Here is a 115,343-nt window from a genome sequence, read left to right as displayed (position 1 = left end):
CATCGACATTGATCATTGCTACCTGCAGGGTGGTCCTTCAAATGATGTGAGAAATAGCCTTCGAGAATTTTCCCTCCAAAACCGACTGAGCTTCTATGACATTCGAAATCAGGCAGGTTTGCTTCGAAATCTTATCATCCGGACTACATCTACGGGTCAAACCATGGTGATTGTCCAGTTTGGTGAAGATGATGCGGAGAATATTCAGCTTGTGATGGAGTTTATGAAGTCAAAATTCCCGGAAATCACCTCCCTCCTATATGTCATCAATACCAAAGGAAACGAAACCTTTCATGATTTAGAATTGGTAACCTTCGCAGGCTTACCTTACATCGAGGAAGAAATGGAAGGGCTCAAGTTTAGAATTGGTCCGAAATCATTTTATCAGACCAACTCTGATCAGGCATACGAACTGTATAAAGTTGCGAGGGATTTTGCAGAGCTCAAAGGGGATGAAGTAGTCTATGACCTTTATACTGGGACAGGTACCATTGCCAATTTTGTAGCCAAACAAGCCAAACAAGTAATCGGTGTCGAGTATGTGGAAGCTGCGATCGAGGATGCGAAATTGAATTCCGAAATCAATGGAATCACGAACACGCAATTCTATGCAGGTGACATGAAAGATGTCCTCAATGAAGAATTCATTTCGCAGCATGCAGCTCCGGATGTGATTATCACTGATCCGCCACGAGCAGGAATGCACGAAGATGTAGTGAAAATGCTGCTTCGCCTTGCTGCCCCTACGATCGTTTATGTCTCTTGTAACCCAGCCACACAGGCTAGAGACGTAGCTTTGCTAGCTGAAAAATACCAAGTGGAACGAATTCAGCCTGTAGACATGTTCCCTCAGACCTATCATGTAGAAAATGTTGTACAATTAACCTTAAAGCCATGATTTCTGACTTTAACGATCCCGAACTCAACGGAAAATACTTGGGTACAATCAGCAGTGATTTTGTAAAAATCTCAGATGTACTCAAAGAGGCTGCCTATCAGGTCAAGTCAAGAGGATTTTCAGATTTCCCTATTTTCCCCATTTCCAAGGAAATGCAACCCATCGGAAAGTTGTTTTTGGGGAAGGTAGAGAAAAACCTCGAATGGAATTATTTCATCACCTACGTCGATGAATTTGTGCAGCGAAAGCTGATAGCCGAGGATGCTCTTGAGGACTTTAAGAAAGCATTCAAAGATCCTGATGAGTTCTGCTGTCTATTTGTGATGGACGGAGCCTTTACCAGTTTTGTCTACATCCCTTATCCTGAGGAATAAAGACAAAAAATGATAAAAATTAAGCCGTGGTTGAAGCGAATCACGGCTTTTTTGCGTCTAGGAGAAAAACCAATTACTAGCACAATTATGATTAAAAACCCAGTATCCATTTTCAAATCAATTGCCTTGAAGTCCTTAGCTTTCGGCGGCTTGGCTTTATTGGCAACTTCCTGTTTGGATGACATTGACATTCCTGATCCTACACCCGCAGCTTATGTTTCTATCTACCAGGGATCTGCAACAGCTCCTGACCTCAATATTTTCGCCGACAACAATCAGGTAACACAGCAACCCTTAGGGTTTTCTGAATTCATCGCCTATAGCCCCTTTTTCATCGGTGAGCGTCTGATGCGCTACACCAGTGCTTCGAGTACCAGCAGCCTTTTAGAGCAAAATGTCACTCTTGAAGTGGATAAAGTCTATTCGATTTTCCTTAGCAGTAAAGATGATCAGCTTGAATCTACCTTAGTCGAAGATATCTGGGAAGACCCCGTGGCAGATTTAGCCCAACTTCGATTTGCACACCTTTCCTCAGAACTAGGAGAGGTCTATGTAGAGTTTTCGGGATTAACTACGCCAATCACTCCAAATGTAAAGTTCCAGGATATCACAGATTTTGGGGAGCTAGAGCCAGGGATTTATGACATTGATGTAAAATCCGTCGAAAACGGAGAATCACTTCTTCAAATCGATGGTGTCGAAATCAGAGATAGGTTTGTTTACACGCTAATTCTAAAAGGAAATGAGGGTGCAACTGAAACATCCAAGGAGCTGGACCTTCAACTTATTACCAACTATTTCGGGATCTAAAAATCCCATCACAATGGATTAAGACCGGGGCACAATTGCTCCGGTTTTTTTTTGTCCCAACAACTACGAGACAATACGACGATTTTTTTTACCTGGAAACAGAAAAAATAAAGAAACAGTACTGAAACCACGGAATATTTTACCCTAAGTCAATAAGGGACAATATAACCTGGTGAAAAAACATTAACCATTAATTCCGGCACTGGCCCAGGATCTTTAGATGGAAATGAAAATTAGATGCCAGCAAGACAGAGGTTGTTCAAAAATAGGATTCAAGAGGCTATGCCTTCCCATTTTTCAAGACAAGTTCAAAAACCTTTATTTCCCAAAATTAACTTTGAAAGACGCGCCTACCAGACCGGGATTTTCACCAAAACCCGTAAAGTCTGTCAACGGGAGATTGTAAAATGGCATCAAGACATAGTTGACATTTTTGCTTTCCAGCAGCTGAATATTCAATCCAAAATTTGCTGTAGCAAAAGGATAAAACCGCTGATTGGCAGGTTCCAAGGAAGTATTTTGTACCACTGACTCTTGAATGATTCTAGAATCATTGATACTCGAATTCGCCGCATCATTTGCCACAACCACCTGTCTTGTAAAAGAAGACTCCACATCGGCTTGCTGATTGATGGCATAGATAGAAGAAAATCCAGCTCTTATGGAAATAGTATTACTTGGATTGATTGGATATTGAACAAACAGCGGAAGCTCCACTTGAGCCTGATTGACGGTAATTCTTTCTTCAGAAGGTGCAATAGAACTTGCAAAGGCATTTGCTGGTGAAAATACCACTTCACTTTGCTGGCTAAGAGTATTCAAGGCCAAACCGGTTCCCAGTCTAATTTTCTCTGTCACAGGAACGGCCAATGCCATTCCCAAGCCCAGACTGCTGCTAGAAACCTGTCCACCTCCATCGCCTGTACCTCCACCAAATGCAGGAGCCACCCCAACTTCCCAAGCGATAGCTTTAGAATTTTTTGACCTTTTTTCTTCCTCTGCTAAGGCCATATTCCATGAAGTCTCATCAATCTTATTGCTTATTTCAGAAGAATCAGCCAAATCTCTATTTCGGTAGTATGAATTTTTGGCTTCTGAGTTACTCGAATTCGACCAGTCTCCTGCCAGAAGTTTTTGTTTGAACTCTGCTTCAGACAATGATTTGAATGGAATATCACTCGTTTTTTCTTTTGGAATTCCAGAATCCCCGATCATTTCTTTATTTGGAAAATTTGAAATAGACTGTTCTGTATTTTCTGATTTAACAGGCTCTATAGAGCTTACTTTGGAAGATTCAGCAATCAAATTTTCAGGAGATACTGGATTAGTTTTGATTTCTAGTTCCTCTTTATAAATAGAGTCAACTTGAGCGGGAGTAGTTGGGAGTTCAAATTCAGATTCTATACTAGTAATCACCTCATTTTGATCAATATTATCTGACTGAAAATCCTGAGAGATCCAGGTATAACCCAGCCCAAGCAGAAGGCATGCTGCGATTCCACTTATAAAGACAGGCAACCATGGAAAACCACCCGATTTCCTGCTTTTTTCAAAAGCCTCCCAAGCTCCTTGCTCATAGGCTTGAGGATGATTCTCTTGATACTTTCGAAGAGAATCGGCTATTTCTTTTGATATTTTATCTTCCTGCATATTCCTTCAGGTGCATTTCTACTAATTCTCTTAATCGAGCTTTCGCTCTAGCCAGATAAACCCTAGAAGAGCTTTCTGTAATCCCCATTTTTTCACCGATTTCCCGATGACTGTAGCCTTCCACCTCATAGAGACTGAACACCAAATAGTGGTCTTCGGGAAGCTGATGGAGCAATTTCACCAGATCTTCATAGGCCATATCACTAATGGCATGGACCTCATGAAAGACCTCATTTTGCTCATTAATTTCCTGCTGTTGACTGTACTTTTTATTTTTCCTGTACCAATCAATCGCTGTATTCACGGTAATTCGACGAAGCCAGGGCTTTACGGCCTGATGATCTGTGAGGCTTTCGATGGATCCAAAAAACTTCAGAAAAGAATCGTTGACTATTTCTTGGGCTAAGTCCCGATCTTTGGCATAGGAAAGACTGATACCCATGACATAGCCATAGTATCTCTTAAAAAATAATTCCTCACTTTTTGCTGAGCGACGTTTGCAACCGTCAATCAACTCTTGGTCTGACCAATTCAATGCGTAATTCTATTTGGAGAAATCACCATACCACAAGGTCTATCTCCGCCGATTTTCTACCTATTTCACTTCCTGATTTAATTCTGCTTTTTCGATTTTCAAGGCTGTTGATCTTCAACTGAAGCCTATCAAAATCAAAAAAAACATCCGTTTATTTAGGAACGGATGTTTTGAGATTTACGCTACAAGGAAAGAAAAATTATTTCAAGTCCCCATTCCAATCGACTTCTCTTTCGAAAGGTTTAATCGTACTATCCAGCAAGACAGATACTTCTCTTCGGTTCAATTCCTTCTCGGTGGTAAAACTTCCCGGCAGCCCGGCATCAGTCCAAGCATCAGCCAAATCTTTCAAGGAGATTTCAGATATTAGGTTTAAAAGTACCTGGAAGCGTTCACCAGTCAGGTAGGCTCCACTAGCACCCCAAAAAGCCTCCAAAGAATCAGAAAAAGGTCTCAAGCCCTGAATTAACTCAAATTCTGTCACCCTTCTATTAGGGTAAAACCAGGTTTGGTTTGCCCACAGATACGGAACCCCCTCCCCTTTCAGAATGCCCGAAGCACCGATTCGTTGCATTGCCTGAAAATGTGGGTCCTCGGGATTCATATCCAAAAAGGGCATGATATAGGCCTTTTGATCCAGAAGAGCCTGTTGAACTTCCCTGATGGAAATTTTCTGAAGACTTTTCTGCTGCTCAGCAGCTATTGATGCCAATACCCCAGCAGCATGCCCAATTCCCAAAACGACCGGCTGAAGCCTAGATGCCCCATTGACAATATTGGAAACAGAGATACTCTTCTCAGCAAGAATTAATGCCGATTGGGATTTTGGTACCAAAGCTCCGAGAGGGACATTGTAGGAAGGAACACGGATCTTGATAAAGTCAATGGCCGGCGCATCTAGATTCTTTTTATGATGATGGTCAATAGTGTAGTCTCCTACGGCAATTCCTGTGCGATATAAAGGACTAGGTGCATCATAAGGAGTACGGACAAAAGGAAGGGTGAAATCCACCATTCCTCGGAATCGACGTGATTCACGATGATAAGGAATCATGGGTAAACCATCCTCAGTAGGATATTCATCCGTTGCAATTCCCAAATGCTTGAAACCTAATTCATGCTGAATGTAATAGATAAAGCGTAAGCTGGTCTGCTTGGCTTTTTCAAGTTCCTTTTCACGCTCCTCAGGCGATAGTTCGACCAGATTGACATAGTGATCATTTCCACAGTTTGGCCAGTTGATCATGTATTTTCCATTGGGAAGCTTGCCATAGTCCAGCATCTTCTGACAGTCAAGAGTAGGATCTTCATCCGTGATTGGATCCGCATGGGCACAGGCACAGGCAAATTCGGCTGGGTCATAATTAGCCGGCTTAGGAATTGTTTTATCAGAACCTTGTCCAAAATCCTTTAAGGTCACTACATAGGTAAGGTCCTGGACGATATCATTGGCCTGCTCCGGTGCAAAAGCCTCTCCGATCTCATCACGGGCATCCATTCCAAGACGGTATTCAACCCCCAAACTTGCAGCCACATCTCCCAACTCGGTAGCATCAATCAGGATCGGAGACCAAAACTCCAGACTTTGGCCGTTTTTGTCTGCACTTACTTTCCAAAGGCCATTGATGTAATCAGCGCTTTTCCAATGGGTATTAAAGTTGACTTCGAGTCCTTTGGTTTCAGCTACCAATTGCTGGAAAATCTGATTCCCTACTTTAGGTTCAAAAAGCGTATTACTCACCCATCCGGTAGACATTGCTTGTTGGGAGCCATAGTGTTCTATCAATTTCGTACGAAACTCACCCCAAATACCTGAAGGAAGGCGATGATTCCCATCGATGGCAGAGACACCAGCAGAAGTAAGCATTCCCCCCAGCCAGGGCCCTTCTTCGATAATTAGCGTATTGGCTCCATTGCGAGCCGATGCAAGTCCTGCAGCAGTCCCACTTGCCCCTCCCCCGATGATGATTACATCATAGTTTTGAGCAAAAGAAACAATGGAGATAAAAAAAGCGGCTAAAAGAAAACAGGTTTTTTTGAACATAATGTAGGTTAATTTTTGGGTGTATTAGGCTTTGGGTTTAATCCATCATATACAGCATTGAGCAAACTGCGTGTATTATCTTCGCTCATCTCCCAGAACATCGCACCTGCCAGCTTATTTTCTTTGATAAATTTCATTTTTTCCGCTAAAGACTCCGTGTCTTCATAGGTAATCCAGGCTGAATCCTTTGCAGAATATAAATACGGAACGCTTGCTTTTTCATCCCAGAATCTTACATAATGTGAGGTCTTAGAAAGAGCAAAAATTTGATGATATGGCAAGCCCATTTCAAAATCTCCGGACTGAAAAAGCCCATTTTCATCTGGAGGAACATTTTTCCACATTCTCCCATAAAAAGGAACACCAAGTACCAATTTTTCGGCCGGGACCCCAAATTCAATGTGCTCCTCAACGGTAGTTTGAGCGGAGCGCCCTTTTGCTCCATGAGGATAAAGATTTGCATGATGCCCTGTGACTTTATCACCGGCGGTGTAGAAGTCGTACGCCATAATATTAATAAAGTCCAGGTACTCTTGTGCCGCCGCTAGGTCATTTACTTCCAGATAACGACGGAATCCACCAGAAGCAATGGTGCTTAGGTACTTTTTGCCTGTTACAGAGCCAAGAGAATCCAATGCCTCCCGGAAGCTCTTCAGCATAGCCACGAAGTTTTCCTTATCCTCGGGCTTGTAGGGGTTATTATCACCGGGAAGACCAGGGTATTCCCAGTCATAGTCCAGACCATCCAAGTCGTACTTTATCAAAAAATCTATTCCAGACTTTGTCAACTTCTTGATTCCTTCCGGAGTGGATACAGCTTCGGAAAAGCCTTTGGAATGGGTCCATCCACCGATAGAAACCAATAGCTTCAAGTCAGGATTTATGGATTTCAATTTATGAAGCTCCAAAAAGTTCAAACTGTCTCGCTCGCTTTTTCCTTCCATATTTTGTACCAATCCCTCCCTTACATCAGCAAATGCATAATTGACATGGGTAAGCTTCTCGGCAGGAATTCGATTGGCTTTCACCGTTTTCCAACCAGCTACATAGCCAACGATGTGGTAATTTTTATCCGTCAGATTTGCATCCGATTCAGGTTTCGGATTGCTGCAGGAAATAACAAAAAGGAGTAGGCCTAAAGTAAGAATTCGCATGTGTGAGTTTTTTTGAGGCAAGTTAAAAAAGACAGAGGTTTTGAAATGAATCAAAACCTCTGCAATCAAATCAAATTAACAGAAAATTAATTTCCGCCATCCCACCAGATACGTGTCGCGAATAGATCTCCGCCCATTCTTGATACAGCAGACTGGTAATTATCAGGGTTAGCACCGATTTCGGTCTCCCAGTAGATTAATCTTCTTGGAATGAAGTTGCCTTCCCAGGCATTTGGATCCTGTGTTGGAGTCAATTCAGGATAACCTGTACGTCTCCAGTTAGACCAAGATTCGATATCATTTAGGTAGGTAGCAGCCCAGTACTCCTCTCCGATCAGACGCATTTTATCTTCATTAGAAGCTGCACCAAAACCTCTACCAGCTATGTAGGCATCGATATCTTCTGCAGGAACTGCGAAAGAAGGATCAAACAAAGTCCAAGCATTGATGGCTGCTGCCACACCTGCATTGAAGTGAGATTCAGCACTTCCGCCGATCCAACCTTTCAAAGCAGCTTCAGCTCTCATAAGCTCAACTTCTGCATAAGAGATCAAGTAGTAAGGATCTTCCCAATCAAGATACTTCAGATTAAGCATAGAGAAATTTTGCTGCACTACACTGAATCCATCCAAGGTACCTGGAGGAACTGCATCTACTAAATTGGTGGAATTGTATCCATTAGGCAAACCGATTTGTGCTTCAGGCTCGGTAATCCAAGTAGACGCATCCTCTGGATTTCCAATACCGCCCGTGATGATCATTTTTCGAGGATCATTATTGGCATCCATCCAGCTCATGAAGGTGTCAGAGATCTTACAGTCTCTAGAGTACTTGTAAGTATTCCAATATCCATCGTTCAGGCCATTTCGGTTGACACCTTGAGGTCCTGGAGCATAATGGATGTAAGCGATATCATCATTGCTGGTGAAAGCACCGTTGCTATTAGCTTCAGTGAATACTTCCTGAGCTTTGGCAGGGTCTACATTGCTGATTCTCATTGCCATTCTCATAAGAAGAGAGTTAGCAAACTTCTTCCACTTATCAGTGTCTCCAAAGTAGATGAAATCCTGAACTCCTAAAGGTCTCGCTGAAGCGGAGAAACGGTCTCGAGCTGCTCTTAGATCATCGATCATTTTGTTATACACCTCTTGCTGAGGCTCATAAGTAGGGAACCAATTTTCCTCTGCCTCTAGGCCATATCCAGCCTGAGTGTAAGGTATATCTCCATACATATCGGTCATTCTGTGCAGGTCAAATACCCGAAGGATAGTTGCCGCTGCATTGACATTTGCCTCATTAGGATCATCAGCTGTCTTTCTGATTACCTCTGAGAAAAGCCGAATTACAGCTGTAAAATGACGCTCCATGTAAGCACCAGAATATTGCGCATTGTAGAAATACTTATCACCACTGAAGTATCCTGCTGTAGATGCGGTATGCTGAATCATCGTGGCAGCATAAAGCATATTTGCACGGGTATTTTCATACTCCCCTCCTATACGAAGTGTACCCAAGGAAAACAGGTACTGCATATCGATATCTTCGACTGCGTTCTGATTTATATTCAAGTCCAAAAGATCCTGCTCGCTACAAGAAGTAGCAAATAGCATGGAAGCCAACATCAGACCTGTTATTTTATTTGATATTCTCATTGTTTAAATAGTTTAGGGTTGAGCCGACTTAGAAGTTTGCAGAAAGATTAAAACCGAAGCTTCTATTAGCTGGTACAGCGAAGTATTCCAGACCCTGAGAATTTCCGGAAACGGTGTAAGCTGCTTCAGGATCAATATTTGGCACTTTAGACCAAAGGATCGCCAAGTTTCTTCCTACGAATGAAAGTGAAAGTGACTGGAATGGCGTCTTTTCTACAAACGTACGTGGGAAAGTATAGCCGAATGATAGCTCACGAAGCTTACCGAATGAGGCATCATAAACCACATTTTCAGTCACCTGAGCATATCGCTGCCAATACTGATCGATCAAGTAATTATTAGGGTTACTTGGATCAGCAGGAATAGTCCATGTTCCAGGGGTTCCTTCAGGAGTCACACCGGACACAGTCAAATTGCCATCTCTTCCCTGAAGTGTATTCTGATGCAATCCAAACTGATATGCAAAGTAATTGGTACCTGACATCACTGAACCACCTCTTCTGAAGTCAATCAAAGTCATCAAACGGAACCCTTTCCAAGTGAAGGTATTGGTAATACCTCCTGAGATAGGGTGACGACCTTCTGCAATAGTCTCAAATCCAGGAGTGGTTACCGGGAATCCATTGGCATCATATACTTTCTGACCGTCAATTTCTAAATGCTTGAATCCGGTAATCATACCCAATGGCTGGCCTACAATGTGTCGGATTCGCTCTCTTCTTGTTCTTGCTTCATCCAAGTTGATAAATTCTACAGGATCGCCAGCGGCGTTGGTTCCCAAGCTAAGTACTTCGGAAACGTTGTTTGCAAAGTTGAAGGATATATTCCACTGAAAATCTCCGGCGATAATTGGCGTTGCATTAATCAAAAGCTCAATACCTCTGTTTTCAAGTTCACCGATGTTAACGGTTGTAGAGCCAAATCCAGAAGTAGCAGAAATACCCTGATTCAAGATATCATCAGTAGTTCTTCTTCTGTAGTAAGCGACATCAATACCTAACCGGTTTTCGAAGAATCTTAAATCTGCACCAATTTCATATTCTGTAGAAGTATAAGGTGATAGACCAGAGTTTGGAATAGAACCATTGTTGATCTGTCCAAGGTTAGCACCAAGATGTCCTGCGCCTACCAATCCATATTGTAAGTTAAGTGCATAAGGATTTGGAGCACCTCCACCTACTTGTCCCCAGTTACCACGAATCTTAGCAAATGTGACAAACTCAGGAAGAACAATCATATCTGAAATGACAGCAGACAAACCTACAGAAGGATAGAACAACTTACTGTTTGCTGGAGAAAGTGTAGAGAATTGATCTTGACGACCAGTCAAGTTCAAGAAAATCACATTCTTGTAGCCTACGTTTGCAGCAGCGAAGTAGGAATTGATCCCCAATTCAGAGAATCCATATCCGAAGGTTGGTGCAGCTACATTGGTCACTGAGTGAAAGAATGGCACAACTAGGTCATTACCACCACCTCGCTGACTTTCGATAGTTCTACGCATGATGTTAGAACCAAGGAATCCATCCACACTGAAATCACCGAATGTTTTATCAAAACCGATCAAGAAATCAGCATTGGTTTCTTGGATGGTTCTCATAGTAGTATTGTAACTTCCACGTGGCTTGAAGGCTGTACCATAAGCTTCGAAAGCATACTCGTCACGGATTTGGAAGTCTGTTCCGAATCGACCCTGTGCATACAACCAATCAGTGAAGTCATATCGAAGGGACATGTTACCCATGATACGATCGGTCACATCTTCTCTTCCCCACTGGTAAACTGCCCAGTAAGGGTTAGTCTGGAAAACATTTGACTGATAACGAAGCTCGTTTCCGTCTGGCAATGCACCAGGCTTATTCTCATCACCTCTGATGACTGACAATGGAATGTTACCTGGCTTCACCACCATGGAGAAGTTGGCATTTCCCGGAGAGTCAGAAAGTCTTGGACGATTAGTAGCAGTTTGCTTGGAATACTGACCGGTCACTGCCAAGGTAAATTTACCTTGCTTACTGTTTACATTGATGTTAGCCACATTTCTGTCGAAACCTGCATTTGGCACTACATCATTGTTGGTCAAATTAGAAAAGGCAAAACGGTAGGTTGTATTCTCATTTCCCCCGGACAAGGCGATGGAATTGTTCCAAGTCATTCCATTTCTATAGAAATCATTGAAATCTTCTCCCAAAAATGAGTATGGCCGCTGAACTCCATCAAACTGAACAGTCTGAGATCCGTCATAAGGAGCACCCCATCCATTAATGGCATTGTTGATTGCCTCATCTTGAGTTAGAGGCTTTCTTCCATTTTCACCTGGACCGTAGATCCGCTGAAAATTGGTTTCATCAACCACAGACTCCATGGTAAAGTTGGAGTTGAAAGAGATACCAATCCCTTTTCTAGCAGTACCTGTTTTGGTTGTGATCAAAATAACCCCATTTGCTGCACGTGCTCCATAAAGCGCGGCAGCGGTATTACCTTTTAGTACCGTTAAACTCTCAATGTCATCTGGGTTGATAGCTGCAAGACCATCACCACCGTCATTTCCACCCCATATACCTGCGGAACCAAGGTTTCCGGACTCAATCGGAACACCATTGACCACATATAATGGCTGATCATTTCCTGTCAAAGAGGAACCACCTCGAATCACGACGCGAGTAGATCCTGCTGCACCAGTCGCCGGAGGTGTTACATTTACACCAGCCACTTTACCAGTAAGGGCATTACCCACGTTCACGGTACGTGACTCAGTAAACTTATCCCCTCCCAACTGAGTAACGGAATAACCGAGCGCCTTTTGATTTCGCTCCATACCAAAGGATGTAACGACAAATTCGCCCAGCTCAGAGATATCCTCAGCAAGGGTTACATTGATAATTGACTGGTTTCCTACGGTGAATTCCTGCGAAGCATATCCAATAAAGGAAAACACCAAAACAGAATTATCACTTACACTGATCGAATACTTTCCGTCCACATCTGTGGTCGTACCGGTCTGGTTGGTCTTGTCAAGGACCGTCACACCAGGGATAGGTAAACCATCCGCTTCACCCACAACAGTACCTGTCAGGATGCGTGTCTGGGCATAGGCTTGCATACTTATAAATAGCATAAAAGCCAACCCATACGAGATTGATAAAATTTTTCTCATAGCTGGTAATAAGAAGTTAGAAATAATTGAAATTGATTTGCCGGATGTCCGGACTTGGTTTTTAATTGGGTTAATTGTGAGGAATGCTTCATAAGCGAAACAGTTTTGTTAAAATCATATTTGATCAAAAGTCATAAAAACCGACTTTTCTATTGATTAAATAACGTAAACCTTATTAAGGCTTAAGTAAATCTAGGTAATTCGAAATATTTAGAAAAACAATATTATTATTTTATTATGAAAAATAGCAAACCTTTTTTAATTTTTTTTTAAAAGTTAATCTTTGACGATCAATTTTTTATTCGAATAAAAACATCTTAATCAACATTTTGAAATTCACACCTTGGATTCATTAAAAATTATCTAAGAAAAAATAGAGTGAAACAAAATTTTGTTTAAGTATTATAAGGATTATCCGAATATTTTTTTGTGCACAGCGAACATTTGAATGAAAGGTTTAAGTTTATTCTGAAATAAAAAAGGCCATTTCCGAAGAAATGACCTTTTAATTTATTTTGATTGGACGAACTATCTGATGAATAGCATCTCACGGTATTTCACCAATGGCCAGCTTTCATCATCCACAAGAAGTTCAAGTTTATCGACCGCATAGCGGATTTTATCAAAGAATGCCTCTTTCACCTCTTTCTGATATCCTTTTGCACGCTTCACGATATCCTCTTCCTTGTTGAGTTTTCGACGGGCATCGATCATGGCATTCACATTTGACTTCACGGCTTCGATATGACGGGACACATCTTTGATAGTCTCGATAGCAGCGGAGTTGTCGAGTCCAAGACCCTTCATTCCATTCGCATTTTCGATGAGCTTATTTTGATACAAAATTGCAGTAGGAATCACGTGATTCAATGCCAAATCACCCATGACACGGCTTTCGATCTGTACCTTCTTGATGAAGTCTTCAAGCATAATCTCATGGCGTGCATGGATTTCCAACTCATTCATCACATTGTGTCTTGAATAGAGCTCTTTTGTCTCTTTTTTCATGTAAACATCCAATGCTTCAGCTGTATTTTTCAAGTTAGAAAGTCCGCGCTTTGCAGCTTCTTTCTCCCACTCTTCGGAATATCCATCACCTTCGAATCGAATTTTCTTAGAATCTTTGATGTATTTACGAAGCACATTGACGATTGCAATCTTCTTTTCCTTTCCGGATCCAATCTCCTTCTCAATGTCTTTCATCATCTGACGAAGTACTTCAGCCACAATCACGTTCAAGGTAGCCATTGGGCCTGCGGAGTTGGCACTTGAACCTACTGCACGGAACTCAAACTTATTTCCTGTAAATGCAAATGGAGAAGTTCTGTTTCTATCGGTATTGTCAAGGATGATCTCAGGAATCTTGGAGATACCCAACTTCATGTACATATTGTCACCCTTCTCGATCTTGATATTTCCGTTTTTCTCAAGCTCATCCAATACAGATGTCAGAGTCTCACCCAAGAATACAGAAATAATTGCCGGAGGAGCCTCATTGGCACCCAAACGGAAATCGTTACCTGCCGATGCAATACTAGCTCTTAGCAAATCCGAGTGATCGTAAACTGCTTTCACTGTAGCCACCAAGAAAGTCAAAAACTGGAGATTCTCTCTTGCTGAGTTGCTAGGCTGGAAAAGATTCACACCAGTATCTGTGATTAGAGACCAGTTGTTGTGCTTACCAGATCCATTTACTCCTGCGAAAGGTTTCTCATGGAAAAGTACTTTCAAGCCATGCTTCTCAGCTACTTTATCCATTAGATCCATCAACAATTGATTGTGATCTACGGCCTTGTTGATTTCTTCGAAAACTGGAGCTACTTCAAATTGACCTGGAGCTACCTCATTGTGTCTGGTAGAAACAGGAATGCCTAATTTGTGCGCTTCGATTTCAAAATCAACCATAAAATCCTTGACACGGGTAGGAATCGAACCGAAATAATGATCTTCCAATTGCTGACCTCTGGCCGGATTATGACCAAATACAGAGCGGCCTGCCATCACCAAATCAGGTCTAGCTGAGAAAAGAGCCTTATCGATCACAAAGTACTCCTGTTCTACACCGAGAGATGGAGATACTTTCCGCACATTTCTATCAAATAACTGGCAAATAGCAACGGCTGCATCATTCACTGCCTCGAGTGACTTAAGAAGAGGAGTCTTGTAATCTAGTGCTTCACCCGTGTAAGACACGAAAATAGTAGGAATACAAAGCGTCTTCTCAAAAATGAAAATCGGAGAAGAAGGATCCCATGCTGTATACCCACGTGCTTCGAAAGTAGATCTAATACCACCATTTGGGAATGAAGAGGCATCTGGCTCTTGCTGAACAAGTGCGGAACCTTTAAATTTTTCAAGACCTGCATGGGCATCAAAGAACGAATCATGCTTTTCAGCGGTAGATCCGGTCAATGGCTGGAACCAGTGAGTGTAGTGTGTGACTCCTTTAGAAAGAGCCCAAGTTTTGACTGCGGATGCAACCTCCTCGGCTGTTGCGGAATCAATTTTGGAACCTTTATCAACCGCCTCCATCACTTTCTTATATACAGAAGGTGCTAGGGATTGCTTCATTTGGTTCAAACCAAAAACGTTTGTACCAAAAAAGTCAGAGATTTTTAAAGCTGGAGCTTCAACTTTCACTCTTGGCCTGGACTGAACCATTGCCAATGCTTGTTGTCTTAGTGTTGCCATATCTACAAGTATGTGGTTTAAATTTACACCAACAAAAATAGGAAAATACTGACTTGAAAAAGCTTTCGGCCTATTTTTCATCTAGATTTTTGAAAAATTTATACTTTTTTCAAGGAAATAAGCTTTTTAAACACCCAAATCCTGAAAAACCATGAATTTTGGAGACTTTTTTACCAAAATTGAAAAGAAGGTAAGATTACTTACCTTTGCAGCTTCATTATCAAGGGGAAAATTGTGAAAAAGGTAGCCTTTTATACATTAGGATGTAAGCTGAATTTCTCAGAGACTTCCACTATTAGCCGTCAGTTTGAAGATCGAGGCTTTCAAAAGGTGGATTTCCAGGAGAATCCGGATATTTTCATCATCAACACTTGCTCTGTTACCGAGAATGCGGACAAGAAGTGCAAAAAGATTGTCAAGGAAGCCAAAAAGATTTCCCCTGATTCTTATGTGGCTATCATCGGATGCTATGCACAATTAAAGCCACGTGAAATCTCAGAGATTAAAGGTGTGGATGCTGTCTTGGGAGCTGCTGAAAAATTCCGACTTCACGAATTGCTCGGTGACTTTGCCAAGGAGCAGGAAGCAAAAGTACTTGCCAGCGAAATCTCTGAGGCTAATTCATTCAACAATGCCTACTCTATCAATGATCGCACCCGGACTTTCTTGAAAGTTCAAGATGGCTGCAATTATGGTTGCGCGTTTTGCACCATTCCCCTCGCACGGGGCAAAAGCCGAAGCAATACCATCGCCTCGGCATTGGAGTCTGCGCTAGAGATTGCATCGACAGATGTAAAGGAAGTGGTTTTAACTGGGGTTAATATCGGGGATTTTGGAATCGTGGAAGGCAAGCGACAGGAACGCTTTGCAGATTTGGTTTTTGCCTTGGATCAAGTCGATGGAATTGACCGTTTTCGAATCTCGTCTATTGAGCCTAACCTGCTGACGAATGAGATCATTGAGTTTGTTTCCAGATCCGAGCGCTTTGTGCCTCATTTCCATATTCCACTGCAATCTGGGTCCAATACCATTCTTCGGAAAATGGGAAGACGTTATTTGCGGGAACTTTATGAAGACCGTGTCAGCAAAATCAAAACACTCATGCCTCATGCATGTATTGGAGTCGATGTGATCGTCGGATTTCCAGGCGAGACTGATGAGCTTTTCCTTGAAACCTACAATTTCCTGAACGATTTGGATATCTCCTACCTCCATGTTTTCACTTACTCCGAGCGTGCTAATACCCGTGCAGTTGAAATGGATGGCGTGGTTCCGATGAAAAAGCGAAATGAGCGGTCAAAAATGCTCCGAATCTTATCCGAAAAGAAAAGAAGGAAGTTCTACGAAGAAAATCTAGGAAAAACCTTTACAGTGCTTTTCGAAGAGGATATAGACGGAGGAAAAATGCATGGCTTCACCGAGAATTACATTCGTGTAGCAGCAAAGTACGATCCCATGCTCATCAATGAAACCAAACAGGTAACGCTTGACTACATTAACGAGGCCGGCAACGTGGAAGTGTTGGAGCCAGAGATGGTTTATGAGAAGCATTAATTAACCTTTTTCAGCCATTTATAATCTTCAAAACTGAACTGCTTTTTGTATTTTTAAAGTTATGGAGGCTTTTATGTATATCCTTAAATGTGGAAATGGGCTCTATTATGTGGGAAGCACTAAAAATCTAGAAAAGAGACTTGAACAACATCATTTAGGTGAAGGAGCGAATTTCACACGAAAACACCTGCCTGTTGAATTAGTTTATTATGAAACTTTTGAAAGGATTGATGAAGCATTTAAGAGAGAAAAGCAAGTTCAAAATTGGTCAAGAGCTAAAAAAAAAGCCCTGATTAATCGAGATTTCGAGGCTTTGAAAAACTTGAGTAAGGGAAAAACCTAGGTTCTTCTCACCTCGGCTTCGCTCGGTGAACGATGCATTGTTCTATTTAAACAGAGAGGGGGAAGAGAGCGGCGCAGCCGCTCTCTTCCCCCTCTCTGTTATAAAACCTCTTCGATTCGATGGCCGAGCGAAGTCGAGGCCCAAATATTTCAAGGAATTGATAAATACATTTTAACCCCCATCAAATACTGAAAATTTTTGCTTATTATTTCCGATCCTCATTAATTTTTATGAATGTTTGCTTTCAAACCAGTAACCAAATTATATTAAGCTCATTCGACTTCGCTCTATGATTGTTAACCTATAAATTGGATAAGAGAGGAGAATTCGATTTCCGAGCGACAGATAATGAGCTAGTCGAATCTATTCGAGGCCGTTTGAACTACTGGCATGATAGCAAATAATCATATTATTTTCCCTAATTTGAGATAAATAAAACTCTACTTTTTGTGAGCAAAAACACCTTAGCATTAACCCAAGACGAATCCTGGCTTGAGCCTTTTGCAGATAAGATTCAGGAGCGAACTGACCGCTTTTACAAGGCAATTCATGAAATCGAGCAAGCCATGGGTAGCATTCTCGAGTTTGCCAATTTCCACCAATACTATGGTGTCCACTGGGAACCCGTACGCCGAGGTTGGGTATATCGGGAATGGGCACCCGCTGCCAGACAATTGTTTCTGATGGGTGACTTCAACTGGTGGGATCGAGAGTCTCACCCCATGAAGCGCAATCACCGTGGCGATTGGGAGATTTTCCTACCTTTTGAGCAATACAAGCACACTTTCGTGCATCAGAGTAAAATCAAAGTACGAGTCATCGATGCCAAAGGCCGGGACTTGGATCGAATTCCTGCCTATACGCGTCGAGTCGTGCAGGATACCGAGACGCATGACTTCACAGCCCAACTTTGGTTCCCGGAGGAGGAATTCCGCTGGACAGATGAAAACTTCCACCTCGATGAAGCTGCTTCCATGCCCCTGATCTATGAATGCCACGTAGGAATGGCTCAAGAAAAGGCGGGAGTTGGTACTTATCGGGAATTCGAAGAAAATATCCTGCCCAGAATAAAAGCATCGGGATATAATGCCATTCAAATGATGGCAGTGATGGAGCATCCCTATTATGGTTCATTTGGCTATCATGTGTCCAACTTCTTTGCGCCCTCGTCTCGATTTGGCACTCCGGAGGAACTCAAATCCCTGATTAATACCGCGCACAAAATGGGCATCGCTGTAATTATGGACATCGTGCACTCCCATGCGGTCAAAAACGTGAATGAAGGCCTGAATGAGTTTGACGGAAGCGACCATCAGTATTTTCACCCCGGCAGCAGAGGCTATCATGAAGGATGGGACTCCAAGCTTTTTGATTATGGAAAGTGGGAAGTACAGCAGTTTCTCCTCTCCAATATCCGCTATTGGATGGAGGAGTTTCACTTTGACGGGTTCCGCTTTGATGGGGCGACCTCCATGCTTTACCATCATCATGGACATGTGAGCTTTGATTCGGGAGAAAAGTATTTTGACGAAGGGGTCGATCAGGATGCACTTCTTTACTTTCAGCTAGCCAATACATTGATCCATCAACTTAAGCCTTTGGCTATTTCCATCGCAGAGGAAGTCAGCGGGATGCCCGGACTATGTCGGAAGGTGGAAGAAGGAGGAATCGGTTTTGACTTTCGACTGGCTATGGGGATTCCAGACTTTTGGATCAAGACGCTCAAACACAAAACCGACGAACAATGGGACCTTTTTGAGTTATGGTATGAGCTCACCAACCGGCCCAAAAAAGAAAAATCCATAGCCTATGCAGAGAGCCACGATCAGGCCCTAGTAGGAGATAAAAGTATCGCCTTCTGGCTGATGGACAAGGAAATGTACACATCCATGTCCGTACTGGAGCAAAACCTGGTAGTGGACCGGGGAATCGCCTTACACAAAATGATCCGAATGATCACGCTTTCGCTAGGCGGAGAAGGCTATTTGAATTTTATCGGAAATGAATTTGGACACCCGGAGTGGGTGGACTTCCCACGGGAAGGAAATAACTGGAGCTACCAATACGCGAGAAGACAATGGTCGCTGGCCGACACGCCCCATCTTCGCTATGCCCAACTCTACGCTTGGGATCAGGTTATCATCCAACTGATCAAAGACCAGCAATTACTGCAATCAGGTCCAGCCACTCAACTCTACCTAGAGCCTGATAAAAAGATTCTAGCCTACAAGCGGGGTGATTTGGTGTTTGTTTTCTCCTTCCACCCAACCGAGTCCTATTTTGGACAAAAGATTCGATTTCCCGAGTCTGGCAGCTATCAGATTATCTTGAACTCAGACCAGCAGGAATATGGAGGCTTTGAACGGCTGGATCAGCAAGTGATCTATCAGACGGATAAAAACCAGGAAGTAAGCCTATACATTCCAAATAGAACGATGATGGTGATGGAAAAAATATGAAAATTAAATAAGGTGCATAATCAAGTAAGTTGTACTCAATATAAAATGAAGACAATAAACTTTGAACATATCCTTTCAGACAAAGAAATAAGTCATCTCCAAAAACTTATTGGAAAGGACTTGTGTGGAATTGGATCTGACTCAATTTCAATCGAACCTTCTAAACCAGAAACATGGATGTTTCACAAATGGATTGAGTTTTCAAATTGGACTGATAATCTAATTCAACGTTTAGAATACTCATTTTATGAAACCTATTCTGGAGACGACTTCATAGAACTAAGAATCGAATCGCTTACTAGGGAAAGGAAAGCATTAAATGCGGACATTAGTTTTGCAGGTAACGACAAGTTTACAATACAGAAAATTGAAACTTATGGGTATGACTCAGAATATGAAGTAGAGAATCTTTTTGATAACACCTCTAAAGTCGATTTGAAAAGAAAGGAAAAGTACAATGAGAAAATGCGAAGTGAAAATGTAATCCTCCTTTACAGTACGGATGGAAAACGGATATGGGTTGAATGTATGCATCCCTACTTAGAACTTATTGTGACGATGGATCAAGTCTATATAGAAAAGAGAATAAATCTGATTGAGACCGAATTTAATGCAAAGATGAAATTGAAACGAGAAATAATATAAATACTGAGCAACACTGTATAAGCGTAATGTGGGCTGAATGACTAAAAATGGCCATTTTACTCCCAAGAAACTTTGTAAGAAATAGATAGTTAATAGCTCTGAAATACCCCACGTTTCTTAGCTGCGGACCGTTTTCCAAAACTCAATGAAAAAGGCATCATTTATCTTACTATTCACACTTTGGCTAGCACACGGGGCTTTGGGACAGACTATTCAGGAAATTTTCAAGGCACTGCCATTCTCTTATACCGTCGAATTGTCAAGCGAAGCCAAGAACTTGTTGATAGAAGAAGGAAGCTATACTTTACCAATCGGAGATAGTCTCGAAACTATGAGAGTTGACTATCTGGCAGCAAAAGATTACATAAAGCTGCAGTATTATTTTACAACTGGGCAAAGTGGCTTTTTCGTCATTGAATTGAAAAAATTTCAAAAAATTGACGGTGCTCCAATTGTTGTTTATTCCAAATTCGGCGGGACACCGAGCGCATTTGAGCAGCATTCCCTAGTGACATTTGACTATAAGAATGGAACTCTGCAGTCCAATAAAACCCTTGGCCTTCCTGATGCCATAGAAACTGCCGTCTTTTTGAAAGAGAATCTTCCAGATAGCCTGAAAGAAGAAAAGATCTCGATTAGTACGAGTTACAATCTGAATCCAGAAAAATCAAATCAAGTGGAATATGAATTAATCCCTCAAAGCGATCAATTTGATCCATGGATTCAAACAAAAAAAATAACCTTTGAGTGGAATGGACATAGATTTCAAAAAATGTAGTAATTATTAAACCAAAAGCAATTACTACAAATCCAATCCCCTCACCCATTTTTCAGCTTCTGATTCTTTCTCAAATATTTTGTAAGGAACGGGCTGTTTTTGAAGGGAAAATATGACTCGCAAGACCGCACGAATGACCTTATTCGGGATCACATAAGCCGTCCCTTGACAATAATCCTGCATTAAACCACGATTTTCCCGAAGCCAATCAGCTTGCATTCGCTGATGGGACAAGGCGGGGATCCCTGCCTCTCGCGCATCAAAAATGATGGCCAACTTTTTTTTATGACGGTAGCAATCCCGAGTTTGGAATAAGTAACGTTGGAAATTCTCATCTGTACTTTTTTCGCCTGTAAAGCGAATCCGTATCAGCGGAAATTCCGATTCATCGATGGTGGCGTAGTCATTCATGAGAAGATAACTGACTGATGGCGAAAGGGTTTTTGATAACTTATCGATTCTAATAAAACAGCTTTCTCCACCTATTATTTTTGAAAATAAACCGGAAAAAAGTCTCGTCCTTTTTCCAATTCGAAGCTCCTTGCGATATTGCCAGTCCAAAAAATTTCAATCACTAGTATGTTGGATGCAGAAGCTACTCGAATTAATAAATACCTCAGCGAATTGGGTTACTGTTCTAGGCGTGCAGCCGACAAGTTGATAGAAGCTGGACGCATCACTATCAACGGGGAAAAGCCCGAAATGGGCACTAAAGTTCAAAAAGGAGACATCATTAGAGTAGATGGAAAGCGAATAGATGATAAGGGAGAAAAACCGGTTTATTTAGCCTTCAACAAGCCTGTAGGTATAGTCTGTACCACAGATACACGGGTTGAAAAAGACAATATTATCGATTACATCAATTACCCCAGTCGCATCTTTCCTATTGGAAGGCTCGATAAGCCTAGCGAAGGGCTCATCCTGCTAACCAATGATGGTGACATTGTCAATAAAATTCTCCGTGCCAAAAACAATCACGAAAAGGAATACATCGTCACGGTCAATCAGCCGATCACTCCTGAGTTTATCCGCAGAATGGGATCAGGAGTACCGATTTTAGACACTGTAACCCGAAAGTGCCATGTCGAGAAGATGGGCAGGAATCAGTTTAGAATCATTTTGACTCAGGGACTCAACCGACAAATTCGTAGAATGTGTACCTACTTGGGGTACTCCGTGACCAAACTCAAGCGCGTGCGGATTATGAATATTTCGCTGGACCTTCCTATCGGAAAATGGCGGGATTTGACCGAAAAGGAATTAGCCGAACTGAATGTCCTAATCGCTGATTCCTCGAAAACTTTTGACCCTAGCGAGGCAGAGGAGGATTGGAATTGAACTGCATTGATTAATCATATTGATAGATTTGATCGAATTATCTCTACTAACCGGGAAGGAAGCTGGGAGTAGGAAGTTTGCTGAAATTACACCTCAAAGCTTATTTTAGGCCCGAAAAGTCTCATTTTAAAAAAATGGGAAACATTAAAATTTAACCTAGATCTACATGCCAAAATGTGCTTTTCTTTCCATTGCCAATACCGAAGGTTGGTTCATTGATGATGATTTGGTTCATCCTCACCTTGAGGCACTTGACTGGCAAGTTGAAAATATTCCTTGGAATCAAGCTACCGACTGGAACGAATTTGACTTGGTTGTGGTGCGTAGCCCTTGGGACTATCAGCAGCATCTGCTGGAGTTTCAAAATGTCCTCTCTCAAATCCACCGCTCAAAGGCCATTCTGTTGAATTCCCTTGAACTGATGCAGTGGAATATTCACAAGGGATATCTGTTCGAACTCCAAGACAAAGGGGTAGAATTAGTGCCTACTATCCGCTTCTCGACGTTGGAAAAAGAGGCGATTGAACAAGCCTTTAGAACCTTAAATTCCGATCAGCTCATCGTCAAGCCCCTCATTGGAGCCAATGCCGATGATACTTTCTGGATTCGCAGAGATCGAGCAGAATCTTGGCAAAAAGCTCTTACCATTTTTGCTGAAAAAGAAGGAATGATCCAGCCTTTTATGCATGCGATTGTGGAAGAAGGCGAATTCTCTCTGATGTATTTCCAAGGTTCACTGAGCCATACGATTCTTAAAACGGTGGGCGAAGGAGATTTCCGAGTTCAGGAAGAGCATGGAGGCGGGGTAATTCCCATCGAAAAACCTGAAGCCGAACTACTGGAAGCTGCAGATAAAGCCATGGAAAGCTTACCTGAAACTCCTTTTTATGCTCGAGTAGATTTGGTCAGAACAGCCTCGAATAGCTTTGCCTTGATGGAGCTTGAATTGATAGAGCCTTGCCTGTATTTCCGCTTTGATGAAAAGTCTCCTGCCCTTTTTGCAGAAATGCTCGATCAATACTGGAAAAAGCATTTAGATCCAATTAGGAATTAAAGCCTTCTGCGGTTGGGATGCAGATAGACATAGCCGACCAATTGGTCATAGCGTGACCCCAAAGCTCTGAAGTACACAAAAACCTCGTATTCGTTTTCCGTCTCAAAAAAGCTACCTTCAAATTCCTCTGAGTCAAACTGCTGATCTCTCAAATAGGCATATTGGTAATCGTACCAGCCTTGCTTAAGCAGTAGCGTTGTTTCAAAAACTTTCAGCTCCGAATTCCATTGTAGCTTTGCTTCTGGAGTTGTACCCCAGTTGGTGAGCGAACCTACCAAATAGATGGGTTGAGAGTTTTCTGGAGCATTAAAACGAAAAGTCGTCAAAATATACTCGCTTTCTACTTCCGGGTCACCACCGGGTCGGTCATTCGTATTGACCAGATACTGTCCATTCAGATCCAGATATTGGGAATAAACTTCCGACTCACGGGGCTTATCTACCAAAGCATCCGCATAGATTACGTCAGGTTGCACTTCGATAGAAGCTACATTTACACCCGTCGCTCTGATAAACCGCAGATCGATAAACCGGAATTCGTTCCCTGCTGAAAAGGTATTACTCCCATCAAAATTCTGATAGCGAATTACCTTCGAACTCTCATTCAAGAAGGTAGGCTCTCCCAATAGTCTTGCTTGGCCCCACCGCTGATTTTGTCTAATGACGACCTTGACCTGATTGAGCGGATCCATCACCTCCCCTTTGGAATAATTGACCACCACATCCACCTGCTGACCTGATCTCCGGTCTTGGGTTCGGGCAGGGGGCACAATACTAGCACCTATTGTAAAAAGCTCCTCGTAAACCATAAATCGCTTGGTCAAAATCACATCTGATTCATCGCGACCTTTGAAGACTTTCACAATGTAGTTTCCTGACTTGGTGACCCTTGGCAAAGCAAAGCGATAATGAATGTATGGCAAACGGGTATTTACCGAATAATCATAATCCTGCACATTGAATTCATTGAATGAGGCCAAGAAGTCATTGTCCTTGAGCTGTGATTGTTCCCAATTTGCATCACAATGGATCAGTTTAGCCGTGTAGAGTTCAGGGTCATAGGCAATGTCATCAAACAACAAGATCAAGGGTCTTGAATCAGAAATACTGACACTTGGCGCGTCCAACTGACTATCGAATGCCGCTCCTAGCGGAAAAATCCGAACGGATTGAATATGATCCTTGAAGACCTTATCATCAAGCTGCGCATAGCTTGAATGAATCAAGAACATGGATAAAAAAAGTACTGTCAGTAGTCGCTTCATTTTGAAAAATTAGACAAATAAGTTCTTAATGAAAAATCAGCTTATGACCTCCTGCAATTTGGAAATATCCTCTACCAATTTTTCCCAAGACAAATTACTCTTGTCCAATCGAGATTTCACCTCCTCAAACTCCTTTTGCACCTTTTCGGCTGATTCAAGGTCTTCGTAGAGTTTTGGATCTGCTAACTTTACCTCCAGTGATTTGCTTTTATCTTCCCATCGCTCCAATTCCTTTTCCACTTGTTCGAGCTCATATTCTAATTTCCTCAAACTCTTTTTTGCCTCATTCAGCTCGGAATTTACGATGGGTGCCTTGACTTTTTCTTTCTTTGGAGCAGCTTTTTCCTCCTGCTTTTCTACTTCCTCCTGCTGACTTTTCCAAAACTCATACTCCTCATAGGTTCCAGGATATTCCTTGATTTGATGATCCTCGATGTACCAGATTTTATTGGCAACACCCCGGATAAAATGCCGGTCGTGAGACACCGTGATGAAGGTCCCCTCATACTGCTGCAAGGCTTGAATCAAAATATTGACCGATTGGAAATCCAGGTGGTTGGTCGGTTCATCCAGCAGGAGAAAGTTGGCTTCAGAAATCAAGGTTTTTGCAAGGGCAACTCTTGATTTTTCCCCTCCCGAAAGCACTTTTATCTTCTTGAAAACATCCTCGCTGGAGAAAAGGAAACAGCCTAGGACATTTCTAAGCTCAGTTTCAGTTTTGTTGGAGCCAGCCTGTACCATTTCCTGAATGATTTCATTGTCTAGGGTGAGAGCCTCCAATTGATGCTGGGCATAAAAGGATTTGATCACATTATGCCCTTCTGATCGCTCACCGGATATTTTTTCTGAGCCATCGATGATTCGCAAAAGTGTGGACTTCCCTTTTCCATTTGCTCCGATCAATGCAATTTTATCCCCTCGTTCAATTCGGGCCGTGGTATTTTGCAAAATCACGAGGTCTCCGTAGCTTTTCCCGATATGATCCAAGGTGACTACATGTCTGCCAGACTTTTGAGAAAATTTGAAATTAAAGTTCACAAAAGCCTCATCATTAACCACTTCTTGCACGCGATCCATACGTTCCAAAGCCTTAACTCGAGATTGAACTTGATTTGATTTAGATGCTTTGGCACGAAAACGCTCTATGAAGCGCTCGGTTTGCTTGATCATTTGTTGCTGATTCTCGTAGGCATTTTGCTGGATCTCCATCCGCTCCTTTTTCTCCTCCTTGTAGAAAGAGTAATTGCCTGCATAGGTCGTCAGCGTATGACTTGATACTTCTACGATGGTAGATACGCAATTATCCAAGAATGTCTGATCGTGAGATACCACCACCACAGCACCTTCATAGGTTTTGAGGTAATTTTCTACCCATTGAATCGACGGAAGATCCAAGTGGTTGGTTGGCTCATCCAAGAGAAGCAGTGCAGGACGCTCCAAAAGTAATTTTGCAAGCATCACCCGCATTCGCCATCCTCCGGAGAAGGTGCGAAGTGGCTTGGTGAGATCTTCCGTTTTAAACCCGATACCCTCAAGGACTTCTTCTGCTTTGGCCTTGATGGTATATCCTTCATTAGCTTCAAAGCTTTCCTGCAGACTTGCCAGACGATTGATTACATCTTCGGAGTAATCCGTTTCCATCTGCTTCAACACCTGATCGATTTCATCTTGCAAGGCCAAAGTCTCCTTGAATGCTGCCAATGCAACCTGTAAAATACTCTCTTCCGACTGATAGGAAAGCAGATCCTGATTCAAAAATCCAATGGTACAATCCTTCGCCTTTTGAACTTCACCACTTGAGGGCAGGTACTCCCCTGCTATGATTTTGAGAAGTGTGGACTTACCGGTACCATTTTGCCCTACCAATCCAATTTTGTCCTTGGGCTTGATATGAAGATTGGCATTTTCATAAAGCGGTCGTCCACCGATGAAGTAAGAAAGATTGTTAATCGAAAGCATGGCGCAAAAATAAGGATTAGACCGTTTATAGAGGCCTAGTATTAAAACAATCCAAAAAGAATTACCTTAATGAGATAAAATTTAAATTCCACGAAATGAAAACTTCTGCTTTACTTTCGAATTTCTTAGTGTTTCTATTGATCATATCTCATGCTAGTTGCCAGCAAAAAACTGGTAATCAGTCTAGTTTTAGTACACCAAACTCCAGCAATAAGCGATCGATCAAGGATGCTCAAGCCGATGTAAAGCTTGACAGAATCAAGTTGCCTGAAGGCTTTCAAATTGAAGTATGGGCTGCAGATATCCCAAATGCAAGATCCCTTTCTATTTCGGAAAATGGAGTGGTCTTTGTCGGAAACAGGCAGGAAAAAAATGTCTATGCGGTACTGGATGAAGATGGAGATGGCAAAGCAGACAGCAAATTCATCTTGGCAGAGGGTCTCCGAATGCCTAATGGCGTCGCTTACAAAGATGGAGATCTCTACGTAGCAGAAGTCAGTAAGATTCTTAAGTTTCCAAATATTCTTGACAACCTCACCAATCCAAAATATGAGGTGATTTTTGACGGATATCCCACAGAACGCCATCATGGATGGAAGTTTATTGCTTTTGGTCCCGATGGAATGCTCTACGTCCCAGTCGGCGCGCCTTGCAATATTTGCGAATCAGAAGATAAGATTTTTGCCTCCATCACCCGAATTGATGTCAACTCTCCCAATCCTCAGCCTGAGGTCTACGCCCATGGTGTTCGAAATTCGGTGGGATTTGATTGGCATCCTGAGACAGGCAATCTTTGGTTTACCGATAATGGTAGAGATATGATGGGAGATGATATTCCAGATTGCGAATTGAATGTAGCCACCACCGCCGGCCAACATTTTGGCTATCCCTACTGGCATGCCGGTGATGTGAAGGATCCTGAGTTTGGTTTGAAAGGTAAAGCAAAAGAAGCCTATCAGGCCCCAAAGGCAAAGCTTGGAGCACACGTGGCTCCACTTGGTATTCGCTTTTATGAAGGGGATATGTTTCCCAATAGCTATCAAAATCAAGCCATCATTGCTAAACATGGTTCTTGGAATAGAAGCAAGAAGTCAGGATACGATGTGGTTTTGGCAAAAATCAACTCTTCAGTGGAAGTAACAAAAGTAGAGCCTTTTGCAAGTGGATGGCTGGATGATGCTACTCAAGAAGTCTGGGGAAGGCCTGTAGATGTTCAGGAATTACCTGATGGCAGCCTTCTGATTTCCGATGATGTAGCAAACTGCATCTATCGAGTGAGCTACACGGGGAAATAAAATTTAAAGCAATTAGAACCCAAGCGGCAATTCGTAGGATGGAGAAACAGTTTGGGCAATGATTTTAATTTGCTCAGTTGAAAACTTGGGTAAGAACTGTCTCAAGATGTAGGCAGTTTCAGGATGAGATGGAACTGCTTTCATCTGGGAAAAATCCACCGATTCTTCAGATTCAAAATACCCGTAGTATTTCAATATACCTCCTTCAAAAACACATACTGCTACTTCATCGGGAGTTCTGCCAGGGATACAGATTTGAATTCCCTTTTTGCTCGCTTGAATATTCTCAATAAATGATTGGGCTTTGGAATTGTAGCTACCTGGACTAATTGCACTTCGACAAGCCCCTTCACAACGATCATCCTGGACAGTGGCACATGGAACGGAGCGAATGCCTGTCAGTTTGGAGCAAAGCTGGTAATTATCAACTGCATCCTTGAGAAAAAGCCTAGCCTCTTCCTGGTTAAAGAAAAACTCCAAAGGAGGATTATTTTTCCTCACTTTGGCTATTTGGAAGCGGGTAAAGCCACTCCCGTCTTGGTAAGAATACAAACCCCAAAGTTGAGAGGGTCTTTTGATTGCTGCATTGAATTTTGGCCAAATACGTTTGATTTCAAGCGTTTCCAATAGCAGAGCCATAAATTCCGAACCCGTCAATTCCCATTTTAGATCGGCCACTATGGCTTTGAGCGCCTGTTTTTGTACCAAAGCAGAATCACCCGAAAAATGAGACCGAAACCGCTCTTGAATGTTTATTGCTTTTCCCACATAAACCACACGGGAATTGGAGTCTAGCATGTAATAGACACCGCATTCGGTAGGGATCTGTTCGAAGCGGTGACTGGGAAAATTCGGGGGTAAAAACTGGAGTGCCTTTTTGCCCTTGACCAATTCATATACCACCTCGGGTTGCTTTTTGATCACTTGATCAAACAAGATTGCCGTAGCTTTAGCATCCCCCATGGCTCGATGCCGTGCCTCAATAGGAATTCGAAGATGTTCGCAAATTCTACCCAATCCATAAGATCTTAGGCCAGGAAAAGCCTTTCGTGAAAGGCGAACAGTACAAAGTTTTGATGGTGAAAAATCTTTATCCAATGCTGAAAAAGCCTCTCGAATAAAAGAAAAATCAAAATTTACCTGATGGGCTACAAAAACTCTATCCGCTAGCATTTCCCAAATCTGCTCAGCTACCTCCTCGAAGAGTGGAGCATCTTGAACCATCGCATTATCAATACCTGTAAGTCCCGTGATGTAATCCGGAATTCGCTGTTGAGGATTCAGAAGTGTTTGAAAAGTATCCTTGATTTCTGTTCCATCATGAATCAGGATGGCAATTTCTGTAATTCCTCCAAACTTGCTATTACCTCCTGTGGTCTCGATATCTACTACGGCAAACTCCACGCTGTAAGTTAGTAATTACTCAGAGCTCCTCGACAATCGTGACACAAAAGGTCAGATGCTTGTTCGCTTGATATGGCTTGTAATCAATCTTTCGGCACATCGCTCCCCGTCCATAGCGGCAGAAACAATTCCTCCAGCAAATCCTGCACCCTCTCCACATGGATAAAGTCCTTTGATTTCTGGGTGCTCTAGACTTTCGCGATCCCTTGGAATTCTTACCGGAGAAGAAGTCCGGCTCTCAACCCCGATGAGTTGTGATTCGTTCGTAAAATATCCACGCATCTTTTGCCCAAAAGCTTTGAATGCATCAGCTAATCTGCGAGAAATAAAATCGGGTAAAACTTCGCTCATATCCACTGCCTCAAGACCAGGCTGATAGGAAGTATCCAATAAGGAATTACTTACCTTTTTATTTACGAAATCTACCATTCGCTGAGCAGGTGCAACCTGAGTTTTACCCCCCATTTCCCAGGCTTTTCTTTCCACACTAGCTTGAAAGTGCATGGCTGCCAAAGGTCCGAACTTTTGAAACTCGGGTAAATCCTCCAACTCCACTGCGACAACCATTCCTGAATTGGCAAAGCGGCTATCCCTACGGCTTGGACTCATTCCATTGACCACCAACTCTCCGGGAGCAGTAGCAGCAGGAACAATAAAACCGCCTGGACACATACAGAAACTGAAAACCCCTCGCTGTTTACCCTTGAAATGGGTTTGATGTACCAATGAATAGGAAGATGCCGGTAAATAAGGTCCTCGGTCGACTTCGCAGTGGTATTGAATTCTATCGATTAGATTTTGAGAGTGCTCAATTCGAACGCCCAGGGCAAAAGGCTTGGGTTCTATCAGTACTTTTTTTGCATGAAGCAATTCAAAAATATCCCTTGCCGAATGCCCGGTTGCTAAAATCACTCCCTCTCCTAAAATCCTATCTCCATGCTGTGTGATGACACCTTTAATTTCAGATTGATCAATAATAAAATCCTCAACTCGGGTTCCAAAATGAATCTCTCCACCAGATCCTAATATTGTTTCCCGGAGCTTAGTCACGACCACGGGAAGCTTGTTGGTACCAATATGGGGGTGAGCATCGACAAGGATCTCTTCCGTGGCACCATGCCTCACCAAGATTTCTAAAATCCGGCGGATATCTCCTCGTTTTTTGGATCGAGTATAAAGCTTTCCATCCGAATAGGTTCCAGCTCCCCCTTCTCCGAAACAGTAATTGGAATCAGGATTGACAATATTTTCCTTATTAATCGCTGCAAGGTCTCTTCTTCGAGCTCTGACATCCTTTCCTCTTTCGATAATGATTGGCTTCACGCCTAGCTCTATCGCGCGGAGTGCAGCAAACATCCCGGCTGGACCTGCCCCTACAATTAGTATTCTTTCAGCATTTTCAACTTGGGGGTAATCAATGTCAATTTGAAGGCGGGAATCCGGGCTTTCTTTGATAAAAATTTCAGCTTCCACATTAACTCGGACCTTCCTTCCCCGCGCATCTATGGATCGGCGATTTTGCCTGACAAAGACCTCATCTTCTGAAGGTCTGATTCCAGCTTTTTGTAAAGCCGCTTTTTCAAACTGAACCTCATCGTATGCCTCCGAAGGGTCCAATTGCAATTGGAGTATTTTTTTCATGGTAAGGGTTCTATCCTTAAATCATGGCAAAATTACACAGAAAAAAGTCGAAAACTTCAAAAATAAAAAAGGCTACACCTAGGTAGCCAAACTTATCTCATACCGATTGAGTACTAATTCAACCTATCGAGGACTTCGAATCTTGAAGAATTGGAAATGAATTCTGGAACGATCGTTTTAAGATGCCCTACCAGTTCATTTTCGGAGTTTTTCAGTATCAAATCCTGGAACAAGTCGATCTGACCATCAATTTTATGATAAGCCGCCGGCATCACCTGAGCGATCTTGATTTTTGGATGGTGAGTTATCTTGACCGTTTCAAAATCATTCAATAACTCTTCATAAAGTTTTTCACCTTCCCTCAGTCCAGTGAAGATAATTTTGATATCCTCATCCTCTTTTTTACCAGAAAGCTGAATCATCTTCTTGGCGAGGTCTAGGATTTTTACAGGCTCTCCCATATCAAACACGTAGATCTCTCCACCATTACCCATTACCGCGGCCTCTAATACCAACTGACATGCCTCAGGAATGGTCATAAAGTAGCGGGTAATTTCCGGATGAGTCACTGTCAAAGGACCTCCATGTAGGATCTGCTTTTTGAAAAGCGGAATGACCGAACCATTCGAACCTAATACATTGCCAAATCGAGTAGTGATAAACTTGGTGTGATATTTTTTATGATTGACCTCCAAATACTCATTCAAAGCCTGCACATACATTTCTGCTGCGCGCTTGCTAGCCCCCATTACATTCGTAGGATTCACTGCCTTATCTGTGGAGACAAATACAAACTTATCGACCTGAGAAAGTACGGATAGGTCTGCCAAAACCTTCGTTCCAATCACATTGGAATGAATAGCCTCCTCTGGATAATTTTCCATCATCGGCACGTGCTTGTATGCTGCCGCATGGAAAACCACTTGAGGCTTAAAGGTTTTGAAGATTTCTTTCATCTTCTTTTTATTCCTTACATCTCCCAACACTATTTTAATGGGGCAATAGGAATAATTTTCCTTAAACTCATTTTCGATATCATAGAGTGCAGACTCCGCAATATCCAATAAGATCAATAATTTGGGCTGATAATGGGCTATTTGTCTGCAAAGCTCACTACCGATTGAACCTGCAGCACCAGTGACCAATACTGTTTTATCTATCAAATCCTCATGAATCTGGGGATTGTCCAAAATGATCTGCTCTCTGGAAAGAAGATCCTCAATTTTAATTTCACGTATTGCACCGGCAGTTAGACCGCCATTGATCCATTGGTCCACAGGAGGGACGATAGAAACAGAAATCCCGAGTTTCAAGCATTCGTCAATGATCTCACGTTTCCGAAGGACGTCCAAATCTCGAACGGCAATTATCAGCTCCGTGACCCCATATTGATCTTTGAGCTTTGCCAATGATTTGATGCCGTGAAAGATTCTAATCCCTGCAATGTTTTTACCCTCCTTTTTAGGGTCATCATCCAAAAACGCGATGGTATTGAAATTACTATTGCTGTCTCGTTTAATAGCTTCCTGAGCAATCAGCCCAGATTCACCGGCACCGAAGATCACTCCACTTTTTTGTTCCTTGACGATAAATCCATTCTTCAAGTAAACGAAAAGCTCTTTCACCAGTAATCGGTAAAAAATCAGCATAAATAAGGAAGAAAGGCTGGCGATGATAAGAACCGAAGTAGGTAATAAAAACCTATCATTCAGGAAATTGCCATGAAAGAAGTTAAGAAAGAGAAATAGAACAAAATTGATAAATACAGTCTTGAAAATATTTGATCCATCCTTAAATCCCGTATGTCGTACAATACCTTCATAGGATCGGGTATTTTGCATGACGAGCAATCCTCCGATCATGAATGTGAAACTTCCAGCTACGGCATCATTCTGCTCGATTACGGCTAATTCAAAGTTGAAACGAACCAAATAACCAAATAAGGCGCAATGAAAAAGAATTACAGAGTCAAGAGTGGCTATGATCCACCTTGGGAGGATTTTTAACCTTGCTAAAAAATTCATAGTAAATATTTATTCAAATAATCTGTTTTAACTGATGACCAAATAAAACTTGCTCAAAATAAGTCATTTTACTCATTACCACAAAACATCCTTATGTTTTTTCAAAATCGATCCAATTTTATTTTGCACTTTTCCAATATTCCTTAATTGAAATAGGATATACGGAAAACATTGACGATTTAGATCGAAGAAGGAAAGAATTGCATTTAAATTCTATTCTAGGCACTTATTTTAGCTTTTACACTTCTAGTCCCCTCAAATCTTCCCATGCTTACATGGCCCGTTTGTGAAACACCCTTTCCCTGAAGCACATTAAAAAAAGTAATAAATAAAATTTTAAGGTCTAGGAATAAGCCGAAGTTCTCAACATACCAGACATCAAAGTCGAATTTTTCTTCCCAAGAAATTGTATTTCTGCCATTAATTTGTGCCCAGCCACTTACGCCGGGAAGCACAAGATGTCTCTTTCTTTGATTTTCATTGTAAAGTTCTAAATAATCAACCAAAAGTGGTCTGGGACCAACCAAACTCATTTGGCCTGCAAGAACATTAAGAAGTTGTGGAATCTCATCCAAAGAGCTCTTTCGGATAAATTTTCCCAGGGAAGTAAGTCTCTCTTGATCAGATAACAAGTTCCCACTCTCATCGCAAGAGTCAGTCATCGTTTTAAATTTGAGAATATTAAAAATCCTCTCATCCTTACCTGGTCTTGGTTGCTTAAAAAAGGGATCACCCTTATGCGTGATTGATAAAAGAATCAAGAGAAACAAAAAGACTGGAGAAAGAACTAGAAATAATAGCCCTGCTAGGATTATATCCAAAGTTCGTTTCCCAAATTTTCTATACCACACAGCTAAAAGGTTTTAGCAAGCTCCTTCTTGAAAATGTCAACAATTCTTTCCTGATCTTCAAAAGTCAAATTTACTGAACTAGGAAGACAGATACCTTTGTGAAAAAAGCTTTTCGCTACATTCCCTCCGAAGTATTTGATTTCTTTAAAGACAGGTTGGAGATGTAGTGGCTTCCAAAGAAATCGGGTTTCAATGTCATTCTTCATCAAAGCTACTCGAACCTGATCATTTGAAAAGCCGGTAACCTCTTCATCAATCAAAATGGCTGTCAGCCAAAAATTTGACTTAGACTCGTTTGCTTCAGGCTGGAAAGAAATCCCAAGAAATCCTTCAAGGAGTTTTCTGTAATTAGCGTTAATCTCTCGTCTCTTCTCCACAAATTCGTCGAGCTGTTCCAATTGTGCCAAAGCTACAGAGGCGCATAGATTATTCATTCGGTAATTGAAACCAATTTCCAAATGTTGATAGTAAGGCAAATCCTCCCTAGCTTGAGTTGAAAGGTATTTTGCTCTTTGGATCAAGTTAATTTTACTACTAACCAAAGCCCCTCCACCTCCTGCTGAGAGAATTTTATTACCGTTGAATGAATAGATCCCAACATCTCCAAATGTTCCACAGTAATCACCTCGATAGGTACTTCCCACAGCTTCAGCAGCATCCTCTATGATGGGAATTTGATATCGAGATGCAATAGACATGATTTCCTGAATTTTGGCAGGCATTCCAAACAAATGCACTATTACAATCGCTTTAGGCTTTTTTCCGTTTGCTATTCGATCTAGAATGGCATCTTCTAAAAGTTCTGGGGAGATATTCCATGTTTCAGGTTCGCTATCAACAAAAACGGGGGTGGCACCAAGATAAATTATCGGGTTTGCTGAAGCACAGAACGTAAATGTCTGACAGATAACCTCATCCCCTTTACCAATTCCTAAAAGTACCATAGAAAGGTGTAGGGAACTAGTGCCAGAGTTTAATGCTACGATTTCATGAGAGGATAACTTATTTGAGAATTTTTCTTCAAATGAGTCAATAAAATCTCCGTTGGTCGCAAGCTGACCTGACTGAATCGCCTTTTTAGAATACACCTCTTCGTTCCCATTAAAAAAAGGAATCGAGAGCTTTATACCATTTGACATTTAATGACTTAGGGGTGAATCTGATGGAAACATATTACTAATCCAACAAAAATCCAACCAAGTGCTATAAAAAATAATTAATACTAAAAAGAAAATAAAAGTTAATTATAATTAATGGGGGTATTTTCAAAATCTTTTATAGAAACTTTTGACTTTTGATTCCCCTTCTTTGAGCCATTGCTATTCTTACCATTGGACAAAATATTTGGCTCTTTGGAAACTTTCTTTTTCACATATTTAACTGCTATCTTATCTAGCCTGAAACCAAGCCCCAGAGTAATCGCTGAAATTACCGGTAGTACAATATGATCAGAAAGATCTTTCATTAGAATAACAGAACCAACAATTAGTATTTGAACAAAAACCAAGATAAGTGCTACTTGATTGTGCTTCAATCCCATACGCATCAAAAAGTGATGTACATGGCTTTTATCCGGCGTCATCGGGCCTTGTCCTCTAAGGATTCTCCTTGTAAATACCCTCGCCATATCATAAAGAGGATATATCATCAGCGCTATACCTGATGAAAAAACTGGGCTAAAACGCCAGCTTGCTCCTTCAGGAAGTGCTGCATTGGATTCCATAAAAGCAACAACAAGTGCACCTAAGGTAAAACCAAGGGTCAAAGAACCAGTATCTCCCATGAAAATCTTAGCCGGATGCCAGTTGAAGATTAAGAAACCTAGTATGCCTCCAAAAAAACTAAAGGATAAGACAGCATAACTTTCCAAACCTTGAAAAGCAAACCAAGTACCTAAAAGCCCTGAAACAACCAGACCTGTGCTTCCCGCAAGGCCGTCTAAACCGTCAATCAGGTTGAAAGCATTGGTCAAGGCTAAAAGCACGAACGCGGAGAATCCATAAGAGACAAAAAGGTGAAGCTCACCTATTCCTAGAAATCCATGCAAGTCCCTGATTCGAATATCTCCCATCACGACAACCATCGCAACAGCAACAAGCTGACCCAAAAGCTTCCTTGATGCCTTCAATTCCACCAAATCATCCCGCAAACCTACAATAAACATTAGACCGATTGCTCCCAAAAGATATCGTATGTCAGGAAGGGGGAATTGCCAACCCCATATAGCCATAGCAGCAGAGGCAGCGACAAAAAATCCAATACCACCCATAGATGGAACGAACTTTTTGTGGATTTTTCTCCCGCCGGGTTGATCTCCAATCTTGGCTCGCCAAAGCACTTTGATAATGATTGGCATCACTAAAAAACCGACTACAAGGGATGTAAGAATTACAAATAAAAATAACATAAAATAGAATGTTTCACTTTTCAAAAGTACAGATTTAACAACTTAAAACCCAATTCATTAATAAAAAGATAATGAAATGATTAATATACTACCTTGTCTACAAAATGTAATAAATTTATAAAGTGTTTTTATATCGACTTGAAATGCATTTTTTATGATTTTAAATAGTATAATAAGAACAGATAAAACATTTTTTATTTTTAACAGAAGAATTACTTAACATAAACCCTTGAGGCATTTTTTTGAAGAGTAAGTGTCCCGTTGAGATTGACACCAACTCCCATCCCAAATATCACTTTGTCAAACCCAGCCGGCAACTCAATACTTATTTCCTCATCTCCCAGATTGTGAACAACGAAAATCGCTTGACCCTTATGAACTCTGGAGTAAGCCATGATGGGTTTTGAATATTCGCTTGAAGGAAGACTCAATTTTCCTAAGGCTAAAGCTGGATAGGTATTCCTTAGATTGATCAGGCTTTTGTAATGATTGAAAATACTATTAGGATCATTGCGCTGCAAAGCCAAAGGAGTCACTTCACTGTCGATACTGTATTTTGGCTCTATCCAAGTAGCCCTACCTTTATCCTTCGCTTTCACATCCCAAAGGAATGGCTCCCGAATATGTTCATCTGGCTTCAACCCTTTCATACCTATTTCCTCTCCATAGTACAAGTAAGGAGCTCCGGGCATCGTAAGCATCACTGCAATAGCCTGCTTGTACTTGTCCACGTCCTCACCCAATTCATTCAAAAGCCTAGGTTGGTCATGGTTGGATGAAATAGTCGCATCAATAAACTCAGGAGTAATATTTTGATAGAAATCCAAAATCTCCTTTTGCTTCTTGGGCAATAACATCCCATCAGCAGATTTGAATGCTTCCAAAAGGGTGTAATGGAAATCAAAGTTGAAAAGGGCCGGAAGACCTGGAAGATATGGGGCTACAATCTCTTTCTTGTCATAAACTTCCCCTACTAAATAGACATCTGGTTTTATTGCCTCCATTTTAGCACGAAACTCTTTCCAAAACTCATGATTATCCAAAGGTCTATCATCCGGGAAAATATGCTTTGCTGCATCCAGTCTAAAGCCATCAACTCCAACCTCCTCTAGCCAAAACCGACCAATTTCATAGATTTCCTCCCGTACCTTGGGATTATCAAAATTCAAATCAGGCATTCCTCCCCAAAAGAAGCCATAGTAGTAGTCTTCTCCTGAACCTGGATCATGCCATTGACGGATATTGTCGGAGTCCAGTGTAATCACTTTCTTATTCAAAAAATCGGCGATCGTATCTTTTTGAGCCCAGACGTAATAATCTCTGTAAGCATTATCTCTACTCTTTTTACTTTCCTGAAACCAAGGATGTTCTGTAGATGTGTGATTGATGATCATGTCAATCACGATTTTGATATCTCGCTGATGAGCTTCCTCTAGAAGGCGCTTGAAATCCTCCATGGTCCCATAGTCTGGATGTACCGCCTTATAATCCGTCACATCATATTTGTGATAGGTCGGTGACGGCATAATAGGCATAAACCAGATGGCATTTGCTCCCAATTCCTGCACATAATCCAGCTTCTCGGTGACTCCATTGAAGTCTCCTATTCCATCCCCATCAGAGTCATAGAAAGACTGCACGAAAATTTCGTAGGTAACACCCGCATCTGGCCAGTAGTTTTTCACCTCCGGCTCTTTTTCCTGATTACAAGAGAAATAGAACAAAGACAAAATGAGTGCGATTAGAGTAGATTTAGCTTTCATGATGAGTGAGCTTTTGGGAAAAAAGAAAAGTCACTTTTGAAGGTGACTTTTCAGAACTTAAACTGATTTAGTTTCTATTGATAGCATTGAGCATATCGAAGGCCATTTCCAGACGCTTCACAAAGTTCTCCTCTCCTTTGCGTAGCCAGGCACGTGGATCGTAGAATTTCTTATTTGGACTATCCGGACCATCTGGGTTACCCAATTGAGTTTGAAGATAGCCTTCATTTTTCTTGTAGTAATTCAAGACGCCTTCCCAAGTAGCCCATTGCATATCTGTATCGATATTCATTTTGATTGAACCATAGGAATTGGCTTCCCGAATCTCTTCTACAGAGGATCCTGACCCACCGTGGAAAACAAAATTTAAGGGTTTGCCACTTGTACCAAATTTCTCATTGATATAATCCTGAGAATTCTTGAGAATAATTGGCTTCAAGCTTACATTTCCTGGCTTGTATACTCCATGGACATTACCAAACGCTGCAGCGATGGTGAAAAGATCACTTACTTTTTTCAAATGCTCATAGGCGTAGGCGACTTCCTCAGGCTGAGTATACAGCTTCGATGAATCTACGTCAGTATTATCAACCCCATCTTCTTCTCCACCTGTCACCCCAAGCTCGATTTCAATCGCCATTTCCAATTTTGCTAGCTTTTTGAAGTAATCTACCGAGATTTCGACGTTTTCTTCCAAAGGCTCTTCTGAAAGGTCAAGCATGTGAGAACTGAATAGCGGCTTGCCATGAGCAGCAAAATGCGCCTCCCCTGCTTCGATCAAGCCATCAATCCACGGCAATAATTTCTTTGCAGCGTGATCGGTGTGCAAAATAACGGGAACGCCATATGCTTCAGCCATTTGATGAACGTGATGAGCACCTGAGACAGCTCCAGCGATGCTAGCCTGCTGCTTGTCATTTGCAAGACTCTTTCCTGCGAAAAATTGAGCCCCACCATTTGAAAACTGAATAATGACTGGAGAATTAACCTTTTTGGCTGTTTCCAAAACGGCGTTCACCGAATTAGTTCCAATCACATTCACTGCCGGAAAGGCAAACTCATTTTCTTTGGCATAAGCATAAAGATCACTAAGCTCTGCCCCGTATTTTACTCCTGGTTTAAATTTCATGGATTAATAGGTTTGGTTATCTCTTAATAAAGCGCTGATGCAGCACTCGTCTGGTATTAAACGCTTCAAAGATATAAATCCCATTTTGAATATTCCCCAAATCAAATTCTAATTTCTGTCGGATGTCTTGTGACTGACCCGACACAATCACTCTTCCACTCATATCGATAATTCGATAATTGGCAGCATTCATCCCTTCTGGAAGCTCTACAGTAAGCTTTCCGGTAGTCGGATTAGGATAAATATTGAATTGACCTTCGGGAATAATTTCATCCGGAATCGAAGTGACAAAATCCTCCTGCAAAATCCCATCCTCTGGCTTTGGCAAAGGCTCGCTGGTAAAGAGCAAGAATTCAGAAGCGCGAAGGTTGAAATTGACTGTGGTCGAAGTGATAGTCAATTCCTCTCCTGTGAAATAGTTATACCATGTCCCTGTCGATGGAAATGACAAGGGAACATTGCCAGCAGTCCCAAGTCCGAAGTTCCCGTGAATCACAACATCCATATCAGGGTGCTCCAGAATAATTGATTTCACTCCCCCACTCAGATTAAGCGTGGTTTTTTCTGGTTCATTGAATGCTTCATGGGACTTTTTCAGCTTGATCATTTCTTGATAAAGCTTGAACAAGCGAATACGCTGTGGGTCATTCAAATATTCCCAGCGTGTTGGTTTGATGCCAAGACGATCATTATTGAGCTCTTCATCATAGCCAAATTCACCAAACTGCCAGAGCATCTTAGGTCCGGGCACACTAAAATAAAAGGCTGTCAATAACTGATTCCGGTTGACTGCATTTTCTAACTGTCTCAAATTGACCGGAGATGTCTTTCCAAAATTTAAGGACTCCCACATGACACGTTCTTCGTCGTGAGATTCTTGGTAGGCTACCAGATTTGGGTCATTCCAACCTCTATTTCCATGATAGGCCCAGCCAAAGTCTTTATTTTCACCTTTGGCCATTTCCCGGAAATCAAAATTCATATTACCCCAAAACATCATCCCGTAATCGGCCAGTTCTTTTTCTTCGTCATTGGCAGAGAGATGCTCCAAAATAACGTAGGCATCCGGATGATTCGCCTTGATTCGATCATAAATTCCTTTCCAGATTTTTATCCGACTAGGGTCATACTGAGACCAAAGACCTACATTATCACCTGTGTTGACCTGAGTAAAGCCTTTGCTCAAATCAAATCGAAAGCCATCGAATTTGTATTCAGTCAACCAGTAATTATTAACCGAATCAACAAATGCTGCCGTGTAAGGGCTCTCGTGGTTGAAGTCATACCCCACATTAAATGGATGCTTTGCCACTCGATTGAGCCAAGGATTATCCTCGGTTGGTGCGCCGTAGTCCCCATCATTGTACAGTCGGACAAAAGGATTCTGACCAAAGGCATGATTCAGCACCATATCCAAAATCACCATAATTCCCCTACCATGGGCCTCATCAATCAGCTGCTTGAGGTCATTTTTGGTACCATAAAACTTATCAGGTGCAAAAAAGAAGGATGGATTGTATCCCCAAGATAAGTTTCCTTCAAACTCTCCAATTGGCATGAGCTGAATGGCATTCACTCCCAAGTCCTCTAAGTAGTCAAGTCGCTCAATCACTGCCTTGTAGGTTCTTCGATCATCAAAATCCCGAACCAACAACTCGTAAATCACGAGTTCCTCAGAGTCAACCTTTTGGTAATTGACATTTTTCCAAGTATAAGGAGTTTGTGCAGTTTGGAGAAAAGAGGCCTGGAACTCCGTTTTACCACTTGGGTAGGGTTTGAGTCCAGGATAGCGCCCTTGATCGATAATTTCCTGATCCAAAAATGGGTCGGAAATTTTATCGGCGTATGGATCTCCTATTCGAATGCTTGCATCGACTAGATATTGGAAAATGTATTCCTGCTGAGGTGTTAGACCTGAAATTTTCAACCAAAAGATTTCTCCATCAGGAGTTCTCTTCATTTGATAATCAGGCAGCACCTTCCAATCATTAAAATCTCCAATCACATGCGCAATTCGCTTTCCGGGTGCTTGCAAGGCTAAAATCACTTCGGTATCAGAGATGTAATTGATCCCAAGCTGGGTTCCTTGAGGAAGTGGGGCCTGCTCTGATTCTGTAAAGACATTGATGGTGACTGCTTCAGAATCTGTTTCATCACCCAAAACAGCTTTTGCTGTCAATGTAAAAGTTCCCGCCTCGGTGGCAGAAAACTGGTAGGAAAGCGAATTAACGCTTTGTGCTTCAGCAACCTCAGTTCCATCCAGTTCAAAACTAATATCCGAAGTAGCAGAAGTCTCAGCTTTGAAAGTATAGCTTTCTCCTACTTCTAGTGAAATCTCATTTGTGGCTGGGTCTGTAATATTTACAGTAAATCCCTGCGCTAAATCAATAAAAAAGTCTCCATTTGAGGAGGTTTTTCCTTCCAGAGTGCCGGCTGCATTTCTAAAAACGGCTCCCAATCGGTAAATGGTTAGGTCATTTGGATTATCAAAAAAGTCATTAGGTGTGAGTTCAAAAGTGTAAATATTAGCCTCACCTTCCACCTTGGTCATTTTTGCATTGGGATCAGCAGTTCCCCACTGGAAAGGAACAATGGACCAAGTCGTAGAATTTGGTCCCTCAGTGACGGCTCCAATATGAATATAAACGTCGCAATTACAATTAGCTAGGCCAGTAGTACCTTTAGACGCATCGTAGATTATTTTGACTTTCTCAGCAGCATTCGGAACAGAAGGGTCTGTCGTGACCTGTGCCAAAGATGGAAACCAAAAAAGGGTAAAAAGAAAGTAGATAAAGACGCACTTGATTGGTTTCATTTTTGGGAATTTGATAAATGATAAACCGACTCCAAACCAAATTATGCTTGGAGTCGGTAAGTAAAAATCTTGATTGGAATTAATTTTTAGTCATAGTGTAAAGAACCTCACCTGGAGTACGGAAGTCAAGGGTGATTGTGTAATTTCCTGCTTCAGACACTGCAATGTTTGCTCCATCTGCTTCAAGTTCGCCATTGGCGCCTCCGAAATTAAATGCCCAGTCCTGATTAGCTCTAAACTTCATTTCTCCTTCTACAAGATCCTCAGTGATGGTCAAGACATTCTCATCCCTGTCAAAGCTCATCTTGGTTTCAGAATCCCAGCCCCCTGCTGTAGCACTTCCGATGATTCCCCAATATAAAGGACCACTTAACTCATAAGTTTTTGCCCCTAGATCCACTTTCATTAGATAAGTTCCGAAGTCTGTCACTTTAATATTTTCTCCGTCTCGGTCAAGTGTACCATCAGCACCATTATCACCATAATTCACGTCCCAGCTATTGGTTTCATTGACTTTAAACTCACCAGAACCACCTGGAAGAATGTGCACATAGCCTTCAAACACATTGTCAAAGTTAACTGACTTCAGTACCGTCATTTCGTTTTCTGGATTCCATCCTTGATAGTCACCAGGAACGTACATTACTGGAAATGCGACATCAGCATTATAAGGGGTCACGGTAAGTCTTACAGACTCACCAAAAATTGGTGATAATGGCTGTGAAATTGAAGCTTTTACCCGAAAATCCACCTCAGTAGGGGTATCGAACATAGCTCCTTTTGCAAGCACTTCATCGTTTAGGTCTTGCGCCATTACTTCAATGATATTTGAAGTCGAAGAACCTAGGGAAACTGGATTTGCAAAATTAGATCCTGCTAGATCCATCTCCAGTTCGTAAGTCACAGAACCTGTCATACCGAAGTCTGCGGCAGTAACAGTAAAAGGAATCAACTCTTCTGGATTATCAACACTCAAGGTTAGACTAGTGCCAGAGCTTGGGCTTGATAAAGTTGAACCAGTTTGTGGAATAATGGGGGGCATTTCATAGTTTTCACAAGCCCACATCGCAGGAATTACTGCAACCATCCAACCTAGTTTTTTTAAAATTTTCATAGTAATTGGAATTGTTAATTGATTTTGGTTTCGATTTTACCGCAGACTTGGAAAAGTACAATTTAGAATCCTCTCTAAGCTTCTCAGACCAAGTCCGATCTAGATAATCTTATGAAAATATAATTTGAGGCTATACACAAAGCAATAGGTTTTGAAAAAATATTGGGACTATTTTCGATGCAATCGGTTGCGTTAACGTTTGCATAATCCGCAATTTTTTGAATTAAAATTTGGTGGAATTGAGAAAATTCAAAGATTAGAGTGTAAAACCTTTTTTGGACTTATTCATTTAAGTCCGATTTTGTTTTAACTTAGATTCTCGGAATAATATAATTTATGAAAATAGGACAAGCTACCATCAAGGATATCGCTCGGGAACTGAATGTTTCCTCTTCCACGGTTTCGAGAGCATTGAAAGATTATCCCGGGATCAGTGACGAAACCAAGCGAAAGGTCAAGGAGCTTGCAGAAAAGCTTAACTACCGACCCAATGCCATTGCCCTATCCCTTCGAAAGAGCCGCTCTTTTACGATCGGAGTTATAATTCCTGAGGTGGTTCATTTTTTCTTTTCCACAGTGATTTCCGGAATTGAAGAGGAGGCAAATTCTAGAGGGTACAATGTGATTCTGACCCAAACCAATGAAAAACTGGACCGGGAAAAATCCAGCATTGACACCATGCTATCCAATCAAATCGATGGATTTTTAGTCAGCCATTCGAAAGAAACAGAGGATTTTGAGCACTTTTCTAAGTTATTGGATCAAGGCTATCCCATTGTATTTTTTGATCGAGTACCGCAAATACCCCATGCTGTCAATGTCACTGTGGATGATTATAAGGGGGCATTTGATGCAGTCAGTCACCTGATTCAACAAGGATACAAACATATTGTCCACCTATCGGGACCAAAAAACCTAACCATCAGCACCGAAAGAATACGAGGATATAAGGATGCATTGCTGGCACATGGAATTGAAATCAATGATGCACTTATTGTAGAATGCCCACTCGGAACTGATGATGAAAGCAGGAAAACAACCAGGCAGCTGCTTGAATCGATGGAAGAACGACCCGATGCTTTTTTTGGAAACAATGATATGGCCGCAGTCGGAGCGATGTTGGCCTGCAAAGATTTGGGATTGAGAGTACCTGAGGACATTGGTGTGGTAGGCTTTTCGAATTGGCAGTTTTGTTCGATGATTGATCCAGGTCTTTCTTCTGTAGCTCAACCTGGGTTTCAAATGGGTGCAAAAGCTACCCAATTACTTCTTGACTTAATTGAGAAAAAGATCAATCCAGAAGATATAAAAGAGTCGATTACACTTCCTACCGAACTTTTAATCCGAAAATCATCTGTTCGCTGATTTTTTTTAAAAATTTTAGAAAAAAATGTGCAATCGATTGAATAGGGATATTTTAATCGTTATGCAGCATTTCCAACTTGATCGAGTTTAAACGCATCTTTGCCACTTCTTTGATTTCATTTTTCCTATCGGTAAGGTTTATAAATTAGCGTTTTAGCTGAATCAGTCAATTACCGTACATGCAACAAGAGCAAACTCAAAAACAAATCTTCAGTTCTTCTTCCAAACACCAAGGATGTGGTTCTGTAATTTCTTGGGAGCAAATCGAAGAAGGAATAAAAGGGAGTTTTCAGCGAGGATTCTTCCGCATTACTTTTTCCAACGAAGCAATCGCTAGAATTCAAATTAGCCAATCTGAATCCTTTGAAGAGAACCCTTATTCCGTGATCAAAAGAGACCCATTTTATGCTTTTGATTTAGAAGAGGAAGAAAAATATCTACATCTCAAAACTGAAACCCTAAAGGTCCAGCTAAATAAAGTCAATGGAGTAATAAAATTTTATGACAGCCAAGGCCATCTCCTCAATGAGGATGATACTTTGGGAACAGCTTGGATAGGTACTGAGTTGAATTGCTACAAGAAAGTGCAAGAAGGTGAACGATTCATTGGCTTAGGTGAAAAAACGGGCGGTCTTGATCGAAGCGGTAAAGCCTTCACCAACTGGAATACGGATTACTTCGCTTATGGTGTAGGAGATGATCCACTTTACATGAGTATCCCTTTCTATGTAGGAATTCATTCCAAAGGTCAATACGGAATTTTCTTTGATAATACGCACAAGTCCGTTTTCAATTTTGGGGCAAGCACCAATCGCTTCATGTACTTTGGTGCTGAAGATGGAGATATGGATTATTACTTCATCCACCAAGCATCAGTATCAGGGATCATTTCAGAATTTACCAATCTCACAGGTCGAATGGAACTTCCGCCGATTTGGTCTTTAGGCTTTCAGCAGTGTAGATACAGCTATTATCCGGATTCTGAAGTATTGACTTTGGCAAAAACCTTCCGAGACAAGGACATGCCCGCAGATGTGATCTACCTTGACATCCATCACATGGAAGCTTATAAGGTTTTTACATTTGATGGAGAAAAATTTCCTGATCCTAAAAGCCTCATCAAGCACCTCAAAAGTCTTGGTTTCCGAGTGATTGTCATCATGGATCCCGGAATCAAAGCCGAAGAAAACTATCTCCCCTATCAGGAGGGACAGTCGAAAGACCTTTTTGTCAGATACCCTGATGGGGCCGAGTACCAAGGTCAAGTTTGGCCAGGCTGGTGCGCTTTCCCCGATTTTACCAAAAGTGAAACCAGGGAATGGTGGGCAGAGAAAATGGCTTTTTACACTGATGCCGGAGTGGATGGCTTCTGGACAGATATGAATGAGCCAGCCTCTTGGGGTCAATTTACTCCCAATCTGATCGAATTTGATTTTGAAGGTGAAGGTGCTTCCCATCGGAAGGCAAGAAACATCTATGGGATGCAGATGGCTCGAAGTGCACAAGAAGGCTCAAAGTTTAATTCCCCAGAAGAGAGACCTTTTGTTTTGACACGCTCTGGATTTGCCGGAATACAGCGCTATGCAGCTGCTTGGACTGGTGATAATGTCGCAAGCGAAGAACACATGCTCGCCGGAGTTCGGTTGGTGAATAGCCTAGGAATTAGCGGCGTATCATTTGCAGGATATGATGTGGGAGGTTTTGCAGGAGAAGCCAGTAAATCTTTATTCGCAAGATGGATGAGTATAGGTGCATTCTCTCCTTTCTATCGAGCTCATTCCATGATCAATAGTAACGATGCTGAACCTTGGGCTTTTGGCGAAGAGGTGGAAGAGATATCAAGGAATTACATGAAGCTTCGATATGCTTTATTGCCTACGATTTACTCCAAATTCTATTCTAGCACTCAAACGGGTTTACCCATTTGTGCAAGTCTCGCTATCGACTACCCACTTGATCAAAAAGTATATCATTCGGCATACGAAAACGAATACCTATTCTGTGATACATTCTTGGTGGCACCTGTGGAAAGCACCAAAGAGATCACTAAAGTTTATCTCCCCGAAGATGATTGGTACTATCTATATACCGACGAATTTTACGCTGGAAAGAAAGAAATATATCTTGACTGCCCTCTAAATTACCTCCCAGTCTTAGTAAAAGCCGGAAGTATTTTCACGATGCAAAATGTAGTGTCTAATACCAGTCAAATTAATGATGGAGTGTTAAGGGTACATGTTTACAAAGGCGGATTGGGAAGTGAGTTTATTCACTATGAAGATGACGGGCTTTCTACCAACTATCAAAGCGGTGAATATTCAGAAAGAAAAATAAGCTATGATCCAGAGAAAATTGAATTGACCCTCCGTAAGCCAAGTGGAAACTTAGGCTCAGCTTATTCAGAAATTGAATTCTACTTCCATGGATTTCAGTTGGAAACGGTCACCGTAAATGAAAAGTCTCACAAGGTCGAAGAAAAAGACTTTGCCTTTATTGGCAAGCTGACTGAATTTGACCCTTTACCGGAGCAAGAACACCCGTACCACGAAATCAAAAATCTCAAGACCATTAAAATCAAAAACGATATAGAGGAAATAAAAATCTCAGGACTTTATTGATTCATAAATAAACCCAGCATGACCGAACAAAAAAAACGCCTAAGTTTCTGGCAAATCTGGAACATGAGTTTCGGATTTTTGGGTATCCAATTTGGCTTTGCCCTCCAGGGCGGGTTTATGTCCCGCATATTTCAAACTCTTGGGGCTGATAAGGACACCATTCCTTTTCTTTGGATTGCTGCTCCTTTGACTGGTTTATTGGTGCAGCCAATCGTTGGCTATTTAAGTGATCGAACTTGGCATCCAAAATTTGGAAGAAGAAAACCTTTCTTTTTCATCGGAGCTGTGCTCAGTACCGTGGCACTTTTCTTTGCGCCTTATTCATCGGCACTTTGGATGGCAGCAGGTGCACTTTGGATCTTGGATGCTTCCATCAACATCAGCATGGAGCCTTTCCGAGCTCTTGTTGCTGATAAGCTTCCGGACTCTCAGCGATCGTATGGGTTCGTTGTCCAGACATTAATTATTGGAATCGGAACATGGGTAGCTTCTAATCTTCCCTGGATGATGACCCAACTAGGTGTCCCAAACACCGCTCCGGAAGGAGTAGTACCTGATTCTGTAAAATATGCTTTCGGAATTGGTGCATTGGTACTTTTCACTTCCATTTTGTATACCATTCTGACTACGGAAGAATACCCTCCTGAGGATATGGAGGAATTTGAAAAGGAAAAAGCTGACAGTAGCGGTTTTATGGCTGGTGTGAAGGAAATATTTAAAAATATCGCCGGAATGCCTTCTGTAATGAAAAAGCTTGGTATCGTACAGTTTTTTTCGTGGTTTGCTTTTTTCACGATGTGGAGCTTTGCTACTCCTGCTATCACAGAGCATGTTTTTGGTGCGACAGACACCACCTCCGCAGCTTACAATGATGCTGCTGACAGCGTAGGAAGTTATCTTGGAACCTATGGATTGGTTTCTATGATTTATGCTTTGATTTTGGCCTTTGTGGCCAGTAAAATCAGGATTAATCGCCGCTTGCTTCACCTAGTTAGCTTGATAGCAGGCGGGATGGGATTTATTCTGATTTATTTTATTTCAGAGCCTTGGATGCTTCATATTAGCTTTTCTCTGGTGGGAATAGCATGGGCCAGTATCCTGTCTATGCCTTACGCAATGCTGTCTAGTTCTGTAAACCCACGAAAAATGGGAGTATACATGGGGATTTTCAATATGTTTATTGTCATCCCGCAGATCATAGCCGCTTTAGGCGGGGTGAATTTCCTTTACAAATTCTTCTTTGGAGAAGCTGTGATCAATACCATGCTTTTGGCGGGAACTATGTTAATTTTGGCCGGATTTTCCAATCTTCTGATTACAGACAAGAAGGCTATTCATGACTAAAGAAAACATCATTCGGATCACAGGTGTCCCCGAGCATTTCAATCTTCCCTGGAGAAAAATCGTAAAACAGCAACCCTTCCTTGAAAGGCAGGTCCGATTGGAGTGGATAGATGAGTCTCGTGGATCCGGCCAAATGAATCAAGCACTCCGGAAGGGTGAAACAGACATCGCCATAGTACTTACAGAGAGCTTCCTTAAAGACCATCAACAAGGCAACTCTTCTAAACTAATTGGCTTTCATGTCAAATCTCCCCTTATCTGGGGAATCCACGTTGGAAGCCAAAGCAAGTATAAAAGCCTTCAGGATATTCAAAATCCAAGATTTTATATTAGCCGACTCGGTTCAGGGTCAAACCTTATGGCCTACGTTTTGGCGAAACGGGAAAATTGGAATTCCAATGAATTGCAATTTGAGATAGTAGATAACCTTGATGGGGCACTGAGTCGATACGAATCAGATCCCGATGCGATATTTCTTTGGGAAAAATACACAACCATGCCTTGGGTACAGTCCGGTCAACTTAGAAGAATCGGAGAAGTGCCCAGTCCGTGGCCTTGTTTTGGAATAAGTTGCAGGCAGGAAGTCATTGACCAGTTTGGAGATTTGATATTTGACCTACGGGACCAAGTCTACCAGCTATCCAATTCCCTACAAAAAGCCCCCGATTTAGCAGAAGAAATCTCCAGTTTATATCATTTGGACAAAGAACAAGTCTCTGAATGGCTCCTACAAACCGAGTGGGAAACTGAATCAATTATTGATACCAATACCTTAAATCTTGCGATGGAGAAAATGGTAGAATTGGGAATTCTTTCGGAAAAAATTAACCCGAAAGCCTTTTTAGCTATAGACCGAATTCGTCTCGCTAATTAAAAGTGAGGCAGGAAAATGAACACATACCCGGGCTCCTTTGCCAGAGATGTTTTCAATAGAAAGATTTCCATCCACCATCCTCACAAATTCTTTACAAACCTGTAGTCCTAAACCAGACCCCTTCTCTTTTTGAGTACCGGGCTTGGATTGGGTTATTGAATAGTCCTCCCTCAAAATCTGACTGATTTGCTCAGGGTTCACTCCTTTTCCTTCATCTTCTACACACCAAATTAGCGAGCTTTGATTTTCCTTAATGAAGGAACGAATTACTCCATTCTCAGGGGAATATTTGATAGCATTACTTAAGATATTCCTGATCACGACTTCGATCAAATCCTGATCAATCATCAAGTCAAGATCTTCAGGAAGTTCATTTTTGATATGTAAGGACTTGGATTGTATCTGTCTAGACAGTAAGTGCTCTGTATTTTTGAATAGTGAGTTAAGATTCACTTTGACTGGATTTAACTTAAACCCTTCCATTTGTGAAAGTGACCAATTCAGCGTGTTAGAAAGTGTGAAATGCACAGAGTCCACATCCTTTTTTAAGGTGTTTAATATTTCAAAAAATTCTTCCTGGGAAATATCACCACCCATTGTCATATCGATCAAGCCCTTCACGGAGGCAATAGGCCCTTTCAAATCATGACTTAATATAGAAAACAACTTATTTTTTGTTTCATTGATCGTTTGAAGCTGTTCTGATTTCCTTTCCAGGTCAGCATTTTGGGAGGCTATCTTTTGCTGCTGAGCTACTAAGTCTGCATTGATTTTACGTATATCCAAATTGAACTTTACCACCCAAAAACCAAGAACCAACACAATTATGGCTGCAATACTCATGATCCAAACGATCCGATTGATAAAGGCAAGCCTGTCCGCCTGATTTTGATTTTGAGCTTTTAGCAACTCCACTTCTGATTTTTCAAGATTGTCCTGAAACATCCCCTGCATCAATGAAATCCGATCTTGATTCATTTTATTGGTAAGCGAATCATTGATACTTACATAGGAATTAAGATGCTGCAATGACATTCTTAAATTCCCTTTTTGCTCATAGAGCTCTGCCAAATATTTATGAGACTTGGCTAGCTCATCCCTGAAATTATTGGCTTTTGAAACTTCAACTCCCTCTAGTAGGATTGCTTCCGCTTTGTCTAGTTGCCCTTTACGCAAATATGTATCTCCCAGCCTATGCATGACACTTGCTAGAGTCGTACTCAAACCCTGTCTTCGTGCCATATCTAATGAATTCTCAAAAATGATCGAAGCACTGTCTAGGTATCCTTGGGAAAGGTAGACATCCCCTATCACCCGGTTAGAAAAAGATGTGAGATAAGGCGATCCGGAAGCTTCATTGATGGCAATGGCCTTTTTTGAAAAAAGCAAAGCTGAGTCATAGTTACCTAATTGACTATGGATATAAGCCAGATTATTTAAGCTCCTAATCTGTGTGTAAAGATCATCCTTGCCCTCTACTGCGTCATAGGCATTTTGAAATTGGAGCAGGGCCATTTTGAAATTTTGCTGCTCGAAGTAAAGAGCGCCAATGTTATTTAGGATCCTGGCAATCTGGAGCGAATCGTTGATTTGAGTGGCAAGACCAAAAGCAGTTTCAGAATATTCAAAAGCAGTTTGCCATTTTCCACGACGATAATTTATCCATCCTATATTTTCTTTAGCTCTAGCTTCTCCTGATAAATATTGGATTTCCTTTGCAATCGAATCGGCCTCAAAGGAATAGTCCATAGCCTCTTGCTGTGACCGCTCCCGGAGCTCCGAACCCAATTGATTAAGCACATCCACTCTGCTCTCTGAATTGAGCGAAGGCAAAAGATTTCTTAAACTATCGACATTAACTTGCTGGGCCAGTCCAAGTGGGATGCTTGCAAAGACCAGAAAACAAAGAGATAGGAGTTTTTTGTAAACCGTATAACTCACAAACAATGGATTTTGCTTTCAAAGATACTGATATCCAATAAATGTGAAATTCTTTTTTCAGCTAGAGCAAAAATCTTTTTTATAGGATTTAATTATAACGGACTTTACTTTTTTAAATATTCCCAGTCCCAATCTTTGTTCATTCTACTGATGGCATGATGGGCTGTCAAATCATATTGACAAGGAACTATCGATACATAATTATTGGCAATAGCCCACTCATCGTTATCTTCTCCTTTGTCAAAATTCACAAAATTACCTGCCATCCAGAAATACTTTCTTCCATTAGGATCGAAACGCTCCGAGAACTCCTCTTGCCACTTTGCATCAGCCTGTCTACAAAGCTTGATACCCTTGATTCCTTCATTTTGCTTTGGAGGAAAGTTCACATTTAGCGCAACACCTTTAGCTATTCCTCGCTCCAAAACTTGAGAAGCAATTTTCTCAACCCAGGCCTCCACATGCGAAAAATCTGCTTTGGATGAATAATCGCAAAGGGAAAAACCAATGGAGGGATACCCTTCCAATGCTCCTTCGATAGCAGCCGACATAGTGCCAGAGTATAGCACTGAAATGGAAGTGTTGGAGCCGTGATTGATCCCACTGACAACCAAATCCGGAGTTCGATCCTTTAGCACATAATGTTTAGCGAGCTTGACACAATCGGCAGGAGTTCCACTGGCACTGTAGGCTTTTACACCTTCAAAAATCTCCTCCTCATAGAGACGCAGAGTTTCTCCAATCGTGATGGCATGTCCCATTCCAGATTGAGGGCTATCTGGCGCGACAACTACCACTTCACCCAATTTTTTCATTACTGATACGAGAACTCGAATCCCCTTTGAGGTAATTCCATCGTCATTTGAGACGAGAATAAGCGGTCTTGACATTAGTTTTTGTTCAATTCGTTGTAATAAGCAGCTATTCGAAGCAAATCTCCTCGCTTATCGTGCTCCAGACGATTTTTTCTCATGAAAAGACTTATTTCATCGTCATGACCTGGGAGCATCGCAAAAAGATCCTTTTTCTTCATGCTGTAACGTTGGATTTGATTGTCTTTAAAAAAATAATAATTGAAGGCTAAGCGATAACCAATCATGTTTTGAGGTCCCCAAAATGGATTCATTCCCACGGGTCCCCAGGCATTCATATTTCTTGAGTCCGTGGCAATATATTCTCTACATAAGAGTGCGATTTCCTCTCCTTCAGTAAGCACCTCAAAGAAGATAGGCGTCTCATAGTCGCCATTCAGTGAATATGGAAGGCTGTAAAATTTTCGAAGTCCACCGTAGATATCATCCAAGATTTCAAAATAAGTCACATTGGAAGCTGTGAAAGTCGCGATAGTCTCTACCTGCAACTGCACAAGGTTATTATCCAAATCATATTTCACCAAGCCTGAATAGACTTGACCATCGGTAGTATGAATATTTCCTTTATGCCAAATCTGGGAGGGAAATTGATTTTGGGCAATCAGTAAGCTACCACTCATAAGCATGAGTGCTAGAGTAAGTATATATGATTTAATTATCTTATTCATATCTTAAGATACGATTTTGATTGTGTTCAGTTTATGATCTTTCTCAAAGAATTTTTTGAACTACTTGAGAATATTATGTCCCATTTTATCTCGTTTGGTTCTCAAATAATTCTCATTGTGAGGATTTGGAGCGATTTCGATGGGCACCTGCTCCACAATCTCTAAACCATATCCAATCAGACCTACTCGTTTTTGGGGATTATTTGAAATCAATCGGATTTTACCCACACCCAAGTCTCTGAGAATCTGAGCACCTACTCCATAATCCCTGCTGTCCATAGGGAGACCCAATGCTAAGTTGGCCTGCACAGTGTCCATGCCTTCCTCCTGAAGCTTGTAGGCTTTCAGCTTATTGATCAAACCGATACCACGACCTTCTTGGTTCATGTAGAGAATCAGCCCCTTTCCTTCTTTTTCTACCATTTCCATAGCTGCGTGAAGTTGAGGACCACAATCACATCTACAACTTCCAAATATATCGCCCGTCACGCAGGAAGAATGCACTCTGACCATGATTGGCTCATCCTTCGTCCAAGTTCCTTTGATTAGCGCAAGATGGATTTCTTGGGTATTAGTTTGTCTAAATGCAATCAAATCAAAGTTTCCCCAAGTGGTAGGCATTTCAACGCCTATTTCTCGCTTAATCAGGGATTCATGTTTGATTCTATAAGCAATCAAATCCTTGATCGATACTAATTTCAAATCGAATTGCTTAGCAACCTCGACCAAATCAGGCAGTCTAGCCATGGTACCATCCTCATTCATGATCTCCACTAGGACACCTGCTGGCTTGAGACCTGCCAGACGTGCAAAATCGATAGCTGCCTCTGTATGTCCTGCACGACGAAGCACTCCGCCTCTCTTGGCTTTCAGTGGAAAAATATGTCCCGGCTTCCCTAATTCACTAGGATCAATCGCATCATCCACCAATGCCTGAATGGTTTTTGCCCGGTCCGATGCTGAAATACCTGTGGTACATCCATGCCCAATCAAATCGACTGAAACGGTAAAAGGTGTCTCAAAGGCTGCGGTATTATGACCAACCATGAGCTCCAGGCCAAGTTTCTCACAACGATCCTCCACCAAAGGCGCGCAGATAAGACCACGGCCATACTTTGCCATGAAGTTGATGATTTCAGGGGTGACTTTTTCTGCAGCGCATACGAAATCACCTTCGTTTTCACGGTCCTCATCATCTACTACGATAATGACCTTTCCATCTTTTATGTCTTCGATGGCTTCCTCAATGGAGTCCAATTGATAATTTTCCACGGATAATTTTTTGAATAAATGAGTGGACAAATTTACGTCCTTTCGATTCTAAAACAGACCATTGCCAAAGAAAGTTTGGTTTACCCAATAACTATCCCCAGTTCCCGGTCAATCTGTATATGTACTTGCTTCAATCCCATATAAATCTCCTGAAGCTCGGTAATTTGCTCGTCTGTGTACTGCTCCGAGTGAGCATTTTTAATTTTCTGTAGTGCCTCGTCCATCATTTTCAGGACAAACTTCCGTTTATGCCTCAGGATGGACTTGTAACTCGTCAATGTAAGATCATCTTCTTCTTTTGGTATAAAAATCTGGAATTTATCAGTCCAATGCACCGATGCTTCTCTGCGGGGAGTGATCAAATCGATGACCTCATTTCGAATTTCCACATCACCCAAGGTCAAGAAATAATCCGAATCCACTACCTGACCATTTACTAAGTTTTGTCTGAAAAGGTCCAAAATTTTAGCATAGAGCGGGTGGTGGATGGTCAGGTCTTCTGTTTCAGCGAGCAGGTACTGGCAAAGATTCAAAGATTCCCCATCGAGTTCTTTTAGTCCATAATTCAATAGAAGACGAATCAACTCCCTTTCTTGGATTTGGAGAGCCTCAGAAACCGAAAAAGCCTCCTGCTCTACTGGAAGCAAGTCTTCAACCGCAGCTTGCTGTTGCGCTACTTCTTCTGATTTTCGATGATAATCCCGTTGTACCTTGAGCAGGATTTTATTGACCTCTGCATAGATGATTCCCTCTTCAATATCCAAAAGCGAGGCAGCTTCTTTAGAATAAACTGATCGGATGATCGGATCTGGTATTTTGGCAATACTTTGGACGACCTCCCGGATCACCTCTGCCTTGCGGATTGGATCCCGCTCGTATTCATCCCTATACAAGTTGATCTTGAAACCGATAAAGTCTTTGGCGTTTGCAGCCAGGTAATCTTGAAATGCCTGAGATCCTACCTTTCGAGAGTAGCTATCCGGATCTTCTCCATCCGGAAAAACGACAGCCTTGACAATCAAGCCACCTTCCAAAAGTAAATCTATACCGCGGAGTGAAGCTTTAATACCGGCGGCATCCCCATCATACAATACGGTAACCTGATCGGTGAAGCGTTTGATCAGTTTTATTTGACCTTCGGTGAGGGAGGTACCTGATGAAGCCACGACATTTTCGATTCCCGAAAGATGCATCGATATCACATCTGTATATCCCTCCACCAAGAAGCAATTGTCTTTTTCCCTGATGGATTTCTTAGCCTGAAACATGCCATAAAGCACATCGCTTTTGTGGTAGACAGGCGTTTCGGGCGAATTGATGTATTTGGGCTGATTTTTATCCTTGGTCAGAATTCTGGCTCCGAAAGCGATCGGCTTTCCGCTGATATTGTGAATAGTGAAAGTGACTCGATTACGGAAACGGTCATATCTGCGAGACGGATCCCCGTCCTTTTCGAGTATCAGACCAGCTTTCAATAAAATATCTTCCTGAAAACCAGCTTTTTTAGCTGCATTCAGAAGACTATCCCATCCATCCAATGCGTAGCCTAAATCAAACTTTTGGATAATCTCAGGTCCAAAACCTCGCTCCTTGAAGTAACTCAGCCCGATGGATCGGCCTTCTGCAGTTTCCAGATTTTTGACAAAAAAGTCCCGGGCAAAACCGAGTGCAATCAGTAAGCTTTCTCTTTCACTTTGGGCCTGCTCCTGCTCTGGTGTCTGAGCTTCCTCCTCCTCTACTTCGATACCATATTTCCCAGCCAAATGCCTAACAGCCTCCTGAAAACCTAAGCCTTCAATATCCATGACAAATTGGATAGGGTCACCAGCCTTCCCACATCCAAAGCATTTGTAGATTTGCTTGGCAGGTGAAACCGAAAAAGACGGGGTCTTTTCACCATGGAAAGGACAGCAGGCCCAGAGATTCTGACCTTTGCGCTTAAGTGGGACATAATCAGAGATCACCTCCTCGATGTCCATTCTGTCCTTGACCTTATCGGTGGTATGCTTGCTAATTCCCATAAATCTAGATTGACAAAGTTAATCCAGTGCTTGGAATTGATGGCCTTTTCTGAGAACTAATTGGGAAACATCGTAGTTTATCAACTGCGATTCTATCATAAAGCTTCCCAAAGCCATTAATTGAAACTATCTTGCGACAAAATTTTCCACAATGCAACTTTCTAAAGAAGCCATATTAAAAAGTCTTTCACGAGTAGAAGATCCTGACCTCAAGCGCGACTTGGTGAGTCTAGGAATGATTCAAAAAATTCATATTGAAGGCAAAAAAGTAAGTTTCAGTGTCGTATTAACTACTCCAGCCTGTCCTCTCAAAGAAGTGATCAAAAACAACTGTATTGAGGCATTGGAAGAAGATTTTGGACAAGATTTTGATTGGGATATTCACATGACTTCCCAAGTTACCACCGTACGCGAAGCAACCCCAATTTTGCCTGATGTGAAAAACATCATTGCCATTGCTTCCGGCAAAGGAGGAGTAGGAAAATCTACTACCGCTTCTAATTTGGCTGTTGCACTCGCCGAATCCGGCGCAAAAGTAGGCTTGATCGATGCTGATATTTCAGGACCATCGATTCCGACCATGTTCAATGTAGAAGGTGAGCAGCCTTCGGTGAAAAAAGTCGGAGACAAAAATGTAATTCTTCCGATCGAACAATACGGAGTCAAGCTAATTTCAATTGGTTTTCTGACCCCGGCCGATTCTGCAGTGGTATGGAGAGGCCCTATGGCAAGTTCTGCGCTTAGACAATTTATTTCAGATGTAGAATGGGGTGAATTGGATTATCTATTAATCGACCTACCGCCGGGGACCTCCGATATACATTTGACCATGGTACAAACTGTCCCTGTGACTGGAGCAGTGATCGTCACTACTCCTCAAAAAGTTGCATTAGCGGATGCTACGAAGGGATTAACGATGTTCAAACAGCCACAAATAAATGTACCTGTTTTAGGTGTTATTGAAAATATGGCTTACTTTACACCTGAAGAACTCCCTGACAACAAATATTACCTATTTGGAAAAGAAGGAGGTAAAAAATTAGCTGAAAAATATCAAGTGGAATTCTTAGGTGAAATCCCTATCGTACAGAGTATTCGTGAAAGTGGAGATACAGGCTATCCTGCAGTATTGAAAAACGGAATTACTCAGAAAGCGTACAAAGAGTTAGCAGAGTCTGTAGCCCGTCAAGTAGCCATCAGAAATGCTGAAAAGAAAAAAACTGAAATCGTAGAAATTAAAGCATAAATAATGCAACCAGAGTTAAGAGAACAAATTGAATTTGCGCTTGATGCCATCAGACCATATTTGGAAGCCGATGGGGGGAATGTTCGTATCGTAGAGCTTACAGATGATATGGTGCTCAAGATTGAAATGACAGGATCTTGCAGTTCTTGCCCTATGTCATCTATGACACTTAAAGCTGGAGTAGAAGAAGCAATCAAGCGAGCCATTCCCGAAATCGTTCGAGTGGAAGCTGTGAATTTGACGACAGCTTAAGTACACTTTCATGAGGAGGTCTCTTTTTAAGATTTGGTCAAATCTGCTCTTAGTAGCTTCATTAGTTTTTTTGGCTAGAGCTTCGTTTGGTCAACAATTTACTATTAGCCCATTGGATCAGTTTGGAGCAAATGGCTCTAAATCTTCACACCAGCATAACGAAAAATGCGGACACAGCGCATTAGAAGAATTATTGGTTAAGGAAATGGGCTATTTCGGTACTCGTGATTTTTTTGAAGACTGGATTGACCAAAAAATAGAAGCTCAACGCAACCAACCTCAAATATTAGCAAAAACCCAAGAGGAGCGTCGATTAATTCCGGTGGTTGTTCACGTCATTCACAATGGAACCGAAATTGGTCAAGGAAGTAATATTCCATTTTCTCAAATTGAGGCCCAAATCAGAATCTTAAATGAAGATTTCAGGAGATTAAATCCAGACGCAAACCAAACTCCAGCACAGTTTTTACCGGTTGCAGCAGATGCGAATATTGAATTTGTACTAGCCAAACAAGATCCAAACGGCTTACCAACCAATGGGGTGGTCAGAGTACAAGGACCTAATAATTCCTATTTGCCGGAGGATGCAACCTTAATTGGCCAACTTTCACAATGGAATCCAGAAGAATATCTCAATATCTGGGTACTTCCACTCACATCACCCTTTATTGGTTATGCTTCATTTCCTGTTTCTGACCTACCGGGATTAAATTTCTCACCAGCTCCGGCTATCACGGATGGAGTCACAGTGGATTATCGGTTTTTTGGCTCAGGTGGAAATGCCATTAATGCATCCCTTGGTCGGACTGCCACACACGAAGTAGGTCATTATTTCGGTTTGAGACATATTTGGGGCGACGGAGGTTGTGGTGTGGATGATTTTGTTGAAGACACTCCTTTGCAAGACAATTCTAATTCTACTTGTAATGCAAACCCTTCTAGATTCAGCTGCGATTCTCAGGATATGATCCAAAATTACATGGACTATACTCCTGATGCTTGTATGAATCTTTTTACCCAAGGTCAAGTAGAACGATTCAATGCAGTATTGGCAAATAGTCCCAGAAGAAATACCCTTGTAAATAATCGTGCGACGCAGGATCCAGAATTATTCGATCGTGACCTTGCTATTTCTCGCCTAATCGAGCCCGGTGACTTTGCTTGTGATGCGCTTGTCATTCCTCAAATAGAGGTTCTAAATGCTGGGCAAAACACAATTACCTCTGCAAGAATCACTCTCCAAGTGAATGGGCAGCAAGTCCAAAACAGGACCTTCACATTGAATCTTTCAACGGGTGAAAGTGACATAGTTACTTTTGATAGCTTCGAACTTCAAGGAGGTGAGAATGAGGTGGCATTCGAAATCGTCGCGGTCAACAATAACTCAGACGAAAATATTGAAAACAACATAGCCCGATCAAATCCAGTGGTGCAGGAGGCAGTAACGCTTCCCTTATCCTTAGATTTAGGAAATATCCCCTCTTCTTGGACTATCCAAAATGGTGATGGTGGATTTACTTGGGAGCAAACAAGTTTAACGATATCAGGTGAGGAAGAAGACCTATTATTTATTCGAAACTATGAATATGACGCTCCAGGTGAACTGGATTACTTCATTTCACCAGTGATTGATTTGAGCAATACTCCAAACGCTCAACTAGTTTTTGAAATGGCCCATGCTCCTTACAATCAGCAAGGCTTCCAAGACGACTTGATAGTGGCCGTATCCACCGACTGTGGAAACACCTTTGAAATAGCAAATGCTACCTATGAAAAATCCGGGGCATCATTGGCAACCTCCGCAGCTACCTTGAATGAATTTATCCCGACAAACTCATCTCAGTTTAGAACTGAACTGGTAAACTTAAGTCCATTTGCTGATCTAGGAAAAATACGAATAGCATTTATTGCCGTCAATGCATTCGGAAATAATGTCTACTTAAAAAATATCCGGATTCTGGAACAGGAAGAGTTTAGGTATTCCCTAGAAATGGAGGAATTGATCAACCCCAACCCTATCTCAGATGGAAGATATCAAAATGAAAGTCTTCAGGTAACCAATACTGGAAACCTTCCAATTTCCAACTTTGTGTTTGTAAAAAGTGTAAATGGAAGTTCCCCTCAGGGATTCTTAGCGAGCGGAGATCCCGTTGCTCCTGGAGAAACTTTCACTTTGACAGGTGGAAATAGTACAGGAAGTGGAAAGAATCGCCTAAACTATGAAATACTTTTTCCAAACTTTGACCAAAACGAAGGAAACGAAAGTACACTAGAACGGTATATCATTGAAGACAATGAAGTAACTCCTGTTCCATGGAGACAAAACTTCAATTTTGCTACTGCTATCGAACCATGGACTAGCCTCAATCCTCAAAATGATGAAGGATCTTGGCGATCTCTTCCATCAAGTGGCGAGGCTGGAAATGTGAGTGTCGTTGAAAATCCAGAAGCAGGTCAAAGCTATTGGTTGGGATCACCGGTATTCAATCTATCTAGTAATACCCAAGCATCCTTATTCTTTGATTTGGCAGCTGGAGATGTATCACCCGAGACAAGTTTCCAAATCCTTGGCAGTAAAGATGCCGGAGACACGTACGAAGTTGTTTTTGAAGCTGTAGGGGATGAAATTTCAACAGTCCCTGGTACAGCCAGTATCAGCAATCGAGAGCATTTCCAGAGAAATTATGTAAATCTGACTGATTTTACAGGAAATGGGAATAGTGAAATTAGATTAGCCGCAGTGCTTTCTGCAGGTGAAGGAACTAATACCCCTGTGTTTTTGGATAATTTGGAGCTTTTCCTCAGTGCCAACCCAAACCCCGTAATTCCTGCTGACGGAAGAGCTTTGATATACCCCAATCCAGCTACAGCTTATTTCAACATTGCTTTCAATCTAGCGCGCTACGAGAATGTGACGATCCAGATTATCTCTTCGACAGGAGCTATTGTCCACGAGGTCGATTATCCACAGACGCTGAACCAAACCTATACTTTCCCTCGAGAAATATTCTCTCCGGGACTTTACATCGTTAGAATAGTGAGTCCTACACTGCAGGATATGCAGCGGGTTTTCATCAAATAATCTTAAATCAGGTCGAAATTAAAATTTCGGCCTTTTTTTTGCCTTTGTGCGATCTAAATAAATTGGTATTAGTAGGATATAAAACTCCGTGTAAAAGACTTAAAATCCATATTCTGTCGTTTTAACCCCAATCAATTCGCTCTGCCAAGAAAGAATTTCCATCCTACCATTTTCCCATTTATCTTTAACCCTAATTCAAACAGTAATTTTAGACTTAGCAATCCTTGAAAAAAATATTCATCCATTTACTCCTTATCATTTCGGCCTCGATTCTTTTAGGCTTTCTTTTCCTGAAAATCTATTTGCCAACGCACACTAATCACGGTGAAACAGTTTCGGTACCGGATCTTTCTGGCTATACATTCGATGAGGCAGTAAACATCCTTGAAAAATCAGGCTTAAACTATGAAGTCTCTCAAGACTCTGGATACAGTGTAGATGCACCTGCCCTCGCCGTATTGAAGCAAATTCCTCCAGCTGAAGACCAAGTAAAAGATGGAAGAAAAATTTATCTGACGCTCAACGCTCAGAATGCTCCGATGATCAAATTACCGAATTTGGTCAATCTTCAGCTCAAAAACGTACAGGAAATATTAGCAAACTTAGGCTTGGAACGAGGAGAATTGATTTACGTACCTGATATTGCGATCAATGTCGTTCTAGAGCTCCAATATAAGGGGCAACCAATCGCTGAAGGTTTTGAAATACCCAAGGGAGAAAAGATCGATTTGGTAGTAGGAGATGGTTTGGGAAATCAGATTTTGGAAGTGCCTACGCTGACGGGAATGGATGAGATAGATGCAGAGTTTTTGATTTTGGGTTCAGGTCTTCGAGTTGGTGAAAAAGTTTACTATCAAAATGACACCGTACCTCCGGGATATGTCTTCCGTCAAGCCCCTCCTGCTCAAACCCAAGTCAAAACAGGAGAAACCATAGATCTTTGGATTTCCAGAAAAGAAAATTAAACGAATGCGGATTCTTCACAAAATAGTTCTGTGTACACTTTTTACCCTAGCAAGTTTGGGAGTAGAGGCACAGCTTGTGGAGTTTGGCCCCGTACCAAAATTGAAGTACAAATCCCATCCCCAATCTGCCAATTCTAGTCGATTGGCCAGCACTAATTCGCTTCCTTTTTGGGATGACTTTTCGCAGGGAATGGACACCTTAAAATGGGAATTTCAGGGCAGTACTTTCAGCAACAGTATGGGAAACAATGCTCCTTCACTAGGAGTGATCGTATTTGATGGCGTGGATGCGACCGGTAGACCCTATTCGAGAGAAATAAGAGAACAAGGGGCTGGAGATTATTTGACATCCAAACCTTTTGATTTGGCGCAGCTGAGCCAAGAAAGCCTCTATCTCAGTTTTTTTTGGCAGGCAGGAGGACAGGCAGAAATGCCCGACGAAAATGATCGGCTCTCTTTGCAGCTTTTAGATGCGGATAGTGTCTGGAATACCGTTTGGACGATTAATGGAGGGGCAGACAAAAACCCCGAAGAATTCAGTCAGGAAATAGTACCGGTATCCGGAGAGTTTCTCCATGACAAGTTCCAATTTCGATTCGTCAATTTTGGCAGATTAGCTGGTCCTTTCGATACATGGCTTTTAGATTATGTATTCTTAAGCTTTGATAGAGATGCTCAGGATTTATCCTATTTGGATCGGGCTCTTACTCGTGAAAGCAGACTTTTTCTAGGGGACTATACGGCTGTCCCGCTTGGGGTTTATCAAGACCTTCTTGCAGAAGAGCTTTTGCCAGTCACAAATGAGTTTAAAAATCTGGAGGATCGTTTCCGTGCAATGGAATACTCTATTCGCTTAGATGGGGAATCAAGCACTGTTGTAAATCTAAACACACCTTTCAATCCTGTACCCAATTCACAAGAGAGAAGGGTCTTTGAAAGTAATGCTATCACTGAATTGCCAGCTTTAAGCACAGAAAGCGAAATTGAGATTTTAACGTATTTGACCACAGGGGATCAAAATTTATTTAGTGTAGAGAATGGAGACACGACCTTTTTTGCATCAGTAGATTACCGAATCAATGATACGGTAAGATCCGTCATCCCCATCCGAGATTTCTTTGCTTATGATGGGGGGCAAGCAGATTATGCAGCTGGAATCAATCAGCGTTCAGGGCTTTTGGCCGTCAAATATGAAGTTGACAGTCCAGTTTTTCTTACTGGAGTATCTATCGATTTCACCAATCCGGATCAGGCAGACCAGCCCATTGATATTTTGGTTTGGCAGGACCTTGAGGAGACGCCGATTTACAGAGAGGAACTTCTGATCCCATTGAAAGAAGCTGGCGAGGAGTTGATCTTCTTCCCTATTGATACCAATATTCAGGTTCAAGGAGAGTTTTTTGTAGGTTTCTCACAGTTTAGCAATGACTTCATTTACGTAGGACTCAACAAAGAAAATGATCAGGCAGATAAAATTTTCTACAATGTCAATGGTGCCTGGGCCCAAAATGAAGAAGTAAGAGGATCATTACTGATTAGACCACACATAAGCTTTAATGCACCATTTGCAGAATCTGAGATTCCTGGGGAAAATCTACGCTACTATCCAAATCCTGTAGAAAACCAACTTCACTTGGTGGGTAAATATTCCGAAATGAGAATTTTCGATTCCTTTGGCCGGGAGATTTTCCCCGATCGGTATCAGGGAGCTGATGAAGAAATCATTAACTTTACGGACCAGCTACCAGGAGTTTATGTGATTCGAGCATTGACTTCGGCAGGCCCTCAATCATTTAGAATTTTAGTCAAATAATATGGAAGATATCACAGTCAAAGAACTCAAAGAACGACTAGACAAGGGAGATAAATTTGTCTTTTTGGATGTCCGTGAAGAATGGGAATACGAAGATGATAACTTGGGAGCGATCAATATCCCGCTAGGAGAACTACCGCATCGTCTTGATGAATTGGAAGGAAAAAAAGATGAGGAAATCATCATTCATTGCAGAAGCGGAGCCAGAAGTGGCAATGCCAAAAAGTTTTTAGAAACAAAAGGCTTTTCGAAAGCACGTAATGTTCTTGGAGGGATTATGGCCTATCGCGAGCTTTAAAGTGAATTAAACAAGATCAGTAGAAACCCGGCAATAGCTGGGTTTTTTGTTTAGCTGAAGATGAATGGCTGAGGAGAAAAGCAAAAGGCGAAGATCAAAATAGCCAACCATCCAATCCATTGTCTTTTAGAATCTAAAGTTTTAAATCCAGAGACTTCAGGATGTCTAGTCCCCATGATTCTTCCTAATAAAAAAGCAAACAAGAGCCAACCTTGATAGCCTTCCAGTGTGGGCTGGAAAAAGACCATCAAATACTGAACTGCCGCAATACTGAGTGCAATAGTAATCCTATTTTGAACCGAAAGGCCAGACTTGAAATAGCAGATAAATAGAAACCCAACGTAAAGAGGAATTCTGAAAATGAGTTCGCTAGCTGACAGATAGGGACTAATTACCCCAAGACCGGCATAGAAAATAAATGCAGTGAAGGCGACCAATGAAATCTTTTCATGATGTCTGGGGAAAAGTCCAAAAATAACATGACCGCCATCTAATTGCCCGATCGGCAGTAGATTAAGTGCGGTGAAAAAGAGGGCCAAATAGCCCGCAAAAAGGTAAGGATAATGGATTAATTCAGACATAGCAGGCATGCGCTCAGGGTCTGCTAAGGTCTCAGTCATCATCCAAAAAAGGAGATTTTGACCCAATTCAAATTCAATTGCCCCTTCGTAGCCTTCAAAATTGGGGTCTAAATATTCGGGATGAATTTCGTAGATGTAATCAGCAGGAGGCAAATTCAAGAATCCATAAAACAAGACTCCTAATGCAACGACAAATCCTGCTAAAGGACCCGCTACCCCGATATCGAAGAATTTCTTTCGGGAATTAACAAATCCCTTCATTCGGATGACAGCACCTAGTGTACCCAAAGAAGGCGCTCCCAAAAAACCAAACCAAGCAGGGATAAAAAATGGAAGCGAGCATTTGACACGATGATAAATTGAGGTGAACAAATGCCCCAATTCATGGATAAGTAAGATACCTACAAAAGGGATAGAGTAAGAAAACGACTTAAAAAAATACGCCCAAGTAAGTGCTGATTCTTCCGAGCCAAAAACAGACCTTCCATAGACCCATTCACCTCCTGCAAGCGTAGCTGCTATCAAAGTAAGAAAAAACAGAACTCCGTGTCGGAGATACTCTTTTCTACTATACATATTTTAAATAGTCAAAAATCACTTCCGGCCCGGTCACATGTACAGCTTGAATACCAAGTGCAGCTGCTCCCTCCACGTTTTCTTTCAAATCATCAAAAAACACCACCCGCTCAGGAGCTGTTCGTAGATCTGTAAGCATTCTTTCATAGATGGCTGCATCAGGTTTGGCGAGGCCCATTTCATGGCTTAAGAAAACCCAGTCAAAAATCGGATCAAAGTTGGCAACACCATGATCCTGACTTAGAATATCATTGACCGCCAGGATATGAATAAGATTTGTATTACTTAAAACCCCCACTTGGAAATGTTTTTTCACCTCATGAACGAGTTTCAAGCGCTCAGCAGGAATTTTGCCCAATAGTGAATTCCATAGCTTATCTACCTCCTCATCAGACCAATTTTTTTCAAAATATGCTCTGACTTCATCTCTGAAAATGGCAGAATTGATCTGTCCTTTTTCATAAGATTTATGAAAATCCGTATGATAAAATTCATCCACCAAATAGTGTCTTTCTTCTGGAAGTTGCTGACGAAGAAGTGATAGCGGACGGTTATAATCAATATCAATGATCACATTGCCCAAGTCAAAGATCAAAAAGTCGGCATCAGGTGTTTTTTTCATCCAGTAGTATGGTTGTGAATATGCTTTCAAATATGTAACATTGCAATCCCAAAACCAAGAGTTAAAGTCAATAGGTCGCTTTAATCATGGATTTGAGGCAATTTCGATAACGATCGAAAAATGCTGAATCAAGTACTTGAAGCTTTAAATAAATAAAAGTTCAAGATAAAAATATTGGGCTCCCGATATCGATCGGGACCAGTTCGTTAGAGCTTCTGACTCTCCCGATACATCGGGACAGAAGGTCGCTGGAACATTTAAAAATAGTATTGGGCCTATAACTCAGCTGGTTAGAGTATCTGACTCATAATCAGAAAGTCCCTGGTTCGAGCCCAGGTGGGCCCACTAACCCCGTTTACTTCAAGTATTCGGGGTTTCTTTTTTATAGACAACCAAAAACTCAAAGCTTCTGACTCTCCCGATACATCGGGACAGAAAGTCCCTGGTTCGAGCTCAGGTGGGCCCCTAACCCCGTTTACTGATGTATTCGGGGTTTCTTTTTTTGCAGACACCAAAGTATCCGAACCAAATAGTATTTTCAATTCTAGAGTTTTGTTTTTTAAATTTAGTTATGAATTATTGCTATATACTTTTCAGCCCTTCATTAAAGAAGTTTTACACTGGAATCACTCAGGAAAGTGTAGGGTCCAGACTTCAAAAACATAACTTTCATTTTTATGGAAATCATCACTTTACTGCGAAAGCATCAGACTGGGAACTATTTCTGGCTATCGAAGTAAATTCGCTTTCACATGCAAGAAGAATTGAGCTTTAAATAAAAAGGATGAAAAGTTCTTCTTTTATTCGAAAACTAAAAGAAAATCCAGAACAACTCAAAACATTGATTCAAAGAACAATGGTTTAAGCTTCTGACTCTCCCGATACATCGGGACAGGAGGTCCCTGGTTCGAGCCCAGGTGGGCCCACTAACCCCGTTTACTTCAAGTATTCGGGGTTTCTTTTTTTAATCTTTTTCACTTGGTCAATCAATCAACTCTAGCTAATAATTCCAGACTTCGGTTGACAGTTACCTGCATTATTCCCACCAAAAACCTAGCAGACCCTTGACTTGATTCGATACTTTTTGTTTAATTTATAAACATTAAAATGTTAAAATAATTAACATTTAAATTTTGATGCTTTGTCTGAAAAAGCATCAGATCTAATTTCAAGAGGAAGGTTTCTACTTGCTCGTATTTCGAATCTCATTCTTCGTATTTCAGTATGTTCTTAAACTGCCACTCTCACTTCAGCTTCAAATATGGGACAATGTCTGTGGAAACGCTGATCGCTGAGGCGAAGGGCAAAAAATTGGATGCGCTCGCACTCACAGATATCAACTGCACAGCCGGAGTGTTCCCTTTTATTCGCGCTGCACAAAAGGCCGGAATCCATCCTGTAATCGGAATCGACTTCCGGAATGGCGTGCAGCAACAATACATCGGACTGGCCAAAAATCAAGAGGGCTTCTTCGAGCTAAATAAGCACCTTTCCGAGCATCTTACTCGTAAGCGGGAATTTAAAACAAGAGCTCCTAAGTTCGAAAACAGCTTTGTAATCTACCCCTTTTCGGAGAAAGCTTTTTCCCTGCGGGAAAATGAATTTGTGGGTATACATCCCAACCAACTCAACAAACTTCTCACCTCTCCTTGGTATCGACGCAAGGAAAGGCTCGTTCTTTTGCAGCCAGCTACCTTCAGCTCCAAGCTAGAGTTCAACGCCCATCGGCTTTTGCGAAGCATGGACCTAAATACCCTGCTGAGCAAGCTTCCCTCAAGCGAGCAGGCCGACCTGACAGATCAATTTTACTCCTATGCCGACCTGATCGCTCGCTGTGAAAGTCACAGCTATCTTCTGGTCAATGCTCAAAAGCTACTCGAACAGTGCCAGTTTTCCTTCTATTTCCAAGCAGTGAAAAACCGTCGGGACATCTTGGGCTCAGACTGGGAGGACTTTGATTTTCTCCGACAGGAAACTTTCAAGGGAGCCATCCGTCGCTACCCCAATCTAAGCCCGGAGATCAGCCAGCGAATTGAAAAGGAACTCGAGCTCATTCAGCAGAAGGGCTTCGTCTCCTACTTCCTGATCAACTATGACATCATAAGTTTTGCACAGCACCGCAACTTCTACCACGTGGGCCGGGGCTCCGGTGCCAACAGTATCGTCGCCTATTGTCTGGGCATCACAGATGTCGACCCGATCGAGCTAGACTTGTACTTTGAGCGATTTATCAATCTCTACCGAGAAAATCCCCCTGATTTCGACATCGACTTCAGTTGGACGGATCGGGATGAGGTCACCGATTATATTTTCCGAAAATACAATGGCAAAGAAGAAGAGCATGTCGCACTTTTGGGCTCTTACAGCACTTTTCAATACAACTCTATGCTGCGGGAATTGGGAAAGGTATTTGGTCTTCCAAAAACGGATATCGAGTCCCTCATCCACCATGCCGACAAGGCGGGCTACCAACCCGATCAGTTTGGGAAATTGATCATCAAGTACTCCCAAGTACTGCATGACATGCCTTCGCACCTGACTATTCATGCCTGCGGGATTTTAATTTCACACAAGCCTATCCACTACTACACTGCCACGGATATGCCACCAAAAGGCTTTCCGCTCGCCCATATCGCCATGCACATCGCGGAGGATATTGGACTGCACAAGTTTGATATCCTGAGTCAGCGGGGATTGGGCCATATCAAATCTGCACTCGAAATCATCTACCAAAACCAAGGCGTCAAGGTCGATATCAGGGAAGTGGAAAAGTTTAAAAAAGATCCCAAAATCAAGGAGCATCTCCGCACCGGACACACGATCGGCGCTTTCTATGTAGAATCTCCTGCCATGCGGATGCTTTTGGCTAAAATGAAAGCCGATACCTATCTAGAACTCGTCGCTGCCAGCTCCATTATCCGGCCGGGGGTGGCTCGATCCGGAATGATGCGGGAATACATCCTACGTCATATCAGTGAAGAACGAAGGAAACAAGCGCATCCGGTCATGTGGGATATCATGCCCGAAACTTACGGAATCATGGTTTATCAAGAAGACGTTATCAAAGTCGCACATTACTTTGCCGGGCTGAGTCTGGCCGAAGCGGATGTACTCCGGCGTGGCATGAGCGGAAAGTCCCGGTCCAAGGATGAATTTCAGCGGGTGAAAGATCAATTTTTCAAAAACTGCAAAAAGCTAGGAAGAGCGGATCAGGTCGCCAAAGAAGTCTGGCATCAGATCGAAAGCTTTGCAGGCTACTCCTTTGCCAAGGGGCACTCAGCATCCTTTGCCGTGGAGAGCTATCAGAGCTTGTACTTGAAGGCCTACTTCCCACTGGAATTTATGGTTGGTGTGATCAATAATTTCGGAGGATTTTATCACACAGAATTCTATGTCCACGAACTCCGAATGAACGGAGCCAACATCCAAGCTCCCCACCTGAACGAAAGTGAATACCTGACCCGAATCACTGGAAAAAAAGTGTTTCTTGGTTTCATTCACATGAAATATCTTGAAAAAACTACTGTAGAAAAGCTATTGGCTGAGCGACGAACAAACGGTCCTTTTCTGGGATTGGCAGACTTCGTGGCGCGGGTGGAGATCGGACTGGAGCAGCTCTTGATTCTGATTCGGATGACTTGCTTTCGCTTTACAGGCAAGACCAAGCAAGAACTCTTGTGGGAGGCACATTTTCTTCAGCATAAGCGAAAAGCGATTGTGAGCAGTACGGACCTGTTTCGGTCCAACTCAGCAGAAATCAGCTTTGGCAAAAAGCCACCTCAGGTTCCAGACTTGGACGAGACGGATATCCGGCAGGATATCTTAGATCAAATCGATATTCTGGAATTCCCATTGGACTCGCCTTTTCATCTGGTCAAAGACCAAAGTATTCAAGGGATCAAAGCCAGGGAAATGACTCAGTACTTGGGCAAGCGAGTGATGATTTTGGGCTATTTGGTCACGGTCAAGTATACTCGAACGGTGAAGGGTGAGGTGATGAACTTTGGGACTTTTCTGGACCGGGACGGAGACTGGATCGATACGGTGCACTTCCCTCCTGTGGTGAAAAAGCATCCTTTCAAAGGTCGGGCGATCTACCAAATCGAAGGAAAAGTCGTGGAAGAATTTGGCTTCTACTCCATCGAAGTGGAAAAGCTAGAGCGGATGGCGTACTGGAATGCTGCTGATTAAGTTTCAAGTCTAATTTTATGCGCTCAAGCAATCATCTAAAATTTAGACGAATCACTGCCAGAGATATATCCCTTCTAGATTTTAGAAAAAAAATTGGAAAACTAAAATCAAATTCAGACAAATTACCGTATATTAAAAGACAAATTACCGATTAGTGCTATGACAAAGAAAAAATCCAAAGTAAGCGAGCCGGCGGTAGCCCTCTACCATAAGCCAAAAATGAATGTGGAAGACATTCTAAGATTGGATTTGGCTGATTTGGACGAGCCACTCACCCGGCTAGACACTTTCCGCAATGGCCTAAATAAAAGCTCCTTCGAAAGCTTCAAGGTACTTTCCGGTCTTGACTATGAGACTTTGGCAGATGCATTGGGGGTCTCAGCCAAGACCCTGCAGCGCAAGGAAATATTTGACACCGGGCAGTCTGAAAAGCTCTATCAGCTGGCTGATCTGTACGCGACCGGAATCAATTACTTCGGCAGAGACGGGTTCCGTCGATGGATGGAGCAGCCACTTTTCACACTGAACAACCGAATCCCTCGAGATTTGATCGATGTGTCGGAAGGAATAGAACTCCTCAAGATAGAGATCAAGCGACTTCAATATGGCATCGCTATCTAGTCAATGAATGTCTATAGAATAGTGCTAAATGAGTACTGCGACCTAAGCGGAGAGGGTGCCAAAAGGTACGGAGGTAGATGGAATCACGTTGGTACACCGGCAATCTATGCAGGAGGAAGTATTTCAGTGTCTCTATTAGAAAGGCTAACCATTGACTCCGAATTATTTACATCGGAGCGCTACAAATTGTATAGTGTAATGGAAATCCATCTACCGGAAAAATTAATTTATCATGTAAATCGAAAGGAATTACCAGAAAACTGGAATCAAATACCAGCGCCAAAATCAACAAAAGATCTGGGTTCCTCACTTCTGAATTCACCCAAGCTCTGTTTTTCCATTCCTTCGATTTTAGATCCCTCATCATTGAATTTTGTAATCAACCCCCTTTCGAAAGATTTTCACCTAATTGAATCAAAAACATATCCATTGAGTCTAGACCCAAGGATATTACGTGATTGAAGATTAATGAACCGTTTCAAGTTATCTGAAAATTTATCCTATTGACCATTGAATTTTTCCATCTCATATTTTGATTTTTTTAAGACACTTTTTTGCTTAAAGCTCTATTTTTACTTTTCCAAAACAGGTAAAATTGACTAGATTGTCAATGAAAATTAGCCTGATAAGTCTATTCTTTTTATATGCGTAGCCATCCTTCCCGACAGCAGTCAGTAGTATTTTTTTCTGATATCGTAGGCTATACACGCCTCATGGGCGAAGATGAAGATCGGGCCTTTGAGCTCATGAAGCAGAATCTTGAGATTCATCAAGACATCTTAAGCCGACACAATGGTCAGATAATCAAAGAATTAGGCGATGGAATCTTAGCTACTTTCCAGACTGTGGAGGAGGCACTGTATGCAAGTTTGGCGATTCAATCCCGTTTGGAAAGTGAAGCTGCAATAAAGATTAGAATAGGCCTTCATTGCGGAGAAATCATCTTTGATCAAGGGGATGTATTCGGTGATGCTGTCAATATTGCAGCACGTATTCAGGGAATTGGTATGCCTACTTGCGTCCTATTTTCCTCCAAAGTACTTGAGCAAATACCTACCGACACAAGCTTTTCATGGGTAAAACTAGGTGGGTTTTCGCTTAAAAATGTTAAAAATTCGGTCGAACTCTATGCACTGAGCAATCCTCCTGTAGTTGTACCGAAGCGTGCGGAAATCATCAAAAATATCCGCTATCAAGAGCGCAGCCCTTGGAAACTTTGGGCAGCGGTAGCAATCATTGTAGCATTGACAATCACTTTGATCTATTCATTTCTCAATAATACTTCGGTCTGGGAGAAAGAGAAATCTGTTGCAGTGCTCCCTTTTACCAATATCACAATTAATTCAGACCAAGAGTTTTTTGCCGAAGGACTTACAGAAGACATTATCAGCCAAGTATCGAAAATTGAAAGTATCAAGGTCATCAGTAAGGATGCTGTAGAAGGATTCAAAGGAGATAAATTACCCTTGGACTCTGTAGCAAAAGTACTTGACGTCACCACTGTACTAAAAGGAAGTGTACAATGGATTGCTGATAAAATCCGGATCAATGTTCAATTAATTGACCCCGCCGAGAACCGAAATCTTTGGGCTGAAACCTATAACAGGGATGCATCGGACATATTCAAAGTGCAAGCGGATATCGCGACCGAAATAGCCCGGGTTCTCAACAGTAGCCTTAGCTCGGAAGAACGAAGTCAACTTTCCAAAACTCAGACAAGCAGTTTCGACGCCTATGAACTACACTTGAAGGGCCGTGAACTCTATTCTAACTATAGCCGGGAATCCATATGGGAGGCTATCGATTACTACAAACAAGCCATTGATATTGACCCAAATTATGCACTTGCTTACGCAAGCCTTGCTGATAGTTATGCTCAACTGATTTATTTCAGTGAAGGCGATCAGTGGCTAGATTCAAGCATGGAAGCAAGTGCAAAGGCTTTAGCCCTTGACCCCTACCTTGCTGAAGGCTTCAAAGCCCAAGGAAATGTATATTACTACAAAGGACAAAGTGAATACGCAAAGATCTCCTTTGAAAAAGCCATCGTTTTAAATCCAAATTTGAGTTCAGCCATTGGTAACTTAGCGACGGTTTACTTTGTCAGCGGCAACCTTCCGGAAGCACTCAAACTTCAGCTTAAATCGGCCACCTTAAATCCAACAAACTTCCTCCCCTATCAGATTTCAGGGTGGATTTATCGGGTATTAGACCAATTTAAGGAATCTGAAGTTTGGTTGAAACGATCCCTAGATATACTTCCTGACCCTGTGACTATTGAGCAACTTGCCTTTATAGAGATCGAAAAAGGAGATAATGAAAAAGCCTTGTCGCTTGTCAGTGATATTTTCAAAGATGAAAAAGATAGTACTGCACTAGACTATACCGTAGCAGGGACGATTGCGTTTTTTACTGAAAGCGATGAGATCGCACGATTGTATTTGGAGAAAAGCATTGAAAAAACACCTGCGTCTCTTCAGGATGAGTATTTCACCTCTCCTATTCTTCTTGCTTACATTTTGGCACAATCAGGCGAACGGCTGGAGTCAAATGCCCTAGTAGAGCAGGGTATCCAAATCCGCGAAGATGCAATTGAAAACTATGGGGATGACTTTAATTTATTTTTGGATTTAGCCCAACTTTATGCGATTAAGGGTAGCAAATCTGAGTCAGTTGCTTATCTCGCCTTGGCAGAAGAAAAGGGAATGCGAGATGATTTTTACATCACTCACAATCCCATTTTCAAAAGATACCTGAAAGACCCGACTATCCTTTCAATATTATCTAAAATTGACAAGTCACGAATTCAAGCCAACCAAGAGCTGCAGTCTAACGACCTGCTACGGAGTAGGTAGCCTCACCGCAATTAATCTGTTGAATAGCTCTTGGCGGACCTCCATTGGAATGAATCAGTCCAGCTACTAATGCACAAGCCATCGAGGTTCCCGACATAACGTTGTATGCATTTCCCGGAAAGGTAGATACTAAATTGGCACCAGGTGCAAGCCAATCTATCGGGGGAGCACCTGCGTTGGAAAAGTCCGAACAAGAGGAAAAGCCCGCCTCAGAAAAGTCCACTGAACCTACAGTGAAGACATTTTTCCCACTAATACAACCCGGTAGATTGGATCCAGCACTTTGACCTTCATTTCCGGCAGACATTACCACAAAGATTCCTTTTTCGCCTAGATCCAAAATGATGTCGCGAAGGAATGGTTCTGAATTTTGACAATTCACCACCCCCGATTCTCCTAAACTCATCATCACCACATCTCCTGGTACGGCAAACTTTTCGATATGATTCAAAGCCAAGACGAGATTGGACCATGAGCCGACACCGTTTCGATCTAAAACCTTTACAGGGATCACTTCAGCTCCAGCAGACATTCCGGTAATTCCGGGATTCCCCCTGCCAAAACCAGCCGCTAGACCAGCTACGTGGGTTCCATGTCCTGCAAAATCCTCAAATGGGCTTTCTCCATCTATAAATGAAACTGCTACTCTTGGATTTCTAGTCACACGAAGATCCCTATGCCGAGCATCAATTCCTGAGTCCAATATCCAAATAGAGCTACGATTATTGGTTCCTCTTTCAGATCCGCCCATCAAACCAACAGCTATACTAGCTTTGGTAGCAGGGTCGTAAAACCAATCTGACCCAAATGACTCTCCCTGCATTCGGGGACGACCTTGCATCCGAGGGCGGCCCTGCATCTGAAAGTCCTCAATAACCTGAGCCACAGACTCGTCAGATTCTAGCTCACGAACCTCTTCACTGCTCAAATCAGCGATAAACCCGACCGCTCCATCCACAAATCTTTTGGCATTTCCCCGTGACCCAAGTCCCTTTCTGTCCATGTATCCACGGAGTTTTTCAAGTTTGGTAGACCGAACTGTCTCATTTCTCCTCTCCTGACGCTCCCGATCGGTATCCCTTGTTTGCACTTTTCGCACGGGTTGTTCAAAACTATCTTTCAATACGACTATGTATCGCTTGCCTTGGCCATAACTCCAAGTGGAGAAGAATACCAAAAAGATTATAAAAATCACTTTTTTCATTTCGCATTGCATTTTTTACAGTTCTAACATAGGAAATTTTATCTAACCAAAAAATTTAAAACAAAATTTTGTAACACTACCTAACCTTCGCAATAGGATACGGTGGATTATTACCTGAAGCGTCCGGTCCCCTAAGCACTGTTCCCAAGGTATCAAAACTGCTTCCATGATATAATATTCCAGAGAAAATCGCCGCTGAAAAGGACGTACCCGATACCACTGCATAAGAAGACTTCGGCGCTGTGGTAAAAATGTATTCTCCCGGTTCGATGTAATCGATGGTAGGAATATTATAATTGGAAAAGAATGAAAATAACCGCTCATTCTGCCCATTACTCGGATTATAATAATGACCGTAGGAGGCAATGGTATGAGCAAAAGTACTAGAAGAGATCAATCCTCCAGGAAGATTTCTGGTAGATAAATCAGCATCGTTGCCAGCAGACATGACAACGTGGATGTTCCTGTTTAGAATTCTATTAATCTTCCTTTCAAGTCTTGCTAATTTTCTTTGCACAGACGATTGATTAGCCATGGAATCATCAATTGAAAAACCTAGGCTTAAATTGGCAATATCCCCTGGCTTAGCTTTATTAGACACATGCTCCAGGGCATTAAATAATTTAGCAAAAGAAGAATTACCTCTTCCATTAAATATTTTTACGCTAACCATCCGGGCTCTTGGGAAAACCCCATTCATTCCATAATTGTCAGTCGAAGATGAAGACTTCGCACCGATAATCCCCGCTATCTGAGTTCCATGGCCATGCTTATCCAAAAACGGGTTTTGTTTTGTTGTGTCTTTTCTTGAAAAATCCCTGGAAAGGTTTATGTCCCTTTGTCTGAACCTTATATCCTGGTGAGATGAGTCTATTCCCGAATCAATTATCCATACCCTCGTTGTAGGAATTGGGGTAACGTCCTGTCCACCACCTATCTCTTCAATAAAAATACTAGTCTGAGCCGTCGCATCGTATCGCATTTGATCTTGCATCATGGGACGCCTGCCCTGTGGAATCAAAGCAGACTGCATCATGGGACGTCTTCCCTGTAAATTAATATCCACTTCCACCTCGAAATTTTGGACTGAAGCCTGCGATTGGAAGCTTTTGACCTGCCGATCTGTTAAATTTTGCAGATGAACTGAAATCTCGTCATAGACTCTTACATAAATATCATCATGTGGAATATTCGGTTCAATGTCAATAATTATTTGGCGAATCGAATCTTCTAAGGAGGTTAAAACCTTTTCAAACTCAACTGAATCTAAATCCAATATCCCTTGTCTATCTGCTAAAGGAACAATCCCAGAATCTTCGTTGAAAACAATTTCATAACTATTTTCTTCAAGTGTTTTAGATTCAACAAGTGCATTTTTTCCATCTTGGCAGGAAAAGCCCAAGAAAAGGACTGAAATCAAAATCAAGTTTCTCATTGTAATAAAAGTTTACCGGTTAAAAATCAAATCATTAGATCTTCAATTTATCAAAAAAATTCAATAAATCACCAAATAAATCAATTGAAGATTTTAGGCTCCTGGTTTTGTTAACATAGCCCTGTATTCCATTATTTTAGCCTTGATTGCATCATCCAATTCAGGCTCTGCGATCCCTTCAAGTTTATCCATGGTCTCTTTGATCACCTTTGCGACTAAGACACGTGCTGTCTCCTTATTGTCAGCCGGAATCACATACCAAGGTGCATGTGGAAGAGACGTTTCTCGGATGGCTTCTCCATAGCAAAACTGGTATCTCTCCCATAGCCCTCGCTCTTTAAGATCCCCAGGAGAAAATTTCCAATTGTGTTTTTCATTTTCCAAGCGGCGAAGAAGCCTTTTTCGTTGCTCCTCTTTACTCAGATTCAAGAAAAACTTTAAAATAACCGTTCCATTCTGGACCACATGCTTTTCAAAATTCCGGATTTGCTCAAATCGCTTTGCCCAAAAATCATCGGTAATGTCCTCCACCTTTTCAATACCGGGAATATTTTCAGATAGAATATACTCTGGATGAACCCTTGTCACTAAGACATTTTCATAGTGAGTACGATTGAATACTGCATATTTTCCACGTTCGGGAAGAGCCAAATAATGCCTCCAAAGGTAATCATGTCTTAATTCCTTTGATGAAGGCGTTTTGAAGCTATGAACAACTACTCCCCGCGGGTTAAATTCCTGGAACACCTCTCTGATTAGACTATCCTTTCCGGCTGTATCCATTCCCTGAAGACAGATGAGAACCCCATATTTTCCATGGGCATACATAATATCCTGATGCTTGCTAAGATCTTCACGGAGATCATTCAGCTTCTTTTTCTTTTTAGCTTCGGAGGTTTCGAGATCTATAAAAGTCGGGTAGTTAGCTAATTGAAAATCAGACCCTGCCAGCAAATTTTTAATAGGAATATTCTTCATGGGCTTAAATAGAAGTAATAAAAGTTTGATTTTAAGTGAAAAACAAGATAATATTTTAACTTGGAATGAAAATCAATCAACCAAAAATTCGCCCAAAATCACTATGACTGAAATTCCTATTCGAACGGGTCTCGGACAGCGCTATTTAGCTTTGGACGTTCTACGTGGAATGACCATTGCTTTTATGATTATTGTAAATACTCCAGGCAGTTGGTCTCACCTCTATGCCCCTTTGGCTCATGCAGATTGGCATGGCTTTACACCCACAGACCTTGTTTTTCCTACATTTCTATTTGTGGTGGGAAATGCCATGAGCTTTTCTATGAAAAAGTTATCCGAAATGTCAAAGGGAGCTTTTTTCAGGAAAGTTGGCAAGCGAGCATTCTTAATTTTCCTGATTGGATGGCTGCTAAATGCCTTCCCTTTCTTCGATTACAATGAATCTGGGGGGATTGAGTTTATCACGCTTACCGAAGTCCGATTCTTTGGCGTATTGCAGCGGATTGCACTTGCATATTTCTTCGCCGCCTTAATCCTTTATTTTGGAGGTATCCGAGGCGGGTGGATATATTCGATTGGGGCCTTGGTTTTGTATTGGCCCATTTTATACTTCTTTGGCGACCCAGCTGACCCTTATGGCCTTACCGGAAATGCAGCCATCAAACTAGATTTGGCAACCATTGGAGCAGATAGAATGTACATGGGTGAAGGCATCCCATTTGACCCTGAAGGGATTCTCAGTACCCTTACTTCCATTGTCAATGTCATCGCTGGCTATATAGTGGGCAAAATGATCCAAAAAAAGGGAAATACTCCTACTTCTGTCAGGACATTGCTAATCTTTGGTGTGATTTTGATCGCTGCCAGCTATGTATGGGATTTAGCCTTTCCCATCAATAAGAAGATCTGGACCAGTCCCTATGTTCTCTTAACAGTAGGATGGGATTTGATACTCTTAGCGGGACTTATCTTTCTCATTGAAATCAAAAACAAGGTTTCTTGGACCTATTTCTTCCAAGTTTTTGGAAGAAATCCACTCATACTCTATGTGCTCTCAGGCGTGGTGATTTCTATCTTCAGTATGATTCCTGTCGGAGATAGTAGCCTGAAGGGTTTCATTTATGCAAATGCCTACACCAGTTGGCTAGGCCCAAAAAACGCTTCCTTTCTATTTGCAATTAGTTACATGCTTCTGATTTGGCTGATTGGATGGTGGATGGATCGACGTAAAATTTATATCAAGGTCTAAGTCAGGAACAGTTTAGATTTCATCAAACTCTTTTACCATGGACTATCAAATTGGAGTTTACAATATCTATTGGATGCGCGATCTTTTTGATAAGGATGGCAATCCCAAAACAAGCGGTGAAGAAAAGCTTCGAAGTGAATGGATCGCAGAAATCATTTTAGCAATGGACCCGGATTTTTTGGGAATCGTGGAAGGACCAAATACCTTGGTCAGCCAAACCAAAACTGCCAGTGCGCAATTGGAACTTTGGACGCAGGAGTTTTTGCCCGGAAGTAATTACAAAGGGGTGCATGGCTTTCCATCACCTGGCCAGCAAGAGCTCTGCGCAATCTATAAAGCCGATCGGTTGAAAGTTCTTTTTACTCCAGAAACAGCGGCAGGAAAGCGATTTGACGAGCCCTTTTTGATGGATACAACTGATCGCCTGATCAAAGAGCAGTATAAGCATTACCGACCTCCTTTAGAGTTGAGTATTTTAGACACCGATGATTCCTTTATATCGAGAGTGATCGTAGCACATACCAAGTCCAAAGGGATTTTCGATAAGGTGGACTTTGCCAGATACGAACAACTTTCCAAGCGGGATAGACTTCGACTTTTTGCAGAATGCATGCATATCCGAGAGCGCGTAGATGCTTATTTAGAAAAAGGTGAGCAAACCATGGTCATGGGAGACATCAATGATGGTTTTGAGCTGGATTTTTATGAAAATAAATTCAGCAAAAGCGCGGTAGAACTGCTAATGGGTGACCCTTGGATTCCGGAGTTTATTCTCAAATCTGTTCTTCCAAGACCTAAGCTGAATGCCTACGGCTGGAGCCCAAACTCCTCCAGATACCGGGATCGCATCACAGGAGATGAGTTTAACGTTTTAATTGATCATATTCTTGTCAGTCAAGGACTTCCTTTCAAGAATGGAAAGGTATGGAATCCATACACGGAGAAAGACGACCCTCTGATCCAGTCGGTCAAATTTCCCCTGATCAAAGCTTCTGATCATTTTCCGGTTTCATTTACTTTAACTCAATAAAAAATGGATGACCAAGTACAAACCATGATCGAGAATCTTCATAAAAACACAGGTAAAAGCCTGGAAGAGTGGATTGATCTGGTGAAAAAAGAAAAGCTTGAAAAACATGGCCAAATCGTCAAGTGGCTAAAGGAGACCCATAGTTTCACCCATGGATTTGCCAACTTGGTAGCCCATAAAACGCTTAAGTCTGATGCAAGTTCTGCTTCTGACCATGAAGAACTGACCCATTCGCAATACAAAGGAAAGGAGCATTTTTTACCCGTCCTCGATAAGCTAAAAAATGAAATCAACCTATTTGGCAAAGGTGTGGAGTTTATACCAAAGAAGGCTTATATCAGTGTCAAGCGAAAAAAGCAATTTGCTATGCTGATTCCGGCTACCAAGACAAGGTTTGATATCGGCATCAACCTAAAAGGACAAGAAGCCTCAGGTGTTTTGGCATTGGATACCAAAACGAGCGGGATGGTAAGTCATCAAATCGAATTACAATCGATAGAGGATTTTAGCTCAGAAGTAATTGATTGGCTCAAAAAGGCTTATGAATCAGCTGGTTGATTATCTCCTTCTCCCTCGATTTCCTTAATTAATTCCTCATACCAAAACTCCCCGTACTTCCTCACCAGTGCATCCTTAAGAAAACGGTAGAGGGGGACTTTTAAACTTTGGCCTAGCGTACAAGCAGGATCACAAATATGCCATCTATCATAATTCAATGCATCGAACTGATCGTACTTCGTGACTCGGATTGGATAGAGGTGGCATGAAATGGGTTTTTTGAAGTCCGTTTTACCATCGAGATAGGCCTGCTCAATCCCACACTTCAGCACTCCACGCTCGTCATAAATAGCATAAGCACACTCTCGATTATCACCGATGGTTGGTGTGCCCTTGTCTCCATCCTTATCTATCACCCAGGTACCTTGCTCCTCGATGACCCTGCGACCTTCATCCGTCAGATAGTCTTTGACTTGAGGATAAATCTTCTCCAGGATAGCTGTCTCTTCATCTTCCAGAGGTGCTCCTGCATCTCCCTCCACACAGCAGGCACCTTTGCATGCTTCAAGGTCACAGACAAAAAAATTCTCTTTGATATCGTCAGAAAGTACCGCGTTGCCTACAAGGATCATGATCTTTTTTTTTCAAAGGTAAGGAGCATACAGGAAAAGGCCTTCCGAATGGGTACAAAAAAGAACCGCTCCGTAAAGGAGCGGCTCAACCCAGCACTATGAAGAAAAGCTATTTTTAGCCTTTGATATAACAAACAGCCGTCTGATCAAAAGGTTTTTAGCTCAGATAAAATTTTTATGATTTTTTTTAAAAAAAGATTGAAAAGTCCATTTCAAAGCCCAGAATCAAGATAATTTATTGAAGAGAAAATTTCATTTTAAGCTTAGTAAGAATCAAATCATAGAATTTGGCGTTATTTGCTGTGTGCAAGTCGGTCTGTCGCCGATCTGTCCCGATTGATATCGGAATCAGAAAGGAGGAAAGTCCGGGCAACATAGAGCGCCATACTTCCTAACGGGAAGGGGGCTGACTGGTGACGGTCAGTCTACAGAAAGTGCCGCAGAAAATATACCGCCCCAACCATTATTGGAATGGGGTAAGGGTGAAAAGGTGGGGTAAGAGCCCACCGTCCCGATGGTGACATCGGGTGCATGGCAAACCTTATGGGTTGAAAGATCAAATAGGCCCCGGGCAAAGAGCTGCTCGTTCGATCTCTGCTTTGGCAGGGTTCCGGGGTGGGTAGATCGATGGACCCTGACCGTGAGGTCAGGGCTAGATAAATGGCAGACACTATTGAAAAGGATGAATTCCAAATCAAGAGTACAGAACCCGGCTTACAGACTTGCACATTTTCTTTTTATCTTCGCCCTATGTCAAAAATCCTGATCATCGATGACGAAAAAGTCATCAGAGCTACGCTACGAGAGATCCTCGAGTACGAAAAGTTTGAAGTATCCGAAGCCAGTGATGGCGAGGAAGGACTCAAAAAAATTCAGTCAGAAGACTTTGATCTGGTACTTTGCGATGTCAAAATGCCAAAAATGGATGGAATCGAAGTTCTTAGCCATGCCAAGGACTTGGATAAAGCTCCACAATTCATCATGATCTCCGCCCATGGAAGCATTGAGACAGCAGTCGAAGCGACTAAAAAAGGGGCCTTTGACTTTATACCAAAACCCCCCGATCTAAACCGATTACTTCTCACAGTGCGAAATGCGCTGGATAAAAAGAATTTGGTTACCGAGACGAAAGTTTTGAAAAAGAAGCTTTCCAAGAAATTTGATATGGTGGGTGAATCACCTGCTATTGTTCAAGTGAAGGAAACAATCGAAAAAGTAGCTCCGACCGAAGCCAGAGTTTTGATCACTGGACCAAATGGTACGGGAAAAGAATTGGTAGCTCATTGGCTTCATCAAAAAAGCAGTCGGGCGAAAGAACCTTTTGTCGCTGTAAATTGCGCGGCTATTCCTTCTGAACTGATCGAGTCCGAGCTTTTTGGTCATGAAAAAGGAGCATTTACCTCTGCTCACAAGCAACGAGCAGGTAAATTTGAGCAAGCGCAAGGAGGAACTTTATTCCTTGATGAGATTGGGGATATGTCTTTGTCAGCACAGTCAAAGGTCTTGCGTGCACTTCAGGAAAACCTCATCAATCGCGTAGGAAGCGATAAGGACATCAAGGTGGATGTTCGCGTTTTGGCGGCAACCAACAAAGACTTAAAAAAGGAAATCGAGGAGGGAAATTTCAGAGAAGATTTGTACCACCGCCTAAGCGTGATTGTGGTGCAGGTACCTGCGCTGAAAGATCGAGTGGACGATATTCCTTTACTCGTAGATAAGTTCCTTAATGATATCGCTCAAGAAAGCGGAGATGCAAAAAGAAAAATAAGCAAAGAAGCACTCGAGAAACTCAAAACTTATCCCTGGACAGGAAATATTCGAGAACTGCGTAACGTGGTAGAAAGACTCGTAATTCTAGGCGAGGACACAATCAGCCTCGAAGACATAAAAAAATATGCTGACTATTAAGGTCAGCATTTTTTTATCCGTTGGATTTTTCAACTACATCTGCTTTTGCATAAGCAGGACATGGCTTACTGGAAGCACATGCTCCCAAAGCTAGAATACCAATCAAGGTTACAATTGTGGCTAATCTTTTCATCAATCTGATAATTTTGAAATCAAATATGTTTAATTAATTCTTTTCTTACAATTACTGCACCAATAAATTACACCCACGGATTTCTGAATTGTCAATGCGACCAAGCACCTCCAGCATTCCATCCTTTCCAATCCTTCCCAAATCTTGCGTTTCAATAAATGCGCAAGAATGAAAATTTGCAAGATCGATAATATTGATACCGCCTTGCGATCTGCCTGACCAAGCAAAGGGATCATTTATATCTCGTATCATAACGCGCATGGTAGCCGGCATGTTATATTTTCCCTCACCTTTCGAATAGGCTTGAGACATTAATTCGGTCATCCCGTATTCTGAATGAATCGCATCAAGCCGAAAAAATTGCTTTAGCCTATCATGAACTTCTTCCCGGATCATTTCCTTCCGACGTCCCTTCATCCCCCCTGTCTCCATCACTATTAAATTCTCCATCTCCTCAAAATCCCTTCCCGAATCTGCCAAATCCAAAAGTGCAAATGTGACTCCGAGAAGTAAAACTTTTCTTTTATCCGATCTCAGTACCTGAAGCTTTTGCATCAAATCCTCCTGATTATACAGGTAAAATCCAGAATGTACAGATTGGGATTTTTGGATAAAATGATCCGCCATCGCCACCAGACTACTTCCCTTTCGCTCTAAATATGCTGGTAACAAAGCCAAAACATGAAAATCCTCGATGGATCCATACTCCCTTTCAAAAAGCCTCAGTGAGTGATCCAAGTACCACTTTTCGGACCAGAAATAATGCTTACTGGTAATCATTCCGGTGGTACCCGAACTGGAAAAGAAAGCTTCAAAATTGTCTAAATCCGCAGAAACCACTGGATGATCCTTAAAAAAACGGATTGGTAAAAAAGGAATATCCTCCACCTTATTGATATCAGATGGAATCACTCCAAGTGCATTGAGATACTTATTATAGATGGGATTTTGAATTGCCTGAAACTGAAAAATCTCTAATGCCAGACTTTCAAAGTCTTTAGGTACAAATTCTTTCAGCTTTTCCGAAAAACTTTTAAAATCCTGCATCGTTTTATAATTTGCATCAATTCGGAATGGAAAACCATTCTGCAACAAAATTAATTCGCCTCATGCGTTTACACAGAATATCGGGAGTTTTCTTTTTGGCTTTTTTAGCAGCCGGTTGCGTCAACCCTCCAGACAACTTTCCTTCCGTGCCTTCTATCAGTTTCGAATCTGTAGAATATGTCTCCACCGCAGGACCTGATTCCTTGATTGTTGGGATAGACTTTCAGGACGCTGAAGGTGACTTGGGTTTATCAGCCACAGATATCAATCCGCCTTTCAATGCATTAAATTATAAAAGAGATGCTGCGGGGAATTTGATCACTTATTCTAATCGGCCACCAGAAGCACCCACCTACAATCCAATTGATTGGGTGATTGATCCGATTGTCAATAACCAAACCGTGAAAGACACGATTTGGGTGGAGCAAAACCCCAATCAGTACAACATCTTTGTAAAATTCTTCATCAAGCGAAACGGTCAATTCACAGAGTTTAGATGGGAAGATCCTCCGTTTTTCACCACTTTCAATGGGCGATTCCCGCGAATCCTAACCTCAGAAGATGGACAAGCTGTAGAAGGAAATATTAAATACGCGATGCTTTCCTCAGGTTGGGAATCCATTTTCAGAAATGATACGGTAAGAATTGACCTACAGGTCCAGGATAGGCAGCTAAACAGAAGCAACGAAGTATCCACAAGCGAATTTACGCTGAGGCAAATCACTAGAAATCCATAAAAAAAGGGAGGTTTTCAAAAACCTCCCTTTTCTATTTGTATTCGTTGATTTTAGAATTTTGGAAACTTCTTGGGATTGACCTCATGCATAAGTAGGTAAACTTTCTCGATCACATCCTCTGTACTAGGCTTGGAGAAATAATCTCCATCGGAAGAGTAGGCAGGTCTATGGGCCTTGGCAGCAAGTGTCTGCGGCTCAGAATCCAAAAACTTAAACAGTTGTTGTTCTTCAATAGCCTGCTGTAGCATGTATGCCGATGCTCCACCCGGTACATCTTCATCAGCAAAAATCACCCTGTTAGTCTTTTTGACAGACTCCCCAATGACTCCAAATCTATCAAATGGAATTAGGGTTTGTACATCGATCACTTCCACATCAATATCCATTTCAGATAATTCCTCAGCGGCTTCCAGTACGATTCGACACATGGAACCATAGGTCACTAAAGTAATATCCTTACCGGAACGTAAAACCTCTGGCTTGCCCATGGGAACCGTATATTCACCCATATTTTCAGGCATTTTTTCCTTTAGCCTATATCCATTCAGACATTCGATCACAAGTGCCGGATCATCCGACTGCAGCAAGGTATTATACATGCCTGCAGCTTGAGTCATATCTCTAGGTACGCAAATAAGCATGCCACGAAGAGCCGAAAGAATCATCCCCATCGGTGAGCCCGCATGCCATACACCTTCCAATCTATGACCTCTTGTCCTCACAATAAGTGGTGCCTTCTGACCTCCTTTGGTTCTGTATTGAAGGGAAGCCAAATCATCCGAAAGCATCTGAATTCCATATAGAAGATAGTCCAAATACTGAATTTCTGCTACTGGTTTTAGACCTCGCAAGGCAGCTCCAATTCCCTGTCCTACGATGGTACACTCTCTAATCCCCGTATCCGAGACACGAAGATCTCCATATTTAGCTTGCAGGCCTGCAAAAGCTTGATTGACGTCTCCGATCTTTCCGACGTCCTCTCCAAAGGCAAAAAACCTCGGATCATTTTCAAGTTTGTAATCAAAAAATGCCTGTAAAACCTCTCTACCATCCACAATGGACGAATCTTCAGAAAACTCAGGTAATCTTTCTGCCACTTTCAAGGCCGACCATTCTGATTGGGAGTAAAGATGACTACTGTAACGGTCAAAATTCTTTTCTTGCTGCTGCTGATACCAAGTTTGCAACTTGTTCTTTGCTTCGCTTTGATCAAACCGAAGATTTAAAAGTGCCTTTCTAACCGTGGAGATTACATCTTTACGGATAGGGTTGATTGTTTTTGATAGATCTTGGACTAATTGCTCCAAAACTACCTTTCGATTGCTAGTTTGGGCAGCATCACGAATCAAAGACACAGCTTCTTTAAGCTCCTCTTTGATTTCTCCTAAAAAGTCATTCCAGGCAGCTTCCTTCTCTTTTTTGACTTGCGCTTTTGCTTCCGCATCGATCTTATCCAATTCGTCGGCTGAGGCAAGTTCCCGAGAAAGAATATATTCTCTAAACTGCTTGATACAATCCCATTCCTTTTCCCAATCCAATCGCTCTTTGGACTTGTATCGCTCATGGGAACCTGAGGTACTATGTCCTTGCGGCTGGGTCATTTCCTGCACATGAATGAGCACTGGAGCATGTTCTGATCGAGCGATATTACCAGCTTTCTGAAAGGCATTGAATAGAGCTTCATAATCCCATCCTTTTACCCGGATGATTTCAAAGCCTTTTTTCTCATCATTTCTCTGGAATCCTTCTAATACTTCAGAAATACTTCCTTTAGTAGTATGAAATTCTTGAGGAACCGATATTCCATACCCATCATCCCAAATGGCCGTAACCATTGGGACCTGCAGAACTCCGGCAGCATTGATGGATTCAAAAAACATCCCTTCAGAAGTAGAGGCATTTCCTATAGTGCCCCATGCCACTTCATTACCATTGATCGAAAAATCCTTAAATCCTTTTAAGCCTTTATTCTCTCGGTACAGTTTTGAAGCAAAAGCAAGTCCGAGAAGTTTTGGCATTTGAGCAGCAGTCGGGGAAATATCTGCCGCTGAATTATATCGGTCAGTGAGGGATTTCCAAGATCCGTCATCATTTAAAGAACGGGTAGCAAAGTGGCCATTCATCAATCGGCCCGCAGATGCAGGTTCGGCATCTACATTGGTGTGCGCATAGAGTTGTGCAAAATATTGCTGAACAGTCAGCTCGCCCAATGCGAACATAAAAGTTTGATCTCGATAATAACCGGCTCTAAAATCACCCTTTTGAAAAGCTCTAGCCATGGCAATCTGTGCAAGTTCTTTACCGTCTCCGAAGATTCCGAATTTAGCTTTCCCCATAAAGACTTCTTTTCTTCCCATAAGGGAAGCATGCCTACTAATGAGTGCGATTCGAAAATCATTTAAAACTGCCTCGCGGTCTGCAGTCGAATCTTGAGTCTTTTTTACACTTTTCTCTGCTGTTGCCATTCAATTATTAATCTAGAGTTACTTTGGGTTTTTAAGGTATTTTTCTCAATTACCAAAAATAACCAAATCGATCTGTTTTGCAAATATCTTTAGAATAAAATATCAATCAAAAATTTTGATAAAAGGATTTTAATACGATAAAAACAGAATTTTATTCTGATTAATTGATTTTACTGATATAAAAATCTAAAAATGAAACCTTCATAATCTTTTATACTCACCTATTTTTACCAATAATTATTCTCAGAATATTTCACTTCAAAAATTTAAATTTTGAAATTAAATCGATTCATAATTTTAAAAAAAGAATAAAATTCTGATTTCGAAGAATTTTCAAAATCAGACCAAATACTATTCTAAAAATTGCTCTCAAAAGCTTCCTCCTGATTATCTTTGCGCCTCTGTAAATCCAAATAAAACTAGCTATGATTATAGGCGTTCCCAAGGAAATCAAAAACAACGAGAACCGAGTAGCATTGACTCCTGCGGGAGCCAAGGAATTGGTCAAAAGAGGCCATACGGTCTATGTACAGCACACAGCCGGAGAAGGCAGTGGCTTTTCTGACAGCGAATACGAAACTGCAGGAGCTAAAATACTCCCTACCATCGAGGCTACCTACGAGATTGCCGAGATGATCATCAAGGTAAAAGAGCCTATCGAGCCTGAGTATGCACTGATCAAAGAGGACCAACTTCTTTTCACGTATTTTCACTTTGCTTCGCATGAGCCTTTGACCAAGGCCATGGTAGATAGCAAGGCAGTTTGTCTTGCCTATGAAACAGTAGAGAAGTCTGACCGAAGTCTTCCACTATTAATCCCGATGTCAGAAGTGGCTGGCAGAATGTCTGTACAAAAAGGCGCCAACTACCTTGAAAAGCCATTGAAAGGACGAGGAATTCTTTTAGGTGGTGTACCAGGAGTACTTCCTGCAAAAGTCTTAATCCTAGGAGGCGGTATCGTGGGTACGCAAGCAGCATGGATGGCTGCTGGATTAGGAGCTGATGTGACCATCATGGACGTTTCACTTCAGAGAATGAGATATCTGGAAGACGTGATGCCTGCAAATGTCAATACCATGATGTCCAATGAATATAACATTCGCAAAATGATCAAATCTGCAGACTTGATCATCGGGGCAGTATTGATTCCAGGAGCAAAAGCTCCTCACCTGATCACTCGAGATATGCTGAAAGACATGAGACCTGGTACCGTACTTGTCGATGTAGCGGTAGATCAAGGTGGATGTATCGAGACGTGTAAGCCAACTACTCACGAGAACCCTACTTTCATCATTGATGATGTCGTACACTACTGCGTTGCAAATATGCCAGGGGCTGTACCTTATACCTCTACCCTAGCCTTGACCAACGCGACCCTACCTTATGCTATTCAACTAGCTGATAAGGGTTGGAAAAAAGCTGCTCAGGAAAATGCAGAATTAATCCCGGGTCTGAATGTTATCAATGGAGATATTGTCTACAAAGCTGTAGCTGAGGCATTCGGAATGAACTACGTTCCGGTAGAAAAGTATCTTTAAGACAAACTAGACTGAATGAAAATCCCCGAAACTTGATCTGCCCCCAAAAAGTTAGACACTTATTGGGGGCAGATCAGTCCAGGTCTCGGGGATTTTTTTATTTCCATTTCACGCTACAAAATCTAAATACTGTTTACTGAGCCATTTTTCTTCCAGTGCCAGCTTACACCAGCCTGACTTTTCCTCTGCTATAAAAACCTCCTCTGATTTGGGAAGGGTACCAACAATAGAGAAGTTTGTCCCCGGCCCACTTCTTACTCTCAAAACAGATGCATTGACCGTTGCTCGATCTACCGACTCAGTATATCGGCCATAAACCCAATGAGACTGACTCTTGGAAATTTTCAGCCATCCATTGGACTCATCGTAAATTCGCAAAACTGCCCCACGCTCCACGGGTGGTCTATCTGAGGCCTTCGAAGCACTTCCTTTAGGCGCAGTTCTCACATTCAAAATATTTGCAGTAACTACTGCATATTTCATACTTGGGGGAATTGGTGGTAAAGCACCCCCCGTAAGCTCTGCCTGTACCAAGGGAGCAAAATACTTTTGAAAATCTTCCACCTTATTTCCTCCAAAGAAATTGGTACCCGGACAAGATTTGGTAGAGCCACTACCATTTGTTCGCCTGCCTGTACCCAATTCATACCAATGGTGATAAACGATACTGAAAGGATTGATTGGAAGATTGAATTTCCGACAAATGACTGCAGTAGCACGAATGATGGCATTGCGCTGTTCTAGGCGCATTTGATCGCCTCCCTGATCAAAATCCCCCAAATGTTCAAAACAGATTGAATGCTGATTGGCGCCATAAATACAGGCTGGAGTAGCTTCGAGTGATCTGCCAGTTAAGATGATACCATCTGGGAAAATGGTAAAATGCTGACCGATATCACTCCATCCATTGGCCCCCACGTGATGATTTTTCATAGCAAGTTGCCGCTCAAAATGATTACTCCCATCGAAGTGATCATAATTAGGCACCCAGGTATGGTGCTGCTGCACACTCAAAATTGTCCGCGCAATGTGCTTATTATTCATCCACGCCTCAAACTCACCGATGGTCATTTTCAAAAATCCATACTTTGATTCCATAATGCTTTTGATTTAAAAGATTTCAAAGAATTAACATTCAGGAAGATACAAAAAATCAAAATAGAATCAGACTCCAGAAATCAATTCATACTTGCCCACCAAATCAGGCGAATACCAAATCCTACCATAATGAGTCCGACTACCTTATTTAAAATTTGCATTAATCGAGGAGTGACTAAATGGGCGAGCTTTTTGGCGATAAATGCTTTCAGCAAATCAATACTAAAAACCGTGATTAAGATGCCTGAATAATATAAAAGGATGTCTGATGGAACCCAACTTGATTTTAGATAGACCAAGCTGGCAATTGAAATCCAAAAAACAAGGACAAAGGGATTGACCCCATTGATACTAAAGCCCTTGGCAAAGGCAGTTCGTTTTTTGATTTTAGAAATACTGAGCCCACCTGTACTGGGTCGGTCTGCTCGTCTTTTCACAAGAGAAATCAACCCAAAACCAATCAATATCAATCCTCCTACATAGCCAAGAACTTGCTCAAATAGCGTCGTGTCTGCCAAAAAACGAATTCCAAAATAGGTAACAATCACATAAATCGAGTCACTTGCCAAAATTCCCAAAGCAAGTACTGCCGTTCGCCTAAAGCCATACTCCAAGCTACTCTGAATCAGGGTAAAAAAAACAGGTCCAATCATTGCGGATAGAACCAAGCCCATGCTTACACCCTCAATCAGCGCTGCATTCAAAGCTTATCTCCTTTCTCATGGATGAATCGCTGCCAAGCCTCCGATTTCTCACCTTTCAAAACTCTCGGAAATTTATTCTGACCACCCTCTTTACCCTGGAGTCGCATCCATTCATAAAAAGTCTCACTTGGCAATATTTTGACAATCACCTCTCGCAAAGCATGATTCCGCTCCACGGCATAGTCGTCATTAAGCTCTTTCAAAAAGCGGTCAAGCAGGGATGAAAGCTTTTGCTCATCCACCTGATCATCAGTTCCGATGTACCAATGATGCGCAAAAAGACTTCCATGAGGCTGACCTAATACCGTAAATTCTTTTACTCGAATATCGAGCTCAGAGGCCGCCAGTTCTACCGCGCGATTCATATTATCTACCGAAAGGTGCTCCCCACAAAGGCTTAGAAAATGTTTTATTCTACCCGTGATAATAATTTCATTCTCCTCTTTGGAAACAAATCGCACAGTATCTCCAATCAAATATCTCCAAGCTCCCGCACAGGTAGAAATAAGCAAGGCATAATCAATTCCTTCCTGAACCTGATCGATTTTATAGGTTTGAGCAGTGGGTCGGATAATGCCGTCTTCATCGAAATTTTCCTCATTGAATGGAACAAACTCATAAAAGATCCCATTATTCAATACCAATCGCATGGACTTTCGTCCAGGCAATGCCTGAAAAGCTAAAAAGCCCTCGGAGGCCAAATAGGTTTCGATATAAGTAAGTGGTTTTCCAAGTAATTTTTCAAAGCCTTTTTTGTATGGCTCAAAGGATACACCTCCATGAACGAAAATCTGGAGATTAGGCCAAATGTCATGAATCGTCTCTACTTGGTAATGAGCAATTATTCTTTCAATCAAAATCTGTAACCAAGCCGGAACCCCTACAATTATTCCTATATCCCAGTTCGGAGCCTTTTCCACGATCTGATCAAGCTTGTCTCCCCAATTTCGATTTTTGGATATTTTCTTTCCTGGCTTGTAAAAGCGCTGAAACCAAATCGGCAATTTGCCTGCAGTAATCCCACTCAAATCCCCGGAAAAGTAGGTTCCGTTAAATTCCAAATCCGTACTCCCCCCAAGCATCAAAATACCTTTCGTAAACAATGAGTTTGGAAGATCATATTTCGATAAGGTCAAAATTTGCCTCACTCCTGTTCGTCGGATAGCTTTGACCATTTCCTTCGTAATCGGAATGTACTTAGACGTAGCACCTGAAGTTCCCGAACTAAGGGCGAAATATTTGACCTTACCCGGCCAGGTGACGTTTTTCTTTCCTTCTAACAATTCATACCACCATTCCTCGTAGATCTTGTCATAGTCATAGATAGGCACTTGCGCTTTATATCGATCATAGTATTCGTCATCATGCTGCCGAAACCTTCGAAGAATCGAGGCAAAATCATATTTCTCGCCTATGGCTGTCCGAGTACCTTGAATCAGAAGTTTCTTCAACTCCCCTCGCTGAAGCTCCATCGGCCGGGAATATTCCTGTTCTAAACTTTCCCTAAGCCTTATGCCTTTTTTTAGTAAAGTACTGATGATCGCCATATCTTTGTCTGGGCTGATTTTCTTAAAAAACTGATCTAAAAATAGAAAATGGATATCAAAGCAAATCTAGAAGCGGTAAAAAATTCATTCATAAATCCAGATTGCCAGCTGGTCTCTGTCAGCAAAACAAAGCCGGTAGAATTACTCATGGAGGCCTACAATGCCGGCGTGAGGGATTTTGGAGAAAATAAGGTCCAGGAAATCCAAGAAAAACAACCTCAGATGCCCTCAGATGTGCGTTGGCACATGATCGGACATTTGCAGAGAAACAAGGTAAAATACATCGCTGAATTTGTCCATCTGATTCATGGCGTGGATTCTTTCCGACTTCTAAGAGAGATCGAAAAACAAGGCAAAAAAGTCAACCGAAAAATCCCGGTATTACTGCAAATCCACATTGCAGAAGAAGAAAGCAAGTTTGGTTTTGACATGGAAGAGCTGTTTGAAATGCTGGATAATGATGATTTCAAAAAGTTTCAGCACGTACATATCCTCGGATTAATGGGAATGGCGACTTTTACGGAGAATTCTGATCAAGTTCGAAAGGAATTCAGATCATTAAAATCTCTTTTCGATGAATTGAGGGGAAAAGCACTTCCTGATTTTGTGGAAATGCAGGAGCTTTCCATGGGGATGAGTGGAGACTATCAGATCGCTCAGGAGGAAGGCAGCACTATGGTACGGATAGGTTCGGCAATTTTTGGAGCAAGAAACACGCATTGATATGAACGGAAAACAAATCATACAATTAGCAGCTATCCTTGGTGCCTTGGCAGTAGGAATCGGGGCTTTTGGAGCGCATGGCTTGGAGGCCAGACTTATAGAAAACGGCAGACTCGATACTTTTGAAACAGCTGTAAAGTATCATTTCTATCACTCATTAGGCGTTTTCCTGGTGGGGATTTTGGCCCTAATCAAACCTGATTGGCGCGGGCTAAGCTTCTCTGCCATCAATCTAAGTATAGGAATACTAATTTTCTCCGGTTCACTCTACTTATTATCCATCACGGGAATCACCTGGCTGGGGGCGATCACCCCTATCGGAGGAGTTGCTTTTATAAGTGGCTGGCTGGGTTTATTTTGGGCCATGACCAAAAATAAAAACTGATGACTAAGAGTTACTTTTTGACCTTTTTACTCATTGGATCGCTCCTTTTCTCCCATTTCTCATTTGGTCAATTATCCAGAGAGGAATACGAAAAATTAGAGCAATCCTTAGGACAAACCAGCTTCTTTGGGGGGCATTTGACTGGGTTTATGTTGTATGACCTAGATTCTCAGCAAGTTCTTTATGAGAAAAACTCGCAGATTCACTTCACCCCTGCATCCACGACCAAGCTATTCACCTTGTTTGCCAGTATTTTGGTTTTGAATGATTCCACTCAGACATTTCGATATGTGAGCAAAGGTGACACCCTACACATTTGGGGAGCAGGCGATCCAAGTTGGGATTATTTAGATCTTCCCCAACCTGACTTTGATTCCTTTTTTGCGCCATACGATGTTATATCCTTTTCAGATGCTAATCTCCGATCCACTCCCTTCGGTGCAGGCTGGCAATGGGATGATTATCTGTATTACTTCTCCGCAGAGCGAAGCAGTCTTCCTATCCATGGAAACTTGCTAAAAGTATTGCCAGGGAAATCCAACCCTCGCGTTTTTCCAACACGTTTTCAGTCAATGATTTCGACAACCAATCGGGATATCAAGGATATGGAACGTGACTTTCACAGCAATCATTTTTTTTATAACCCAAAATCCTACCGAGGTCGGGAAGATTACCTTCCGCTTCTTACCTCTCCGGAGCTTTTTGTGTCATTAGCTAGTGATGCCACTGGCAAAAGTTGGATTTATAGCCCTGACAGTCTTCCCGAAAATCATCAGCTTTGGCGTGGAGCAACACTTTTCCCTATTCTAAAAGAGATGATGCTGGAAAGTGATAATTTCCTTGCCGAACAGTTGATGTTTATGGTCTCTGATCGACTTTTTGGAGAAATCGATACCGAAAGGGCTATCGAATATATGATTGAAAGCTTCCTAACAGACCTTCCAGATGAACCTATTTGGGTGGATGGAAGTGGACTTAGCCGGTATAATCTATTTACGCCTAGGACGATGGTCGGACTTTTCGAAAAACTCTATCGGGTGGTCCCGGATCAAATGCTTTTCGAGCTTTTGCCAACAGGCGGTGTATCGGGCACCATCGAAAATGAATACAAGGCAGAAAGCCCATATATCTTCGCCAAAACTGGAACGATGAGCAATAATCATAGCCTTGTAGGGCTTATCCGCGGAAAAAGTGGAAGATATTTTGCTTTTGCTTTTATGAATTCAAATTATCCTTGGAAGGCCTCCCTTGTCAGAAGGGAAATGGAAAAGGTACTCAGTAGCCTCAGGGACATGCTTTGAGTTACTGATGAATATTCGCTAGATTCAATTTCACGATATATATATAATGAACAAAAGATCTTTTTTGAAAACCGCCTTTCTGACGGCGGCTAGTATGCCTTTTCTGGGCTTTGATTCAAAATCCAGCCAAAAAATGATTCTTCCCAAAGCCTTGTCCAAGGGTGACACGGTGGGACTAATCAGTCCATCAGCTGCCACTTCTGATCGCATGCAATTTACTTTTGCAAAAGAAGCCATGGAAGCTTTAGGACTAGAAGTCAAATTGGGAGAGCATCTGAAAAACAGAAGGGGCCATCTGGCAGGAAGTGACGCTGAACGCGCTAGCGACTTAAATTCGATGTTTGCTGACCCTGAAATCAAAGCAATTATTTGTATCCGAGGAGGTTCGGGTGCTGCCAGAATCTTGCCTCTGATAGATTATGAGCTGATCCGGAAAAACCCAAAAATACTTCTTGGCTATTCGGATATTACCGCTCTGCATCAAGCAATTTACGCCCAGACAGACCTGATTACCTTTCACGGACCCAATGGAACAGGATCTTGGAACAGCTTCAATGTGGAGCAGTTTGAGCGGCTCTTTTTTAAGCAGGAGCAGCTTCTTTTTGAAAACCAACAGGTGCAGGGAGATGATTTAGTCATCAAATCCAACCGAATCCAAACGCTTCAATCAGGAATCGTGCAGGGAAAAATTCTTGGAGGAAATTTAACCGTCCTGACAGCCCTTTCAGGTACTCCCTATTATACAGATTTCGAGGATGCTATTTTATTTATCGAAGATATTGGAGAAGATCCATATAGAATTGACCGGATGATGAGCACCCTGAAACTGAATGGTACCCTGCAGAAGATCAAAGGATTCATTTTCGGGCAATGCAGCGATTGTGAACCAGGCGGAGGGTATGGAAGCCTGACAGTTGACCAAGTCTTAGACGATTATGTTTTACCTCTAAATATCCCGGCCTATTCAGGAGCGATGATTGGACACGTTGCCAAGCAATTTATCGTCCCTCATGGTGCCAAGGTAGAAATGAACGCAGATTTGGGTACCTTTAAGCTAATCGAAAATATATTTGATGGATTATGAAAATCGCATTGATCACCGGTTTGATTCTAGCTTTTGCAGCCTGTAATCCCTCAGGTCCAAAAAGTAACGAAAATGATTTTGCCGCTATGAGAACACCAATTAAAACCTACCTGGCACTGGGAGACAGTTATACCATTGGCGAAGGAGTAGATGAAGCAGACCGATACCCAAATCAATTGGTCAAAAGACTCAATCAGGAAACTGCTCATCAATGGCTCGAGGCTGAAATCATTGCTAAAACAGGTTGGACCGTAGACGAATTGGACAAGGGAATAGATGAAGCAGGTCCGACAGGAGAGCCTTACGACTTGGTTACATTACTGATTGGAGTCAATAATCAATACCGGGGAAAATCAGTCGATGAATATCGGGTAGAGTTTGAGCAGATGCTTCTCAGAGCCATTGGGTATGCTGGCAATCTGCCCAACCACGTAATCGTCCTTTCCATTCCAGATTGGGGAATCACGCCATTTGCTACCAACCGAGGAACAGACAAGGCTAAAGTCGCGGCAGAAATCGATGCTTATAATGCTGCAAAACGCTCTATTTGTGGGAAATACGGGATTAAATTCATCGATATTACTGAGGACTATAGAGCTGTGGGTGATCAGCCAGAAATGCTCGCTGAAGATAATTTACACCCTAGCGGAGAGATTTATACGCGTTGGACGGAGTTGCTATTCGAGCAAGTAAAAACCATTTATCCTGAGCCATGATTAGATTACTGACTTTAAGCGGAATATTAATTTTATTGCTATCCTGCCAAGATCAACCTACAGGTCAGATTGAGACCTGGTGGGTCAATTCGGCTAAAGTAGAATGCATTGGTGTTGGCCCCGTGAATTGCCTTCAGATATCTAAAGAGGAAGAGTTGGATCGAAAAGACTGGGAACTCTTTTATTCTACAATCGAGGGTTTTGACTATGAACCAGGTTTCATATATAGACTTGGGGTCGAAATCGAGGAAAAGGAAGAACCTAGTCCTGCTGACGCGTCATCAAAACGCTACAAATTGCTAAAAATAATGAGTAAAGAAATGGATCCTGCACTACAAATAACTAATATTTGGAAAGTCATAGAAGTAGGCGAAATAAAGGACCCCAAGGGCTTTAAAAACGGTGAGACTTTAACCTTCGAATTCAACGCCTCTGGAAAGACCTACTTTGGAAATATGGGATGCAATACCGTAAGAGGCCAAATCAAAGAGAATGATGGAGAAACCCTGATTTTAGGACCGGGAGCAAGCACCAAGATGGCCTGTCCAGATATGAGTGTGGAAAATGCTATCAGCAAAGCCCTGATTGACACAAGAAAATACAAAATCGAAAATCGAGAACTTCATTTAATGAATGAAGCGGATGAAATTTTGATGAAGCTTTTAGCCGTCGATTAGCCGGTGAAATCTCATTCTGGCAGAAATGGGATAAATCACCCCGCTCCTCACATTTTGCAAAGTTTTGTGCAAAGACGGTGGCTTTCGTTATTTTTAAATCATCATTGCCAAAAGCTCAAAAAACCCATGAAATGCCCATGAGAAAAAACTTCTCACACAGGGGAATGATTATCCAGGGCATTCCATCTGACCGTTAAAAATCAAATTATAAACAGATGAAATCGAGCATGACGTACCCATCACACAGAGGGATGCCCCGATGGATCGGGGAATTTATGCGAGATTCCATATGACCATTAAAAAAGCAATAAAAAACATATGAAAATCATCTGCATCGGCCGAAACTATGCGGCTCATATCGAAGAACTCAAGAATGAAAAACCGGGAAACCCTGTCGTTTTTCTCAAGCCTGATACTGCTTTATTGAAAAATGGAGCTCCTTTTTACTATCCGGATTTTTCGAAAAATATCCATCACGAAGCCGAGTTGGTCCTGAAGATTTCAAAAGAAGGAAAGTATATCCAGAAAAAATTTGCACATCGATATTTTGAGGAAATTGGTCTAGGAATTGATTTTACTGCTAGAGATCTTCAGGAGCAGTGCAAAACGAAAGGTTTGCCTTGGGAAATTGCCAAAGCATTTAATGGGTCGGCTCCGATTGGAGATTTTGTCTCGGTAGATAGTATTGGTGATTTGAATGACATTTCATTTCATCTGACGATAAATGGTGAAGTCAGACAAGAAGGGAATACTTCCATGATGCTTTTCGATTTTGGTACGATCATAGAATATGTTTCTCAGTTTTTCACGTTGAAGAAAGGTGATCTCATCTACACAGGAACACCCGCAGGAGTAGGCCCTGTGAAAATTGGAGATCGATTGGAAGGATATCTTGGAGAACAAAAACTACTGGACTTTGAAGTCAAATAAAGCTGCGCTTTTTCTCGTCTTTTTATTTCTTTTCCTGCTTTCGAATTCATGGTCCCAGGGAGTCATTCGGGACTATTTTCGCTCGCCGGTCAAGCCCGGTGGGAGAAACTATCTTTCCGGTAATTTCGCAGAGCTTCGTCCCAATCATTTCCACACAGGATTGGATTATAAGTTTGGCGGTGTAGAGGGAGAGCCCATCTATGCGGCTGCAGATGGCTGGGTACACCGAATCAAAATCTCGACCTATGGCTATGGAAATGTGATTTACCTGAAACACCCAACCGGGCACATTACCCTTTATGGACACTTACGAAACTTCAATGATAAGCTTCATCGATTCATTGTTTCAAAAATGTATGAGCAGCAGGTGAACGAGCTGGAGCTTTACTTAGAAGCCGGAGAACTCCCAGTGAAAAAAGGCGAACAAATCGCCAATGGTGGAAATACGGGTAGTTCGGGAGGCCCTCACCTGCATTTTGAGATCCGGGACAGCTTAGACCGGGCAATGGATCCGCTCTTGTTTGGATTTCCTGAAATCCTCGACCGCACCCCCCCAACTCCACAGACTGTTGCTTTGGTCCCGTTGGGAATCGATTCGAGGATCGATGGTAAGTTTGAAAGAAAAGAGTTTCCACTAGTCAACAGGGGTGGAAATTTTGCAATTGCAGAACCGATAGAGGTAACAGGACGGGTCGGGGTGGAAATTAGAAGCTTTGATCAACTCGACGGAGCAAGCAACCGAAATGGATTTCCTCATTTTGAAATCTGGAAAGAAGATTCCCTAAAACTAGCACTGACTGTGGATAAGGTTGACTTCAATTTTACCAGACAATTTTTACTTCACACTCATCAAAATCGCTTTACCAAACTCTATTTTCAGCCTGACCTGAAATATGATTACATCGATCCTAAACTTCCCTCCGCAGGCTATCTAGAACCAAACATTGGAGAGCGTGCTTCCTATCAAATCCGGTTGAGAGATGCTTTAGGCAATCAAAGAAATATTGATTTTACCCTGCTGGGAAAAGATCAAGAGTTTATTGTCAACCTTCCTTCACCGCCTTCCCGAGCGCAAGTAGATTATATCGGTAAAATGCTCAAAATAACTGCTCCTGTGAGTAATTTGGGCGGATTAGCTCAATTCTACGTAGGAAATCGAATCTTTGAAATGTTGCCTGCATATCAAGATGAACAGACCCGGGTCTATCTATGGGATATGCGTTTTGGCATTCCTGATGAAATCGATATTTGCTCCGAATTGATCAAGCCTGAAGTCAAAGCGCAAATTCCAGTTGGGGGAGAAAAGCTTTTTGCAGAAAAATCTATTCAAATAGCTTTTGGTAGAAATACCCTACTCGAAGATTTGTATCTGCGAATCAGCCAAAACGCTTCCTCCACCAATCCTCAATTACAAATCAACGATGGGGATGAGTATCTCTGGAATTCGATGGAAGTGCTCTGGAATATTTCAGGGGGGAATTGGGACAAAAAGCGAACTCATGTCTATCAAATAAGCAGCAGCGGGCGAAAGTCTTTTGTGGGCGGTTCCTGGGAAGATTCTTCCATTCGATTTAGAACAAGAAATTTTGGTACTTTTACCCTTGCTGAAGATCAAATAGGCCCGAGCATTCGCCCGGTAAGAATAAGTCGGGATGAAATTCGGTTTACCATTCGAGATGATCTCTCGGGAATTGCCAGCTTTGAAGCCAAGGTAAACGGAGAATGGGTTTTGATGCGATATGAGCACAAAAAGTCCCTGATTTGGTCAGAAACTTTAGACAAACAACCGCTCCAAGGAGCAGTTATACTGAGGGTCACCGATCAGGCTGGAAATGTCAGCGAATGGAAAGGGACCATTTCATAAATGTTTTACTTTAACTATTGAAACTATGTCACTAGAAGTAGGCCAAATGGCACCAGATTTTGAAGCGAAAATTGAAAGTGGAGAAACCATCAAGCTTTCAGATTTCAAGGGTAAAAAAGTCATCCTTTATTTTTATCCCAAAGACAATACCCCCGGCTGTACTGCTCAAGCCTGCAACCTTCGAGATAATTATGAAGCTTTGCAAAAAGCTGGTTACGTAGTATTGGGAATCAGTTCGGATTCTGAAAAATCACATCAGAAGTTCATCGAGAAGCAATCTTTGCCTTTCTCACTCATTGCAGATGAAGACAAAACAGTTCATGAACTTTACGGAACATGGGTAGAAAAGTCCATGTATGGTAGAAAATATATGGGTACTGCCCGAACCACTTTTGTCATCGATGAAGAAGGAAAAATCGAAGAAATCATCGAAAAAGTAAAAACCAAAGATCACACGGCTCAAATCATTAAATAACCTATAACCCAGCCTAATGGAAAAACAATCAATCGAACAACTCCAGAAAATCTGTACCCAACTACGAAGAGATGTACTTCGTATGGTCCATGCAGTACAATCCGGGCATCCAGGTGCCCCCCTTGGATGCGCGGAATTCTTTGTCTCATTGTATTTCGATATCCTGAGACATGATCCTAATTTCAACATGGATGGAAAAGATGAAGACCTTTTCTTCTTATCCAATGGACACCTATCGGCAGGTTGGTATTCTGTGCTGGCTAGAAGTGGATATTTCCCAGTAGAGGAGCTAAAAACCTTCCGGAAAATCAACTCCCGACTCCAAGGTCACCCCGCTACAGAGGAAGGTCTTCCTGGAATTCGCGTAGCTTCAGGCTCACTTGGCCAGGGGCTTTCAGTAGCTCTTGGTGCAGCACAAGCAAAAAAGCTAAACGGAGATGATAAGCTAGTGTATATTCTTTTAGGAGACGGGGAATTGCAGGAAGGTCAAGTATGGGAGGCTGCCATGTATGCAGCACATTACGGAGTGGATAATTTGATTGCCACGATTGATTATAATGGGCAGCAAATCGATGGACCTACGGAGAAAGTCATGGACCTCAAAAACCTCAAGGCCAAATGGGAAGCTTTTGGCTGGGAAGTGAATGAGATCAAAGATGGAAATAATCTTGAAGCGGTTTTAGAAGGCCTGAAAAAAGCCAAATCCCTCAGTGGAAAAGGCAAGCCGGTCATGAACCTCCTCTATACCGAAATGGGATATGGTGTGGACTTTATGGTAGGCACGCACAAGTGGCATGGTTCACCACCAAGTGATGAGCAACTTGCCGATGCTTTAGGCCAACTCGAGGAAACCCTCGGCGATTATTAATTACTCCCAAACTTGAAGAAAATGAGCTTAGATTTAAAATTCACTTATACAGAAAAAAAAGATACGCGTTCCGGTTTTGGTGACGGTTTTCTAGAAGCAGGAAGAAAAAACCCTAATATAGTTGGTCTTTGTGCTGACCTTATCGGTTCACTTAAGATGGGCGCTTTTCAAAAAGAATTTCCAGATCGCTTTTTCCAAACCGGTATAGCTGAAGCTAATATGATTGGCCTGGCAGCAGGGATGACTATTGGCGGGAAGATCCCTTTTGCTGGGACATTCGCCAATTTTGCCACCGGACGGGTCTACGATCAAATCCGTCAATCTGTAGCCTATTCAGACAAAAATGTCAAAATCTGTGCTTCACACGCAGGTTTGACCCTGGGAGAAGATGGAGCTACGCACCAGATTTTGGAAGATTTGGGCATGATGAAAATGCTTCCTCACATGACCGTGATTAATCCTTGTGACTACAATCAAACCAAAGCAGCAACTTTAGCAATTGCCGAGCATGAAGGTCCGGTTTACCTGAGATTTGGACGACCAAGCTGGCCGATCTTTACTCCAGCAGATCAGAAGTTTGAGATTGGAAAGGCCTGGAAAATGATCGATGGTAAAGATGTGACCATTTTCGCTACTGGTCACTTGGTCTGGGAGGCAGTTGTAGCAGAGGCGATGCTTCGAGAAGAAGGAATCCATGCCGAGGTGATCAACATCCACACGATCAAGCCTTTGGATGAGGAAGCAATCTTGGAGTCTGTAGCAAAGACTGGCTGCGCAGTATCAGCAGAAGAGCATCAGATCAACGGAGGCTTAGGTGACAGTATCGCTCAAACCTTAAGCAGACATAATCCTGCTCCTCTGGAATATGTAGGTGTGAATGATAGCTTCGGCGAGTCAGGGACTCCTACTCAGTTGCTTGAAAAATATGGCTTGAATGCCGAAAATATCGTCAAAGCAGCCAAAAAGGCCCTCAAAAGGAAGTGATCCACCAAAAACTACAAAAACCTAAAACCACAGAACTTCACTCTGTGGTTTTTTTATGATCAAAAAAATCCCGTAACTTGAATAGAGGCTAAAACAACATTGTCTATGCAAAATTACGAACCCACACTAGTTGAAATTTTACAGAAGGTACGAAAAGAGGGATATACTGAGGATTTTAACATCCGCTTTGACAGTATCATTTGTGGTGATGTTTGCCTTTTGCCACAGGAATTTGAGGTGGATAAAACCTATCGATTTGAAGGTCAAAGCAATCCTGCCGATCAGGCCATCCTGTACACCATCTCTTCTAAAGATGGAAAAATCAAAGGCGTTTTGATCAATTCATATGGCACTTATGCTGATGACCTCACAGCAGACATGATTAAAAAACTTCAATGATTGTAGAAAATCCGCTTCATCTCCCTTCTCTTGGGCAGATTCATCTTGCTCCTATTCAGATTTCTGATCAAAGAAAGCTTTATGATTTGATGGGAAAAGTCTATCGGGATGCCTATCAACCGATTTGGACAGATGGAGGAGCTTGGTATGTGGACCTCATTTACGGAAGGGAGACTTTGGAAAAAGAGCTTAAAAGAGAGCGATCCCATTATTTTTTTATTGAGGTTCAAGGACAAAGAGCGGGAGTTTTCAAATACGACTTTCCCTTTTCCCCAAGAGAAACACCCATCCCAAACGCTATGAAAATTCATCGATTGTACTTGGATTCCCGATATCATGGCACAGGCTTAGCCAAGCTTCTGATGGATTATGCAGAAAGGATCGCAAGGGAAAATAAACTTGAAAATATTTGGCTTGAGGCAATGAGCTGTCAGCCACAGGCAAAGCACTTTTATGAAAAATGCGGCTTTGAGGTGGTACATTCATACCAGTTGGATTTTGAAAGAATCTACCCGGAATTTCGGAAGATTCTGATAATGCGAAAAAAGCTTTTCAATTAATTATTTAAATTGATTCTCTATTTCTCTTTTTCCTAAAATACGCAGCTAATGAAAAGTTTATTTCAAACCTTATTTTCCTGCTCACTATTCCTGTTTTTTTGTGCCTGTCAAAATGAAAAATCAAATACAATTATTTCACAAAAGGCAGGCTTTGGACATTTTGATTTTAACCCTCCCCAAGAAGAATTAGCTGGTGAAGAATTGGTAGGTGTCTATTTTATGCCTTCTTGGAATACCTCACCGGATCCCAATGTGGACCGGGATAGCTTTTGGTCTTGCATCCAAGACCCAAAAAACTGCGCAAGCCTGCAAAACCCAGGGATTTGGGGACCCAAAGGCAGAATCTACAATGCTAGATATCCTTACGAAGGACCTTATCTTGACCGCAAACCTATCAAAGAACTCAAAGGCTTTTACAAACGAACTGATCCCGAAGTAGCTCGAAAGCAACTTCAATACATGAAAGAATATGGGATTGACTTTTTTGCTTATGACTGGTTCTTCGGAAGAAACTACTATTACCACCTTTATTTCGGGCCGCAGTCAAAGATTTACTACCCAGAAGGCTGGAAAATAGACCCAAATCGGGATGGCCGCGTCGCCGTACCGGGCTTGGTAGAATGGGGCGATCAGCTTGAGGTCCTTCTCGCCGAGAATGCCAAGCTTCCTAAAGAAAAACAGATGAAATGGGCCGTCAATTGGTGTGATGACAGCCATGAGCGCTGGATGGCTTGGCTTAAAATTGGTTCGCCAGAAGAACTGGCAAGAAAGGCCAATTATGAAGGAGAGAAACCAAATAAAGAGCTCTACCTTCAAGTACATGACAAAATCACCCAACTTTGGATCGATCAGTATTTTAGCAGGGGTGACTACCTGCGTGCTGAAGATGGTAGACCGGTAGTCTATTTTTACTTTCCGCAGGATGCCGAATCGAGAGCAGCATTTTACGGCCTGACATTAAAAGATCTGCTGGATCGATCTCAGGCTTTAGCCAAAAAAGCAAAGCTTCCGGGTATCAAATTCATTGCAGTCACTGCTGGCCCGATGCTGGAGCGCGAGAGAGCTTATGGATTACCTACACAGTGGAAAGCTAAAAATCCAAACAGACCCTGGGAAGGCGGGGAATACCAAAAAAAGATGCTTCTTCAGGAATACGTCCCGAGGCTAAAATCTATGGGTTTTGAAGGGATGACTGCTTATGTCTACCACAACTTTTTGGAAAAGGACAATCGATCCTACGCCGATATGCGCGAGACTTACCGAGGTCATTGGAATATGTGGAGTGAAAAATTCAAGTCAGATCCGAATTTCGAGTATCAAGTTCCGGTAGCCATGGGATGGGATATGCGTCCGGCAGGGGGAACTTGGCCACAGCAGACAGGCTTCCCTTCCGAACCTCACAAAGACCGCGTTCATAGCACCAAAAGCACTTTCCGAGATAAGCTAAAAGAAGCCTTAGCAGTATCCCAAAAATACCGTGCTTCAAATGGTAAAACTATCATGATATGCTGCTGGAATGAATATCTGGAAGGCAACTATATCGAGCCAACCGAAGGACATGGGTTTGATTATTTGGAAGCCATTCAGGAGGTGTTTGAGAAATAAGAATTTTACTTAAAGCCTCTATTTCAATTCCAATTCCTCCACATTCGCAGATTCTATTCCACGGATTTGTTCGAATCTCTTGATCATTTCTTGAAGCTTTTCAGGGTTTGATTCAGCAAGATTCCTCTCTTGAGATAAATCCTCCGCTAGATTATAAAGCTGATATTCTGGGGAATTACCTAATTCAATATTGACTTGACTTTGTACTGCAGGTCCTGAATATGGTGGAATCATGACCCAATTCCCTTTTCGAAAAGCAGTCCTACTGGTAGCTTCCAATACAAATTCATCCCTTCCCCGATCTGTTTTCCCCAAAAAAACATCCAGCAGATTCTCACTATCCTGCCCAAAATTTTCAGCACCGACTAAGGTTCCTAAGGATGCCATCAAGTCAATTTGAGTCACAAGAGCGGAAGAAGTATTAGGCTCTATCTTTCCTTTCCAATAGACTGCAAAAGGCACCCGTGTTCCTGCCTCAAAGAGACTATACTTCCCGCCTCTGAGGGGTCCTGTGGGAGTATGATCACCGATTTTCTCCACAGCATCATCATAATATCCGTCATTCAAGACAGGCCCATTATCACTGCTCAAAACGATTAAGGTGTTTTCTAGAATTCCAATTTCTTCTAAGTGCTCTATAAACTCTCCCACCATCCAATCTGCTTCCAAAATCGCATCACCTCTAGGACCCATGCCGGATGTCCCTACAAAACGAGGATGGGGAGTTCGCGGAACATGCGGTTGCTGCAAGGCGTAGTACAAAAAGAAGGGCTTACCTGATTGAGACTTTTCCCCCACAAATTCTTTCGCTTTTTCCAAAAAATGATCCGCCATATCGACATCACTCCATTTGGCAGCTTCACCACCTTTCATAAAACCAATCCGGGGGACACCGTTCACTATACTGTTATTATGCCCATGATGCCATTTCATTTCAACCTGTTCCGGATGGGTCAAGGCTGTCGGTTCTCCAGGAAAATTTTTCTCATAACTCACCTCAATCGGATCATTCGGATCAAGGTTCACTACATTTCCATTCTCAATATAAACCGTGGGAACGCGATCCTGCGTAGCGGCAAGAATGTATGAATAATCAAAGCCAACCTCGTTTGGTCCCGGGCTAATTTTTTTATTCCAATCTACCGATCCAGAACCAAGACCCAAATGCCATTTGCCCACTATACCTGTTTGATACCCCTGATCTTGAAGCATTTTTGGAAGCGTATACTGAGTTGTATCAATTAAGAGAGGTGCAGTCCCGGGAAGTATTTTGGCATTTTGATTTCTCCAAGGATATACTCCGGTAAGTAAAGCATAGCGGCTGGGTGTACAAGTAGCAGAAGACGCGTAGCCATTGGTAAACTTTACCCCGCCATTTACCAGCCTATCTAAATTGGGTGTAGAGAGTGTCCCTGATTTATAGGCACTGACATCACCATAGCCCAAATCGTCGAAATAAATGATCACGATATTGGGCTTAACAAGCTCAGAAGAGTCTTCTTTTTGCTTTTCGTTACAAGAAAATAAAATACTAATCAGAAGGCCAAAAAGGATAGTTCGATAATTCATAGCACAATTCGGTGGTAGAAGAACACAATTTATTAAAAATCAGGATAGAAAAAATTGAATGCTCATAGGGGAGCAAGCCCATTCACATTAAAAGCTTTCGGGTTTTTCAAATTCAGTATTTTTTAGCTTTTCTTTGTTGCAAACCATAGAGCCCATGTTCTTCTACCTCTCCCAGTTTCTCAGTTTTCTAGCCATGCCGCTGACAATTGTGATAATTCTGATCGTTGGAGGAGTAATATTTATCAAAAGAAAATGGGGTAAAAAGTTGCTTTGGGCGGGAATCGGGCTTTTGCTCTTTTTCACCAATCCCTTCCTATCCAATTTAGCTTTATTTGCTTGGGAGCCTGATTTTAAGTCTTTTGAGGAAATTGAAAATCGTGAAATCGGCATCGTCCTTACTGGCGTCACCAATCTGAGTAAAACAGCCTACGATCGCACCTTTTTCAACAAAGGAGCCGACCGAATCACCCATGCCCTCCAACTCTACCGTATGGGCAAAATAAAAAAGATCCTGATCACCGGTGGACAGGGTCTCAATCCAGTCAATCCCCAATCTGAAGCTGAATTGCTGAAGCGGTTTTTGCTGATGACTGGCATGCCCGAATCCGATATTTTAATCGAAGATCAAAGCAAAAATACCGCCCAAAATGCCCAGTTTACAAAGGCTTTTTTGGAGAAAAATGGAATCTCCACCAATCAGGAGTTTGTATTGATCACTTCAGCCTTTCACATGTACCGAGCTCAAGGTTGCTTTGATAAAGTAGGTTTGAATACGGTGTCTTTTCCAACAGATTACTATTCGCATGATATCAAGTATGACATACCATCCTTGTTATTCCCAGACCCTTATTCTTTGGAATATTGGACCAAGCTTTTCAAAGAGTGGATTGGAATCATCGTTTACAAACTGGTAGGATATATTTGAATTATGCTAAAAGTGTTGCTCGAATAGAATCACGGAGTTTGGGTTCTACCTTTACCTCTTCTGCAAATTCATTCCATCGCTTCACAACCATTCTAACCTGATCGATCTTTTCATCCGGTTTTTTGATATTCATTTTTCGTGCAATTTCCAGAAAGTCTGAATCAGTGATCCCCTCCCTTTTTCCATTGACTTGGAGAGACTGACTACTTACCCAAAGACTTCCTGGACGATAGGCATGGCAAATATCATAAGCTGGTGAAAGCTTCCACTTTCCGCTTTGATCCATCAGAAATGCGAAGTTTTTGGTATGATCGTCGCAGTTGCGCGCAAGTACATTGAAGACCATTCGGATAAATAGCTGTTCCGCTTCTGGATAGCTAAGTCTCAGCATTCGCATGGTCTCAAATACCTGCTCGTAACTGTAGACTCCCACTTGATTGAAATCAAAATGACGCATACCGCAGAGACTTTGCATATGGATTTTTTCCCCACTATCCGTTCGATCAAAACGCTTGGTCATAAAGTGAGCACGTCCATTTTCCTCCAAAAGCCGAGATTCATTCATTTCAATCCCTGCTTCCTTTGCCATCAGGTAATAAGCCATTTCGACCCTTCCATAACCCACCGAAGCGCCAAATTGACTGTCCGTCACCCCGTCAAACTTGATTAACCAATAGGTAAATCCATTGGGTGCTTTAACCTGACCGCTCTTCACTTCTCCGGTTTTGGGATTGAAAGCAATGACGGCCTTGGCCCTTGCCCCACCGGCCGAAGTCCCAATTTTAAGAATGTCCGCCATGGCTTCTTCCTCTTCTTGGGAAAGATCGGTTTGGAAGCTCTCCCGAGTATTTAGGATTTTATTGGCAATGGATACCAGACTATCCAGCTCAAGGCTAGTTGACTTGCTTACCTCTGTACGAAGTGAAGGCTTAATCTCCAAGGCACCCACTCCTCGTTTTCCGATAAAACAAAGCAATTCCACCGGGTTGAGACTGTCTGTTGGACGACCATTTTGGACCAGCCAGGCATTGATGAGTTGATTGCCGTATTTGTCGGGAAGCATATCCGCCAAAAGCCCAGGCAGTCCCTTGAAGGTATCAAAAGCATCATTTCTTCCTCTACGAGTCTCCGGGAAAGAATACAAACGCTTCCCCTGTCTAAGCGGCATGGTTATAGGTGCTATATCCCAGCCCGAGCGAAGAAAGCTCTGATCAAACTCAAAGCTTGCCAGCTGCTGGGATTCATCCCAAAGGATCGCTCCTGCCAGTCGATCCCAAAGCCAAACTTCTGCTGCAACTACCATTCCGAAGGACGATCATCCTCTGCAGCGATATCCGAATGCCTCACCCGCTGCCGCTGATTTTTCTTTTGGAGCTTGATATATTCGAGCGGACTAATCTGCTGACGCACCTCGAAAGCCTCCAGCAACTGCAACTCATCCAAAACACGAAGCGCCTGAATCAAAGTCAGCAAATGAACCTTCTCCCCACGCTCAAGTAGACTAAGGGTGGAACGACTCATCCCCGCCTCTGTAGCCATCTCGTCCTGAGTCTTATTGAGGGCCATCCGCTTCTTTTTGATGAAGTCTCCAATCATCCGGAGTATGGCCATATCTGAAAGCTGTGCAATATCCATGCATTAAATATCATACATTAAATCAAATTTTACAAGTTAATGAATGAAATATCAATCAAAATATAAATTATGATGCTAGATACAAAAATCAAGGATTTCCTATTTTGAATCTCCATAAATAAATGATTAATCATTCATTATATCTAAATTAAAATTTTTATGAATGAAATATCACTCATAATAAGCAGATATTTATGATTAAATTAGAGTTTTATTACACATGAATCCAAAAAAGTCTTATGTCTTGATTCTTCTGTCTTGGCTCCAGCTTCTTGATACTAGCTACTCGATACTTCAAAAATTCCTGCTCCACTCCCACTGCCACTTCCAGCCTTTTTCCTCCAGTAAAATCGGATGATAGGCCATCGCAGCTTTGGCGGTCGACGCATCAAAAAACCGCTGATCATCAGTCAAAATCGCCGTTTGTTCCCCAGACTCATCAGTCCGAATCAGATCCATCACCGAAGAAGGAATTTCTTTGGTATAGAAATTATCTTGCCTCAAAAGCTGATTTTTTAGACTCCAGTCCATTTCAAAACCGGGCACCTTCACCTCAGGGGCAGGAATATTTCGCTCCTTGCTTTGTATCTTCACGCAAGCTAAAAACTCACAGAGCAAGGCCAAACCCAGGTTATTAAGTTGACCGGGACGGAAATCCTCCGGCTCGATGGAAGAAATCACATGCAGCATTTTTCTAGCCCGAGTGATGGCTACATTCAGCCGGTTTTCCGCTCCAGACTTGCCCAAAAGTCCAAAATTGGTCACCAATTTCCCCTCCCGATTAGGAGCATAGCCCAAAGACATAACCACCTGGTCAAACTCATCCCCTTGGACATTTTCGATATTCCGAACTTTAATGGATGCATCCTGTAAACCTTCTTTCCATAATAGTTCACGAATCAACTCCATCTGAAAATAATTGCCAGTCACAATTCCAATTGAGTCCTGAGGTTCATCTCTTAAAATCAACTGAGCACGTTTCACGACAGCCTCTGCCTCCATTCGATTGATCTGATTTTCCCAGATCCCTTCTACTTTTTCCCATGAAAAAGGAGTCTTTCCAGCCTTGACAGTAGTGTAATTCGGCAAAGTCTCCAATCGATTTCCATAGAATTGTCGATTGGAAAAGTGAATCAAAGCTGGATCAGCGGAGCGATAATGCCCTCTCAACTGCAAATTCTCAAAGAAATGACCTGCCAGTTCCAGTAAAGACTCGGCCTCGTACTCCATCCCGTCCTCCTCAGTATCCCACTTCACCTGGTAAAAATCCGAAGGTCTCAATTGCTTGGAGTCCCCGGCCACGACTACCTGTTTTCCTCTTAGCATAGCAGGCAAACCCCTTTCGACAGGACATTGAGAGGCTTCATCAAATATAACCAAATCAAAGACCTGACTTGTAGGAAAAACAGCTGAAACCGTCTCCGGACTACCCAACCAGCAAGGAAGTACCCGAAACACTTCATCTCCCAGTTCCTCAACCAACTTGCGAATGGGCCATTTTTGGCGCTTTTTACTCACTTGATGAAGCAATTCCCGATAAGTCAGGCGATTACCCAAGCGATTGTATTCCAGATTCTCAGAAAGTTGTTCTCGAAGCCTAAGTAAGGCCAAATGCCGGGCATTTTTCCGCTTTTCGAGAATGGCAGTTTTGAGTTCATCCATCTCATGGCTGAGACGCAAGGAGCCTATTTCACTCAAAACCGGATATCGTCGCTCGATCTCCCCGATCCATGCCAATCGCCAAGAATTCCAAAAAGTAGCGATGAGTTCATTTAAGCCGAAATCTGGAAATTCCTCAAGCAAATCCATTCCTAATTCTCTGAATTGCCAATCCTCCAAAAACTGATCAAATCCCTTCAATTCTGCAAAAACGGAAGGCCAATTCAGTGGATTCTCTGGAAACACCTGTCCCAAACCCTTCTCCATTAACTCCAAAAACTGCGTATCACTTATCCAAAGTCGATACGAAGCCAAATCTGAAATCACGCTTTCAGACCAATTTTGGATCTGGTCTAATGCTGCTCTAAATTCTGTAAAGGACAGCTCTTCCCAATCCAGCAAGACATGAATATCAGGAACTGCTTCCCAACTGTTCTTCCAAGCAAGGAGCTTATCAACTTCAATCAAATCAGTGGAAAAATCGCCCCTAGACTCAAAAAATGGTGTTTTGGGCAAATCCTTAAACGCTTCTTGAACTTGTATTTTTGATTCACACTCTTGCTTGATGGTGAGGAGGTTTTCGGTATTAAAGATTATCTGATTTTTCTTTAACAGCTGAAAAACCAGAGGAAATTTAGACTTGGAAAATTTGACCTGAAGCTTTCCGAAAAAGCTTTGAGAAAGCGGAATCAAAGTTTCCAATTCCTTTCTCAAGCCAGTCAAATCAGCACCCAACTCCAATTTCCAGTTTTGTAAAGTTGCGAGGGTATCAATCAGAAATTGACGGATTTTAGCTAAGATTTTTTGTTCCTTAGGATTAAAAATAAGCTTAAAGTTTGTCTCAGGATCTACCAAGCCTGTGAGAGAATTTTGGGTCTTTTGAATCTTCTCCAAAAACTTAGGCTCAGACCAGATAGCTGAAAGGATACTCTTGCCTTTTTCTTCCTTCAAAACTTCAGGAAGCTGTTTTCGATGATTTTCAATTCGATCAAGTGTATGTGAAATCTGAGCGAGATCTGCTGGCTGAACCGCCGAAAAAGAGATCCGATCATCCCAAAAACCTCCATAAAATCGCTTCTGATATCGCGAAAATATGCTTAAATCCTGCTCAAAACTTTTGGCTTTTTCCAGATCTAGTTGAAGCAAATGAGGATGGGAAAAAGAGGCTTCGTCCAAATCAGCCTGAAGGTAAAGGGCTTTGATAGGAATCCCGCCTGGCATATCATCAAATAAAGCTGTTCGCAACTCCTCAAACTTCTCAGAAAGTCTGGAAATGGTCTTGGAAAGCATGCTGAGTTCCCGCTCCAACTGAATTGCATCGATACCCCGGTTTTGGCTTTGGTAATCTTCAATAGACTCAATTTGGTTTTTGATCTTTTCAAAAAGGGCTTTCTGATCACCACGAAAATCATGAACCAAAGCCAAAAACGAACCGAAACCGGCCTTTTCTAATCGTTCAAAAACCACGTCTAAAGCCGCTCGCTTTTGGGAAACAACTAGCACTTTTTTCCCTCTGGCGATGTAATCCGACACCAGATTAGCAATCAATTGAGACTTGCCTGTACCCGGAGGACCTTGGATCACTAGACTTTTTCCTTGCCGAACTTTGATCAAGGCACTTTCTTGAGAAGCATCAAGCGGAAAAACCGGAAATAGGTTTTCCTCCCTGATTTGAGTTTCCTTTTCCTTCGAAAGGAAAAGATGCTGAAACAAATCCTCCAGTGAACTTTCGGAATAATGCTCCTTCAAGATTTCATAATCAGAAAAAAGAAAACTCCCCTTTTGAGCAAATTGACCTAAAACCGCATAAGGTTTCAGGATCACTTTTCCTTCGGAAAAACGCTTCTGATCGAGCGAAATCTGGGAAATAGGGAAAGGAATAATCTGGTCTTCCAACAGGTTGGACTGTACCTGAATGGCAAAGTACTCTGGAATCATTTTGGCCAAGGCTGTCCTAAACTCCAGCGCATCCTTTGGTAAATTTTCCAGCAATTCATCGGAAAAGGTGACAGGCAATGGCTGATGGGTAGCATGCCTCCAAGCGAGCAAGAAGGCTGGATTCCACTGCCAATTTTCCTCTGAAATCAAGGACCAAACCCCATTTTCCTTTCTGAGTTGAACCGGTTTTAACAGCAGGGGACTTCGGACGAGCTGCCCGTTAATGAGTTTTCCTTCCACAAAAAGCCAAGCCAAATAGAGACTCTGCTCCCCGGTTTCCTCTTGAGTTAACTGGTCTCGAAAAGCCATTCGGGAAAGCCCCTTTGAAACTTGATTGGCATCCGCAGATCGAGGATCCAGATCTGGTGAGAGGATAATCTTCTTTTTGCCTTCGATAGACTTTCTGAGAATCTCAAAGGCAGGATCGCCGTTCAAAAAATCAAACTCCCGAAGGTCCAACATCCCGTACCCTTCCAATTTCGGTAAATACAAGGACCTATTTTTGGCGGATAGGTCTGTGAGCCGATTTAGGTAGGTTTGGAAGATAGATTCGGGCATTTACTTAGGGCTTACTGAAAAACGCTATAATAGCTGAAAAGCTACCAAATGATCTCAATTTTTATTGAGTCTTTTTAGCCTGCGCAAGTTTATATGAGTAAAGTAGGCAATTTTGAAAGTATTAAGCTAGCCTAAGGCATACCATCTTCAAAGTTGGCATTCGGTTGATGTATAGGAATACATCTACACTCGTCCGCCTTGAAGCTGACATACCTGAGACTTTTTCAGTGAGCCCTATTTAAAAGGCGAGTCTTTTTCTTTAGCCATCTGATTATAGACAATTCCATCGAGAATACCCGGCATCCACTTATTCAGAAACACCGCCAATTTACCCTGAGAAGTCAAAACGATATCCCGCTTTCGCTTGATCGTCGCCTTCAAAATATGTTCTGCCACTTCCTCGGAAGTCATCATTTTAGCCTCATCTCGAGGGGATTCGCCCTGAGAAGAACCATCAGCTGTGAGTGCCGTGTTTCGAATATTGGAAGCTGTAAATCCGGGAGCCACGACCAAGACATGAACGCCCTTTTTCATCACCTCTGTGCGAAGCGCTTCAAAAAAGCCATTCATCGCATACTTACTCGCTGTGTAGGCTGTTCGTGCCGGAGTACCCCGATAGCCATTGATAGATGATATACCGATGATCGAGCCTTTGGACTTCAAAATAGCCGGGAGACAAAACTTGGTTGCATAGACTGTTCCCCAGAAATTCGTATCCATCACTTTGCGAAAAACATCCAAATCCAAGTCCTGAAAAAGCGCCCGCATCGAAATTCCGGCATTATTGATCAGGATATCTATCTGTCCAAAATGTGAAAGAGTCTCCTCCGCCAATCGTTGATTATCAGCTTCTGAACCGGCATCAGCGAGAATGGGCAGAACCTCAAAACCATGTGAACGGAGTTTCGATGCAGTATTTTCCAGCTTTTCAGAATTACGACCTGTGATGGCGAGTTTGGCTCCTTCTCGACCAAATACCTCAGCACAAGCCTCACCAATCCCTGAAGTGGCACCGGTAATTAGGACGACTTTGTCTTTGAATTTCATAGCTGAAAATTAAGATTAAAGATAGGGAATCAGGAATCTTGGTGATAAAAAATATACTTGGCCAACTAGATTATGTTAGGGTTTAGCTATTTAGAACTATCCAAAAGATTCTAATCCTCCAAAACAAACTACCTATTCACCTTCCACACATGCTCTTCGCTATCTAAAAGTTCTTTTCCCCAGACGGGTAGCTCGGCCTTGATACGCTCCACCAATTCATCGCAGGCATCCATCGCTGCTTTTCGGTGTTTGGAGGAGGTAAACACAAACAAACAAATCTCACCAACTTTTACCTCGCTTAAGCTGTGATAAATATGCATGCAGGTCAACGGATACTTGGCAAAAATATCCTCTCTTATTTCAAAGGCCTTTTCCAAGGCCATCTCTTCATAAGCTGTATAGTCGATTCCTATCACCTGACCATTTTCTTTCTGGTCTGCTCTCACTTGGCCAAGGAAAATCGAATGTCCTCCGATATCCGTCTTGCTTGCATGATTGGCAATTGACTTGGCTATCTTCTCAGGAGCAATCGCTCCCTGCACAAAAATATTCTTCGGTTTTCTGACTTTATCCATTACTTCTCGAGTTTGTTTTCAAAGCTGCAATTCCCCCTTTGATGGAATAGGTGGCTTTATCCGGAAAATGAGATTTGATGAGCAAAGCTGCTTTTTGACTTCGAATTCCTGTTTGACAGAAGAAGAAAATCGACTCTGCATCTTCAAACTTTTCCAATTGTTGCGGCAAAACAGACATGGGAATCTTGGTCAAAGCAGAACAAACCAAGGGTGGTTCCTCCTCGGGTTCTCTCACATCCACCAGTATGGTTCCATGCCCTGCCCTGCGAAAAGCATCATCCCAATTGAGGGTCTCAATCCCTTCACAGGCCAATTCATAATTTGTATCAGAAAAGGCTTCCCAGTCTGACGGGGCAGAAGCTCTAGCCTTGAAGCTAGGACTGATCTGCAAATCGTAAGTCTCGGAATTTAGGCTATTGAAATACAAAACCCGATTATCCAAAACTTCTCCTAGGCCTGTTAGAACCTTGATCGCTTCCAAGGCCATCAAATTTCCGATGATTCCCGGCAAAACACCCAAAACGCCTGTTTCTGAACAATTGGGAACCTCTGCAGCGGAAGGCATATCTGGAAACAGGTCCCGATATTGACAGGACTGACGGTTGAGGTTGAAAACAGAAACCTGCCCTTCATGCTGATAAATCGCTCCAAAGACCAAAGGCTTTTTGAGCAAAACACAAGCATCATTGACTAGATAGCGAGTGGGAAAATTATCAGAGCCATCGATCACCAAATCATGCGGAGCTAAAAGTTCCTTTGCATTTTCAACCGAAATGAAAGCAGTAACTACCTTCCAGTTGATATCAGAATATTTATCGGAAAAATAACTTACAGCAGCCTCTGCTTTGTTTTTTCCCAAATCTTTTTCTCCAAAAATCACCTGCCGATTGAGATTGGAAATACTCACCTCATCTCCATCTACCACGGTAATATTTCCGACTCCAGCGGCAGCCAAATACAGCAAAATCGGTGAACCGAGACCTCCTGCACCAATCACTGCCACAGAGGAATCTCTCAGTTTTTCTTGGCCCTCAGTACCAAAGCCGGGTAAAATAACTTGTCTTTCGAATCGATTCATAAATTCATCCTCCCGAAAAAGGCGGTAAAATGGCTACTTCTGCTCCAACTGGGATTTCTGCTCGCTCCGAACACAATTTCTTGTTCACAGCGATAATGAATTTGACAGACCTCAAACCAGGAAACTCTTCCAAAATTTGCTTTGTCAAACTTTCAGAATTCCCTGGATTGGAAAGGGTCAATTCCTGACTTCCCAGTTTTTCTGCCACCATCCCAAATGCTTTGATCTTTATCTGGTTTTCCATGTCATTTGAATTGAGATTCCTAAATTACACTTCATCAATTTATTTAACTAATCAACAGGATAAATGATCTCATTTCCTTGAGTTCATTTTGCAATAATTAATAAACTCCAATTCACCCTTCAATCACAAAATCTCTCTAAATGACCCAAAACCTTAATCAAATGGCTGTATTATACTTCTTGCTTTTTGCCTTATGGGCATGCAGCAGCCCATCAGACGATTTGGTAAATGATAAATCAGCAGATTCTACCTTATCAAATCTCAGCGATGAGCAGCTCCTCGACACCGTTCAATACTACACTTTTCAGTATTTCTGGACGGGGGCCGAACCTAACTCAGGTATGGCTCCGGAGCGAATTCATATGGATGGGCTATATCCTGATCAGGATCAGTATATCATCACCACGGGAGGTACGGGAATGGGTTTGATTGGGATTCTGGGAGCCATCGAGCGGGGATGG

At 42.0% G+C, this 115,343-nt stretch carries 92 protein-coding genes, 1 tRNA gene and 1 other RNA gene (2 of these 94 running past the window's edge); 50 read left to right on the top strand and 44 right to left on the bottom strand.

The window, feature by feature from the left end; genetic code table 11:
• The 3 genes in view from rlmD to G457_RS20915 are tightly spaced (at most 9 nt apart) and all read left to right on the top strand, a layout consistent with a single transcriptional unit that may run on beyond the window.
• On the top strand, positions 1-898 hold the 3' portion of the coding sequence (gene rlmD / locus G457_RS0102475) for a 23S rRNA (uracil(1939)-C(5))-methyltransferase RlmD (RefSeq protein WP_026945061.1). 509 nt of this gene lie to the left of the window's left edge; only the last 898 of its 1,407 coding nucleotides appear in the window; the start codon falls outside the window, past its left edge; the stop codon is at positions 896-898.
• Complete coding sequence (locus tag G457_RS0102470; RefSeq protein WP_026945060.1) at positions 895-1,272, top strand: hypothetical protein; 378 nt, start codon at positions 895-897, stop codon at positions 1,270-1,272. Before rlmD ends, G457_RS0102470 begins: the two co-directional genes overlap by 4 nt.
• A 9-nt stretch (positions 1,273-1,281) precedes the next feature.
• Positions 1,282-2,082: a DUF4397 domain-containing protein gene (locus G457_RS20915; RefSeq protein ID WP_051260670.1), complete on the top strand. Its 801-nt coding sequence runs from the start codon at positions 1,282-1,284 to the stop codon at positions 2,080-2,082.
• A gap of 318 nt (positions 2,083-2,400) precedes the next feature.
• On the opposite strand, the gene G457_RS0102460 is transcribed toward G457_RS20915, so the two are convergent.
• The 7 genes from G457_RS0102460 to G457_RS0102430 form a co-directional block, all read right to left on the bottom strand.
• A complete protein-coding gene (locus tag G457_RS0102460) occupies positions 2,401-3,732 on the bottom strand; it encodes a hypothetical protein (RefSeq protein ID WP_026945059.1) in 1,332 nt (443 codons plus the stop codon).
• Entirely contained in the window at positions 3,719-4,267 is a 549-nt protein-coding gene (locus tag G457_RS0102455) for an RNA polymerase sigma factor (RefSeq protein WP_026945058.1), read from the bottom strand. Before G457_RS0102455 ends, G457_RS0102460 begins: the two co-directional genes overlap by 14 nt.
• A gap of 199 nt (positions 4,268-4,466) precedes the next feature.
• Positions 4,467-6,311, bottom strand: coding sequence for an FAD-dependent oxidoreductase (locus G457_RS0102450; protein WP_026945057.1), 1,845 nt, complete (start codon positions 6,309-6,311; stop codon positions 4,467-4,469).
• Between the two features lie 8 nt (positions 6,312-6,319).
• A complete protein-coding gene (locus G457_RS0102445) occupies positions 6,320-7,465 on the bottom strand; it encodes a glycoside hydrolase family 18 protein (RefSeq protein ID WP_026945056.1) in 1,146 nt (381 codons plus the stop codon).
• Between the two features lie 86 nt (positions 7,466-7,551).
• Complete coding sequence (locus G457_RS0102440; protein WP_026945055.1) at positions 7,552-9,117, bottom strand: SusD/RagB family nutrient-binding outer membrane lipoprotein; 1,566 nt, start codon at positions 9,115-9,117, stop codon at positions 7,552-7,554.
• Positions 9,118-9,145: 28 nt separating this feature from the next.
• Complete coding sequence (locus G457_RS0102435; protein ID WP_026945054.1) at positions 9,146-12,274, bottom strand: SusC/RagA family TonB-linked outer membrane protein; 3,129 nt, start codon at positions 12,272-12,274, stop codon at positions 9,146-9,148.
• A gap of 528 nt (positions 12,275-12,802) precedes the next feature.
• On the bottom strand, positions 12,803-14,965 hold the full coding sequence (locus tag G457_RS0102430) for a glutamine synthetase III family protein (protein ID WP_026945053.1): 2,163 nt from the start codon (positions 14,963-14,965) through the stop codon (positions 12,803-12,805).
• 234 nt (positions 14,966-15,199) lie between these two features.
• Here G457_RS0102430 and mtaB point away from each other — a divergent pair, with 234 nt between their 5' ends.
• From mtaB to G457_RS0102395, 5 genes are all read left to right on the top strand, one after another.
• On the top strand, positions 15,200-16,519 hold the full coding sequence (gene mtaB / locus G457_RS0102415; protein ID WP_026945052.1) for a tRNA (N(6)-L-threonylcarbamoyladenosine(37)-C(2))-methylthiotransferase MtaB: 1,320 nt from the start codon (positions 15,200-15,202) through the stop codon (positions 16,517-16,519).
• A gap of 61 nt (positions 16,520-16,580) precedes the next feature.
• Complete coding sequence (locus G457_RS0102410) at positions 16,581-16,862, top strand: GIY-YIG nuclease family protein (protein ID WP_026945051.1); 282 nt, start codon at positions 16,581-16,583, stop codon at positions 16,860-16,862.
• A gap of 449 nt (positions 16,863-17,311) precedes the next feature.
• A complete protein-coding gene (locus G457_RS0102405; RefSeq protein ID WP_026945050.1) occupies positions 17,312-19,321 on the top strand; it encodes an alpha amylase C-terminal domain-containing protein in 2,010 nt (669 codons plus the stop codon).
• Positions 19,322-19,366: 45 nt separating this feature from the next.
• The gene (locus G457_RS0102400; RefSeq protein ID WP_026945049.1) at positions 19,367-19,966 is read left to right on the top strand and encodes a hypothetical protein; all 600 of its coding nucleotides are present in this window, start codon (positions 19,367-19,369) and stop codon (positions 19,964-19,966) included.
• 145 nt (positions 19,967-20,111) lie between these two features.
• Positions 20,112-20,744, top strand: coding sequence for a hypothetical protein (locus G457_RS0102395; RefSeq protein ID WP_026945048.1), 633 nt, complete (start codon positions 20,112-20,114; stop codon positions 20,742-20,744).
• A gap of 24 nt (positions 20,745-20,768) precedes the next feature.
• Here the strand turns inward: G457_RS0102395 and G457_RS0102390 are convergent, their stop codons facing one another.
• Positions 20,769-21,155, bottom strand: coding sequence for an STAS/SEC14 domain-containing protein (locus tag G457_RS0102390; protein WP_026945047.1), 387 nt, complete (start codon positions 21,153-21,155; stop codon positions 20,769-20,771).
• Between the two features lie 168 nt (positions 21,156-21,323).
• Here G457_RS0102390 and rluF point away from each other — a divergent pair, with 168 nt between their 5' ends.
• Together rluF and G457_RS0102375 are read left to right on the top strand one after the other, a co-directional pair.
• On the top strand, positions 21,324-22,082 hold the full coding sequence (gene rluF, locus G457_RS0102380) for a 23S rRNA pseudouridine(2604) synthase RluF (RefSeq protein ID WP_026945046.1): 759 nt from the start codon (positions 21,324-21,326) through the stop codon (positions 22,080-22,082).
• 166 nt (positions 22,083-22,248) lie between these two features.
• Complete coding sequence (locus tag G457_RS0102375) at positions 22,249-23,136, top strand: ATP-grasp domain-containing protein (RefSeq protein WP_026945045.1); 888 nt, start codon at positions 22,249-22,251, stop codon at positions 23,134-23,136.
• Here the strand turns inward: G457_RS0102375 and G457_RS0102370 are convergent.
• Entirely contained in the window at positions 23,133-24,401 is a 1,269-nt protein-coding gene (locus G457_RS0102370; RefSeq protein ID WP_026945044.1) for a type IX secretion system plug protein, read from the bottom strand. The two genes, G457_RS0102375 and G457_RS0102370, sit on opposite strands and share 4 nt — an antisense overlap.
• Before the next feature lie 36 nt (positions 24,402-24,437).
• On the bottom strand, positions 24,438-26,360 hold the full coding sequence (locus G457_RS0102365) for an ABC-F family ATP-binding cassette domain-containing protein (protein ID WP_026945043.1): 1,923 nt from the start codon (positions 26,358-26,360) through the stop codon (positions 24,438-24,440).
• 95 nt (positions 26,361-26,455) lie between these two features.
• Here G457_RS0102365 and G457_RS0102360 point away from each other — a divergent pair, with 95 nt between their 5' ends.
• Entirely contained in the window at positions 26,456-27,655 is a 1,200-nt protein-coding gene (locus G457_RS0102360; RefSeq protein WP_026945042.1) for a PQQ-dependent sugar dehydrogenase, read from the top strand.
• A gap of 12 nt (positions 27,656-27,667) precedes the next feature.
• On the opposite strand, the gene G457_RS20910 is transcribed toward G457_RS0102360, so the two are convergent.
• From G457_RS20910 to G457_RS0102305, 10 genes are all read right to left on the bottom strand, one after another.
• Positions 27,668-29,059, bottom strand: a complete 1,392-nt coding sequence (locus G457_RS20910) for an exonuclease domain-containing protein (RefSeq protein WP_051260668.1) — start codon at positions 29,057-29,059, stop codon at positions 27,668-27,670.
• A 51-nt stretch (positions 29,060-29,110) separates the two neighbouring features.
• Positions 29,111-30,700: an NAD(P)/FAD-dependent oxidoreductase gene (locus tag G457_RS0102350; RefSeq protein ID WP_026945041.1), complete on the bottom strand. Its 1,590-nt coding sequence runs from the start codon at positions 30,698-30,700 to the stop codon at positions 29,111-29,113.
• Positions 30,701-30,813: 113 nt separating this feature from the next.
• Positions 30,814-32,724 (bottom strand): polysaccharide biosynthesis protein, encoded by a 1,911-nt coding sequence (locus G457_RS0102340; protein WP_026945040.1) that lies wholly within the window; start codon positions 32,722-32,724, stop codon positions 30,814-30,816.
• A gap of 218 nt (positions 32,725-32,942) precedes the next feature.
• A complete protein-coding gene (locus G457_RS0102335) occupies positions 32,943-33,575 on the bottom strand; it encodes a sugar transferase (RefSeq protein ID WP_026945039.1) in 633 nt (210 codons plus the stop codon).
• Positions 33,576-33,577: 2 nt separating this feature from the next.
• A complete protein-coding gene (locus tag G457_RS0102330) occupies positions 33,578-34,714 on the bottom strand; it encodes a DegT/DnrJ/EryC1/StrS family aminotransferase (RefSeq protein WP_026945038.1) in 1,137 nt (378 codons plus the stop codon).
• A gap of 101 nt (positions 34,715-34,815) precedes the next feature.
• Positions 34,816-35,982, bottom strand: coding sequence for a glycosyltransferase family 4 protein (locus tag G457_RS0102325; protein ID WP_026945037.1), 1,167 nt, complete (start codon positions 35,980-35,982; stop codon positions 34,816-34,818).
• A gap of 212 nt (positions 35,983-36,194) precedes the next feature.
• Positions 36,195-37,745: an alpha-amylase family glycosyl hydrolase gene (locus G457_RS20905; RefSeq protein ID WP_051260667.1), complete on the bottom strand. Its 1,551-nt coding sequence runs from the start codon at positions 37,743-37,745 to the stop codon at positions 36,195-36,197.
• A 67-nt stretch (positions 37,746-37,812) separates the two neighbouring features.
• Positions 37,813-38,874: a class II fructose-bisphosphate aldolase gene (gene fbaA, locus G457_RS0102315; RefSeq protein WP_024281857.1), complete on the bottom strand. Its 1,062-nt coding sequence runs from the start codon at positions 38,872-38,874 to the stop codon at positions 37,813-37,815.
• Positions 38,875-38,890: 16 nt separating this feature from the next.
• The gene (locus tag G457_RS0102310; protein ID WP_026945036.1) at positions 38,891-41,689 is read right to left on the bottom strand and encodes an alpha-amylase family glycosyl hydrolase; all 2,799 of its coding nucleotides are present in this window, start codon (positions 41,687-41,689) and stop codon (positions 38,891-38,893) included.
• Between the two features lie 79 nt (positions 41,690-41,768).
• Positions 41,769-42,803 (bottom strand): SusE domain-containing protein, encoded by a 1,035-nt coding sequence (locus tag G457_RS0102305; protein ID WP_026945035.1) that lies wholly within the window; start codon positions 42,801-42,803, stop codon positions 41,769-41,771.
• Positions 42,804-43,139: 336 nt separating this feature from the next.
• Between G457_RS0102305 and G457_RS0102300 the strand changes: the two genes are divergently transcribed.
• From G457_RS0102300 to G457_RS0102285, 4 genes are all read left to right on the top strand, one after another.
• The gene (locus tag G457_RS0102300) at positions 43,140-44,168 is read left to right on the top strand and encodes a LacI family DNA-binding transcriptional regulator (RefSeq protein ID WP_026945034.1); all 1,029 of its coding nucleotides are present in this window, start codon (positions 43,140-43,142) and stop codon (positions 44,166-44,168) included.
• A 179-nt stretch (positions 44,169-44,347) separates the two neighbouring features.
• A complete protein-coding gene (locus tag G457_RS0102295) occupies positions 44,348-46,786 on the top strand; it encodes a glycoside hydrolase family 31 protein (protein WP_051260666.1) in 2,439 nt (812 codons plus the stop codon).
• A gap of 18 nt (positions 46,787-46,804) precedes the next feature.
• On the top strand, positions 46,805-48,130 hold the full coding sequence (locus tag G457_RS0102290) for an MFS transporter (RefSeq protein ID WP_035482964.1): 1,326 nt from the start codon (positions 46,805-46,807) through the stop codon (positions 48,128-48,130).
• Entirely contained in the window at positions 48,123-49,004 is an 882-nt protein-coding gene (locus tag G457_RS0102285) for a type 2 periplasmic-binding domain-containing protein (RefSeq protein WP_026945031.1), read from the top strand. The genes G457_RS0102290 and G457_RS0102285 overlap by 8 nt, the downstream gene beginning before the upstream one ends.
• Here G457_RS0102285 and G457_RS0102280 read toward each other — a convergent pair.
• From G457_RS0102280 to dnaG, 5 genes are all read right to left on the bottom strand, one after another.
• On the bottom strand, positions 48,972-50,945 hold the full coding sequence (locus G457_RS0102280) for an ATP-binding protein (RefSeq protein ID WP_026945030.1): 1,974 nt from the start codon (positions 50,943-50,945) through the stop codon (positions 48,972-48,974). The genes G457_RS0102285 and G457_RS0102280 overlap by 33 nt on opposite strands.
• A 104-nt stretch (positions 50,946-51,049) precedes the next feature.
• The gene (gene surE / locus G457_RS0102275; RefSeq protein ID WP_026945029.1) at positions 51,050-51,835 is read right to left on the bottom strand and encodes a 5'/3'-nucleotidase SurE; all 786 of its coding nucleotides are present in this window, start codon (positions 51,833-51,835) and stop codon (positions 51,050-51,052) included.
• A complete protein-coding gene (locus tag G457_RS0102270; protein WP_026945028.1) occupies positions 51,835-52,485 on the bottom strand; it encodes a hypothetical protein in 651 nt (216 codons plus the stop codon). Before G457_RS0102270 ends, surE begins: the two co-directional genes overlap by 1 nt.
• Before the next feature lie 60 nt (positions 52,486-52,545).
• Positions 52,546-53,757, bottom strand: coding sequence for a bifunctional 3,4-dihydroxy-2-butanone-4-phosphate synthase/GTP cyclohydrolase II (locus G457_RS0102265; protein ID WP_026945027.1), 1,212 nt, complete (start codon positions 53,755-53,757; stop codon positions 52,546-52,548).
• Between the two features lie 80 nt (positions 53,758-53,837).
• On the bottom strand, positions 53,838-55,778 hold the full coding sequence (dnaG, locus tag G457_RS0102260; RefSeq protein WP_026945026.1) for a DNA primase: 1,941 nt from the start codon (positions 55,776-55,778) through the stop codon (positions 53,838-53,840).
• Positions 55,779-55,929: 151 nt separating this feature from the next.
• Here dnaG and G457_RS0102250 point away from each other — a divergent pair, with 151 nt between their 5' ends.
• The 6 genes from G457_RS0102250 to G457_RS0102225 all read left to right on the top strand — a co-directional run bounded on the left by G457_RS0102250 (position 55,930) and on the right by G457_RS0102225 (position 63,434).
• Positions 55,930-57,024 carry an Mrp/NBP35 family ATP-binding protein gene (locus G457_RS0102250; protein WP_026945025.1) on the top strand — a complete coding sequence of 365 codons (1,095 nt, stop codon included), beginning with the start codon at positions 55,930-55,932 and terminating at the stop codon, positions 57,022-57,024.
• A 3-nt stretch (positions 57,025-57,027) separates the two neighbouring features.
• A complete protein-coding gene (locus tag G457_RS0102245; RefSeq protein WP_026945024.1) occupies positions 57,028-57,276 on the top strand; it encodes a NifU family protein in 249 nt (82 codons plus the stop codon).
• Positions 57,277-57,286: 10 nt separating this feature from the next.
• On the top strand, positions 57,287-60,358 hold the full coding sequence (locus tag G457_RS0102240) for a M43 family zinc metalloprotease (RefSeq protein ID WP_026945023.1): 3,072 nt from the start codon (positions 57,287-57,289) through the stop codon (positions 60,356-60,358).
• A 224-nt stretch (positions 60,359-60,582) separates the two neighbouring features.
• A complete protein-coding gene (locus G457_RS0102235) occupies positions 60,583-61,323 on the top strand; it encodes a PASTA domain-containing protein (RefSeq protein WP_024281842.1) in 741 nt (246 codons plus the stop codon).
• 4 nt (positions 61,324-61,327) lie between these two features.
• Positions 61,328-63,136, top strand: a complete 1,809-nt coding sequence (locus G457_RS0102230; protein ID WP_051260665.1) for a T9SS type A sorting domain-containing protein — start codon at positions 61,328-61,330, stop codon at positions 63,134-63,136.
• 1 nt (position 63,137) lies between these two features.
• Positions 63,138-63,434 carry a rhodanese-like domain-containing protein gene (locus G457_RS0102225; RefSeq protein ID WP_026945021.1) on the top strand — a complete coding sequence of 99 codons (297 nt, stop codon included), beginning with the start codon at positions 63,138-63,140 and terminating at the stop codon, positions 63,432-63,434.
• A 50-nt stretch (positions 63,435-63,484) separates the two neighbouring features.
• On the opposite strand, the gene G457_RS0102220 is transcribed toward G457_RS0102225, so the two are convergent.
• Positions 63,485-64,591: a site-2 protease family protein gene (locus tag G457_RS0102220; protein ID WP_026945020.1), complete on the bottom strand. Its 1,107-nt coding sequence runs from the start codon at positions 64,589-64,591 to the stop codon at positions 63,485-63,487.
• On the bottom strand, positions 64,584-65,213 hold the full coding sequence (locus tag G457_RS0102215; RefSeq protein WP_026945019.1) for an HAD family hydrolase: 630 nt from the start codon (positions 65,211-65,213) through the stop codon (positions 64,584-64,586). Before G457_RS0102215 ends, G457_RS0102220 begins: the two co-directional genes overlap by 8 nt.
• 271 nt (positions 65,214-65,484) lie before the next feature.
• On the opposite strand from G457_RS0102215, the gene G457_RS0102210 reads away from it, so the two are divergent.
• The 6 genes from G457_RS0102210 to G457_RS0102185 all read left to right on the top strand — a co-directional run bounded on the left by G457_RS0102210 (position 65,485) and on the right by G457_RS0102185 (position 72,880).
• Positions 65,485-65,558 (top strand) — tRNA-Ile (locus G457_RS0102210).
• A gap of 226 nt (positions 65,559-65,784) precedes the next feature.
• Positions 65,785-65,988, top strand: a complete 204-nt coding sequence (locus tag G457_RS20900) for a GIY-YIG nuclease family protein (protein ID WP_035483030.1) — start codon at positions 65,785-65,787, stop codon at positions 65,986-65,988.
• A gap of 449 nt (positions 65,989-66,437) precedes the next feature.
• Positions 66,438-69,404 (top strand): DNA polymerase III subunit alpha, encoded by a 2,967-nt coding sequence (locus tag G457_RS0102200; RefSeq protein ID WP_026945018.1) that lies wholly within the window; start codon positions 66,438-66,440, stop codon positions 69,402-69,404.
• A 159-nt stretch (positions 69,405-69,563) separates the two neighbouring features.
• Entirely contained in the window at positions 69,564-70,025 is a 462-nt protein-coding gene (locus G457_RS0102195; RefSeq protein ID WP_026945017.1) for an antitoxin Xre-like helix-turn-helix domain-containing protein, read from the top strand.
• Between the two features lie 3 nt (positions 70,026-70,028).
• Positions 70,029-70,487 carry an RES family NAD+ phosphorylase gene (locus G457_RS22490; RefSeq protein ID WP_081701368.1) on the top strand — a complete coding sequence of 153 codons (459 nt, stop codon included), beginning with the start codon at positions 70,029-70,031 and terminating at the stop codon, positions 70,485-70,487.
• A 182-nt stretch (positions 70,488-70,669) separates the two neighbouring features.
• Positions 70,670-72,880, top strand: a complete 2,211-nt coding sequence (locus G457_RS0102185) for an adenylate/guanylate cyclase domain-containing protein (protein WP_026945015.1) — start codon at positions 70,670-70,672, stop codon at positions 72,878-72,880.
• Here the strand turns inward: G457_RS0102185 and G457_RS22145 are convergent.
• From G457_RS22145 to G457_RS20890, 3 genes are all read right to left on the bottom strand, one after another.
• Positions 72,855-74,084: a S8 family peptidase gene (locus tag G457_RS22145; RefSeq protein WP_051260664.1), complete on the bottom strand. Its 1,230-nt coding sequence runs from the start codon at positions 74,082-74,084 to the stop codon at positions 72,855-72,857. The two genes, G457_RS0102185 and G457_RS22145, sit on opposite strands and share 26 nt — an antisense overlap.
• Positions 74,085-74,160: 76 nt before the next feature.
• The gene (locus G457_RS0102175) at positions 74,161-75,519 is read right to left on the bottom strand and encodes a S8 family peptidase (RefSeq protein ID WP_026945014.1); all 1,359 of its coding nucleotides are present in this window, start codon (positions 75,517-75,519) and stop codon (positions 74,161-74,163) included.
• Positions 75,520-75,612: 93 nt separating this feature from the next.
• Complete coding sequence (locus tag G457_RS20890; RefSeq protein WP_035482959.1) at positions 75,613-76,497, bottom strand: PPK2 family polyphosphate kinase; 885 nt, start codon at positions 76,495-76,497, stop codon at positions 75,613-75,615.
• Positions 76,498-76,600: 103 nt separating this feature from the next.
• Between G457_RS20890 and G457_RS0102165 the strand changes: the two genes are divergently transcribed.
• The 3 genes from G457_RS0102165 to G457_RS0102155 are packed head-to-tail and all read left to right on the top strand — an operon-like array spanning position 76,601 to position 79,334.
• Positions 76,601-77,746, top strand: coding sequence for an acyltransferase family protein (locus tag G457_RS0102165; protein WP_026945013.1), 1,146 nt, complete (start codon positions 76,601-76,603; stop codon positions 77,744-77,746).
• A 37-nt stretch (positions 77,747-77,783) separates the two neighbouring features.
• Positions 77,784-78,776 carry an endonuclease/exonuclease/phosphatase family protein gene (locus G457_RS0102160; protein ID WP_026945012.1) on the top strand — a complete coding sequence of 331 codons (993 nt, stop codon included), beginning with the start codon at positions 77,784-77,786 and terminating at the stop codon, positions 78,774-78,776.
• A gap of 3 nt (positions 78,777-78,779) precedes the next feature.
• Positions 78,780-79,334, top strand: a complete 555-nt coding sequence (locus G457_RS0102155; protein ID WP_026945011.1) for a DUF4287 domain-containing protein — start codon at positions 78,780-78,782, stop codon at positions 79,332-79,334.
• On the opposite strand, the gene G457_RS0102150 is transcribed toward G457_RS0102155, so the two are convergent.
• On the bottom strand, positions 79,316-79,906 hold the full coding sequence (locus G457_RS0102150; RefSeq protein ID WP_026945010.1) for a DUF3109 family protein: 591 nt from the start codon (positions 79,904-79,906) through the stop codon (positions 79,316-79,318). The two genes, G457_RS0102155 and G457_RS0102150, sit on opposite strands and share 19 nt — an antisense overlap.
• A 303-nt stretch (positions 79,907-80,209) precedes the next feature.
• Between G457_RS0102150 and rnpB the strand changes: the two genes are divergently transcribed.
• Together rnpB and G457_RS0102145 are read left to right on the top strand one after the other, a co-directional pair.
• An RNA gene (gene rnpB / locus G457_RS22160) (RNase P RNA component class A) lies at positions 80,210-80,639 on the top strand.
• Between the two features lie 17 nt (positions 80,640-80,656).
• The gene (locus G457_RS0102145; RefSeq protein WP_024281826.1) at positions 80,657-81,814 is read left to right on the top strand and encodes a sigma-54-dependent transcriptional regulator; all 1,158 of its coding nucleotides are present in this window, start codon (positions 80,657-80,659) and stop codon (positions 81,812-81,814) included.
• Between the two features lie 184 nt (positions 81,815-81,998).
• Here G457_RS0102145 and G457_RS0102135 read toward each other — a convergent pair whose 3' ends face one another.
• Positions 81,999-82,994, bottom strand: a complete 996-nt coding sequence (locus tag G457_RS0102135; protein ID WP_026945009.1) for a long-chain-fatty-acid--protein ligase — start codon at positions 82,992-82,994, stop codon at positions 81,999-82,001.
• A gap of 62 nt (positions 82,995-83,056) precedes the next feature.
• Between G457_RS0102135 and G457_RS0102130 the strand changes: the two genes are divergently transcribed.
• Entirely contained in the window at positions 83,057-83,731 is a 675-nt protein-coding gene (locus G457_RS0102130) for a hypothetical protein (RefSeq protein ID WP_026945008.1), read from the top strand.
• Between the two features lie 50 nt (positions 83,732-83,781).
• Here the strand turns inward: G457_RS0102130 and G457_RS0102125 are convergent, their stop codons facing one another.
• Positions 83,782-86,196, bottom strand: coding sequence for an alpha-ketoacid dehydrogenase subunit alpha/beta (locus tag G457_RS0102125; RefSeq protein WP_026945007.1), 2,415 nt, complete (start codon positions 86,194-86,196; stop codon positions 83,782-83,784).
• 425 nt (positions 86,197-86,621) lie between these two features.
• Here G457_RS0102125 and ald point away from each other — a divergent pair, with 425 nt between their 5' ends.
• Positions 86,622-87,734 carry an alanine dehydrogenase gene (gene ald, locus G457_RS0102120; protein WP_026945006.1) on the top strand — a complete coding sequence of 371 codons (1,113 nt, stop codon included), beginning with the start codon at positions 86,622-86,624 and terminating at the stop codon, positions 87,732-87,734.
• Positions 87,735-87,842: 108 nt separating this feature from the next.
• On the opposite strand, the gene G457_RS0102115 is transcribed toward ald, so the two are convergent.
• From G457_RS0102115 to G457_RS0102105, 3 genes are all read right to left on the bottom strand, one after another.
• Complete coding sequence (locus G457_RS0102115) at positions 87,843-88,832, bottom strand: SH3 domain-containing protein (RefSeq protein WP_026945005.1); 990 nt, start codon at positions 88,830-88,832, stop codon at positions 87,843-87,845.
• An 80-nt stretch (positions 88,833-88,912) separates the two neighbouring features.
• The gene (locus tag G457_RS0102110; protein ID WP_026945004.1) at positions 88,913-89,536 is read right to left on the bottom strand and encodes a LysE family translocator; all 624 of its coding nucleotides are present in this window, start codon (positions 89,534-89,536) and stop codon (positions 88,913-88,915) included.
• On the bottom strand, positions 89,533-91,083 hold the full coding sequence (locus G457_RS0102105; RefSeq protein WP_026945003.1) for a GH3 family domain-containing protein: 1,551 nt from the start codon (positions 91,081-91,083) through the stop codon (positions 89,533-89,535). Before G457_RS0102105 ends, G457_RS0102110 begins: the two co-directional genes overlap by 4 nt.
• Before the next feature lie 48 nt (positions 91,084-91,131).
• On the opposite strand from G457_RS0102105, the gene G457_RS0102100 reads away from it, so the two are divergent.
• From G457_RS0102100 to G457_RS20880, 14 genes are all read left to right on the top strand, one after another.
• Complete coding sequence (locus G457_RS0102100; protein WP_026945002.1) at positions 91,132-91,806, top strand: YggS family pyridoxal phosphate-dependent enzyme; 675 nt, start codon at positions 91,132-91,134, stop codon at positions 91,804-91,806.
• A gap of 1 nt (position 91,807) precedes the next feature.
• Positions 91,808-92,191 carry a DUF423 domain-containing protein gene (locus G457_RS0102095; RefSeq protein WP_035482954.1) on the top strand — a complete coding sequence of 128 codons (384 nt, stop codon included), beginning with the start codon at positions 91,808-91,810 and terminating at the stop codon, positions 92,189-92,191.
• Positions 92,191-93,492 carry a D-alanyl-D-alanine carboxypeptidase gene (locus tag G457_RS0102090; RefSeq protein WP_035482952.1) on the top strand — a complete coding sequence of 434 codons (1,302 nt, stop codon included), beginning with the start codon at positions 92,191-92,193 and terminating at the stop codon, positions 93,490-93,492. Before G457_RS0102095 ends, G457_RS0102090 begins: the two co-directional genes overlap by 1 nt.
• A 46-nt stretch (positions 93,493-93,538) precedes the next feature.
• A complete protein-coding gene (locus tag G457_RS0102085) occupies positions 93,539-94,576 on the top strand; it encodes a S66 peptidase family protein (protein WP_026944999.1) in 1,038 nt (345 codons plus the stop codon).
• Positions 94,573-95,292: an SGNH/GDSL hydrolase family protein gene (locus tag G457_RS0102080; RefSeq protein WP_081701366.1), complete on the top strand. Its 720-nt coding sequence runs from the start codon at positions 94,573-94,575 to the stop codon at positions 95,290-95,292. The genes G457_RS0102085 and G457_RS0102080 overlap by 4 nt, the downstream gene beginning before the upstream one ends.
• Positions 95,289-95,969 carry a DUF4377 domain-containing protein gene (locus G457_RS22140; RefSeq protein WP_051260663.1) on the top strand — a complete coding sequence of 227 codons (681 nt, stop codon included), beginning with the start codon at positions 95,289-95,291 and terminating at the stop codon, positions 95,967-95,969. Before G457_RS0102080 ends, G457_RS22140 begins: the two co-directional genes overlap by 4 nt.
• A gap of 318 nt (positions 95,970-96,287) precedes the next feature.
• Positions 96,288-96,899, top strand: coding sequence for a fumarylacetoacetate hydrolase family protein (locus G457_RS0102070; RefSeq protein ID WP_026944997.1), 612 nt, complete (start codon positions 96,288-96,290; stop codon positions 96,897-96,899).
• Positions 96,886-98,763 carry a M23 family metallopeptidase gene (locus G457_RS0102065; protein ID WP_026944996.1) on the top strand — a complete coding sequence of 626 codons (1,878 nt, stop codon included), beginning with the start codon at positions 96,886-96,888 and terminating at the stop codon, positions 98,761-98,763. Before G457_RS0102070 ends, G457_RS0102065 begins: the two co-directional genes overlap by 14 nt.
• A 25-nt stretch (positions 98,764-98,788) precedes the next feature.
• Positions 98,789-99,238: a thioredoxin-dependent thiol peroxidase gene (gene bcp, locus G457_RS0102060; protein WP_024281810.1), complete on the top strand. Its 450-nt coding sequence runs from the start codon at positions 98,789-98,791 to the stop codon at positions 99,236-99,238.
• 16 nt (positions 99,239-99,254) lie between these two features.
• Positions 99,255-100,106, top strand: a complete 852-nt coding sequence (locus G457_RS0102055) for a transketolase (RefSeq protein ID WP_024281809.1) — start codon at positions 99,255-99,257, stop codon at positions 100,104-100,106.
• A 21-nt stretch (positions 100,107-100,127) separates the two neighbouring features.
• Entirely contained in the window at positions 100,128-101,090 is a 963-nt protein-coding gene (locus tag G457_RS0102050) for a transketolase family protein (RefSeq protein ID WP_035482950.1), read from the top strand.
• Between the two features lie 105 nt (positions 101,091-101,195).
• The gene (locus G457_RS0102045) at positions 101,196-101,489 is read left to right on the top strand and encodes a hypothetical protein (protein WP_026944994.1); all 294 of its coding nucleotides are present in this window, start codon (positions 101,196-101,198) and stop codon (positions 101,487-101,489) included.
• Complete coding sequence (locus G457_RS0102040; RefSeq protein ID WP_026944993.1) at positions 101,486-102,049, top strand: GNAT family N-acetyltransferase; 564 nt, start codon at positions 101,486-101,488, stop codon at positions 102,047-102,049. Before G457_RS0102045 ends, G457_RS0102040 begins: the two co-directional genes overlap by 4 nt.
• Before the next feature lie 48 nt (positions 102,050-102,097).
• The gene (locus G457_RS20880; protein ID WP_081701365.1) at positions 102,098-103,654 is read left to right on the top strand and encodes a glycoside hydrolase family 99-like domain-containing protein; all 1,557 of its coding nucleotides are present in this window, start codon (positions 102,098-102,100) and stop codon (positions 103,652-103,654) included.
• A gap of 18 nt (positions 103,655-103,672) precedes the next feature.
• On the opposite strand, the gene G457_RS0102030 is transcribed toward G457_RS20880, so the two are convergent.
• Positions 103,673-105,223 (bottom strand): sulfatase family protein, encoded by a 1,551-nt coding sequence (locus tag G457_RS0102030; RefSeq protein ID WP_026944992.1) that lies wholly within the window; start codon positions 105,221-105,223, stop codon positions 103,673-103,675.
• Positions 105,224-105,377: 154 nt separating this feature from the next.
• On the opposite strand from G457_RS0102030, the gene G457_RS0102025 reads away from it, so the two are divergent.
• Entirely contained in the window at positions 105,378-106,148 is a 771-nt protein-coding gene (locus tag G457_RS0102025) for a YdcF family protein (protein WP_026944991.1), read from the top strand.
• Between the two features lies 1 nt (position 106,149).
• On the opposite strand, the gene G457_RS0102020 is transcribed toward G457_RS0102025, so the two are convergent.
• The 7 genes from G457_RS0102020 to G457_RS0101990 all read right to left on the bottom strand — a co-directional run bounded on the left by G457_RS0102020 (position 106,150) and on the right by G457_RS0101990 (position 114,882).
• A complete protein-coding gene (locus tag G457_RS0102020; protein WP_026944990.1) occupies positions 106,150-107,451 on the bottom strand; it encodes a type II toxin-antitoxin system HipA family toxin in 1,302 nt (433 codons plus the stop codon).
• Complete coding sequence (locus tag G457_RS0102015; protein WP_026944989.1) at positions 107,445-107,783, bottom strand: helix-turn-helix domain-containing protein; 339 nt, start codon at positions 107,781-107,783, stop codon at positions 107,445-107,447. The genes G457_RS0102020 and G457_RS0102015 overlap by 7 nt, the downstream gene beginning before the upstream one ends.
• Positions 107,784-108,077: 294 nt before the next feature.
• Positions 108,078-111,938, bottom strand: coding sequence for an AAA domain-containing protein (locus tag G457_RS0102010; protein ID WP_026944988.1), 3,861 nt, complete (start codon positions 111,936-111,938; stop codon positions 108,078-108,080).
• 234 nt (positions 111,939-112,172) lie between these two features.
• Positions 112,173-112,985 carry an SDR family oxidoreductase gene (locus G457_RS0102005; protein WP_026944987.1) on the bottom strand — a complete coding sequence of 271 codons (813 nt, stop codon included), beginning with the start codon at positions 112,983-112,985 and terminating at the stop codon, positions 112,173-112,175.
• A gap of 128 nt (positions 112,986-113,113) precedes the next feature.
• Positions 113,114-113,560, bottom strand: coding sequence for a molybdenum cofactor biosynthesis protein MoaE (locus tag G457_RS0102000; RefSeq protein WP_026944986.1), 447 nt, complete (start codon positions 113,558-113,560; stop codon positions 113,114-113,116).
• Positions 113,553-114,638: a HesA/MoeB/ThiF family protein gene (locus G457_RS20875; RefSeq protein ID WP_035482949.1), complete on the bottom strand. Its 1,086-nt coding sequence runs from the start codon at positions 114,636-114,638 to the stop codon at positions 113,553-113,555. Before G457_RS20875 ends, G457_RS0102000 begins: the two co-directional genes overlap by 8 nt.
• Positions 114,639-114,642: 4 nt before the next feature.
• Complete coding sequence (locus G457_RS0101990; protein WP_035482948.1) at positions 114,643-114,882, bottom strand: MoaD/ThiS family protein; 240 nt, start codon at positions 114,880-114,882, stop codon at positions 114,643-114,645.
• Positions 114,883-115,043: 161 nt separating this feature from the next.
• Here G457_RS0101990 and G457_RS0101985 point away from each other — a divergent pair, with 161 nt between their 5' ends.
• Positions 115,044-115,343: the 5' end (the start) of a glucoamylase family protein gene (locus G457_RS0101985; protein WP_248602811.1), read on the top strand. Its footprint extends 1,056 nt past the window's final position; only the first 300 of its 1,356 coding nucleotides appear in the window; its start codon is at positions 115,044-115,046; the stop codon falls past the right edge of the window.

This window comes from Algoriphagus marincola DSM 16067, assembly GCF_000429405.1.
In the GTDB taxonomy this organism is placed as follows: Bacteria; Bacteroidota; Bacteroidia; order Cytophagales; family Cyclobacteriaceae; genus Algoriphagus; species Algoriphagus marincola.
The sequence above is the reverse complement of the archived record's forward strand: the minus strand, read 5'-3'. Positions and strand labels throughout refer to the sequence as shown.

Excerpts from the sequence above, each read along its gene's own strand:
- G457_RS0102470 (WP_026945060.1), top strand. The coding sequence starts at position 895 with ATGATTTCTGACTTTAACGATCCCGAACTCAACGGAAAATACTTGGGT.
- G457_RS20915 (WP_051260670.1), top strand. The coding sequence starts at position 1,282 with ATGATAAAAATTAAGCCGTGGTTGAAGCGAATCACGGCTTTTTTGCGT.
- G457_RS0102460 (WP_026945059.1), bottom strand. The coding sequence starts at position 3,732 with ATGCAGGAAGATAAAATATCAAAAGAAATAGCCGATTCTCTTCGAAAG.
- G457_RS0102450 (WP_026945057.1), bottom strand. The coding sequence starts at position 6,311 with ATGTTCAAAAAAACCTGTTTTCTTTTAGCCGCTTTTTTTATCTCCATT.
- G457_RS0102445 (WP_026945056.1), bottom strand. The coding sequence starts at position 7,465 with ATGCGAATTCTTACTTTAGGCCTACTCCTTTTTGTTATTTCCTGCAGC.
- G457_RS0102440 (WP_026945055.1), bottom strand. The coding sequence starts at position 9,117 with ATGAGAATATCAAATAAAATAACAGGTCTGATGTTGGCTTCCATGCTA.
- G457_RS0102435 (WP_026945054.1), bottom strand. The coding sequence starts at position 12,274 with ATGAGAAAAATTTTATCAATCTCGTATGGGTTGGCTTTTATGCTATTT.
- G457_RS0102430 (WP_026945053.1), bottom strand. The coding sequence starts at position 14,965 with ATGGCAACACTAAGACAACAAGCATTGGCAATGGTTCAGTCCAGGCCA.
- G457_RS0102410 (WP_026945051.1), top strand. The coding sequence starts at position 16,581 with ATGGAGGCTTTTATGTATATCCTTAAATGTGGAAATGGGCTCTATTAT.
- G457_RS0102400 (WP_026945049.1), top strand. The coding sequence starts at position 19,367 with ATGAAGACAATAAACTTTGAACATATCCTTTCAGACAAAGAAATAAGT.
- G457_RS0102395 (WP_026945048.1), top strand. The coding sequence starts at position 20,112 with ATGAAAAAGGCATCATTTATCTTACTATTCACACTTTGGCTAGCACAC.
- G457_RS0102390 (WP_026945047.1), bottom strand. The coding sequence starts at position 21,155 with ATGAATGACTACGCCACCATCGATGAATCGGAATTTCCGCTGATACGG.
- rluF (WP_026945046.1), top strand. The coding sequence starts at position 21,324 with ATGTTGGATGCAGAAGCTACTCGAATTAATAAATACCTCAGCGAATTG.
- G457_RS0102375 (WP_026945045.1), top strand. The coding sequence starts at position 22,249 with ATGCCAAAATGTGCTTTTCTTTCCATTGCCAATACCGAAGGTTGGTTC.
- G457_RS0102370 (WP_026945044.1), bottom strand. The coding sequence starts at position 24,401 with ATGAAGCGACTACTGACAGTACTTTTTTTATCCATGTTCTTGATTCAT.
- G457_RS0102365 (WP_026945043.1), bottom strand. The coding sequence starts at position 26,360 with ATGCTTTCGATTAACAATCTTTCTTACTTCATCGGTGGACGACCGCTT.
- G457_RS0102360 (WP_026945042.1), top strand. The coding sequence starts at position 26,456 with ATGAAAACTTCTGCTTTACTTTCGAATTTCTTAGTGTTTCTATTGATC.
- G457_RS0102350 (WP_026945041.1), bottom strand. The coding sequence starts at position 30,700 with ATGAAAAAAATACTCCAATTGCAATTGGACCCTTCGGAGGCATACGAT.
- G457_RS0102340 (WP_026945040.1), bottom strand. The coding sequence starts at position 32,724 with ATGAATTTTTTAGCAAGGTTAAAAATCCTCCCAAGGTGGATCATAGCC.
- G457_RS0102330 (WP_026945038.1), bottom strand. The coding sequence starts at position 34,714 with ATGTCAAATGGTATAAAGCTCTCGATTCCTTTTTTTAATGGGAACGAA.
- G457_RS0102325 (WP_026945037.1), bottom strand. The coding sequence starts at position 35,982 with ATGTTATTTTTATTTGTAATTCTTACATCCCTTGTAGTCGGTTTTTTA.
- G457_RS20905 (WP_051260667.1), bottom strand. The coding sequence starts at position 37,745 with ATGAAAGCTAAATCTACTCTAATCGCACTCATTTTGTCTTTGTTCTAT.
- fbaA (WP_024281857.1), bottom strand. The coding sequence starts at position 38,874 with ATGAAATTTAAACCAGGAGTAAAATACGGGGCAGAGCTTAGTGATCTT.
- G457_RS0102310 (WP_026945036.1), bottom strand. The coding sequence starts at position 41,689 with ATGAAACCAATCAAGTGCGTCTTTATCTACTTTCTTTTTACCCTTTTT.
- G457_RS0102305 (WP_026945035.1), bottom strand. The coding sequence starts at position 42,803 with ATGAAAATTTTAAAAAAACTAGGTTGGATGGTTGCAGTAATTCCTGCG.
- G457_RS0102300 (WP_026945034.1), top strand. The coding sequence starts at position 43,140 with ATGAAAATAGGACAAGCTACCATCAAGGATATCGCTCGGGAACTGAAT.
- G457_RS0102295 (WP_051260666.1), top strand. The coding sequence starts at position 44,348 with ATGCAACAAGAGCAAACTCAAAAACAAATCTTCAGTTCTTCTTCCAAA.
- G457_RS0102290 (WP_035482964.1), top strand. The coding sequence starts at position 46,805 with ATGACCGAACAAAAAAAACGCCTAAGTTTCTGGCAAATCTGGAACATG.
- G457_RS0102285 (WP_026945031.1), top strand. The coding sequence starts at position 48,123 with ATGACTAAAGAAAACATCATTCGGATCACAGGTGTCCCCGAGCATTTC.
- surE (WP_026945029.1), bottom strand. The coding sequence starts at position 51,835 with ATGTCAAGACCGCTTATTCTCGTCTCAAATGACGATGGAATTACCTCA.
- G457_RS0102270 (WP_026945028.1), bottom strand. The coding sequence starts at position 52,485 with ATGAATAAGATAATTAAATCATATATACTTACTCTAGCACTCATGCTT.
- dnaG (WP_026945026.1), bottom strand. The coding sequence starts at position 55,778 with ATGGGAATTAGCAAGCATACCACCGATAAGGTCAAGGACAGAATGGAC.
- G457_RS0102250 (WP_026945025.1), top strand. The coding sequence starts at position 55,930 with ATGCAACTTTCTAAAGAAGCCATATTAAAAAGTCTTTCACGAGTAGAA.
- G457_RS0102245 (WP_026945024.1), top strand. The coding sequence starts at position 57,028 with ATGCAACCAGAGTTAAGAGAACAAATTGAATTTGCGCTTGATGCCATC.
- G457_RS0102240 (WP_026945023.1), top strand. The coding sequence starts at position 57,287 with ATGAGGAGGTCTCTTTTTAAGATTTGGTCAAATCTGCTCTTAGTAGCT.
- G457_RS0102230 (WP_051260665.1), top strand. The coding sequence starts at position 61,328 with ATGCGGATTCTTCACAAAATAGTTCTGTGTACACTTTTTACCCTAGCA.
- G457_RS0102225 (WP_026945021.1), top strand. The coding sequence starts at position 63,138 with ATGGAAGATATCACAGTCAAAGAACTCAAAGAACGACTAGACAAGGGA.
- G457_RS0102220 (WP_026945020.1), bottom strand. The coding sequence starts at position 64,591 with ATGTATAGTAGAAAAGAGTATCTCCGACACGGAGTTCTGTTTTTTCTT.
- G457_RS0102215 (WP_026945019.1), bottom strand. The coding sequence starts at position 65,213 with ATGAAAAAAACACCTGATGCCGACTTTTTGATCTTTGACTTGGGCAAT.
- G457_RS20900 (WP_035483030.1), top strand. The coding sequence starts at position 65,785 with ATGAATTATTGCTATATACTTTTCAGCCCTTCATTAAAGAAGTTTTAC.
- G457_RS0102200 (WP_026945018.1), top strand. The coding sequence starts at position 66,438 with ATGTTCTTAAACTGCCACTCTCACTTCAGCTTCAAATATGGGACAATG.
- G457_RS0102195 (WP_026945017.1), top strand. The coding sequence starts at position 69,564 with ATGACAAAGAAAAAATCCAAAGTAAGCGAGCCGGCGGTAGCCCTCTAC.
- G457_RS22490 (WP_081701368.1), top strand. The coding sequence starts at position 70,029 with ATGAATGTCTATAGAATAGTGCTAAATGAGTACTGCGACCTAAGCGGA.
- G457_RS0102185 (WP_026945015.1), top strand. The coding sequence starts at position 70,670 with ATGCGTAGCCATCCTTCCCGACAGCAGTCAGTAGTATTTTTTTCTGAT.
- G457_RS22145 (WP_051260664.1), bottom strand. The coding sequence starts at position 74,084 with ATGAAAAAAGTGATTTTTATAATCTTTTTGGTATTCTTCTCCACTTGG.
- G457_RS0102175 (WP_026945014.1), bottom strand. The coding sequence starts at position 75,519 with ATGAGAAACTTGATTTTGATTTCAGTCCTTTTCTTGGGCTTTTCCTGC.
- G457_RS20890 (WP_035482959.1), bottom strand. The coding sequence starts at position 76,497 with ATGAAGAATATTCCTATTAAAAATTTGCTGGCAGGGTCTGATTTTCAA.
- G457_RS0102165 (WP_026945013.1), top strand. The coding sequence starts at position 76,601 with ATGACTGAAATTCCTATTCGAACGGGTCTCGGACAGCGCTATTTAGCT.
- G457_RS0102160 (WP_026945012.1), top strand. The coding sequence starts at position 77,784 with ATGGACTATCAAATTGGAGTTTACAATATCTATTGGATGCGCGATCTT.
- G457_RS0102155 (WP_026945011.1), top strand. The coding sequence starts at position 78,780 with ATGGATGACCAAGTACAAACCATGATCGAGAATCTTCATAAAAACACA.
- G457_RS0102150 (WP_026945010.1), bottom strand. The coding sequence starts at position 79,906 with ATGATCCTTGTAGGCAACGCGGTACTTTCTGACGATATCAAAGAGAAT.
- G457_RS0102145 (WP_024281826.1), top strand. The coding sequence starts at position 80,657 with ATGTCAAAAATCCTGATCATCGATGACGAAAAAGTCATCAGAGCTACG.
- G457_RS0102135 (WP_026945009.1), bottom strand. The coding sequence starts at position 82,994 with ATGCAGGATTTTAAAAGTTTTTCGGAAAAGCTGAAAGAATTTGTACCT.
- G457_RS0102130 (WP_026945008.1), top strand. The coding sequence starts at position 83,057 with ATGCGTTTACACAGAATATCGGGAGTTTTCTTTTTGGCTTTTTTAGCA.
- G457_RS0102125 (WP_026945007.1), bottom strand. The coding sequence starts at position 86,196 with ATGGCAACAGCAGAGAAAAGTGTAAAAAAGACTCAAGATTCGACTGCA.
- ald (WP_026945006.1), top strand. The coding sequence starts at position 86,622 with ATGATTATAGGCGTTCCCAAGGAAATCAAAAACAACGAGAACCGAGTA.
- G457_RS0102115 (WP_026945005.1), bottom strand. The coding sequence starts at position 88,832 with ATGGAATCAAAGTATGGATTTTTGAAAATGACCATCGGTGAGTTTGAG.
- G457_RS0102105 (WP_026945003.1), bottom strand. The coding sequence starts at position 91,083 with ATGGCGATCATCAGTACTTTACTAAAAAAAGGCATAAGGCTTAGGGAA.
- G457_RS0102100 (WP_026945002.1), top strand. The coding sequence starts at position 91,132 with ATGGATATCAAAGCAAATCTAGAAGCGGTAAAAAATTCATTCATAAAT.
- G457_RS0102095 (WP_035482954.1), top strand. The coding sequence starts at position 91,808 with ATGAACGGAAAACAAATCATACAATTAGCAGCTATCCTTGGTGCCTTG.
- G457_RS0102090 (WP_035482952.1), top strand. The coding sequence starts at position 92,191 with ATGACTAAGAGTTACTTTTTGACCTTTTTACTCATTGGATCGCTCCTT.
- G457_RS0102085 (WP_026944999.1), top strand. The coding sequence starts at position 93,539 with ATGAACAAAAGATCTTTTTTGAAAACCGCCTTTCTGACGGCGGCTAGT.
- G457_RS0102080 (WP_081701366.1), top strand. The coding sequence starts at position 94,573 with ATGAAAATCGCATTGATCACCGGTTTGATTCTAGCTTTTGCAGCCTGT.
- G457_RS22140 (WP_051260663.1), top strand. The coding sequence starts at position 95,289 with ATGATTAGATTACTGACTTTAAGCGGAATATTAATTTTATTGCTATCC.
- G457_RS0102070 (WP_026944997.1), top strand. The coding sequence starts at position 96,288 with ATGAAAATCATCTGCATCGGCCGAAACTATGCGGCTCATATCGAAGAA.
- bcp (WP_024281810.1), top strand. The coding sequence starts at position 98,789 with ATGTCACTAGAAGTAGGCCAAATGGCACCAGATTTTGAAGCGAAAATT.
- G457_RS0102055 (WP_024281809.1), top strand. The coding sequence starts at position 99,255 with ATGGAAAAACAATCAATCGAACAACTCCAGAAAATCTGTACCCAACTA.
- G457_RS0102050 (WP_035482950.1), top strand. The coding sequence starts at position 100,128 with ATGAGCTTAGATTTAAAATTCACTTATACAGAAAAAAAAGATACGCGT.
- G457_RS0102045 (WP_026944994.1), top strand. The coding sequence starts at position 101,196 with ATGCAAAATTACGAACCCACACTAGTTGAAATTTTACAGAAGGTACGA.
- G457_RS0102040 (WP_026944993.1), top strand. The coding sequence starts at position 101,486 with ATGATTGTAGAAAATCCGCTTCATCTCCCTTCTCTTGGGCAGATTCAT.
- G457_RS20880 (WP_081701365.1), top strand. The coding sequence starts at position 102,098 with ATGAAAAGTTTATTTCAAACCTTATTTTCCTGCTCACTATTCCTGTTT.
- G457_RS0102030 (WP_026944992.1), bottom strand. The coding sequence starts at position 105,223 with ATGAATTATCGAACTATCCTTTTTGGCCTTCTGATTAGTATTTTATTT.
- G457_RS0102025 (WP_026944991.1), top strand. The coding sequence starts at position 105,378 with ATGTTCTTCTACCTCTCCCAGTTTCTCAGTTTTCTAGCCATGCCGCTG.
- G457_RS0102020 (WP_026944990.1), bottom strand. The coding sequence starts at position 107,451 with ATGGTAGTTGCAGCAGAAGTTTGGCTTTGGGATCGACTGGCAGGAGCG.
- G457_RS0102015 (WP_026944989.1), bottom strand. The coding sequence starts at position 107,783 with ATGGATATTGCACAGCTTTCAGATATGGCCATACTCCGGATGATTGGA.
- G457_RS0102010 (WP_026944988.1), bottom strand. The coding sequence starts at position 111,938 with ATGCCCGAATCTATCTTCCAAACCTACCTAAATCGGCTCACAGACCTA.
- G457_RS0102005 (WP_026944987.1), bottom strand. The coding sequence starts at position 112,985 with ATGAAATTCAAAGACAAAGTCGTCCTAATTACCGGTGCCACTTCAGGG.
- G457_RS0102000 (WP_026944986.1), bottom strand. The coding sequence starts at position 113,560 with ATGGATAAAGTCAGAAAACCGAAGAATATTTTTGTGCAGGGAGCGATT.
- G457_RS20875 (WP_035482949.1), bottom strand. The coding sequence starts at position 114,638 with ATGAATCGATTCGAAAGACAAGTTATTTTACCCGGCTTTGGTACTGAG.
- G457_RS0101990 (WP_035482948.1), bottom strand. The coding sequence starts at position 114,882 with ATGGAAAACCAGATAAAGATCAAAGCATTTGGGATGGTGGCAGAAAAA.